Below are 114476 nucleotides of genomic sequence, written 5' to 3'. Positions count from 1 at the left end.
GACGGCGTCGAGCATGGCCGGGATCATGTTGCCCTCGCCCTCGGCGGCCCGGACCATCGCGGCCAGCGCGGCGTCGGCGGCGCCCTGGTCGCGGGCGGCGCGGCGGGCGGCCAGGACCCGGTTCTGCTCCCGCTCGACCTCGTGGCTGACCCGCAGGATCTCCAGGGGCTCCTCGGCGGAGGCGGTGTGGCAGTTCACCCCGACGATCCGCTTCTCGCCCTTCTCCAGCTTGCGCTGGTAGTCGAAGGCGGCCTCGGCGATCTCCGACATGAACCAGCCGTCCTCGATGCCGCGCAGGATGCCCGAGGTCATCGAGCCGTCGGAGCCCATGTCCCGGATCTTCGCGAAGATCGCCTCGGCCTCGGCCTCGATGCGGTCGGTGAGCGCCTCGACGTACCAGGACCCGCCGAGCGGGTCGGCGACGTTGACGACCTCGGTCTCCTCCATGATCACCTGCTGGGTGCGCAGCGCGATCTCGGCGGCCTTCTGCGTGGGCAGCGCCAGCACCTCGTCCAGCGCGTTGGTGTGCAGCGAGTTGGTGCCGCCGAGCACGGCCGCGAGCGCCTCGACCGCGGTGCGGACCACGTTGTTGTACGGCTGCTGCGCGGTCAGCGAGACCCCGGCCGTCTGGGTGTGGAAGCGCAGCCACTGGGCCTTGTCCGTCTTGGCCCCGTAGACGTCGCGCAGCCAGCGGGCCCAGATGCGGCGGGCGGCGCGGAACTTGGCGATCTCCTCGAAGAAGTCGATGTGCGCGTCGAAGAAGAACGACAGGCCGGGCGCGAAGACGTCGATGTCGAGGCCGCGGGACAGGCCGAGCTCCACGTAGCCGAAGCCGTCGGCCAGGGTGAACGCCAGCTCCTGCGCGGCCGTGGAGCCCGCCTCTCGGATGTGGTAGCCGGAGACGCTGAGCGGCTTGTAGGCCGGGATCTCCGCGGCGCAGAACTCCATCAGGTCGCCGATCAGCCGCAGGTGCGGCTCGGGGGCGAACAGCCACTCCTTCTGCGCGATGTACTCCTTGAAGATGTCGGTCTGCAGCGTGCCGTTGAGCCTGCCGACCGGCACCCCCTGCCGCTCGGCCGCGACGACGTACATGCAGAAGATCGGCACGGCGGGGCCGCTGATCGTCATGGAGGTCGTGATGTCGCCCAGCGGGATGCCGTCGAACAGCAGCTCCATGTCCTGGGCGGAGTCGATCGCCACGCCGCAGTGCCCGACCTCGCCGAGCGAGCGCGGGTCGTCGGAGTCGCGGCCCATGAGCGTCGGCATGTCGAAGGCCACGCTCAGCCCGCCGCCGCCGGCCCCCAGGATCATCTTGTAGCGCTCGTTGGTCTGCCTGGCGTTGCCGAACCCGGCGAACTGCCGGATGGTCCACGTCTTGCCGCGGTAGCCGGTGGCGTGCAGGCCCCGGGTGAAGGGGTATTCCCCGGGCCAGCCGATGCGCTCGAAGCGCGGGTCGTCCCCGGGCGGGCCGTAGACGGGCTCCACCTCCATGCCGGAGAGCGTCCGGAACTCCGACTCACGCTTGGCGGCCCGGTCGAACCGCGCCTGCCAGCGCGCCCTGCCCGCCTCGATCTCCTCGGCGTTCATGCCCCACCTCTTCCGTCCGGCTCGTGGCCCCGGCCCCTCCTCCCGCGGTCCGCGCCCGCCTGTGGGCGGCCGGCTCCCGGGAGGGGCCCTGCGGAAAATACTAGGACGTCCTAGTATTTGTTCGCCAGGCCGGGAGCGGCGCACCCGGTCCCGCGCCCGGCACGGTGGTCTGCACGGCGATCGGCCCCGTGGTCGGCACGGTGATCGGCCGCGAAGTCGCCGGCGGCCACCCTGAGGGTCCTGAGCAGGCCGAACATCTGCTCCAGCTCCGCCTCGCCGTACATCGGCATGGCGAAGTCGGCGCCCATCAGCGCCTCCGTGGCCCGGGCCACCACCTCCCGGCCGTGGTCGGTGATCTCCGCCAGCACCCCGCGGCCGTCCCTGGGGTTGCGCCTGCGCCGGACCAGCCCGGCCCGCTCCAGCCGGTCCACGGTGTTGGTGACGCTCGTCGGGTGCACCATCAGCCGCTCGCCGATCCGCGACAGCGGCAGCGCCCCGGCCCTGCTGAAGGTGAGCAAAACCAGTGCCTCGTACCGGGCAAAGGTCAAGTCATACGGCTTGAGCAGCGTGTCCAGTTGCGACAGCAGGATCTGGTGCGCTCTCATGATCGAGGTAACCGCGGCCATCGCCGACGACGGCCCGAAGCGGGTGCGCCACGTCTCCGCGGCACGCTCGATGGGGTCGAACGGCAGGTTCAGCTGGTCGGTAGCCACACAGGCTACGGTAGCGCGGCCTCGTCCCGGTTCGCCCATATACGTAGAGTGATCAGATCGGCGGCTTGGCCAAGAACCCGGACGTGAAACGTCACACTCAGTTATGGTTCCCACATCGAATGGTGAGGCCGCAGCCAAGTGGCGACGGGGACTCAAGTCCGGCCCGCGGGGGAAGCGGGCGGGACCGGACGCCGAGGGGACCGGCTCCGCACATTCACCGCACGGGGGGTGCTTGATGGACGACGATTCGAAGGCGTTCGCACGCCATGCCGGCTGCGGCCCGGACTCCGGTCCGGGCTCCGGCGCGGTGGACGCGGCGGTGGATGCGGCGTGGGCCCGGCCCGCGCCCTCCCGTGCGTGAGCACAGGGGCGTTTCACGCGAGGAACTCCAGCAGAGCGCGTTGGTGGCGGTCGCCGTCCTGCTCGTGCTCGGCGTGGTCGCGGCGTGGAGCGTCCTCATTCCCGGTGTCAGCGCCTGGGAGAACCTCATCGTCGCGCTCATCGGCTCCCTGCGGATCACCGGACCGGTCGCCGCCGCGTTCGCCGCCTGGGTGGCGGTGCGCAGGCGGCGCGCGGCCGGCGGCAGGGCCCTGACGACGTGGCAGGCGGTGCGCGCCCCGCTGGCGATCCTGGTGGTCGTCATGGGCTCCTACACCGCCACGGTGCTGGTCCTGGCGGTCAAGACCATGCTCAGCGAGCAGGCGGGGCGGCTGCTGCCCAGCGGCCTGATCATGGGCGTGTCCGGGCTCGCCCTGTACGTCACCATCGGCTGGGTGACCGGGTGGCTGCTGCCCTGGACGATCACCCCGGCGCTCGCCGGCCTCGGCTGCTACGCCCTGTTCAGCTGGCTGGCCGACGGCTCGACCTGGGCCGACCGGCTCGCCCCCGCCACGCGGGAGCCGTACGACCTCTTCCAGGGGCTGAGCGCGGCGGCCTTCACCGACCAGACGCTCTGGCTGCTGGGCGTCAGCGCCGCGCTCCTGCTGGGCTGGGCCGCCATCGTGACCCGCCAGGCGCTGGTGCTGGCCGCCGCGCTGCTCGCGGTGCTGGCCGCCGGCACCGGCGTCGCCCGCCTGCTCTCCGAACCGAAGCCGATCGCCATCCAGCGGGTGGTCTACAGCTGCCAGGAATGGCCGATCATGGTCTGCGTGCATCCGGGGATGCGCACCGGGCTGGACGAGCTGGGCTCGGCGTTCGTCAAGATCGCTTCCCGGCTGGCGGGGACCCCGGGCGAGTTCTCCCGGGTCGAGCAGCGCCCGCGGCGCGACGACGCCGTCCTCCCGCCGGGCGTGGTCCCCGTCCACGTCGACGACCTGTCGGCCGGGTTCGCCGACCGGGCGGCCGACGAGTTCGTGGAGGGCCTCGCCGAGGAGTGCGAGGGCACGGTGGCGGACGGATACCGCGACATCGTGACGGCCTGGCTGCGCGGTGAACCGCTGCCCGGCGGGCCGCTGCCCGAGCACCAGTACGCCGCCGCCTGGTTCTCCGGCCTGACCGAGGCCCAGCGGCGCGGCTGGCTGCGGCTCTACTACTCCGACTTCACCGGCTGCCGGCTGCAGAGCACCCACTTCGGCGCCCAGACGGCCCAGAGCGAGCAGACCCGCCGGTCGCAGCAGGAGACCCCGGAGCCCCGGGAGACCGGGAGCCGCCAGAGCCCCGGCACGCGCAGGACCGGTGAGCCGAAGGGCCGCGGCGGGTCCGCGCGGGAGCGGGCCGGGGACGGGACCTCCGGCCTCGGGCGGACGGGCCTCGCGGAGGGGGCGCCCCGCGCCGGCCAGCTCTACCAGGCGCCCGAGGACGTGCTGTTCGCCCGCCCGGCCGTCTCACCCGCCCCGGAGGCGCCCGCCCCGCCGCGCGGACGGCGCGGCCCCGCCCCGGAGGACGGCCCCTCCGGAGACCGCCCCCGCCACGAGGGCCCCGGGAACGGAGAGTCGCGCGGCCGCGGGGACGGCGGGCCCAGGGACCACCACGGCGGCAGGTCCCGTCAGCCGGCGGGCGGCGGGACCGGGGACCGCCGCGGCGGCGAGCCGCACCGGGCGGACGGCTCACCGCTCGGGAGCGTCCGCGACGCGCTCCGGTGGCGCCTGCGGGACGCGGCCTCCGGGCACCTGCCGCGGCGGTGACGGGATCCGCGTAGGGTCCAGGTGAGAAAGCGGCCCCCGAGGGAAGGACACGGGCTGTGAACGCTCCCCCGGAAGCACCCCCCGACGTCGCCCCCCCGGCGCCGCGCCGGCGCCGCTGGCGCTTCCTGGCCGGGTTCCTCGTCGCCGTGGTCCTCCTGGCCGTGGGGGCCAGGGTCGCCTGGTCGTGGCTGGACCCCTTCGGCGAGACCACGGTCGACCGCAGCCAGCCCGCCCTGCTGCAGTCCATCCACGATCTCAGCCGGTTCGAGGCGGCCACCGGCAACTTCCAGGTCATCGTGGACCTGGAGAAGGACGCCGACTTCCTGCCGGACGCCATCAAGGGCACCCGGACCCTCTTCGTCGGCGCGGGCGGCGTCGACGCCTACGTGGACTTCGGCGGCCTGGCCAAGGACGCGCTGACCGTCTCCCCCGACCGCACCGAGGTCACCGTACGGCTCCCGCGCGCCCGGCTGGAGAAGCCCAACCTCGACAACCGGCGCTCCTACGTCTACGACCAGCAGCGCGGCCTGTTCGACCGGGTCGGGGACTTCCTGTCCTCCTCCCCGGCCGACCAGCAGGAGCTCTACGTGCTGGCCGAGAAGAAGATCGCCGAGGCGGCCCTCGCCAGCGACCTGCGCAACCGCGCCGACCAGAACACCAAGGCGATGCTGCAGGGCATGCTGAACGGCCTCGGCTTCACGAAGGTCACGGTGAAGTTCTCCGACGAGCCCTGATCCACCGCGGCCTCCGGGGGCGGCCCCGATCCAGGGCCGCCCCCGGAGGGGCGCGGGGCCCCGCCGGCGGTCCGTCGGCGGGGTCCGCGTCAGCCGAGCGAGGCGAGCAGTTCGTCCGCCGCCGCGTAGGGGTCGAGTTCGGCGGCCAGGACGCGCGCGGCGAGCGCGTCCAGGCGCCGGTCCCCGTGCAGGTGGGCGAAGCGCGAGCGGAGCGCGGCCAGGGCGACCGCCTCGATCTCGTCCCGCGCCCTGGCCCGGCGGCGGCGCTCCAGCTCCCCCGACTCCTCCAGATGCGCCAGATGCGCGTCCAGCGCGTCGGCCACGTCCTCGCCGCCCTCGCCGCGGTAGGCCACCGTCGGCACGATCGGCGGCCGCCAGGCCCGCTCGACCAGGGCGAGCATGTTGCGCAGCTCGCGGATCGTCGCCTGGGTGCCGTCGCGGTCGGCCTTGTTGACCACGAACACGTCCGCGATCTCCAGGATGCCCGCCTTGGCGGCCTGGACGCCGTCACCCATGCCCGGGGCGAGCAGCACGATGGTGCTGTCGGCCAGGGAGGCGATGTCCACCTCGGCCTGGCCGACCCCGACCGTCTCGACGAGGATGACCTCGCACCCGGCGGCCTCCAGCACGCGCAGCGCCTGCGGCGCGGCCCAGGACAGGCCGCCCAGGTGGCCGCGGCTGGCCATGGAGCGGATGAACACGCCGGAGTCGGTGGCGTGGTCCTGCATCCGCACCCGGTCGCCCAGCAGCGCCCCGCCGGTGAACGGCGAGGACGGGTCGACCGCCAGCACGCCGACCTTCCGGCCGCGCTCGCGGAACGTCCGGACCAGCATCGCGGTGGAGGTGGACTTGCCCACGCCGGGCGAGCCCGTGAGCCCGATGATCCGGGCCCGCTCCGGCCGGGCGGCGCAGAGCCGCACGAGCTCGGCGGAGATCTCCCGCAGCACCGGCGAGCCGTTCTCCACCAGGGTGATCAGCCGGGCCACCGCCCGGGGCCGCCCCTGGCGGACGCCCTCGACCAGGACGTCCAGATCCATACAGCCTCCGTCCCGCCGGTCGTGGTGCCCCGGCGCCGCCGGAGCGGCCGCCCGGCCCTGCTGCCCTGACGCCGGCGCGGCCGGGGCGGCCGCCCGGTCTCCCATCCCGGCCCTCAGGCCGAGGGGACGCGGATGATCAGGGCGTCGCCCTGGCCGCCGCCGCCGCACAGGCCCGCCGCGCCGAGCCCGCCGCCCCTGCGCCGGAGCTCGTGGGCCAGGGCCAGGACGATGCGGGCGCCGGAGGCCCCGATCGGGTGGCCGAGGGCGATGCCGCCGCCGTTGACGTTGACCTTGTCGAGGGGGACGCCGAGCTCCTTGGCGGACTGCAGGACGACCTGGGCGAAAGCCTCGTTGATCTCCAGCAGGTCGAGGTCGTCCACCGAGAGCCCCTGCTTGCCGAGGGCGTGCTTGATCGCGTTGGCCGGCTGCGACTGCAGCGAGTTGTCCGGTCCGGCCACGTTGCCGTGGGCGCCGATCTCGGCCAGCCACTCGAGGCCCAGCTCCTCGGCTCTGGCCTTCGACATCACCACCACGGCGCAGGCGCCGTCGGAGATCTGCGAGGCGGAGCCCGCGGTGATCGTGCCGTCCTTGCTGAAGGCGGGGCGGAGCCGGCTCAGGGTCTCGGCGGTGGTGTCGCCGCGCACGCCCTCGTCGGCGGAGAAGACCACCGGGTCGCCCTTGCGCTGCGGGATCGCGACCGGGACGATCTCGTCGTCGAACACGCCGTTCTTGATCGCGGCGGCGGCGAGCTGGTGGGAGCGGGCGGAGAACGCGTCCTGCTCCTCGCGGGTCAGGCCCAGGCGGGCGTTGTGCCGCTCGGTGGACTCGCCCATGGACACCTGGTCGTAGGCGTCGGTCAGGCCGTCGTGCGCCATCGAGTCCACGATGCCGGCCTCGCCGTACTTCACCCCCCGGCGCAGGCCGGGCAGCAGGTGCGGGGCGTTCGACATGGACTCCATGCCGCCGGCGACCACGACGTCGAACTCGCCGGCCCGGATGAGCTGGTCGGCCAGGGCGATGGCGTCCATCCCGGACAGGCAGACCTTGTTGATCGTCAGTGACGGCACGGACATCGGGATCCCGGCCCGCACGGCCGCCTGCCGGGAGGGGATCTGCCCCGCCCCGGCCTGGAGCACCTGGCCCATGATCACGTACTGCACGGCCTCGGGGGCGACTCCGGAGCGCTCCAGCGCGGCCTTGATCGCGATGCCTCCGAGCTCCGCGGCCGACAGGCCTGACAGGGAGCCGAGAAGGCGGCCGATGGGGGTACGAGCTCCGGCGACGATGACGGAACCAGGCATGGGAGGGGCCTTCCTGTGTCGATGGCGGCACTGCGCGTCACGGCCCGGACGGAAAGCGGCCGGATCCCCGCCCTCGGCCCCTCGGAGATTCTCCACTCCTCGGTCCCGTTCACCGGCGCGCCCTCGCGGAGGACGTGACGCGTTTGCCACGATACCCATGAGTACCCGGACACCCGCCATGGAGGACGGTCCTATGTTCATGCGCATCGACCATGTGGGAATCGCCTGCCACGACCTGGAGGAGAAGATCGCTTTCTTCGAGCGGACCTTCGAGCTCACGGTGGTGGCCAGGGAGGTCAACGAGGAGCAGGGGGTCAAGGAGGCGATGCTGCACATCGCCGACGGCGAGGGCGGCGGCTCCTACATCCAGCTCCTCGAACCGCTCGGTCCCGACACCCCCGTGGGCAGGTTCCTGGCCAAGCGCGGGGAGGGGGTGCACCACGTCGCGTTCGGCGTGCCGGACGTCGAGGCGGCCCTGGGCGAGATCGGCGGCCGGGGGGTCCGGCTGCTGGACGAGAAGCCGCGCCACGGTTCCATGGGCTCCTCCATCGCCTTCCTCCATCCCAAGGACGTGGGCGGGATGCTCACCGAACTCGTCCAGGCCCCGCCGCGGCGGCTCTGACCGCGCCACGGCGGCTCCGGACACGGCGGCTCTGACCGCGCCACGGCGGCTCCGGACACGGCGGCTCTGACCGCGCCACGGCGGCTCCGGACGCGGCGGCGCCGGCCGCGCGGCGCGGTTTCCGTCGCGGCCGGCCTGCCGCGCCGCGGCGGCCCCGCCCGCGGCGACCTTGACCACGCGGAACACAAGAAAGGCTCATACGTAACAAGTCACGCAGATAGTCGGAGGAGGAGGCCAACGCGGCAGCGGCGGAGTACGCTGGCGTACCACCGGACGTGGATCCCGCCCCGGCTCCCGCCTCGGATGTCCGAAACCCCCCGTCCGGCCCGTGTAGCCGTCTCGACAACCCAGGATCGAGCCTCCATGCAGTCCGACATCGACGCCCAGCTCAACAACTTCTTTGAAGACGCCCCCGCTCGGGAATTCGACGTGGTGCTCCGGGGCTATGACCGGCACCAGGTCCACGACCACCTGAAGCAGCTCGACGGGGAGTTGCGCCAGGCCCGCGAACAGCTCCAGGGCCTGCAGCGGGATCTGGCCGACTCCCAGCGCCAGCTCCAGGAGCAGGAGCGCCCGACCTACTCCGGGCTCGGCGCCCGGATCGAGCAGCTGCTCCGCCTCGCCGAGGAGCAGGCCACGGAGCTCGTCCAGGCCGCCCGCGCCGAGGCCAACGAGATCAAGGCCGCGGCCAAGGTGGAGGCCGCCGACATGCGCGCCGCCGCCGAGAACGAGGCGGCCGAGAAGCGCGCCCTGGCCACCCGCGAGGCCGACGACATGCGCGGCACCGCGGAGCGCGAGGCCGAGGAGATCCGCTCGACCGCCCGCCGCGAGGCCGACGAGCTGACCTCCACCACCGAGCGCGAGGTCGCCAAGCTGCGCGCCACCGCCGACCACGAGGTCGCCGAGAAGCGCGCCGACGCCGAGCGCGAGATCGCCAAGCTGCGCACCACCACCGAGCGCGAGGTCGCCCAGCTGCGCGCCTCGACCAAGCGCGAGCGCGACGAGATCCTCACCACCGCCAAGCGCCAGGCCGACGAGATGCGGGCCCAGGCCCAGCGGGTCCTGGAGGAGTCCGAGGCCAAGCGGGCCCAGGACGAGGCCGAGTTCGAGATCCAGCTCGCCGCCCGCCGCGAGGAGGCCGAGCGCCAGGAGGCCGAGCGCCACGCCACCGCGCAGGCCGCCACCCAGAAGCTGGTCGCCGAGGCCGAGCAGCGGGCGGCCACCGCCGAGCAGCGCGCCACCAAGGCCACCCAGCAGGCCGAGCAGACCCGCCGCGAGGCCGACACGCACGCCAAGCAGCTGCTGGCCAACGCCCGCAAGAACGCCGACCAGGTCGTCTCCGAGGCCAAGGCCAGCGCCGAGTCGATCGTCTCCGAGGCCAAAGCCGAGGCGGAGCGGAGCCGCTCGGTCGCCCAGCGCCAGGTCGACGAGCTGACCCGTCAGCGCGACAGCATCACCAGCCACCTGGCGCAGCTCCGCCAGCTGCTCGGCGGCGCGCCGCTCCCGGCCGTGGAGCCGGAGCCCGCGGTCACCGCGGCCCCCGTCAAGCCGGCCATCGCCGCCCCGTCCAACGGCAGCGCCGACAAGCCGGTCCCCGCTCCCGCCAAGGCCGAGAAGGCCGAGGACGACGCGGAGTGGTGGCAGGAGTAGCACCGCCCCCGGCTCCGGGGCATCGACGACGGCTACGGGAGAGCCTGGCGACCTTCGCGGTCGCCGGGCTCTCCTGCTGTTCTCCCTGCCCTCCACCTCCCGTACGGCTCTCCCGGGACCGGGCCGCGCTCCACGCACCCGTTCCGCAGCGCGCGGCGTGCCGCCGCGTGAACGGCGCGGGAATCCCCGGCCCTTCAGGGCGGGGCGCAGGTCAGAGGATCCGGTCCCGCAGGAAGGCCGCGACCGCGCGGTTGAAGGCCTCGGGCTGCTCGACCGCGCTGAGGTGGCCGGCCTTCTCGATCACCGTCAGGCGGCCGTCCGGCACCGCCTCCGCCATCGCCTCGGCGTCGGAGGGCGGGGAGAGCCCGTCCTCCTCCCCCACGATCACCAGCGCCGGCACCTTGAGCCCGCGCAGGGTGCCGAAGGAGTCGGGGCGGGCGGCCATGGCCCGCTGGGCCCAGGCCACGGCGGCGGGCGGAGCCGACTGGACCAGGCCGCGGACCCGGCCGAAGACCATCGCCCGGCGCTGCCGGGTGGTCGATCCGACCAGTCCCGGGAGCACCTCGTCCACCAGGACCGAGGTGCCCCGCTCCAGGACCGCGGCGGCGATGCGCTCCCGGCCCGCCCTGGCCGCCTCGGAGTCGGCGGTCGCCTTGGTGTCGGCGAGGACCGCCCCCAGGAGCCGGTCCGGATGCCGTCGGCACAGGGCCATGGTGACGTAGCCGCCCATGGACTGGCCCCCGACGACGGCGCGGTCGATCCCCTCCTCGTCGAGGAGGCGCACGACGTCGTCGGCCATCACGTCGACCGAGGGCTCGTCGTCTCCGAGCGGCGAGCCGCCGAAGCCGCGCAGGTCCGGAGTGATCACCTTGCAGGTGGCGGCGAGGCCCTCGCGCTGGGCCAGCCACATCGTCGATGACATCGGGAACGCGTGGAGAAGGACGACCGGGAGTCCCTCGCCCGCCGACCGGGTGTACAGGCGCACGCCGTCCACCGTAATCCGGGACCGCCGCTCTGGCACCCCCTGACGCATGACAGGTCGCATACCCGGCCGCCGGCGGCCACCCGCCCGGGGCCGCCGCGGCACGCTTCCGGACGGACGGGCCCCGCGGCCCGCTCCCGGACGGGCGGACGGGCGCGCACCCCGGCGGCCCCGGCAGGCGGGGACCGGCGGGGGCCTACGCTCCGGCGACCTCGGTGGGCAGGGGGTGGGCGGCGGGGTTCACCCGGCGGACGATCTCGTCGAACACGATCCGCACGTACGGCTCGCCGACCCACAGGTGCTTGGCGCCGTCCACGCCGACGATCTCGGCCTGCGGGACCCGGGCGAAGCGCCGGCGCGCCTCCTCCGGCCGGAGGTAGTCGTCGAGCTCCGGGACCAGGGCGGTGAGCGGCCGGCCGAACGCCGCCCACGCGTCGAGGTCGGCGTCGGTGGCCCGGTGCAGCGGCGGTGAGAGCAGGATCGCCCCCTGCACCGCCGGGTCGTGTCCCCACTTGAGCGTCAGCTCGGTGCCGAAGGACCAGCCGACCAGCCACGGCCGGGGCAGGTCGTGGAACTCGGCGTACTCCAGCGCGGCCGCGACGTCGAACCGCTCGCCCTCCCCGTCGGCGAAGGCGCCCTCGGAGGTGCCCCGTTCGGAGGAGGTGCCGCGGGTGTTGAAGCGCAGCACCGCCAGGTCCGCCAGCGCGGGCAGCCGGTTGGCGGCCTTCTTGTAGAGGTGGCTGTCCATCATGCCGCCGTGCGTGGGCAGCGGGTGCAGGCAGACGAGCGTGGCCACCGGGGGGCGCTCCGGCGGGAGGGCCAGCTCGCCGACGAGGGTCAGCCCGTCACCGGTGTGCAGCTCGATCGGCTCGCGCCGCGCGGGCAGGACCGTAGAGGCCCGGATCTCCATCGTTCTCCTTCTTCGCGGCCGGTGGGCGCAGGACTCCGCGACCGGTGGACCCGGGACGCGTCCGGCGCCCGCCGGCCCTCAGTATCGGCTCCGGCCGGGGCCGCGCCTGGTCCGGTTGCGCCAGCAGGCGGTGTGCCAGTGCCTGCGCTCGTCCTCCCCGCCCGCCCAGGCGGGCCAGCTCACCAGGTGCGGAAGCCCCGCCCGGATCTCCTGGTCGCACCCGGGGCACCGGTAGACCTTGCCGGCCGCCGCGCCGGTGACCCGGCGCACGCGCCAGTCGCCGTCCGGCCACTCCTCCACCTGGTCGACTCCGGGCACGGACCCTCCGACGGGACGGGCTCCGCCGCGGTTCCCGCCGCGGTCGAAGGGGTTCATCCGCCGTGCCTTGCGCGGGCTCACGACGACAGGTCGCGGATGCTCCGCACACCGGCCGTGACGAGCTGGTCGAGGAGCGGCGCGGGGGCGAAGGAGGGGTCGCGGTACTCGGCGTAGAGGGCGCGCAGGCCGTCGCGGACGGTCTCCAGGCCCAGCCGGTCGAGCATCTCGAACGGCCCGGCCGGGTAACCGCAGCCCAGCCGCATCGCCGTGTCGATGTCCTCCATCGAGGCGTAGCCCGATTCGTACATCCGCACGGCGTCGTTCAGGTGGGGATGGAGCAGCGCCCCGACCACGAACCCGGCCCGGTCCCGGCAGGACACGGCCGTCCGGCCCAGGATGCGCAGCAGGCCCCGGGCCACCTGGGCGGCGCCGGGCGAGGTGAGCACGGTGGAGGCGACCTCCGCGACCTGGTCGCCGACCAGGTTGAGGCCGACCAGGCGGGCCGGGTGCGGGAGCCGTACGGCCTGCTCGATCACGGGGGTGCGGGAGACGGCGACGACCAGGTCGGCGTCCTCGACGGCGGTGGTCTTGAAGCCCGCCGCGGAGAGCCGCTCGGCGAACGCCTCCGCGGCTCCGTCCGCCGCGCCCGTCCCGTTCGCGGCCGTCCCGCCGACGACCGCGACGGTGCTCGCCGACGGCTTCTCCTCGGAGGAGGGGTTCGCGGGCGGTTCCTCACCGTGGAAGCCGCGCCCGGACTTGCGGCCGAGCAGCCCGGCGGTGACGAGCTCGCGCAGGACCGGGGCCGGGGCGTGGCGGCGCTCGCGGCTCTCCCGGAACAGCGCCTCGCAGATCTCGTACGAGGTGTCCAGCCCGATCAGGTCGAGCAGCGCGAAGGGGCCCATCGGGAAGCCCGCCCCGAGCCGCATCGCGGTGTCGATGTCGTCGCGGGTGGACAGGCCCTGCTCCAGCAGCGCGGCCGCGTGGTTGAGGTAGGGCAGCAGGAGCCGGTTCACCACGAATCCGGCGCGGTCCGCGACGGTCACCGGCGTCTTGCCCAGGCGGCGCGCGAGCCCGGCCACCTCCTCGGCCAGCCCGTCCTCGGTGCTCACGGTGCGGACCACCTCGACCAGCCGCATGACCGGCGCCGGGTTGAAGAAGTGCATGCCCACCACCCGGCCGGGCCGGGTGGTGGTGGCCGCGATCGCGGTGACGGAGAGCGAGGAGGTGTTGGTGGCGAGCACCGCGGAGGGCTTGCAGACCCGGTCGAGGTCGGTGAACAGGGCCCGCTTGAAGTCCATGACCTCGGGGATGGCCTCGATGACCAGGTCGCAGTCCGACAGGTCCTCCAGGGAGGTGGTGAAGGCCACCCGGCCGAGGATCTCCGTCCGCTCGGCCTCGGTCAGCCTGCCGCGCGACAACGCCCTGCCCGTGGAGCCCTCCAGGTGGCCCCGGCCGCGCTCCAGCGCCCCGGGGTCGGTCTCCACGCCGACGACCGCGATCCCGGCACGGGCGAACACCTCGGCGATCCCCGCCCCCATCGTGCCGAGGCCGACCACGCCGACCGTCTCAAAGGTGCTGGCCATCCCTCTCCCCATCACGCGCGCGGATCGATCACCGGCGGGGCTCGGCGGCCCCGTGCCCTCCAGTCTCCCAGAGAGGTGCGACCCGACCCAAAACCCGGGTACGGAAAATACTTGAACAGTAGTTGAGTACTAGCTACTGTTTGAGTACGTGAGCAGAGGAGGAGTGATGGAAGAGAAGTTCACCCCCGGAGACGCCCTGCGGCGGATCGAAGAGGCGGAGCGACGGGTGCGGCGGCCCGTGCGCACGGCCGGCTGGACCTTCGTGGCCACCGGATTCGGCACCATGCTCTACTGGCCCGCCATGTTCCTCGGCCCGACGTGGGCGCAGGCCGTCGCGGGCGTGGCCTGGGTCGCCCTCACCATCGCGAGCACCTTCTACCTCGGGAGCCTGCGGGTCCAGGACTCCGAGGTCGCCTGGGTCAACCGGCCGACCTCCCCGGTCTCGGTCGCCTACGTGGCCTCTGTGCTGGTCACGTTCCTCTTCGGGATGCTCTTCCGGCCGGAGGACCCCGGCGCCGGATGGGCCTCGGCGCTGATCGCGCTGGCGGTGCTCTCCGGTCTCCCCGCCCTCTACGGCGGCCGGCGGATCCTGCGGGCGGAGCGGTGAGCGACGGTTCGCATCCGCGCCACGGCCTGGACGACGTCATCCACGCCCCGGTCCGGCTGTCGATCATGGCCGCGCTGGCCGCCGCCGAGAAGGCGGAGTTCCGCCTCCTGCGCGACACGATCGAGGTGAGCGACTCCCTGCTCTCCAAGCACATCCTCACCCTGGAGGAGGCCGGCTACGTCGAGGTGGAGAAGGTCTTCGTGGGCAAGCGCCCGCGCACCTGGCTCTCCCTCACCGACGACGGGCGGCGCGCCTTCCGGGATTATGTCTCGGTGCTGAAACGACTGACGGAAGGGCTTTCCGAGTGATCGAGATCGACGACCTGCACAAACGCTACGGGGACAAGACGGCGCTGGCGGGCGTGTCCTTCTCCGTGAAACCGGGTGAGATGTTCGGCTTCGTGGGCGCCAACGGCGCGGGCAAGACCACCACGATGCGCATCCTCATGGGCGTGCTGACCGCCGACTCCGGCCAGGTGCGGTGGAACGGCGGGCCGCTGGCCTTCGCCGACCGGCGCAGGTTCGGCTACATGCCGGAGGAGCGCGGGCTGTACCAGAAGATGAAGGTCGCCGAGCAGGTCGAGTACTTCGGCCGCCTCAACGGCCTGGTCCCGGCCGCGGCCCGGAAGGCCACCTCGGACCTGCTCGAACGGCTCTCGCTCACCGAGCGGGCCGGTGACGAGGTGGGCGCGCTCTCCCTGGGCAACCAGCAGCGGGTCCAGCTCGCCGTCGCACTGGTGCACGAGCCCGAGGCGCTGGTCCTGGACGAGCCCTTCTCCGGTCTCGACCCCATCGCCGTCGACGCGCTCGCCGAGGTGCTCGTCGAGCGGCGCCGCGCCGGCGCGCCGGTGCTGTTCTCCAGCCACCAGCTGGACCTGGTCGAGCGGCTGTGCGACGCGGTCGGCATCATCTCGGCCGGGCGCATGGTCGCCAGCGGCACGGTCGGGGAGCTGCGGGCCGGGGAGGGGCGCGGCGTGCTGAGGGTGGTCGTCCGCGAGGCGGCCCCCGGCTGGACCGCGGGCCTGCCCGGCGACCTCGCCGCGGACGGCGACGAGGTGCTCTTCACCGGTGTGGACGGCGACGGCCAGGAGATCCTGCGGGCCGCCACGGCGGCGGGCAGGGTCGAGCACTTCGGCTGGGAGCGGCCCTCGCTCACCGAGATCTTCCGGGAGGCCGTCGCATGAGCCTCCCCCACGACGACTTGAGGACGGTGCGCCGGTGAACGGACTGTGGCTGGTCGCGCGGCGGGAGATCGTCACGCGCGGCCGTACGAAGGGGTTCATCGCCGGGCTGGTGGTGAGCGCGGTGCTAGTCGGCGCGTTCGCCTTCCTGCCCAAGGTCTTCGACGGACCCGACTCCTACACGGTGGGCGTCGTCGGCTCCTCCGCGCTGCAGCCCGCGCTCACCGCGACGGCGGGAGAGACGGAGGTCACCACCAGGCCGTTCGCCGACGAGGCGGCCGCGCGCCGGGCGGTCCTCGACGGCGACGTGGACGCGGCCGTGGTGGACGACCGCCGGGTGCTCGCCGACGGCGAGGTCGACCGGGAGCTCGGCGCGCTGCTGGAGAGCGCGCACCGGACCGCGCAGACGCAGAAGCAGCTCGCCGACGCGGGCCTCGACCCGGCCAAGGTCGGCCAGGCGATGCAGGTCGCCCCCCTGGAGCAGGTGTCCGTCGGCGCCGACACCCGCTACGCGGCCGCCCGCACCGGCATCGCGACCATCGTGGTCTTCGTGCTGTTCTTCCTGATCTTCCAGTCGGCCATGTTCGTCGCCATGGGCGTGGTCGAGGAGAAGGGCAGCCGCATCGTGGAGATCCTGCTGACCTCCATCCGCCCCTGGCAGCTGCTCGGCGGCAAGGTCCTCGGCCTCGGCGTCCTCGCGCTGGCCAACCTCGTCGTGATCATGGTGGTCGGCCTCGGCGCCGCCGCCGCGACCGGCTTCGCCGTCGACCTGCCGCCGGGGATGGCCGGCATCGTGCTGGGCACACTGTTCTGGTTCCTGCTCGGCTACGCCTTCTTCTCGGTGCTGGCGGCGGCGCTGAGCTCGCTGGTCTCCCGGCAGGAGGAGGTGAGCAGCGTCCTGACCCCGCTGCAGATGCTGGTCATGGTCTCCTACTTCGTGGCCTTCTTCGCCACCATGGAGCCCGGCACCACGCTGGCCCGGATCATGTCGCTCATCCCCCCGTTCTCCTCCATGGTCATGCCGGTCCGCATGGCGGGCGGCGAGGTGCCGCTCTGGGAGATCGGCCTGGCGGCGGCGCTGATGCTCGTCGCGACGGCGGGCATGCTCGCCGTCGGCGCCCGGATCTACGAGCGCGCGGTCCTGCGCACGGGCGCGCGGGTCAAGCTCGCGGAGGTGGTGCGCTGACCGGCGGCCGCCCGCTTCGCCGGGCGGCCGCCCCCGTCCGGCCGGTAGGGTTGGGGCCCATGCGGCTGGTCATCGCGCGTTGCAGCGTGGATTACGTAGGGAAGCTCACCGCCCATCTCCCGATGGCGCCCCGTCTGATCTTGATCAAGGCCGACAGCAGCGTGTCGATCCACGCCGACGACCGCGCCTTCAAGCCGCTCAACTGGATGAACCCGCCGTGCAGGCTCCGCGAGGAGGACGGCACCTGGACGGTCACCCACGGCAAGACCGGCGAGAAGCTCATCCTGACGATGGAGGAGATCCTCCACGATTCCAGCCACGAGCTGGGCGTCGACCCCGGCCTGATCAAGGACGGCGTCGAGGCGCACCTGCAGGAGCTGCTGGCCGAGCACATCACCACGCTGGGCGCGGGCTACACGCTGATCCGCCGGGAGTACATGACGGCGATCGGCCCGGTGGACATCCTCTGCCGTGACGCGAACGGCGCCACCGTCGCCGTGGAGATCAAGCGCCGGGGCGAGATCGACGGCGTGGAGCAGCTCACCAGATACCTGGAGCTGCTCAACCGCGACCCGCTGCTGGCGCCGGTGCGGGGGATCTTCGCCGCCCAGGAGATCAAACCGCAGGCCCGCGTGCTGGCCGCCGACCGCGGCATCGACTGCGTCACCCTCGACTACGCCGCGCTGCGCGGCATCGAGCCGGAGAACCCCACGCTGTTCTAGCCGGTACGGCCCGGCCCCCGGGTTCCTCCGTACGGCGTGCCCGGCGTCCACGGCCTGCCCGGCTCCGGGAACCGTACGGCGTGCTCCCCTTTCCGCCGCCTGCCCGGCTCCGGGAGCCGTACGGCGTTCCGGGCAGGCGGCCGTGTCCACCGAACGGAGGACACGGCGTTCCACCGGTCGTCGGTACCGCCGGACCCCTGCCCCGGCGAGGCTTGGGGCATGACGACGACAGCGGTGCGGGTGCGCGGCCTGGCCAAGCGGTACGGCGACGTGCAGGCGGTCGGGGGCATCGACCTCGACATCTCCCCGGGCGAGGTGTTCGCGATCCTCGGCCCCAACGGGGCCGGGAAGTCCACCACGGTGGAGATCCTGGAGGGCTACCGGCGGCGGGACGCCGGTGAGGTCAGCGTCCTGGGGGTGGATCCGGGCAGGCCCACCCGCGAGTGGCGCTCCCGGGTCGGGGTGGTGCTGCAGACCGCGAACGACATGACCGAGGCGACGGTGCGGGAGACCGTCCGGCACTTCGCCGGTTACTACCCGGACGCCGAGGACCCCGACGCGGTGATCGAGCAGGTCGGCCTGACGGAGAAGGCCGGCAAGCGGGTCCGGGAGCTCTCCGGCGGCCAGCGGCGCCGGGTGGACGTGGCGCTCGGCGTGATCGGCCGCCCCGAGCTGCTCTTCCTGGACGAGCCGACCACCGGGTTCGACCCCGAGGCGCGGCGGCGGTTCTGGGACCTGATCCAGGGTCTGGCCCACCGGGGCACCACGATCGTGCTCACCACCCACTACCTGGACGAGGCCGAGGCGCTCGCCGACCGGGTGGCGGTGATCGCCAAGGGCCGGATCGTGGCCGAGGGCGAGCCCGCGACCCTGGGCGGCCGGGCCACCGCCAAGGCCACGGTCCGCTGGGCGGGCGGGTCGCTGGAGACCGACGCCCCCACCCGGGCCGTACGGGAGCTGAGTGAGCGGTTCGACGGCGAGGTCCCGGAGCTGACCGTGACCCGGCCGTCCCTGGAGGACGTCTACCTCGGCCTCATCGGAGACTGACCTCCGGTCCCCTCCGGAGAGCGGCCCGCCGACTCCCCGCCGGACGAGTCCGGCGATCCCCCGTAGACAGACGATGGAGAACCGATCCCCATGAGCGAGACCGTCGCCCCCGCACCCGCACCCGCACCCGCATCCGCCGGGCCGCCCTCCGTGATCAGGGTGGGGCTGTCCCGGGCGGCCTTCGAGACCCGGATGTTCTTCCGGGAGAAGGATGCGGTGATCTTCACCTTCTCCTTCCCGATCGTCCTGCTGGTGATCTTCGGATCGATCTTCAAGGCCGAGCTGGAGGGCACCGGCCTGAACGTCTCCCAGCTGTACGTGGCCGGCCTGATCGGCTCGGCGGCCATGACCGGCTTCCAGAACCTCGGCATCGGCATCGCGGGGGACCGCGACGACGGCACGCTGAAGCGGCTGGCCGGGACGCCGATGCCGCCCGCCGCCTACTTCGTCGGCAAGGCGCTGAACACGCTGCTCGTCTCCGCCGTCCAGGTGGCGATCCTGCTGGCCATCGGGGTGGCGATGTTCGAGCTGGAGCTGCCCTCGGCGCTCTCCGACTGGCTGACCTTCACCTGGGTGTTCGTGCTCGGCGTGCTCGGGTCGTCCCTGCTCGGCATCGCGGTCAGCAGCCTGCCCCGGTCGGCCAAGAGCGCGAGCGCGGTGATCGCGATGCCGTTCGTGGTCCTGCAGTTCATCTCCGGGGTGTTCATCCCGATCAGCCAGCTCCCCGAGTGGGTGACCCGGGTCGCCTCGTTCTTCCCGCTCAAGTGGATGTGCCAGGGCTTCCGGTCGGTGTTCCTGGGCGACGGAGGTGCCACACTCGAACTGGCGAAATCATACGAACTCGACCGGGTCGCCCTGATTCTGGGCGCCTGGGTCGTCGGAGGGCTGGTGCTGTGCCTGACGACCTTCCGCTGGAAGGGCCGCCGCGACGGATGAACGACGGCCCGGACGGGGCGTCCGCCCGGCGCGGACCGGCCGCGCGCCCCGCGTTCCCACTGCTGCGCCGGGGCCGGCGGCCCGCCGGTCCCGCCGGGCCGAACGCCTGGGAGTCGCTGCGCGGCTGGGAGCTGCTGCTCGCCGCCACGACGCTCCTGCCGGCCTCGTTCATCGTGCTGGAGGGTCCCCGCACCCCGGAGCACCTGCTCGCCGCGGGCCTGCTGGCCGCGGTCCCGGTGGTCTACCTCCTGCTCGGCCGACCCGCGATCACGCGGGAGGACCGGCCGCGCGGGATCGTCTACATCGTCCTGCTCGCCGCGTTGTTCACGCCGGCCGTGCTCATCGCCCCCACGGCCACGTTCGCGCTCTTCGGCCTGTGCCCGCAGTGCTTCATGGTGCTGCGGGCCAGGCCCGCGGTGGCGGGGGTCGTCGTGTTCAACCTCGGGCCCGCGCTCCGTTTCACCCTGTCCGACGACGGCTGGGCCGGGACGTTCAACTTCCTGACCGTCACCACGATCGTGGTCTTCTTCTCCGCCGTCTTCGGGGTCTGGCTGGAGCGGATCATGGAGCAGAGCGAGGAGCGGGCCGCGCTCATCGCGGAGCTGGAGGCGCAGCGGGCCGAGGTGGCCCGGCTCTCGGCCGAGCGCGGCGCGCTGGCCGAGCGGGAGCGCCTGGCCGGGGAGATCCACGACACCCTGGCCCAGGGGTTCACCAGCATCATCATGCTGCTCCAGGCCGCCGAGGCGCAGCCGGACCCGGCCCGGCACCTGGCGCTGGCCGTACGGACCGCGCGGGAGAACCTGGCCGAGGCCCGCGGGCTGATCGCGGCCCTGTCCCCCGCCCCGCTGGACGGCTCGACGCTGGACGAGGCCCTGCGCAGGCTCGCCGCGCGGCTGGGCGAGGAGACGGGGATCGAGGCGGTCGCCGCCGTCGGCGGGCGGTCGCGCCCGCTGCCGCCGCCCGCCGAGGTGGTCCTGATCCGCGCGGCGCAGGAGGCCCTGGCGAACGTGCGCAAGCACGCGGGGGCGAGCAGGGTGGACGTCCGCGCCGTCTACGGGCCGGGGACCGTGACGCTGGAGGTCCGCGACGACGGGATCGGCCTCGATCCGGAGGCCGCCGGCGGGTACGGCCTGCGCGGGATGCGCGCCCGGGCGGAGCAGGTCGGCGGGACGCTCACCCTGACCAGTGCGCCCGGTGCGGGGACCGTGCTGGCCGTGACCGTTCCCACCGGCCCGGCGGCCTCCCCGGAGGAACCGGCCCGGGCGGCCGCCGGGACCGCGGACCCGGGCGCCGCCTCCCCGGGAGTCTCCGCTCCCGCAGAACAGGGAGTGTGACCGCATGCTGCGTCTGATGATCGTCGACGACCACCCGGTGGTCCGGGAGGGGCTGCGCGGGATGCTGGAGTCCGACCCGCGGGTCACCGTGGTCGGCGAGGCCGCGTCCGGGGACGAGGCCGTCGTGCGGGCGCGCGAGCTCGCGCCGGACGTGATCCTGATGGACCTGCGCATGCCCGGCGGCGACGGGGTGGCCGCGATCCCCCGCATCCTGGCGGACCGGCCGGAGAGCCGGGTGATCGTGCTGACCACCTACGAGACGGACCAGGACATCGTGCGCGCCGTCGAGGCGGGGGCCGCCGGATACCTGCTCAAGGACACCTCCCGGGCCGACCTGCTGGCCGCGGTCGTCTCGGCCTCCCGGGGGGAGACGGTGCTCTCGCCGTCGGTGGCGACCCGGCTGGTCTCGCGCATGCGGGCGCCCGCGGCCGAGTCGCTCTCCCCGCGCGAGACCGAGGTGCTCTCCCTGGTCGCGCGCGGGCTGACCAACGCCGAGATCGGCCGGGCCCTGTTCATCAGCGAGACCACCGTCAAAACGCACCTGCTGCGGGTCTTCGGCAAGCTCGGCGTCTCCGACCGCACCGCCGCCGTCACCACGGCCATCGACCTGGGACTCCTCATCCGGTAAGAGGGGTAAGTGATGGTTTACCCCGTGGGCGGACCCGGTCTATCGTGAGCCCACCGTGCCCGTTCGGCCGGCCACGTCCCTCGGGCGCGCGCCGCCGCCGGGTGATCCGCTCCGCACGCGAGGAGGCCCGTGATGTCCACGGCGACCGGACAGCGCACCTTCGACTCCCTCGACCCCGCCACCGGGACCGTCGTCGGGACCCATCCGATCCACGACGCCGCGGCCGTGCGCGCGACCGTGGCCGAGGCCGGGCGCGCCGCGCGGTGGTGGGGCGGACTGGGCTGGGCCGAGCGCAGGCGGCGGCTGCTCGACTACAAGGCGGTCGTCACCCGCGACCTCGCCCGGATCGCCGAGACGGTCCACCGCGAGACGGGCAAGCCGGAGGCCGACGCCGTGCTGGAGGTGATCCTGACCGTCGTCCACCTCGACTGGGCGGCCCGCAACGCGCGCCGGGTCCTCGGCCCGCGCCGCGTCTTCCCCGGCCTGGTCGGCGCCAACCTCGCGGCCACGCTGGAGTACCAGCCGCTGGGCGTCGTGGGGGTCATCGGGCCGTGGAACTACCCGGTGTTCACCCCGATGGGCTCGATCGCCTACGCGCTGGCCGCGGGGAACGCGGTGGTGTTCAAGCCGAGCGAGCTGACGCCGGGGACGGGGGCCCTGCTCGCCGAGCTGTTCGCCGAGTCCGTGCCCGAGCAGCCGGTGTTCCGCACGGTGACCGGCCTGGGCGAGACGGGCGCCGCCCTCGCGGGCGACCCGGGGGTGCAGAAGATCGCGTTCACCGGCTCCACCGCCACCGCCAAGCGGGTGATGACCGCGTGCGCGGCGAACCTGACGCCGCTGGTCGCCGAGTGCGGCGGCAAGGACGCGCTGATCGTGGACGCCGACGCGGACGTGCGGGCGGCGGCGGACGCGGCGCTGTGGGGCGCGATGTCCAACGCCGGGCAGACCTGCGCCGGGGTGGAGCGGGTCTACGTGGTGGACGCGGTCTACGACGCGTTCATGCGGGAGCTGACCGGGCGGGCCGCCGCGATCAGGGCGGGTGAGGACTACGGCCCGATCACCATGCCCGCACAGCTCGACGTCATCCGGCGGCACATCGACGACGCCGTCGCGCGCGGCCGCGCCGTGGTGGGCGGGCCGGAGTCGGTGCGCGCGCCGTACGTGGACCCGGTGATCGTGGAGGACGTGCCGGAGGACTCCCCGGCGGTCCGCGAGGAGACGTTCGGCCCGACGGTGACGGTCAAGCGCGTCGCCGACGCGGAGGAGGCGCTGGAGCGGGCCAACGCCACCGCGTACGGCCTGGCCGGGACGGTCTTCTCGGGCGACGCGCGGCGGGCGGTGGAGCTCGCGCGCCGGATGCGCAGCGGGATGACCGCGATCAACTCGGTCATCTCCTTCGCCTCGGTGCCCGCCCTGCCCTTCGGCGGTCTCGGCGACTCCGGCTTCGGCCGGATCCACGGCGCGGACGGCCTGCGCGAGTTCGCCCGGCCCAAGGCGATCGCCCGGCAGCGCTTCGCCCTGCCCGGGATGAACCTCACCTCGTTCGACCGCGGGCAGAAGGAACTTGACCAGCTGGTGAAAATTGTGACTTTCTTGCATGGTCGCCGGAAGAGATAGCGCATTCCCTCTTCCATGAAAAGGATCTTGCACCCATAATAGTTGGTTCGGGGAGCAAAGATCATGAGGTGGAAGCGAATATGCGTGGACTTGTCAAGCCCTCCCCCGCAGCGAGGGCTTGCATGAATGGCCGATCCTATAGGGGAATGTCAGCAGAGGAACGGTTGGCGGAACGCCGGGAGCGGCTGATCTCGGCGGCCTACGTCCTCTACTCCGAGCTGGGCTTCCCCGACACCACGATCGAGAAGCTCTGCACCGTCGCGCGCATCTCCAACCGCGCGTTCTACGAGTGCTTCGAGAGCCGCGACGAGCTGATGCTGGTGGTGTACGACCGATGCGTGCGGGAGACCCTGGAGACGGTGGCGAAGGCCGTCGAGCGGGCTCCCGACACGCTGCCCGACCGGATCGAGGCGGGCATCTCGGAGTACATCCGGTTCATCACCGGGGACAGGCGCCGCGCCCGGATCATGTACCTGGAGGTACGGCGGGCCGACGACGGCTTCACCGCGTCCCGGCAGCAGACGTCGGCGGCCTTCTGCCAGATCCTGGAGACCAGCCTCTTCGAACTGCCGGAGAAGGGCGGGGTGGAGCCGCGCCTGGTCGTGCTCGGCCTGCTCGGCGTGGTCCAGGAACTGCTCATCGAGTGGACGCTGGCCGCCGACCCGCCCCCGGTCGACCAGCTGGTCGGCACGGCCGTGCACATCTTCCGCCGGTCCCTGGTCGGCTGAGCCCGGGACCGCCGTGCACATCTTCCGCCGGTCCCCGGCCAGCTGACCGGCACGGCCGTGCACGTCTTCCGCCGGTCCCCGGCCGGCTGAGCCCGGGACCGCCGGTCAGAGCCAGCCCTTCTCCTGGGCGGCCCGGATGGCGGTGATCCGGTTGGCGGCGCCCAGCTTGGTGATCGCGCTGGACAGGTAGTTGCGGACGGTGCCCTCGGTGAGGTGGAGCGCGGCCGCGATCTCCCCGACCGAGGCGCCCCGCGCCGCCTGCGCCAGCGCGTCCCGCTCCCGGTCGGTGAGCGGGCTCTCCCCCGCCATCATCGCCGAGGCGGCCATCTCCGGGTCGAGGTAGCGCCCTCCCGCATGGACCTTGCGGATCGCCGCCGCCAGCTCGTCGGAGGAGGCGTCCTTGGGCACGAAGCCGCGCACCCCCGCCGCCAGCGCCCGCCGCAGGTAGCCGGGCCGCCCGAAGCTGGTCAGCATCAGCACGGCGTGCCCCGGCAGCGTCTCGGCCACGCTCAGCCCGTCCATGCCCGGCATCTCGATGTCCAGCACGATCACGTCGGGAGCGTGCTCCCGTACGGCCTGCGCCACGTGGTCGCCCCTGGACACCTGGGCCGCCACCTCGATGTCCGGCTCCAGCCCGAGCAGCGTGGCGATCGCCTCGCGGATCAGGTGCTCGTCGTCGGCCAGCAGGACCCGGATCATCGTGCTCCCTCCAGCGGGACCGTCGCCCGCAGCCTGAACTCCCCCGGTCTCCCGGGTCCGGCGGTGACCGTGCCGCCGGCGGGCGCCAGCCGCTCCGACAGACCGATCAGGCCCGTGCCGCCGCGGACGCCCGTCCCGGTCACGCCGTCGTTGACCATCTCCAGCACCGCCGTGCCGCCGTGCACCGTGACGGAGATCCGGCAGCGGGTCGCCGAGCTGTGCCGCAGCACGTTGGTGGTGCCCTCGCGGGCCACCCAGGCCAGCAGGGTGGCCTCCTCCTCCGGCACGCCGTCCGGCGGCGCCTCCAGGGCGCAGCGGATGCCGCCCGCCTCCAGCACCGCGGTCATGCTGTGCAGCTCGGCCTCCAGGTCGACCGTCCGGTAGCCGCGCACCGCCGTGCGGATCTCCTTCAGCGCCTCCCGGGCCAGCCCCCGCACCGCGTCCATCTCGGCCGCGGCGCGGCCGGTGTCGCTCTTCACCAGCTTGGCCGCCACCTCGCTCTTGAGCGCGATCGCGGAGAGGCTGTGCCCGACCAGGTCGTGCAGGTCGCGGGCGAAGCGGAGCCGCTCCTCGGTCACGGCCAGCTGCGCCTGGGCCGCCTTGCCGGCCTCCGCGGCCCGGACCACCTCCCAGAACCAGAGCTGGAACCGGTTCATCCACGGCACGGTCAGGGACGCCGCCACGTAGCCGCCGATCGCGCCGCCGAACGTCTCCTGGTCCGGGTAGAAGGCCGCCCAGGCGTCCGGCCACATGAGGTACAGCCCGGCCCCCGTCGCCACGACGGTGGCCGCGAGCGTGGCGGACCGGTTCAGCACCAGCGCCGCGCCCGACGCCCAGGCCGGGGCGATCAGCCCCCAGGCCAGCAGGTGCCCGTCCTGCACCAGCAGCACGGCCAGCGCCACCGCGCCCGAGGCGGCGACCTCCCGGTGGGCGGTGGTGCCCTCCAGTGCGGCCCTGATCACCCGGACCTGGAGCACGGTGAAGGCCGCCAGGCCCAGCAGTCCGAGGCTCCAGGAGAGAACCGGGACCGGCCGGGTGCTGTTGGCGAACCAGCCGAGCGGGCCGACCCAGGCCAGGAAGATCCCGATGCCGAGCATCCAGGCGGTCAGCCGGCGGAGCCGTTCGACCTGTGAGCGCGTGCGGCGCCGGGGCAGCGCCGCGGGGACGAGGCGCCTCAGGCGCCCCGTCCCCTGTTCTTCCGTCGTATTCGTCGTCATCCGGCGACCAACGTTAGCCGTGCCGGGGTTCCCACCGGAACAGCCACCTGGCCAGCAGCCCGGTCACCCCGATCCAGACGACCATGATCCCGATCGAGGGCAGCGCGGCCACCCACTGCCCGGCCGTGCTCAGCGCCTCGCCGCCGCTGGAGAAGTGGTCCGCGCCCAGGAAGCCGGTGCGCATCATCTCCACCACCGGGGTCACCGGGAGCAGGCCGGACACCGTGCCCAGCGGGCCGGGCAGCACGTCGAGGGGGAAGGCGATCGGCGCGCCGAGCAGCATGACCATCAGCACCGGCAGCACGGTGATCTGGGCCATCTCGGCGTTCGGCGTCAGGCCGGAGAAGGCCGCGGCCAGCAGGCCGAACACGATGACGCCCAGCACCGCGGCGAGCAGGATCAGCGGCACGTTGGCCGGGAGGACCCCCTCGGTCCGGTGCAGCCAGATCCCCAGCAGCACCATCTGGCCGAGGAGGAGCGCCAGCGCGCCGAGCCCGCTGCCGGCCATGACCGCCAGAGCGGACGGCTGGCCCCCGCGCAGCCGCTTGAGCACCAGCTCCTCCCGGCGGGCCGTGAAGGAGTTCACCAGGTTGATGAAGACCGCGAAGCCCAGCATCAGGCCGGGCACACCGGTCAGGACGAAGGCCCCGCCCGGCACCCCGGCGACCTCCGCGCCGCCCTGCGCCCCGGTGTACATCCAGGCCAGCAGGAGCGGGAGCAGCAGCACGTTGAACAGGACGGTGGTGTTCCTGGCCACCAGGGTCAGGTCGAGCCTCGCCAGCCGTACGGCGTGCAGAACGTCGGTCTTCATGGTCACTTCCCGCTTCCCGTCGATACGTGGACGACTCGTTCCCGGCATGCCGCCCTCACCGCTGCTCCCCGACCACCCGCATGAAGACGTCCTCCAGGGTCCCCCGGCGCACGGCCAGCCGCTCCAGGGCCGCGCCCCGGCCGTCCGCCCAGGCCATCAGCGGGCGGAGCGCGGCGTGCGCGCGGGTCTCGGTGTCGGCGCCGGTCAGGGTGTAGACGACCTCGGTGAAGGGCCCGGTGGAGGGCCCAGCGGAGGATGCGGTGGAGGATGCGGCGGCGGGCCGGGCGGCCGTTCCGTCGCCGCCGCCGGCGTAGGTGAGCACCGGCGTGACGCCGTCCAGCACCGGCAGGTCGCCGAAGGTCCAGGCGGTGCCGGGGAGCCGGAAGGCGATGCGGTCGCCGGAGGTGGCCACCACCTCCTCGACCGTGCCGTGGGTGTGGATCCGGCCCTCGTGCATGATCGCGAGCCGGGTGGCGAGGCGCTCGGCCTCCTCCAGGTAGTGCGTGGTCAGCAGCACGGAGGTGCCGGCGTCCCGCAGGTCCTCGATCACCTTCCACGTGGTCCGGCGCGCCTCGGGGTCCATTCCGGTGGTCGGCTCGTCCAGGAAGAGCACCTCGGGCGCCGAGAGCACCGCGAGCGCGAGGTCCAGCCGGCGCTTCTGCCCGCCGGAGAGCTGCTTGACCTTGACCCGCGCCTTGCTCTCCAGGCCCACCAGCTCCAGCGCGCCCATGGTCGCCCGGTCCACCCCGCGCACCCGGCCCATCAGGGTGAGGCGGCCGGGCAGCTCGGCGCCGCCGGACAGGGTGACCGGGCGGCCGGCGTCCTCGCTCAGGCCCTTCCACAGGTCCACCGTCTCGGCGACGGTGAGGTCGCCGAGGAACCCGCCCTCCTGCAGCATGATGCCCACCCGGGGCCGGAGCTCGCGCTGCTGCCGCACCGGGTCGAGGCCGAGGACCCGCACGGTGCCGTCGGTGGCGGGCGTGAAGCCCTCCAGGACCTCCATCGTGGTGGTCTTCCCGGCGCCGTTGGTGCCGAGCAGGGCGAAGACCTCCCCCCGGGGGACGGTGAAGGAGATCCCGCGCACGGCCTCGAAGTCGCCGTACTTCTGCCGCAGGCCGCCGACCTCGATCACGTCGTCGAGGCCGTGGGGGGCGGCGCCGGCCGTGTCCGCAAGCTGTGGTGTCCTCATGCGGAAAATCTTCTTCCACCGGCGGATTCCCGTGCAGTCGCCGATATCACCGGAGGAGTATGGATCTCACGGATGATCCGCATGACAGATGTCATGTCCGGCGGCGGGCGGCCGCCGGACCCCGGCCCCCACCCGGCCTGACGTCGCGGTCCCGCCTTCCTGCGGCCGCTTCGGGACTCCGCCGCCGGAGCGGCGGGGCGAAGCGGGCGGGTGGCGGCGGGAACCGCGACGCCGGGGACGGGACCCTACGGCCGGGGCGGCAGGACGGGACGGCGCCGCGAGGGACGGGCCGCGACGTCGGGCGGGGTCGCCGCAGGACGCTCGGCCAGGGCGGCCAGGGCCAGCCGTACGGCCTCCTCGATCTGCGGGTCCCGCCCGGCCGCCCAGTCGTCCGGGGTGATGTCCACCTCGACGTCCGGGTCCACGCCGTGGTTCTCCACGCCCCAGCCGAGCCCTTCGAACCAGAACGAGTACCGGGGCACGGTGACGGAGGTCCCGTCGACCAGGCGGTGGTCGTCCTCGATGCCGATGACGCCGCCCCAGGTCCGGGTGCCGACCACCGGGCCCAGTTCGTGGATCTTGAAGGCGGCGGTGACGATGTCGCCGTCGGACCCGGCGTTGTGGTCGGTGACCGCGACGAGCGGCCCGCGCGGGGCCTCCTCGGGATAGGTGATCGGCGCCAGGCCCCGGGGCATGTCCCAGCCGATCACCCGGCGCAGCAGCTTCTCGATGACCAGCTCGGAGGTGTGGCCGCCGCGGTTGCCCCGCACGTCCACCACGAGCCCCTCGAAGGCCATCTCCCGGCGCAGGTCGCGGTGGAACTGCGCCCAGCCCTCGGCGACCATGTCCGGGATGTGCAGGTAGCCCAGCCGTCCGCCGCCCAGCTCGCGCACGTGCGCCCGCCGGCCCGCCACCCAGTCCTGGTAGCGCAGCCGCCGGTCGTCGAGGAGCGGGGTGACCGCCACCCGCCGGCCGCCGCCCAGCGTCAGCTCGACCGGCTTGTCCGCGGCGCCCACCAGGAGCCGGTCCGGGCCCTCCGGCGGCACCGGGCGGCCGTCGACCGCCAGCAGCGTCTCCCCCGGCTGCACTCCCACGCCCGGCGCGGCCAGCGGGGAGCGGGCGTGCACGTCCGACGACTCGCCGGGCAGCACCCGGTCCACCTGCCAGCGGCCCTCGGCGTTCCTGGACAGGTCCGCGCCGAGCAGGCCGACCGGCCCCGCGGCCGGGGTCCCCCAGGGCGCGGGCATGACGTACGCGTGCGAGCTGCCGAGCTCCCCGACCACCTCCCAGAGCAGGTCGGCGAAGTCGTCGTCGGTGGAGACCCGGTCCACCAGCGGCCGGTACTCCTCCAGCACGCCCTCCCAGTCGACGTCCGCCATGTCCTCCACCCAGAAGTCCGCCCGCATCCGGCGGCCCAGCTGGGCGTAGGCGTGCCGGCGGTAGGCCACCGGGTCGACGGTGATCCGGATCCGCGACAGGTCCACGGTCGCCTCGTCGCCCTTGCCGTCGACGGGGCGGACCGTGAGCGTGCCCTTGTCGGAGACGACGAGGCGGGTGCCGTCGCCGCTCACCCGGTACCAGTCGAGCTTGTCGACGACCTCCTCGCACGTGCGCTTGGCCAGGTCGTAGCGGTCCAGCGCGGGCCTGGGGGACTCGCCGTCGAGGTCCCCCCGGTCCTCGCCGAGCTCCCCGGCCAGCGGCTCGCGCAGCCAGACGAACCCGCCCTTGACCGCGCGCAGCGCCGAGTAGCGCCCCTCGGGCACCGGCACCTGGACCACCCGGGCGGCGATCCCCTCCACGTCCACGGTGACGGCGGCGTCCTCCTTCTTGTCCTTCTTGTCGTCGTCCTCCGGCTCGCCCACCGGCCGCCCGTCCACGCTGGGCGCGAACGGCGACGGGGTGGAGGCCGCCAGCGGCACCAGGTAGGGGCGGTAGCCGTACGGGAAGGACATGTCGAAGGAGTGCGCGTCGTAGACCGGGTCGAAGCCGCGGCGCGACAGGAACGCCAGGTGGTCGCCGGTGAAGGCGGGCGAGACGTCCACGAAGCGGCCGTCGGTCACGTCGTGCACGGCCCGGTCCACCACCCGGGCCAGCCGGATCCGGCGCAGCGGCGTGGCCTCCGGGTGCGACCAGGCGAGCCAGGCCGAGTCCGGCGACCAGGCCATGCCGCCGATCTCCCCGTTGGCCCGGGCCAGCTCGACGACCTCTCCGGAGGCCACGTCGACCAGGAGCAGCCGGCCGTCCCTGGCCGCCGCCGCGATCGTGCGGCCGTCGGGCGCGACGGCCAGGTCGCCGACCTCGCCCAGCTTGCCGGCGGCGATCCTGCGGCTCTCCCCGCCTCCGGCCGGGCCGATCTCCAGGCCCTGCGTCCCGCCGTCGTCGAAGACCCACACCACCTGGCCGGTGCCCAGGATCCGGGGCCGGCCCGCCGCGAGCGAGGAGCTGAGCTGCCGGGCAGGGCCGTCCCGGTGGGTCAGCCAGTGCACCGTGCCCCGGATCTCCACCGCGCTGGCCCGCCCGGTCGCGTCCACGGCCAGGTCCTGCAGCCACCGGGCGTTCAGCGTCCGCGGCTGCCGCCCCCGGGCCGGGGAGGCGAGCCGGACGTCGAGCCTGCGGGTCTCGGCGTCCAGGCCGTCCAGGACGTAGAGGTCCCCGGCGTTCTGGTAGACGATCCGGGTCCCGTCGGTGGTGGCGTGCCGGGCGTAGAAGACGTCGTGGTCGGTGTGCCGGCGCAGGCCGGTGCCGTCCACCGCCACCGAGTAGAGGTTCCCGACGCCCTCGTGGTCGGAGAGGAAGACCAGGCGCCCGCCGACGAGCATCGGGTTCGCGAAGTGGCCGTCCACGTCGGCGAGCAGCCGGGCGAAGTCGCCGTCCCCGCGCCGGATCCACAGGCGGCCCGCCGTACCGCCGCGGTAGCGCTTCCAGGTCCCCGGGTCGCGGGCCAGCGCCGCGGTGAGCAGCGCCACCGTGCTCCCGGCGCTCCCGGCGCTCCCGGCGTCTCCGGCACTCCCGGCATCTGCGGAGCCGCCGGGGTCCCCGGCGACCGCCAGGTCGGTGACCGGGCCGTACGGCAGGCGCTCGGCCCGCCCGCCGTCCAGCGCGTAGGCCCAGGTCTGCGAGGCGAACGGCTGGCCGGTCGAGCTGATCGCCAGGACCCTGCCGTCCGGGGTCCAGCCGCGGGTGCGGGTCCGGACGTCGCCCCAGTAGGTCAGCCGCTCGGCGGAGCCGGTCTCCAGGTCGGCCAGGAACACCTCCGGATCCCCGTCGCGGACGCTCGTCCAGGCGACCTTCGTGGCGTCCGGCGAGAGGCGGGGATGTCCTGCCGGGGCCCGGTCGGAGGAGAGGCGCCACGCCCGGCCGCCGTCCGCGGGGGCCGCCCAGACGTCGTCGTCGGCGACGAACGTCAGCAGCTCGCCGGACAAATGGGGAAATCGCAGGTAAGAACCAGAAGACATCGCTAAATCATATTGTCCGCTATGCGATAGAACATGGGGTTTTTCTGCCCGATACGCTGGCGTTCATGACGCGAGCCGACAGAGACAACCCCGTGGTGCTGTCCAAGATCTACACCCGTACCGGAGACGACGGCACCACCGCGCTCGGCGACATGAGCCGCACCCGCAAGACCGATTCCCGCCTGGCCGCCTACGCGGACGTGGAGGAGGCCAACGCGGCGCTGGGCGTGGCCCTGTCGTACGGGGCGCTCGACGGCGACGTCGCCACGGTCCTCACCCGGATCCAGAACGAGCTGTTCGACGTCGGCGCCGACCTGTGCACCCCGGTCACGGAGAACCCCGAGTTCCCCCCGCTGCGCGTCGAGGCGTCCTACGTCGAGTGGCTGGAGGCCCGCTGCGACGAGTTCAACGAGCGCCTCAAGCCGCTGCGCAGCTTCATCCTCCCCGGCGGCGCCCCGGCCGTCGCCCAGCTGCACGTCGCCCGGACCGTCGTCCGGCGGGCCGAGCGCACCGTCTGGTCGGCCCTGGAGGCCCATGAGGACGTCAACCCGCTCACCGCGACGTACCTCAACCGGCTCAGCGACCTGATGTTCATCCTCTGCCGCATCGCGGCGGGCGGCGACGAGATCCTCTGGAAGCCCGGCGGCACCCGCTGACCTTCCGCTCCGGTGCGGGCCGGGCGGCGCCGAGTCGCCCCGGGCCGTACCGGCCCGGGGCAGGGCAGGGCAGGGCAGGGGCGGAGCCGGGGAAGCCGTCAGTGCGGGCGCCGGGCCGTACCGGGAAGGCGGGGCCGGGGAAGCCGTCGGGGCGGGCGCCGGGACCGGTCAGGCCGGCGTCAGGCGACGTCGAGGTGGGCGCCGGGCGGGGCGGACTCCAGCCAGGCGACGAACCCGGTCAGCGCCCGGTAGCCCATGGCCAGCTCGAAGCCGAACTCGCCGCTCCGGCACTCCAGGGCGGTCACACCCTCCAGGAACCCGAAGAACTCACCGGGGCCGACCTTCCGGCGCCCGGAAACCACGAGGCCGCGCCTCACGATCACGTGGCGCGGCCTCGGCAGCAGACCTATGAGCGGAATCCACTTGAGGCGGCCTTCCGCGTAGCGGGCGACTCCCACCCGCCAGCCCCGCTCTCCCGGCATCGGGCGCAGGCAGCACAGCACCGAGCCCCGGGAGCGGACCAGGACCAGGGCTCGGACGAGCAGGAGGGCGACGAGCAGCGCCGCCACGATGAGTACGTCACGCGCCATCATGTCCGCCGCCCCCAGAACCAGCACCGCTCAGAAGCAGAACTTATCCGACTTCCTCGCCTGCCGCGCGCAACCGGGCCCGGGCTCGCTTCAGCGCGGCGGCGTCCGACTCCGCCATCTCGGCCTCGACCGAGGCCTGGGCGCGGTCCAGGGCGTTCTTGGCCCTGGCGACGTCGACCTCGGAACCGAGCTCGGCCACCTCGGCCAGGATCGAGACCTCGTTGTCCGCCACCGAGAGGAACCCCCCGTGGACCGCGGCGACGAGGTCGGGTTCGCCACCGCCGCGCTTCACCGTCAGCACGCCGCCCTCGACGAGGACGCCGAGCACCGGCGTGTGCCTGGGCATGATGCCGATCTCGCCGTCGACGGTCTTGGCGATCACCATGTCGGCCTCGCCGGACCAGATCTCCCGCTCCGGTGAGACGACGCCTACTCGCAGCTTCGCCACTTTCTCCTCAGTTCCTTTCGAACCAGGCGCCGGTACGGCGCACGGCCGTACCGACGCCTAAGGCGACTAGCGGGCGAGTTCCTTGGCCTTGGCGATGGCCTGCTCGATGCCACCGACCATGAAGAACGCCTGCTCGGGCAGGTGGTCGTACTCGCCGGCGCACAGGCCCTTGAAGGACGCGATGGTCTCGTCCAGCGGCACGAACTCACCCGGCTGGCCGGTGAACGCCTCGGCGGCGTACATCGGGTGGGAGAGGAAGCGCTCGATGCGGCGGGCCCGGTTGACCGTGACCTTGTCCTCCTCGGAGAGCTCGTCGATGCCGAGGATCGCGATGATGTCCTGCAGTTCCTTGTACTTCTGCAGGATCCGCTTGGTCTCCTGGGCCACCCGGTAGTGCTCCTCGCCGATGATCTGCGGGTCGAGGATCCGGGAGCTGGAGTCGAGCGGGTCCACCGCGGGGTAGATGCCCTTCTCCGAGATCGGCCGCGAGAGCACGGTCTGCGCGTCGAGGTGCGCGAACGCGTTGTGCGGGGCCGGGTCGGTGATGTCGTCCGCGGGGACGTAGATCGCCTGCATGGAGGTGATCGAGTGACCGCGGGTCGAGGTGATGCGCTCCTGGAGCACGCCCATCTCGTCGGCCAGGGTCGGCTGGTAGCCCACCGCGGACGGCATGCGGCCGAGCAGGGTGGACACCTCGGAGCCGGCCTGGGTGAACCGGAAGATGTTGTCGATGAACAGGAGCACGTCCTGCTTCTGCACGTCCCGGAAGTACTCCGCCATGGTGAGGGCGGAGAGCGCGACGCGCAGACGCGTGCCCGGCGGCTCGTCCATCTGGCCGAAGACGAGGGCGGTGTCCTTGAGGACGCCCGCCTCCTCCATCTCCAGCCAGAGGTCGTTGCCCTCACGGGTGCGCTCGCCGACGCCCGCGAAGCACGAGGTTCCGGAGAACTTCAGCGCGACGCGGCGGATCATCTCCTGGATCAGAACGGTCTTGCCGACGCCCGCGCCGCCGAACAGACCGATCTTGCCGCCCTTGACGTACGGCGTGAGCAGGTCGATGACCTTGATGCCGGTGGGCAGCATCTCGGTGCGCGACTCGAGGGTGTCGAAGGCCGGAGAGGGGCGGTGGATGCCCCACTTCTCGGTGACCTTCAGGGAGGCGGTCGGCACGTCCAGGGACTCGCCGAGCGCGTTCCACACGTGGCCCTTGACGACGTCGCCGACCGGCACCGAGATCGGCGCGCCGGAGTCGGAGACCGCCGCACCGCGGACCAGGCCGTCGGTGGGCTGCATCGAGATGGCCCGGACCAGGTTGTCGCCCAGGTGCTGGGCGACCTCCATGGTCAGGATCTTGGTCTCGCCGCCGACGGTGACGTCGACGTTCAGGGCGTTGTAGATGTCGGGCATCGCCTCGACGGGGAACTCCACGTCGACGACGGGACCGGTGACTCGGGCGACGCGGCCCACACCGGTCGCGACGTTCTCCACAGTCTCTGCAGTCATTTCACTCTTTCCCCGCTGCGGCGTCAGCCAGCGCGTTGGCGCCACCGACGATCTCGCTGATTTCCTGGGTGATCTCGGCCTGGCGAGCCTGGTTCATCTGCATGGTGAACACGCGGATGAGCTCGTTGGCGTTGTCGGTCGCCGACTTCATGGCCCGGCGGCGCGCGGCGTGCTCCGAGGCCGCGGACTGGAGCAGCGTGGCGAAGATGCGCGACTCCACGTAGCGCGGGAGCAGCGAGTCGAGCACGTCGGCCGCGGTGGGCTCGAACTCGAAGTACGGCAGCGGCGTCTCCGGCTTCTCGGTGGTCTCCACGACCTCGAGCGGCAGGATCCGCTTGACCGCCACCTCCTGCGTCAGCATGGAGATGAACTCGGTCGAGACGACGTGGATCTCGTCGATCCCGTCCTCGTCCGAGAACGCCGCGATGAGCGCACCCGCGATCTCCTTGGCGTTGCCGTAGGAGGGGTTGTCGGAGAACCCGCCCCACTGGCCGCCCATCTCCCGGCCGCGGAAGCTGTGCCAGGCGATGCCCTTGCGCCCCACCACGTACGGCACGGGCTCGATGCCCTTGCCCCGCAGCAGGCCGCCGAGCGCCTCGGCCTCACGCAGGATGTTCGCGTTGAAGCCGCCGGCGAATCCGCGGTCGCTGGTCACGATGAGCACGGCCGCCCTGCGCGGCTGCTCCTTCGCCGTGGTCAGCGGGTGGTCGACGCTGGCGGTGTTGCTGACGACGCCCGAGACGGCGCGGGTGATCTCGCGCTCGTACGGCTCAGCCGCCTGCATCCGCTGCTGCGCCTTCACGATGCGCGACGAAGCGATGAGCTCCTGGGCACGCGTGATCTTGGCGGTGGACTTTACCGACTTGATCCGCCGCCGCAGCAGTCTTAGCTGGGCACCCATCGGCTACTTCTTCTCGTCCGCGCGGACGTGCTTGGTGATCTTCTCCTGGCCGACCTGGTCGGCGCCGAGCGCCGCGACCGGCTCGTCGTTGACCAGCAGCTCGCCCGAAGAGGTCTCGAAGCCCTTCTTGAACTGGGCGATCGCGTCCTTGAGGGTCGTGACCGTGTCGTCCGACAGGTCCTTGGTCTCGCGGATCGCGTCGAAGACGCCCTTGTGCTCACGGCCCAGGTAGTCGAGGAAGTCCGCCTCGAAGCGGCGGATGTCCTCGACCGGGACGTCGTCGAGCTCACCGGTGGTGCCGGCCCACACGGAGACGACCTGCTTCTCCACCGGGAACGGGCTGTACTGGGACTGCTTGAGCAGCTCGACCAGGCGCTGGCCGCGCTCCAGCTGGGCGCGGGAGGCCGCGTCCAGGTCGGAGGCGAAGGAGGCGAAGGCCTCCAGGTCGCGGTACTGCGACAGCGACAGGCGCAGCGTGCCGGCGACCTTCTTCATCGCCTTGATCTGGGCCGAACCGCCGACTCGGGAGACCGAGACACCGACGTTGATGGCCGGGCGCACACCCGAGTTGAACAGGTCGGTCTCGAGGAAGCACTGGCCGTCGGTGATGGAGATGACGTTGGTCGGGATGAACGCCGAGACGTCGTTGCCCTTGGTCTCGATGACCGGCAGACCGGTCATCGAGCCACCGCCCATGTCGGCGGAGAGCTTGGCGCAGCGCTCCAGCAGACGCGAGTGCAAGTAGAAGACGTCGCCGGGGAAGGCCTCGCGGCCCGGCGGACGGCGCAGCAGCAGCGAGACGGCGCGGTAGGCGTCGGCCTGCTTGGTCAGGTCGTCGAAGACGATGAGGACGTGCTTGCCCTGGTACATCCAGTGCTGGCCGATGGCCGAACCGGTGTAGGGCGCGAGGTACTTGAAACCGGCCGGGTCGGACGCCGGGGCGGCGACGATGGTGGTGTACTCCATCGCGCCCGCCTCCTCGAGGCGGCCCTTGACCTGGGCGATCGTCGAGCCCTTCTGGCCGACCGCGACGTAGACGCAGCGGACCTGCTTGTCCGGGTCGCCGGAGAGCCAGTTCTCCCGCTGGTTGAGGATGGTGTCCACGGCGATGGCGGTCTTGCCCGTGCCGCGGTCACCGATGATCAGCTGGCGCTGGCCGCGGCCGATCGGCGTCATGGCGTCGACCGCCTTGAGACCGGTCTGCAGCGGCTCCTTGACCGGCTGGCGCTGGACGACCGAGGGGGCCTGGAGCTCGAGGGCGCGCAGCGCCTCGGACTCGATGGCGCCCTTGCCGTCCATCGGGTTGCCCAGCGGGTCGACCACTCGGCCGAGGAAGGCGTCGCCGACCGGCACGGAGAGGACCTCGCCCGTCCGGCGGACCGACTGGCCCTCCTCGATGTTGCTGAAGTCGCCCAGGATAACGGCACCGATCTCCCGGACGTCCAGGTTCAGTGCCAGACCACGCGTGCCGTCCTCGAACTCGAGCAGCTCGTTCGCCATCGCCGAGGGAAGGCCGGAGACATGGGCGATGCCGTCGCCGCAGTCGACGACGGTCCCGATCTCCTCACGCGCGGCGCCTTCCGGCTCGTACGCCTGGACGAAGCGCTCAAGCGCGTCCCGGATCTCGTCCGGCCGGATCGTAAGCTCCGCCATCTCTCTTCAGTCTCCCTATTCGCCTAGCCGGCCAACCGGCGGCGGACTTCTTCGATTCGTCCCGCGATGGTGGTGTCGATGAGGTCGTCCCCGATGCGGACGGAGAACCCACCGAGCACTCGCGGATCCACCTCGACGTTCAGGTGAACGTCGTGGCCGTAGGAGGTGCGCAGCCACATGGCCAGCCGCTGCTTCTGCTCCTCGGAGAGCGCGACGGCGCTGCGCACCACCGCGACGAGACGCTGCCGCTGTGCGGAGACCAGGTGACCGAACTCCTCCAGCCCACCATCCAGGCTACGTCCTCGCGGATGCACCACGAGTTGGGTCACCAGGCGGATGGTGGTGGGGGTGGCCCTGCCGCCGAGGAGCGAGCCGAGCAGTTCGCGCTTGCCCTGCTCGGGCACGGCCGGGTCGGCCAGCGTCCGGTGCAGGTCGAGGTTCGAGGCGACGATGCGCCCGAACCGGAACAGCTCGTCCTCGACGTCGTCGAGCCTGCCCTGCGCCTCGGCCTCGGCCGAGGCGGCGATGACGCCGAGCCGCTCCACCGCGTCGGCCAGGTCGCCGGCGCGCGCCCACTTGGCGGAGACGGCCGCGACGGCCGTCTCCAGCGCGGCGGCGCCGACCTTGCCCTCCAGCAGGACCCGGAGGATCTGGGCCTTCTGCGCCGCCGGGCGGGCGACGTCGGACATGCTCCGGCGGAGCCCGTGCTCGCGGTCGAACAGGTCGGCGATCGCGAAGAGCTCATCGGCCAGCGTGCCGAGGTCCGCGCTTCCCGCCACGGCGTTGAAGCGCTCCTCGACCTCGGCCAGCGAGGCCCTGCTCAGCCCTCTCATCATCAGCGGACCGCCGCGTTGCTCGACTCGAGCTCCTCCAGGAACCGGTCGACGGTGCGGCGCTGGCGCGCCTCGTCCTCGAGGGACTCACCGACGATGCGGCCCGCGAGATCGATCGACAGGCGACCGAGCTCGGCGCGGAGCTGGGCGAACGCCTGCTGGCGGTCGGCCTCGATCTGGACGTGCGCGGCCTCGATGAGGCGGCGGGCCTCGGCCTGCGCTTCCTCGCGGAGCTCGGCCTTGATCTGCGCACCCTGCTCGCGAGCCTCCTCACGCAGGCGGGAAGCCTCGTGACGCGCCTCAGCGAGCTGTTCCTTGTACTGCGCGAGCAGCGCCTGGGCCTCGGCCTGGGCGTCCTGGGCCTTCTGGATCCCGCCCTCGATCGCCTCGGTCCGCTCGTTCAGCGTCTGCTGAATGCGCGGGGTGAGGATCTTACCGACGACGAGGACGACGAAGAGGAACGCGAAGCCGCCGACGACCAGCTCGTACATGTGCGGAAGGAGAGGGCTGGTCTCCTCCGCCGCCAGGAGATTAGCTGCGATTGTCATCGATGCAGCCTTCCGTCAGGGTGTGTCTGCGATCAGGAGGTCGGGTAGATGAACGGCGCGACCAGGCCGATCAGGGCGAGCGCCTCGACGAGAACGAAGCCGAGGAGCATGTTCTGGCGGATCAGGCCGTAGGCCTCGGGCTGGCGGGCGATGGCCTGCAGACCGTTGCCGAAGATGAGGCCGACGCCGATGCCGGGGCCGAGGGTGGCCAGGCCGTAGCCGATCGAGCCGATGTTGCCGGTGACCTCAGCGAGGAACTGGGCGCTCATGTCATTTCCTTTTCGGGACGGCCGGTGGACGGGATCTCACCGGTCTGGACTCAGGGGGGAAAGGTCTTTGTGCGTTTCTCAGTGCTCGGCGTGCAGGGAGCCGCCGATGTACATCGCCGCGAGCATCGCGAACAGGAAGGCCTGCAGGAACTGGATGAACAGCTCCAGCCCGGTCATCGCGATCGTCATGACGACGCTGACGACACCGACCGGCGCACCGAGCGGGCTGAGCTGCTCGAAGAGGAACCAGAAGCCGACCGCGCTGAAGAAGGCGAGGATGAGGTGGCCGGCGAACATGTTGGCGAACAGTCGCACCGCGTGCGTGAAGGGGGCCACGACCAGGTTGGAGAGCAGCTCCAGCGGCGCCATCAGGATGTAGACCGCCTTGGGCAGGCCCGGCGGGAACATCATGTTCTTGAAGTAGCCGATCGGCCCCTGGTGCTTCATGCCCAGATAGATCTTGAGCAGGTAGATCGTGCCCGCGAGCACGATCGGGAAGGCGATGTGCGAGGCCACCGGGAACTGCAGGAAGGGGACGACGCCCATCAGGTTCCAGACCCAGACCAGGAAGAAGATGCTGAGCAGCAGGCCCATCCAGCGGTCGGTGTCCTTGCCCAGGAAGGGGCGGGCGACCTGGTCGCGGACGAACATGTAGCCGTACTCGGCGACGTTCTGGATGCCCCGGGGCACCAGCTTCGGCTTGGAGAACGCCGACCAGCAGAAGACCACGACCACGAGCGAGCTCAGCAGCGCGAGCAGGACCGGCTTGGTGAGCCAGGTCACGCCGGAGATGATCGGCGGGATATTGAACAGCTCGGGGCCCGGAGCCTGGAACTCCTCGGGGGCGGCGAGGACCGTCAGCGCCTTCACGCGGCGTTCCCTTCAACGTGGTGATGGATCAAGACTGTTTCCTCCGCGAGGCGACCGCCGCGTGAGGTCAGCGACCGTACTTCCGGTAGACCAGGTAGATCGCGAGAACGACTCCGATGATCACTCCGATCGGAGTGAACACCGCCACGCCGGTCCAGCGGCTCAGCAACCAGCCGCCGCCGCCGTACAGGATGATCCCGGAAAGGATGTAGCTGGGGATTGACCAGGCGGCGTCGGCGAAGTCGCGGCCGTCGTCCTGCGGCCTGCGTTCTTGTTCGCTCATCGCGGGCATGACAATAGCAGTCGGGCTGTTGACTAGTCATATCGGACCCGGTCGTGGCCATAATACGCCTCATCGCGATCACCCCGCCCGCGGACCCGGCGAGCCGGGATCGACGTAGAGCATCTTCGTCTTCACGAAGCCTCGCATCTCGCCGGCGGTCCAGACGACGGTGCAGACGATCGCCGACCAGCCGAAGGCCACCGGCTCGAACGCCGTGGCGTCCTCGAACGCCCTCAGCAGCGCCATGATGACCAGGACCTTCACCGCGTAGGTGGTGACCGCGGCGACCATCATCACCGCCGGGGAGACCCGGCTCGCGTAGGAGACCGCGACCAGGCCGACCGTGAAGAAGACCGCGACGGTCGCGAGGCCGATCGCGGCGCCCAGGGCCCCGGCGCCGCCGGCGAGCAGGGCGGCGGCGCCGATGACCACCGCGCCCACGGCCGCGGTGGGTATCGCGGCCCCTTTCAGGACGCGCACGTCGTTGGCCTGCATCGGCACTCCAGGTGGCTGTTATCAAGCGAGCGATTGCTACCTAGCAGGCTCGGACTGCCGAACACCTGCTAGTGAAAGCTATCACAAGCTCTTGGAAGAGCGCCTTTACCTGCCGTTTCAAGTAAACGATCTAGAGGTTTCCAGCCGGTGCCGACCAGGTCGTCTCAGGGGTTGGGAAACCTCGCCGCCGGACCCCGGGTGGCGGACCGGGACGGCCCCGGAAGTTCGGGGACGATCGAGAGCACCGCCGTGTCGTCGCCCGGCTCGGCCGCCGGAGGGACCGCCGGGGCGGCCGGAGACCGCGGGGACCGCGGAGACCGAGGCGGCTGCGGGGAGGGCACCGGACCGGCCGCCGGAGCGGCCGGAGCCCGCGGGGATGCCTCGGGGGCGACCGGGGCGGCCAGCGGCTGCGGGAAGGCCACGGGCGCGGACGCGGAGGGCGTCCAGGTCTCCTGCGCGGCGGGCGGCGCAGGGACGGCCCTGGCGACCTGCTCCGCGGGCCCCTCGTCCGGACGGGCGCGGCGCCCGGCGGCGTGCGCCCCCCTGCCGCCCCCGTTCCGGCGCGAGCGCCAGCGCGGCAGCGCCACCAGCGCCAGTCCGCCGATGGCCAGCAGCACGGTGAGCAGGAACAGCAGCAGCGGGACGCCGACGACGGACATCGCCACGACGGCGAAGGCGAACAGGACCGTCCAGGCGTACATGATCAGGACGCTGCTGCGGTGCGAGTGGCCGATGTCCAGCAGCCGGTGGTGCAGGTGGCCCCGGTCGGGGGCGAACGGCGAGAGCCCGTTGGAGGTGCGCCGGATCACCGCCATGATCAGGTCGAGCAGCGGCAGCACCAGGATCGCAATCGGGATCAGCAGCGGCAGCACGACCGGGAAGTCGTTGATGGTGCTGGAGTCCAGCGGCGTGATCGTGATCATGGTGGAGGCGAGGACCAGGCCGATCAGCATGGCGCCGGTGTCGCCCATGAAGATCTTCGCGGGGTGGAAGTTGTGCGGCAGGAAGCCCAGGCACACCCCGATGAGCACCGAGGCGACCGCCGCGGTGACGTTGATGGTGGTGTCCCCGTTGTCGGTGGACAGGATGATGGAGTAGGTCCACGTCGCCATCGCGGCGATGCCGACGATCCCGGCCGCCAGCCCGTCCAGTCCGTCGACGAAGTTGACCGCGTTGATCATGACCACCACGATCATGATCGTGATCACCGGTCCCAGCGTCGAGCCGAGCACGTAGGCGCCGCCCATGTCGCTGGGGAGCGGCAGCCAGGGGAGGCTGACCCCGAAGGCGACCAGCACGCCGGCCGCCCCGATCTGCCCGGCCAGCTTGATGAAGGCGTCCATGCCCCACCAGTCGTCCAGGAAGCCCGTCAGCGTGATCAGGCCGCCCGCCAGGATCAGGGCCAGGACCACGTTCCCGTCGGCCACCTCCGCGTCCGCCAGCCGCCCTCCGGCGTACGGCAGGCTCCGGGCGACCAGCAGGCCCGCCACCAGCCCGCCGTACATGGCCAGGCCGCCGAGCCGCGGCGTCGGGGTGGTGTGCACGTCCCGGTCGCGGACCTCGGGCATCGCGCCGATGCGGATGGCGAAGACCCGGACCCCGGGGACCAGGAGGTAGGTCACCGCGGCCGCCACCAACGCCATCAACAGATATTCGCGCACGGACCTAGTTTCGCGGATAGTCCGGCCGCTTGTGACCGGAAAACGGCACAGAGCAACTCACAATTCGCTGGGATATGCCGGATATGCACTCGTCAGCTCACGGACGCGTGCCCTGACCTCCCCCGCGGAGTCGGGGCTGCGGACGGCCTCCGCCACCAGCGAGGCCACCTCCTTCATCTCCTCCGTCCCCATCCCCTGCGTGGTCGCGCAGGGGGTACCCAGCCTGATGCCGGACGTCACGGTGGGCGGCTCCGGGTCGTAGGGGATCGCGTTCCGGTTCAGCGTGATGCCGGCGTCGGCGCACCGCTGCTCGGCCACAGCCCCGGAGGCCGCGAACCCCCGCAGGTCGATCAGGGCCAGGTGGCTGTCCGTGCCTCCGGAGACCGGCCGCATGCCCTCCGCCGCCAGCCCCTCGGCCAGCACCTGCGCGTTCTCCACGACGCGCCGCGCGTAGTCGGCGAACTCCGGCCGGAGCGCCTCGCCGAAGGCCACCGCCTTGGCCGCCACCGCGTGCATGAGCGGACCGCCCTGGGTGAACGGGAACACCGCCCGGTCGATCCGCGCCGCCAGCTCGGCCGTGCACATGATCCCCCCGCCCCGCGGCCCGCGCAGCGCCTTGTGCGTGGTGAAGGTGACCACGTCGGCGTACGGCACCGCGGACGGCAGCGCCCCTCCCGCCATCAGCCCGACCGTGTGGGCCACGTCGGCGAGCAGCCACGCACCGGCCTCGTCGGCGATCCCCCGGAAGGCCGCGAAGTCGATCTTCCGGGGGTAGGCCGTGGCGCCGCAGATGATCACCTTCGGCCGGTGCCGCAGGGCCAGTTCCCTGACCTCGTCGTAGTCGATCAGCTCGGTGTCGCGCCGCACGCCGTACTCCGTGACGTCGAACCACCGCCCGGAGAAGTTGACCTTCGATCCGTGGGTGAGATGCCCCCCGTGCGGCAGCGCCATCGCCAGCACGCCGTCGCCCGGCTGGAGCAGCGCCGCGTACGCCGCGAGGTTGGCCGAGCTGCCCGAGTGCGGCTGCACGTTGACGTGGTCGGCCCCGAACAGCCGCCTGGCCCGGTCGATCGCGAGCTCCTCGGCCCGGTCGACGACCTCGCACCCCCCGTAGTAGCGCCGCCCGGGGTATCCCTCGGCGTACTTGTTGGTGAGGGTGGAGCCCAGCGCGGCCAGGACCGCGGGCGAGGCGAGGTTCTCGCTGGCGATCAGCTGGAGGCCGCCGCGCAGCCGCTCCAGCTCACCGAGGAGGACCTCCGCCATCTCGGGATCTCGGCGGAGCAGGAGACCGTAGTCGGGGCCGTAGTAGGGCACAGAGCTCATCGACTCACTCCGTTCAGCGGCTCGGGCGCCGGTGATCGGTGGCTTTCCCCATGCCGGCCGCGGCGTTGCGCGCCGCCGCCCGGTCACCGTGTCACCGTGCTTCCCCTTCCCGGAGAAGCCCGCCGTGAAGCGTCCTCCCCGGCCCCGACCTGCCCGGAGGCCGACGCCCCCTCCGGTTCCCGGCCCGGCCGCCCTGGGCGGGACGGCGGCTCGGCACGCCGCCGCAGGCTCGGGTCCGGCGGGACGCGCGGAGCCCGGCGCCGACCCGTCAGGAGAACGCGTGCGGCGCGCCGGCGTCGACCGGTATCCAGCGGGGCGTGTCGGCCGCCTGGTCGCTGATCGAGGTGAGGATCGCCTGGCGGTACTGGCCGAGGCGGGCCTTCCACTCCGTCAGGTCCTTCACGTAGCGCTCCCCGACGGGTGCGTCCCAGACGTCGCGGCTCCGGCCCATCCGGTACGCCTTGTCGAGTGAGGCGTCCAGCGTGTCCAGCAGGGGCACGACCTGCCCCCACAGCACGATCAGGCGCTGGTAGTCGGGGTTGAACTCCCAGGCCGCGGCGGCGCCCGGCGCCGGCACGCCCGAGGTCCCCCCCGACGGCGGGGTCTCCCCGGGCTGGAGCGGCTGCGGGGCGGGCGGGTCTGCGTACATTTCCAGGACTCCTTACACCGACTGTCCGCCTGACGAGCCGCCGCCCGGCGGCGGGACGGGCCTGCGCGGGTCCTGTGGACCCGCCTCGCCCGGGGAACCGTCCGGCCCGACCTCCATGGCCGCCCACGCCCCCTCACCCCACGTCTCGCCGTCGGGGACCTGCACTCCGGGCATCTCCAGCGGTTCGATCGCCCGCGCGTTGTCGGCGAGCGTCCTGATCGCCTCCAGATCGGGCAGGTCGACCCGGACGGAGACCACGTCGCCGGTCGTCGTCCACCGGGGCGCGCCGGAGCCGTCCGGCGCCTCCTTCGTGCCCGTCGGCCGGTCACCCGTCTCCCCGCCCGTACCCGGCGGCTGGACGGTCTGGTCCTCGGCGGGCCCGACGGTGTCCAGGAGGGGGACGTCGGGCTTCGCGGACGGGAGGGGCCCGTGCGGCTCGACCTGGCCGGGCCGCGTGTCGGCGTACTGCGAGACGCCCTCGACGGACGGCATGTCCATGGGCGCGACGTCCTCGATCTTCTCCAGCAGCGCCTCCACCTGCTCGGCGGAGGGCGGGTCGAGCGGGATCTGCAGCACCTTCACCCCGTCCACCTCGACTACCTGCGGTTTGAGCGCGCCGCCCTGGTCGATGTCGTCGGAGTGGTCCTTCTGCCTCGTGTCCGGCACGTCGCCCGCGCCGGATCCCGTGCCGGACTGCGTGCCCGGGTCCGTTCCCGTGCCCGGGTCCGTTCCCGTGCCCGTGCCGGGGTCCGTGCCGCCGTCCGGAACGCGGATCTCGGGCCCGCCGCCGTCGCCCCGGGGCGACCGCTCGTCCCCCTTCGAACCGGTGTCCGGCTTCGCGTCCCGGACGTCGTCCGCGCCCGGCGCGCCGGGCGCGGAGTCCCCGCCCCGCGGCGACCTGTCGTCGCCCTTGGAGTCGGCCTCGGGCTTGAGGTCGGGTGTGGAGTCGGGCTGCGTCCGGGGCGCGTCGCGGGGCGGATCCTCGATCCGGATCGACCTGTCGTCGTCCCTGGAGCCGCTCTCCCCCTTGGAGTCGCCTTCGCCCCTGGAATCGGTGCCGGGCCCGGTGCCGGCCTCCGGGGCCTCCGTCCGCGGGGCCTCCTCCCTCGGCTGGTCACCCGTCTGCGAGCCGTCCCAGCGGGGGTTCCCCCCGCTCTCCGGCACGGCGGGCTTCAGGTCCTCGGTCCTGGGCGTCTCGGTCCTGGGCGTCTCGGCCTTCGGCGGATCCTGCTTCGACGCCTCCGGAGCCGGTGTCCCCGCCTTCGGCTCCTCCGGCTTCGATCCCGGTGCCTCCGGAGCGGGCGTGCCGCCCGTCTTCGGCTCCCCCGTCTTCGGTTCCTCCGACCCCGGCGTCCCCGCCCTGGGCTCGTCCTGCTCCGGCCGCTGCGGAGCCGGGGTCCGCGCCTCGGGCGTCCCGGACTCCGGGCCGGCGGCCTTCGGACCGGGCGTGGGGTCCGCGTCCTGCCCGACCTTCTTCTCCAGCAGCGCGACGCGGGCCGAGACGTCCCGGACCATCGTGTCGCACTCGTCGGCGACCTGGACCGGGCGGTGGGCGGACTGCGAGGACAGCCCGGCCCCGCTCATCAGGCGGGTCACCCGGCTCTCGACCGTCCGCATCTGCTCGGCGGCCCGCTTCACCTCGGCGAGCAGGTCACGGACCAGCGCGGGGTCCATTCCGTCGAACTTGCCCATGGGCGTCTCCCGGGGAGTTGGCGGCCGAATTCACGGTACCGGGAGGACGCTCCCGCGTCACGGTGATAATCAGCCGGTATCAATCATGGACGCGGGCCGCGGTCCTGGCGGATCCGCCCGCCGGTGGTGCCCTGCGGCGCCTCCTGGCCGTAGGGTGTCGGCAGGTCGCACGGCGATATGCGTGCATACCGGGATGTACCGGATTCGATAGGGGTCAGCTCGATGCGTCGCGTCCGCCGGCTGCTACTGATCATCGGCGCCGCCGTGGTCCTGATGGGCGTCTGCGGCGCCGGTGCGCTCTACGCGTTCCAGGTGAGCCTCGACGGCGACATCACCCGCCTGCCCGGCGCGCTGCCCACCGACGAGGCCGAACGGCCCCCGCCCGAGCCCGGCGTCGGGGAGAACTGGCTGCTGGTCGGGACCGACACCCGCTCCGAGGAGACGACGACCGGCGAGGACGCGCGCGGGGAGCTCTGGCGGCCGGGGCAGCAGCGCACCGACACGATCATGCTGATCCACCTCTCCGAGGGGCGCAACCTCGTCTCCGTGGTCTCCATCCCCCGGGACTCGTGGGTCACCGTCCCGGGGAAGGGCAAGGCGAAGATCAACGCCGCCTTCTCCTGGGGCGGGCCCGCCCTGCTGATCAGGACCGTCGAGAAACTCACCGGCGTCCGGATCGACCACTACGCCGCGATCGACTTCCGGGGGTTCGCCGCGGCCGTCGACGCGATCGGCGGGGTCGACGTCGACATCGCCGAGACGGTCTACGACCCCTACCGCAAGGTCACCTGGAAGGCCGGCGTCCAGCACCTCGGCGGGGAGGAGGCCCTGCTCTTCGTCCGTCAGCGCGCCAACCTCCCGGGAGGCGACCTCGACCGGATCAAACGCCAGCAGGCGCTGCTGAGCTCCATCGCCGACAAGGTGCTCAGCGCCGAGACGCTCACCAACCCCGTCAAGGTCAACGACCTGCTGCGCGCCCTGACCAAGGCCTTCAGCGTCGACGCGGGGGTCACCACGGGCATGCTCAGGTCCCGGATGCTCGACCTGGCCGGTCTCGACTCCCTCGACTACGTCACGATGCCGGTGGAGGGCACCGGCACGAGGAGCCGCCAGAGCGTCGTCCTGCTGGACATGCCCGAGGTCCGCGCGCTCAGCGCGGCGATCCAGGACGACCGCATCGACGACTACGTCCGGGAGCACGACAGCGGCAACGCGGTGGACACGGTGCGCTGACCGCCCCCGCCCCGGGCGGCCTCCCGGCCGGAACGCGGGCCGGGGGCGGATGCGGCTCCCCTCAGGACGTGGACCGGGTCAGGCCCCGGGCCGACCGGGCCGCGGACCGGCCGGACCCCGGTCAGGCTTCGGACTCCGGGCCCGCGTCGGTCGCCACGTAGCCGATCACCTCGCGCAGCTTCTCCACCGGTACGGCCCCGCGGCGCAGCAGCCGGGGCACGGCCGTGGTCAGGTCGAGGATCGTGGACGGGACCGAGTCCGCGCAGGGCCCCCCGTCGAGATAGACCGAGACCGCGTCGCCGAGCTGCTTCTCGGCCTCCTCCGCCGTGGTCGCGGCGGGGGCGCCGGAGCGGTTGGCACTGGAGACGGCCATCGGGCCGGTGTCCTTGAGCAGGTCCAGGGCGACCGCGTGCAGCGGCATCCGGAGCGCGACGGTGCCCTTGGTCTCGCCCAGGTCCCACGAGAGCGACCGGTTGACCCGGCAGATGAGCGTGAGCGGGCCGGGCCAGAAGGAGTCGACGAGGTCCTGGCCGTACGGCCCCAGGTTCTCCACCAGCGCGTTCGCCGCGCGCACGGTGCCGACGAGGACGGGCACCGGCATGTCCCTGCCGCGTCCCTTGGCCTCCAGCAGGAGGTTCACCGCGGACGGGGTGAAGGCATCGGCGCCGATGCCGTAGACGGTGTCCGTCGGGAGCACCACCAGCTCGCCGCGCCGTACGGCCGATGCCGCGTCGGTCAGGCCCGCCGCCCTCTGCTCGGCGTCGGCGCAGTCATAGCGTCTGCTCACGGCGTTCCTTCCTGTTCCCGGCCGGGATCCTACTCCTGGCCGAAACGAGCGGTGACGAAGCGGTCCCTGCGGGCGAGGTCCTGCCGGCTGCGCACGTCGCGCCAGCCGTTCTCCTCGGAGAAGATCAGATAGACCGGGGTGCCCTGCTCGTCGGCGTGCTCCACGGCGACGAACCCGCCCGGCCGGAGCAGCCTGCGCGCGGTCCGCTCCACCGCCCTGACCTCGTCGAGGCCGTCGCGCCCTGAGCCGAACAGGGCGCGGTGCGGGTCGTAGTCGCGCACCTCGGGGTCGCGCGGGATCGCACCCGGCGGGATGTAGGGCGGGTTGGACACCACCAGGTCCACCTGGCCGTTCAGCTCGGGCAGCGCGTCGGCGAGGTCCTCGGGGTGCAGGTGCACCCGGCCCTGGCCCTGCTCCAGGATGTTGCGCTTGGCCCACCGGTAGGCGTCCGGGTCGACCTCGACCGCGTGCACGGTGGCCAGGGCGACCTCCTGGGCGATGGACAGCGCGATCGCGCCGGAGCCGGTGCCGAGGTCCACCACGACCGGGGAGGCGACGTCCATCTCCTGCAGCCGCTCGATGGCCCAGCCCGTCATCACCTCGGTCTCCGGGCGCGGCACGAAGACGCCGGGCCCGACCTCCAGGGACAGGTAGCGGAAGTACGCCCGCCCGGTGATGTGCTGGAGAGGTTCGCGGGCCTCGCGCCGGGCGACGCCCTCCCAGAACAGCGCGTCGAAGTCCGCGTCGGCCACGGTGTGCAGCTCGCTGCGCCGTACGCCGTGGACGTAGGCGGCGATCTCCTCGGCGTCGGTGCGCGGCGACGGCACACCTGCCTCGGCGAGCCGGGCGGTGGCGAGGGCGATCTCGTCCAGCAGAAAGGTCATGGCGGGGGTTCTAGGCGTGGGCGGCGAGCTTCTCCGCCATCTCGGCGTCGAGCAGGGACTGGATGACGGCCGACAGGTCCCCGTCCAGCACCTGGTCGAGGTTGTAGGCCTTGAAGCCGGTGCGGTGGTCGGAGATGCGGTTCTCGGGGAAGTTGTAGGTGCGGATGCGCTCGGAGCGGTCGACCGTGCGGATCTGCGACTTGCGCTCGGCCATCGCGGCGGCGTTGGCCTCCTCTTCGGCGATGGCCTGCAGGCGGGCCCGGAGGATGCGCATGGCCGACTCCTTGTTCTGGAGCTGGCTCTTCTCGTTCTGGCAGGAGGCGACCACCCCGGTCGGGATGTGCGTGATGCGCACCGCCGAGTCGGTGGTGTTGACGCTCTGGCCGCCGGGGCCGCTGGAGCGGTAGACGTCGATGCGCAGGTCGTTCGGGTCGATCTGGACGTCGACCTCCTCGGCCTCCGGGTAGACCAGGACGCCCGCCGCGCTGGTGTGGATGCGGCCCTGCGACTCGGTGACCGGCACGCGCTGCACGCGGTGCACGCCGCCCTCGAACTTCAGCCTGGACCAGACGCCCTCGTCGCCCCTGGCCTTCACCGCGACCGTGACGTCCTTGTAACCGCCCAGGTCGGAGTGGGTCATGTCGATGATCTCGGTCTTCCAGCCGACCCGCTCGGCGTAGCGGAGGTACATCCGCAGGAGGTCGCCGGCGAACAGCGCCGACTCCTCGCCGCCCTCACCCGCCTTGATCTCCATGATGATGTCCTTGTCATCGTTGGGATCGCGCGGGACGAGCAGGTGGCGGAGCCTCTCCTCCAGCTCGGGGATCCTCGCCTCGAGCTCCTTGGCCTCCTCGGCGAAGGCCTCGTCCTCGGACGCCAGCTCCCTGGCCGTGGCCAGGTCGCTCCGGACGCCCTCGAGCTCGCGGTGGGTGTTGATGATCGGGGTCAGTTCGGCGTAGCGCCTGCCGAACGTGCGCGCCTGCGTCGGGTGCGCGTGCACGGTGGGGTCGCCGAGCTTGAGTTCCAGCTCCGCGTACTCACTGAGCAGCTCGTCGAGGTTCACCGCACGTCCTTCTTCCTTTGGAAAGCCCTCGGCCGTGGAAGGCCGCCGGGAAAGCCCGCCGCTTCACCACGAACGCCGACCCGGGCGCACCCTCCGCGAGCGGTGAGTGGTTCCGAGCCGGCGTCGGGAGCTGGGCTACTTGCCCGTGGCCTTCTTGCCGAAGCGCTTCTCGAAGCGGGCGACCCGGCCGCCGGTGTCCAGGATCTTCTGCTTGCCCGTGTAGAACGGGTGGCAGGCCGAGCACACGTCGGCGTGGATCGCGCCGTTCTTGGCGGTGCTGCGGGTGGTGAAGGTGTTGCCGCAGGTGCAGGTCACCTGGGTGGTGACGTACTCCGGGTGAATGTCGGGCTTCATGACTGTCGTCCTCTCCAAGGCGCGGTCGCCGGGTCGCCAGGGTCCACCCCCGCGGAGGCGGGGAGAACACACTGAGGTGCGAGTGGGCGGGAACCGGAACCGCTGCGGTTCGGCTACCAGTGTGCCAGATCCTTCAACCATCCCAGGCCACCGGACATTCCCCCGCCCTCCCCGCGCCCGCCCCTCCCGGAAGGAGGAGCCGCGGAAGGGCCGGAGAAGGGCTCCGGACGCCGGACGCCCCGGCCCCCCTCTCGGGGTCCGGGGCGCCGGCCGTACGGCGTCAGTCGCGGTCGGAACTGACCGTCGTCTTCTGCACCTGGAGCAGGAACTCCGCGTTGGACTTGGTCTCCTTCATCTTCTCCAGGAGGAGCTCCAGAGCCTGCTGCATGTCCAGCGCGTGCAGCACCCGCCGCAGCTTCCAGACGATCTGCAGCTCGTCCTTGCCCATCAGGATCTCCTCCTTGCGGGTGCCGGACGCGTCGACGTCCACCGCGGGGAAGATCCGCTTGTCCGCGAGGGCCCGGTTGAGCTTGAGCTCGGCGTTGCCGGTGCCCTTGAACTCCTCGAAGATGACCTCGTCCATCTTGGAGCCGGTCTCGACCAGCGCGGTGGCCAGGATCGTCAGCGAGCCGCCGTTCTCGATGTTGCGGGCGGCGCCGAAGAAGCGCTTCGGCGGGTAGAGCGCCGTGGAGTCGACACCACCGGACAGGATCCGGCCCGAGGCCGGGGCCGCGAGGTTGTAGGCCCGGCCCAGGCGGGTGATCGAGTCGAGCAGCACGACGACGTCGTGGCCCAGCTCCACCAGCCGCTTGGCGCGCTCGATGGCGAGCTCGGCGACCGTGGTGTGGTCCTCGGCGGGACGGTCGAAGGTCGAGTGGATGACCTCGCCCTTCACCGACCGCTGCATGTCGGTGACCTCTTCCGGACGCTCGTCGACGAGGACGACCATCAGGTGGCACTCGGGGTTGTTCCGGGTGATCGCGTTGGCGATCGCCTGGAGCACCATCGTCTTGCCCGCCTTGGGCGGGGAGACGATGAGACCGCGCTGGCCCTTGCCGATCGGGGCCACCATGTCGATGATCCGGGTCGTCAGGATGTTCGGCTCGGTCTCCAGGCGCAGGCGCTCCTGCGGGTAGAGCGGCGTGAGCTTGTTGAAGTCGGGCCGCTGGCGGGCCTGCTCCGGGTCCATGCCGTTGACCGTGTCGAGGCGGACGAGCGCGTTGAACTTCTCCCGGCGCTCGCCGTCGCGCGGCTGGCGGACGGCGCCGGTGACGACGTCGCCCTTGCGCAGGCCGTTGCGGCGGATCTGGGCCAGCGACACGTAGACGTCGTTGGAACCGGGCAGGTAGCCGCTGGTCCGGACGAACGCGTAGTTGTCGAGGATGTCCAGGATGCCGGCGATCGGGATGAGGACGTCGTCCTCGCCGACCACGGGCTCGCCGCCGCCCTCGAAGCGGTCGCGACCGCGGCGGTTGCGCTCCCGGAACCGGCCGCGGCGCCCGCGGCGGTCGTCGTCCTCGCCGATGCCGTGCTGGTCGGTGCGGCCCTGCGGGCCGCGGTTCTGGTCACCGCCGCGCTCGCCGCGCTGCTCGCGCTCGACGCGGTCCCCACGCTCGACGCGCTCACCGCGCTCGCCGCGCTCTCCACGGCCCTGCCCCGCGTCGGCGGCGCGCTGGTCACCGCGGCCTTCACCGCGGCCCTCGCCGCGCTCACGGCGGCCCTCGCCACGCTCGCCGCGCTCACGGCCGCGGCGCTCGCCGCGCTCACGGCGGCTCTCGCCGCGCTCGGCGCGGCCCTCGGTCTGACCGGTCTCGGCCGGCGCCTCCACCGCGGGAGCGGCGGCGGCCACCGGCTCGGGCGCGGTGACGGGCTGCTCGGCCACGGGCTCGGCCGGGGCGGCGGAGGCGCGGGAACGTTCCCTGCGGCTGCGCGCGGGGCGCTCGGCGGCCGGTTCCGCGGCGGCGGGAGCCTGAGTCGCGGGGGCGGCGGGCGCGGCGGCGCTCTCCGCCGTCACGCCCTGCTTCTCCTGAATGGCCGCGATCAGCTGGCTCTTGCGCATCCGCCCGGTCCCGCTGATGCCGAGGCCGGAGGCCATGGCCTGAAGCTCGGGCAGCACCATGGCGGACAGGCCGGTGCCGGAGCGACGACGCGGCGACTTCGCCGCGGCGCGGGTGGGGGTGTCGCCGGCCGCGGGCTGTGCGCCGTTCGCGTCGGAGAGGAGTTCGGTGGTGTCGCTCACTAATGGGTCCTTCCCAGGGGTCGGGCGTGGCCATGATCAGCCAATCGTCCCGGTGGTGCGATCGATCCGGTGGGACAGACCGGGTCAGGTTGCACGTTGTGGTCCTGTCGCGATCCTGTTGCGATCCTGTTGCGATCCTCGACGGCCCGGGAGGGCCGTCGCCACTGTCGGAGAAGGGCACATCCGCACCCTCGCCATCGAGACCCGCCGACGGTGAGGCGCGGAGGACACCCCCCGGATTGCTACCGGCAACCAGATGTCGAGGTGTTTCGAACGCGCATGTCCCCTAAAACGCCGCCTCTCCTTGCCCCGCTCGAATGTGGACCATTCGGAGGCGGCGGATTCGGGGAAGCCACTGCGGCGTTCACGCCTCGTGGAACGGGACGTGAGGCAACGATGTGTGGCTGACAAGCACGCACCCAGCACGGGGGCATCTGGTGCGGCTATCAGCCTAACATCACCAGCGCACACAGCTATTCCCTGAAGGCCGAAGAGGCATCAACGTGTCTCGGGAGAAACAACGCACGCACCGCGGGTTTCGACATCCAGTGGCCGGATGTGCCAGTCATTACCCACTTCTGGTGCGATCAAATCCTGCTTATCCCCCGTGGAAAACGCAAGGACCGTGGGACCCGCGCCCGAGACGACCGCGGGGATCCCGAGCGCGCGCAGCCGCGCCACCAGATCCGCCGTCCGCGGCATCACGGGGGCCCGGTAGCCCTGGTGCAGCCGGTCCTCCGTCCCGGCCAGCAGCAGTTCGCGCTCCGGCCGCCCGGTCAGCGCCGCGACCAGCAGCGCGGCCCGCCCGGCGTTCGCCGACGCGTCGGCGTGCGGCACGCTCGCGGGCAGCAGCCCCCGGGCCGTCTCCGTGGCCAGGCGGTGCTCCGGGACGAGGACCACGGGCCGCACGTCGGCGTGCGGGAGCAGTTTCGCCATACGCGGAACACCCGACGGTTCCGTCCACGCGACCGTGAGCCCGCCGGCCAGGCAGGGCCCCACGTTGTCGGGGTGCCCCTCGATCTCGGTGGCGAGGGCGAACACGTCGTCGTCGGTGAACTCCGGAGGGCTCCCCGGCGGGACCGGCGCCGTCCCGTCCGGACCCGGAGCGGCGGCGTACGGCGCGGCGGCCAGGGCCCGGGCCGCGAGGATCCCGGCGCAGATCGCCGCGGAGGACGAGCCCAGGCCGCGCGCGTGCGGGATCCGGTTGACGCAGCGCAGCCGGATGCCGGCGGGGCGGGGCAGGCCCATCCTGTCGAAGGTCCTCCTCATCGTCGCGACGATGAGGTGGCGGCCGTCGAGGGGGACCTCGCCCGCGCCCTCACCCTCGACGGAGACCTCGGCGGTCTCGGCCGCGCCGCCTGAGGAGGGTTCGTAGAGGGTGGCCTCCACCTCGTCGTGGAGGGCCAGGGCCAACCCCAGCGTGTCGAATCCGGGGCCGAGGTTGGCCGAGGTCGCCGGAACCCGGACGACCACCGTGCTGTCGGTCATGCGTTCCCTTGTCGAGGAGCCGGTGGGGATCAGGCGAGTTCGAGGGCGCTCGCGGCGGCGTGGGCGTCGATCGGGATCGTGATCGGGGTGGGCGCGCCGGAGATGGCCCAGTCGGGGTCCTTGAGCCCGTTGCCCGTCACCGTGCAGACGATGCGCAGGCCGGGCTCGACCAGCCCCTGCTGGCAGGCCTGGAGCAGACCGGCCACGCTGGCCGCGGAAGCGAGCTCGACGAACACGCCCTCCTCCTGCGCCAGGAGCTTGTAGGCGGCCGCGATCTGGCGGTCCGTGACGGCCTGGATGACGCCGCCGGACTCGTCCCGCGCGGCCTCGGCGAGCTTCCAGGAGGCGGGGTTGCCGATGCGGATCGCGGTGGCGATCGTGTGCGGGTGGGTCACCGGGGCGCCGTTGACGATCGGCGCCGAGCCGCTGGCCTGGAAGCCGAACATCCGGGGCGTCCTGGTGGCGACGCCGTCGGCGGCGTACTCGGTGTAGCCCATCCAGTAGGCGGAGATGTTGCCGGCGTTGCCGACCGGGATGCAGTGGACGTCGGGCGCGTCGCCGAGGGCGTCCACGATCTCGAAGGCCGCGGTCTTCTGCCCCTGCAGCCGGAACGGGTTCACCGAGTTGACCAGCGCGATCGGGTAGTTCTCCGAGAGCTTCCTGGTCATCTCCAGGCAGTCGTCGAAGGAGCCCTCGACCTGCAGCAGCCGCGCCCCGTGGACCAGCGCCTGCGCCAGCTTGCCCATGGCGATCTTGCCTCGGGGCACGAGCACCGCGCAGGTCAGGCCCGCGCGGACGGCGTAGGCCGCGGCGGAGGCGCTGGTGTTGCCGGTGGAGGCGCAGATCACGGCCTTCGCGCCGTCCTCGACGGCCTTGCTGATGGCCATGGTCATGCCGCGGTCCTTGAAGCTGCCCGTCGGGTTCAGCCCCTCGACCTTCAGGTAGACCTCGCAGCCGGTCAGCGCCGAGACCCGGTGCGCCGGGACGAGCGGCGTGCCGCCCTCCAGGAGCGTCACGACGGGCGTCTCCCCGGTGACCGGAAGACGGTCACGGTATTCCTCGATGAGGCCACGCCATGCCCTGGTCATGATTGCTCCTCCCGCGCGCGGTTCCGCCGCGCGCGCCCTACCTGCGGTGTTGGGCAACGAGTCTACGGGCAAGCGCCGGACCCCCGGGATTCCGCGTCCACCAAGTGGACAACCGCCCTCTCGAAGCGGCCTCTCCCAGGGCGGCACCGGGGAGCGGCGGGTAGTGTCGACAGGGTTTGGCAGGCGGAACCCCGGACGATCCGACAAGGAGTGCAGCTGTCATGACGGGCGGAGCGGCGGCCGGCCCGCCCCTGATCCGGCACAACGACTATTCGCCTCTGGACCTCCCCGGGCTCGGCGGCTGGGAGCCGTCCCTCCCGGTGAGCGTGGTCATCCCCGCGCGCGGCGGGCAGCACCGGCTCGACCTGGTCCTCGCGGCCCTGGCGGCGCAGAGCTACCCGGACCACCTCATGGAGGTGATCGTCGTCGACGACGGCAGCGAGCCGCCGCTGCGGCTGCCGGAGATCGCCCCGGCGGACACCCGGATCATCGCGGCGGATCCCGGGAGGTGGGGCATCGCGCACGCGGTCAACTCCGGGGCGGCCCGGGCGGACGGCCTCGTGCTGCAGCGGCTGGACTCCGACATGGTCGTCTGCCGCGAGCACATCGAGGCGCTGGCCCGCTGGCACCACCTGAGCGACCACGTAGTCGCCATCGGCGCGAAGAAGTTCATCGAGGAGCCGCCGGTGACGCCCGCGCGGGTCCACGAGGCGGTGCGCGGCGGTTCCCTGGGGGACGTCTTCGACCTGGCCGCGGCGGTGCCCAGCTCCACCGAGGAGACCATCGCCCGGCTCGACGGCCTGCGGACCAGCCGCAACCCGTACCACGTGTGCACCGGTCCGACGGTGTCGATGCGGCGGGAGGTCTTCCACGCCGTGGGCGGGCTCGACCCCGCCGTGCCGAGGGGGGAGGACACCGAGTTCGCCTACCGGCTGGCCCAGCACGGCGTGGTGTTCGTCCCCGACATGGCCGCCCAGGCGGTGCACCTCGGGCTGCCCGCGCAGCGCCTCGACCGGGACCGGGCCGTGCGTCTGGTCTCCCCCTACCTCGCCCACCGGATCCCGCTCCGCCGGGACCTGCGCAAGGACCGGGAGAGGCGCTGGCTGGTGCCGTACGTCGAGGTGGTGCTGCACGTGGACGGCGTGGCCGAGGAGCGGGTGCGCCGGGCGGTGGGCGCGGTGCTGTCCGGGTCGGTCGGCGACGTGGCGGTCGCGCTGGTCGCGCCGTGGCCGGAGCCGGACGGGGAGCGCCGTCCGGTGCCCGACGGCCCGGACTTCGAACTGCTGCTGATGCGCGAGCACTTCGCCCACGACGATCGGGTCCGGACGGTCACCGGGGTCTCCGCCACTCCGGCGCCGGTCCCGTTCCGCTACACCGGTCCGGTCGCGGTCCCGCCGGCCCCCCGGACCCTGGAGAAGATGATCGCCGCACTCCAGCGGGACCGGCTGGGGATGCTCACCGTCGACCTGGGCGCCGACGGCACGGCGGTCCTGGAGCGGACCGAGGCGCTGGGCCGGGCCCTGCTGCTCGGGGCCGCCGACCCGGACGCCGTGGCCGCCTCGGTCCGGGCGACCCACGGCGCGGGGCGGGGCGAGCGCGCCGAGTTCTGGCCGCCCGCGCAGGCGGATCCGGACGGGACCGGAGCCCCGGTGAAGGACCCGGCCCGGCCCCCGGTGACGGCCCGGGAGAGGCCGCTCCAGGGCCGGGACGGGGCGCGGAGGCCGGAGGCGGACGGCCGGAGGCCCGAGCCGGGCGGACGCGACCCTGAGCCGGGCGGACGGAGGCCTGAGCCGGGCGGACGGAGGCCTGAGCCGGGCGGGCGCGGCCCCGCGGATCCGTCCCTCCGGAAGGCGCGCGCGCTGCTCTCCCGCCTGCGTACGGTGATCGGCCAGGATTAGCGGTCGCGGGAACGCCCGGCCGGAGGCGGGGCGCGAGGACCCCGCACCGAGCGGACCGGCGACCGGGACGGGGTTCGCGGACCCCGCGCCGAGCGGGCCCGGACCGGGGGCGGGGGCCTGACGGCCGCCCGGGCGGTGACGGCGCCCCGGCGGCCCCGTCACCGGCGGCGGATCGCCCGCTTCACCGACGTCAGCAGGCTGTACTGGACGACCTTCCGGGAGGCCGCCAGTTCCTTGCGGAGCGATCCGACCTCGCGTCTCAGCTCCACCGCGCTCTTCCGCCAGCGGCCGGCCTCCTCCCGCCACTCGGCCACCTTGGCGCGGAGGCGTTCGGCCTGCCGGGCCTGTTTCTCCGTCTCGGCCCTGGCCCGGTAGGCGCTCCTGCGGCCCGTCGGCGGCCGCGCCTCGGAGGTGAATCCGCGGGTCTCGCCGTCCGTCCAGAGCGTGCCGAAGACGTCCTCGACCGCGTCGTCGAGGTCCTCCCCCTCCGCGCGGACGATCTCCGCCCGGGCGAACGCCGCGGTCCGCTCCAGCCGGGCCGCGACGATCCCACCGCCGGCTGCCTGCGGGGTCCCCCCGTCCTCCGCCAGGAGCACCGCGACCAGGCCGTACTCCCCCTCCTCGGCCAGGTCGATCAGGCCGGCCAGGGCGTCCTCCTCCGGCACCCAGCCCGCGGGCAGCCGGAGCCGGTACGGCACCGCGCCCCACGATGCGGGCGCCGTCCGTACCCGGGGCTCGTGGGCGTAGTGACCGCGGATCAGGACCAGGTCGAGGTCGGGATTGGTGAGCGGGGCCCGCCCCTCGTCCCGGACGCGGTCCCAGGGGCCCTCTATCGTCACCGCGACGTCGGGGACGGTGCCCGCGAGCACGGCGTCCACCGTGGCGCGGACGTCGTCGTAGGAGAGGCCCGCCTCCCCCGTTCCCGGGGGCTCGACGACCACCTCGACGTAGGGGACCTTCCACTGGCGGGCCGGGTGGGAGCGGAGCCAGCGGTAGGTGGGGATGCGGTCGGCGACGAACGCGTGGCTGACCCGGTCGATCGGGGCCTTGTCCCGCATCCGCATGGTCGGGCCCAGGTGGAAGGCACGGGCCCGGGGCTCGGGGACGAAGACCGCGCCCGCCTGCGCCAGCCGGTAGCCCATCTCGGTGTCCTGGCCGAGGATGAGGTCGGTGTCCATCGGCCCGGCGCGGTCCAGCAGCGCGGCGGCGACCGAGGTGGCGCCGCCCACGTGCAGGCTGAACGCGCGGCCCGGCCGGTCGGTGAGTCCGCCGGTGGACTCGACGAGGTCCACCAGCCAGGCGTGCGGCTCGGCGGGCTCGAAGAGCGCGGCCAGGTCCGCGGCCTCGGCGACCTCCTCGGGGGTGGGCCGCGGGGCCGGGCTGAAGCGGATGTAACCGGTCACCGAGAGGTACGGCGCGGCGTGGTGCCAGCGCATGTGCGCCTCGACGGAGTGCCGGTCCAGGACCACGTCGGAGTCCAGCCAGTGGATCACGTCTCCGCCCGCCTCGCGGAGCCCGGCGTTGCGCGCGTGGGCCCGGCCCGGGGTGGGGCAGACCACCAGCCGGGTGTTCTCCGGCCGGAGTGCGGGCAGGCGCAGGGGCGGCTCGCTGCCGTTGTCCACCACGACGACCTCGGTGAGCGCGGCGGGGTAGGTCTGTCCGGCCAGCCCGGCGAGCGCCAGGTCGAGCTTGTCCTGGCTCCCGTAGGCGGGGACGACGACGCTGACCCGCAGCGACGGCGTCCAGGCTCCGAACTCGGGCAGGACGAGACCGCGGTAGTCGTTCCCCCTGATCCGGGGGGCCTTCCCGGGGGTCACGGCGCCAGGATCCGGCTCGGCCGGAAGCCGCGCCACTGGTTCGACGCGACCCGCAGGAAGTGGGCGAGGGGCAGCTGCCAGGTGTGCTGGGCGCTCGTCCCGCGACGCAGCATGTAGCCCAGGCCGTGGGTCCGGTAGATGCGCGCCCCGGCGGCGTGCGCGGCCTTCAGGAAGGCCGCGTCCACCCCCCGGGGCAGGCCGGGGAACCCGCCGGTCTCGCGGAAGCGGTCGCGCCGCAGCAGGATCGTGCCTCCGGCCACGTGGTCGGACCAGACCTCGCTGGTGTAGTCGGTGCGCCGGATCGTCACGTTCAGAGGCTCCAGGTAGAAGAACTCGGCCGCCGTCCCCACGATCTCCGCCCCGGAGTAGGAGAGGGCCAGGAGGAGGTCCGACAGGTGGTCGGGACCGTACCAGTCATCGTCGTCCCACTTGGCGACGTAGTCGCCGCCCGCCGCCGACGCCGCCAGGTTGAGCACGTCCCCGAACGGCGTGGCCGCGTCGGCCTCGACCACCGTGACGGGCAGCGGGCAGGCCTCGACCGCCCGCCGTACCGCCTCGTGGCCCGCGGGGAAGCCGTGCAGGCCCAGCAGGACCTCTGCCTGCACCCCGCGCTGCCGGGCGAGCTGGCCGAGCGCGGACTCCAGCAGACCGGGACGCATGCTGGCCATCACGACGCTGACCGTCGGCGTCCCGGACGGGCTCCCTCCCCCCCGGCGGGCCAGGCCGTGGCGGCGCAACCGCACGCTGTGCTCCTCGCGGCGCAGGGCCGCCGTACAGTGCGGCGTGTCCCGCGGGGTCGCGGCCAGCCAGTCGCCGTGGGCGAGGAGCTCCGCGAACACCGGGTCGGCCCGGACCGCCCAGGCGGGGACCTCCGCGGCGTGCAGCGGGACGCCCGCGGTCGCGAGGGCCAGCAGCGGAGCGAGGAGCGCCGCCCTCTCCGCAGCCCTCTCCATTCCCCTCTCCGCGGCGCCGTCCGGCCAGTGCACGCGCAGGCCGCGCAGGGAGTGCGGGTCCTCCGCGGGGACCGTCCACCGGCCGTGCTCCCAGTGCAGGTCCACGACCCCGCCCGGCGGGTTCCGCAGGAAGCCCGCCGGGGTCGGGCCGGCCTCGCACGAGCCGAGGCCGATGACAGCTGTCATGGGAATCGTTCCTGACCTAACTCGGGCGTTCGATGACCCACCACCATACGAACCCCAATAGTAGTCAAGACCTCCCGTAGTCTCCGGACGGCGGAGAAATCCCCGACCGGGCACGCGACGGCACGGCGCCGGCCGGTCACAGCCGGTCCGCCGCGGGCCCACGCGGGTCCCATCGGTCAGGAACAGGCATATAGGTTGTCAACTTCCCTTAAAATCACCCTAACCCCGCATTCAACAGCCACCTCGGGCGATTCGGTACGTCGCCGCCACCAGTCGTGAAAGGCCTGTTCATGCGTTCTATGACGCCGCGTCGTCTGGCCGTCATGGCCGCTGCCGCGGGGGCCGCAGGAGTCCTGGTGCTGCTCGTGCTGGTCCGCCTCGGCGCCGTGGACGCCGTGTCCGCCCTCCAGATCGCCCTCTCCCTGGCCACGCTCGCCGCGCTCGTCCTGACCCTGCTCTCCGTACGGCGCGCCGACGGCAAGGTCCTGCGGCTGGACCGCAAGGTCGCGGTCCTGCGGGAGCGGCTGGAGCCGGTGCCCGCCCGGCTCGACGAGTTCAAGAGGATCCGGGCCGACCTGACCCGGCTCACCGCGGCGATCGACCGCCTGGAGAAGTCGGTGCGCGGAATGGAGGACCGCAGCGCCGCCGGGACCGCCGACGTGCTGACCTCGCTCGGTGAGGACAGGATCGAGGCGATGACCCGCAACTCGGCCCACACCGGCCTGCTCCTGGAGATCGGTTCCGAGCTCCGCGAGCGGGTCCTCCCGGAGCTCCGCCGTCTCTCCGACGGCCTGCCCCCGGCCATCGACCCGGCCCTCGGCCCGGCCCTCGATCCGGCCCTCGACCCGGACCGCGGGCGCCGCCTGGAGCCCGGCACCGCCGACCGCGCCGCCGAGCACGGGGCCCACCGTGGATGACACCGCGGTGGACGGCACCACGGCGGAGCGGCTCCCGCCCGGGACGGAGCCGCTGCTGCGCGGGCTCCTCACCGGATCCGGGGAACTGCTCCTGTGCTCGACCGGATTCGACCGGGACCTCGGCGAACTGGTCGCGCAGCGCCCGCACACCACGGTGGCCGACCTCGACGCCGTCCCGACCGGCGCGGTCCTGAGCGAGGGCCCGGTCGCCCGGGTGGTCGTGCTCGCCCGCACGGTGACCGACCTGCGCCGGGCCGTGACCCTGAACACCCTGCTGCCGAAGGCCGCACGGGTCGCCGTCGCGGTGGCCGACACGCCGCCGCTGCGGCACGCCCCGCTCGCCGCCACCTCGCCGCACGCCAACTGGCGCACGCTCCAGGACTGGCGGATCAGCCGGACCGGCGACCGCTCCTGGACGGTGGAGGCCCGGTTCACCGCCCCCATGCAGGCCGGTCAGGTCCTGATCGCCGCGGCCCGCGCCTTCACGCCCGGGCGGCCCGACACGATGCCCCAGCCGGTCGCCGCCCTCGCGGGAGCGGGGGCGGCGCACTGGCGCCCGGCCGACCCCAACGCCACGCTGGCCGACGTCGACGGGCCGGTGCCCGCCAGGCACGCCGCCCCCGGCTGCGATCTCGCGCTGCGGACCGTGGGCCCCGGATCGGGGAAATGGTCCGACCCCGAGGTCCCGGCCATCGAACGCCCCGGACCCGCGGTGACCGACTGGGTCCGCCTCGGCCGGCCGGGCGGCCACGGCGTGGGCTCGGATCTCGACCTGTCCGGTCCCTCGGCGGTCCCCCCGGTGGACGAGCGCTCGGTGAACCCCGCGGGCTTCGCCGCCACGCCGGAGCTGGGCTTCGCCCGCCTCACCCAGCGGGAGGGCCGCTGGCAGGTCGTGCTCGACGGCGTCCGCATGGCGGCCTTCGCCTCCTCAGGCTGCGTCACCGACGCCGTCGTCGCCCGGCTGCGGCCGCTGCGCGGGATCACCGTGGAGTGGCGGCCGGCCCACACCGGCCCGGTCGCCGCCGCCCGTGTCGTCGCCGGCCTGGCCGCCGCCGGCGTCCCGCTGTCCGGACCGGCCGTTCCCGCCTGGGCGGCCTCGCTGCTCGGCGAGCGCCTCACCGAACTGGTCCGGGACGTCCGGCCCGAGGACCTGGCCGACGACTTCCGGCGGCAGGAGCACAGCATCGCGCTGCGCCGCTGCGCGCTGCGCGTCCACGGCAGCCGCGCCCGCTGGGCGGAGTTCGCCGTCCGGGCCGGGCTCCCCGCCGCCGCACCGCCCCGGGTGTCGGTGCTGCTGGCGACCCGCAGGCCGCACATGGTGGACTTCGCCCTCTCGCAGGTCGCCCGTCAGCGCGGCGTCGACCTCGAACTCGTCCTGGCCCTGCACGGCGTCCCCGCGGACCTCCCCGAGGTCGCCAGGGCGGTCGCCGGCTTCCCGCACCCCGTGACCGTGTACGAGGCCGACCCGGGCCTGCCGTTCGGCGCGGTGCTCAACGAGGCCGCCGCGCGGGCCTCCGGGGTGTTCCTCAGCAAGATGGACGACGACGACTGGTACGGCCCCGACCACCTGGCCGACCTGCACCTCGCCCACCTCTACACCGGTGCCGACCTGACCGGCGCCCCCGCCGAGATCGTCTACCTGGAGCAGATCGACGCGACGGTGCAGCGCCGGTGGAACACCGAGACCTGGCAGGACTTCGTGGCGGGCGGCACCCTCTTCCTGCCCAGGAACGTCTTCGAGGGCGTGGGCGGTTTCCGGCCCGTCGGGCTCACCGAGGACGGCCAGCTGCTGGAGGCCGTCCGGCAGGCGGGCGGCAGGATCTACCAGGCCCACGGGCTCGGCTACGTCCTGCGCCGGCAGGCCTCCTCCGGGCACACCTGGAAGGCGCCGGTCAACACCTTCCTCGACCACCGGACGGTACGGCAGTGGCGGGGCTTCCACGCCGGCCGGCTCATGGAACTGGACGGTCCCCGATGACCGCGGGAACGACCGGCGGGCAGCCGCGCATCCGGCTCAACGACCACGGTCCGCTCACCCCCGCCGGGCTCGGCGCCTGGACGCCGACCAGGACGGTCAGCGTGGTCGTCCCCGCCTACCGGTGCCAGGAGACGCTCGACCTGACCCTCGCGGCCCTCGCCGGGCAGAGCTACCCCGCGCACCTGACCGAGGTGATCGTGGTGGACGACGGCGGCGGGCCCGCCCTGCGGATCGGTGAGATCGCCCCCGAGCGCACCCGGATCGTCCCCAGCCGCCCCGGGGGCTGGGGCCGCGCCTGGGCCTGCCAGACCGGGGCCGACGCGGCCGAGGGCGAGGTGGTCCACTGGCTCGACGCCGACATGGTCCCCTTCCGCGAGCACGTGGAGGCCCAGCTCCGCTGGCACCACCTCGCCGACTACCTGGTGGTGCTCGGCTCCCTGCGGTTCACCGACGTGTCCGCGGGCCTGCCCTCGGCGGCCGAGGTCCACGCGGCGGTCGCGGGCGGCCGGGTGGAGGAGCTCTTCCCCCCGGAGACCACCGAGCCGCACGACTGGGTGGAGGAGTTCCTGGCCCGCACGGACGACCTGCGGGACTGCCCGATCGACGCCTACAACGTGCACTGCGGGGCCACCGCCTCGGTCTCCGCCCGGCTGCTGCGGGCGGCCGGGGGCATGGACACCTCCCTGGTGCTCGGCGAGGACACCGAGCTCGGCTACCGGCTCGCCCAGCAGGGGGCCGTGTTCGTCCCGGAGCGCGAGGCCCGGAGCCGGCACCTCGGGCTGCACACCGTCGGCACGCGCGAGGCGGAGGTCAAGCGGCACAACTGGCCTCTGCTCGCCGAGCGGGTGCCCGAGCTGCGCTGGCTGCGCACCCACCCCACCCGCCGCAGGCTGGTGCCGTACGTGGACGTGGTGGTGGACGTCGCCGGCGCGCGCTACGAGGACGTGCGCGCGACGGTCGACGGCGTGCTGGCCTCCACGCTGCCGGACCTCGCCGTGACGCTCGTCGGCCCGTGGAGCGCCCTGACCGCCGAGCGCCGTTCCCCGCTCGACGACCCGCTGCTGGACCTGCGGCTGGCCCGCGGCACCTACGAGCACGACGGCCGGGTCGCCTTCACGGAGGACCCGGGCGGGGACTCCGCCCCCGCGATGTTCCGCCTCCGCCTGCCCGCGGGCTGGGTGCCCGGCCCGGACACCCTGCGGAACCTGACGGCCGACGCGGACACCGACTGCGCCGGCGTGGTCGACGTCGTCCTGGACGGGCACGGTGACCTCGTGACGGCCCGGCTGGAGCGGACCGCCGCGGTGACGCGCGCGCGGTTCCTCGCCGCGGCGGACGAGGACCTCGACGACGTGGTCCACCAGACCTTCGGCACCCGGTGGACCAGCGGCGAGACGTGGGGGTTCCTCCCCGCCTCCGCGGCCGGCGCGCCGAGCACCTCCCGCTCGAACGCCGAGCTCACCCGGTTGCGCAACGAGGCCGAGAAGTGGAAAGCCCAGGCCGCCCGGTGGAAGGGCGAGGCGACCCGGTGGAAGGCCGAGGCCGCCGGGCGCAAGAAGGACGCCGCGGAGTGGAAGGCCGAGGCGACCCGGTGGCGCCGGTCGGCCGTGCAGTGGCGGCGGGAGCTCTCCCAGCTGCGCAGGGCCCGGTACCGCTGGCGGCGACGGCTCGCCGAGCACGCCCCGTTCCTCCGCACGGTCAGGAAGACCCTGAGCCGGCCCCAGGACTCCGATGATCGCTGAGATCCGCGCCACGATCGACGAGGTGCTCACCCCCGGCCGCCTGTCGAGCGCGGTCGTGGCCTGCGCGGGCTTCCCCCGGCCCGCCGAGGCCGTCGGCCCGCAGCCCGCAGCCCGCGTGGTGGACCTCGACCGCCCGGTGGACCACGGCCCGGTGGACCTCGACGGCCCGGTGGACCCTGGAGCGCCGACGGCTTCCCCCGGCGTGGTGGAGGGGATCGCGCTGATCCTCAGGACGCCCGCGGACCTGCGCCGGATCGCGGAGCCGGCGTCCCGGCTGCCCTCGGCCCGGCGGCTGGTGGTGCACGTCGTGGAGGCTCCGGAGTGGTGGCACCTGCGGACCCCGGGCGAGGGCGGCTTCGCCGTGCGCGCGCTGGACTCCCTCAGGCTCGCCAGGCACGGCGAGACCGGCTGGATCGCCGAGATGCACTTCCACGCGGCGGTCCCGCCCGCAGGCGTGCTCGCGTCGATGGCGGGGCCTCTCCGGCCCGGCTCCGCCGGAGCACCCGGGACGGCGGAGCCGGGCGATCGGCCCGGAACACCGGCCGCACGGACGGGCGGGCCGGCCGCACGGCCCGCGCGGGTGCGCGAGCGGCCGGTCCGGCCGGTCCGCCCCGTGGACGAGCTGTCGGTCAACCCCGTCGGCTTCCTGGGCGCGCCGGAACTGGGCACCGCGGATCTCCTGCGGCGCGGCGACCGCTGGGAGGCCGTGCTCGACGACGCCCCGGTGGTCGTGTTCCCGGAGCCCTCGGGGCGGGTCACCGACGTGGAGGTGGCCCGGTTGCGCCCGCTGCGCGCGATCCGCGTCGACTGGGCCGCGCAGGGCGGCCTGGCGGACCTCGTCGTGGCCCTGGCCGCCGCCGGGGTGCCGCTGCTCGTCTCCCGGATCCCCGCCGAGGTCCGTCCCGTGCTGGGGGAGGAACTCGCCCGCCTGCTGGAGAGCGCCACCCCGGAGCTGCTCGCCGACGACCTGCGGCGCGAGGAGCACAGTGTCGGGTTGCGCCGCCGGGCGCTGCTGGCCCACGGCCGCCGCGCCCGGGCGGCCCGGCCGAGGATCTCGGTGCTGCTGGCGACCCGGCGACCGGAGATGGTGGGCTTCGCGCTCTCCCAGATCGCCCGCCAGCGCCTGGTCGACGCCGAGGTCGTCCTCGCCGCCCACGGTTTCTCCGCCGCCGACGCGCTCCGCGGCGTGCCCGGGGCCGGGCCGTACCCGGTGACCGCCGTCGAGGCGGACGCGGCGACGCCCTTCGGCGAGGTGCTCAACCGGGCGGTGTCCCGGGCGGGCGGCGACTACCTGGCCAAGTGGGACGACGACGACTGGTACGGCCCGCACCACCTGGCCGACATGCACCTGGCCCGCGTCTACAGCGGCGCGGAGGTCACCGGCACGTCCGCCGAGCTGTTCTATCTGGAGGAGCTCGACACGACCGTCCGGCACCGCTGGGCCTGTGAGACCTGGCAGGACTTCGTCTCCGGCGGCACGATCTTCATGCCCCGGGACACGTTCGAGGCGGTGGGGGGGTTCCGGCCCGTCGCGCGGACGGTCGACGGGCAGTTCCTCGAGGCGGTGCTGCGGGCCGGCGGGCGGATCTACCAGACCCACGGCCTCGGCTTCCTGATCCGGAGGGGCCGGCCCGACCGGCACACCTGGCAGGAGGGTGCGGACTGGTTCCTGGAGCAGGCGGTCGAGCGGTGGGAGGGATTCCGCCCTCCCGCCACCGTCACCGGCTGACGGGCTCGGCGACCGGGCTCCGCGACGTCACCCCGCGGTCATCGGTCCGGGACCGGCTGACGGGCGCCGGGCTCCGCGACGTCACCCGCGGGCGGCGGCCCGGGACCGGCTGACGGGTGCCGGACCGGGCCCCGCACGTCACTCCGCGGGCAGCGGTCGGGACTTGCCGCCGATCGCCTGGTCCATGGTCCTGACCACGGTGCCGCGGCTCCTGCGCTTCTCCAGCCAGCCGAGGAACTCCTCCAGCCGCTCCGGGCTGGTCGAGTACGTGCCGCAGTCGTCGCAGACCATGTGGAAGATGAGGGGGACCAGGCCGCCGCCGGCCTTCTCCGCGTTGACGACCTGCTGCTGCATGTGCCGTACCAGCGTGTCGTCGCGGACCGAGCTCGGCGCGCGGACCGCCCAGCGGTCCGCCGGGGGCAGGCTCTCCGCACCGGGGCAGGCGGAGCAGTTCCAGCGCTTGAGGCCGGTGACCCCCCGGGCCGCGTTGTAGCCGCAGAACTCGGCCGTCTTCTTGGCGTCGGCGTTCAGCGCGCCGAAGGGGTAGGCGAGGGTGGTGACCCGGTGGCCCATCTCCATCAGGGCGCGGCGGTCGTCGCAGATCTGCGCGCGCTGCTCTGCGGGCAGGAGCTCGTTGAGCCGGACGTGGGTCAGCGTGTGACCGCCGATCTCGTGGCCCGCCCGGGCGAGGGCGGTCAGCTGGCGCTCGGTCAGCTTGCCGTCGAAGCCGACGGTCCCGCTGTTGACGTAGAACGTCCCGCGCATGCCGTGCTTCTCGAGCATGCGGGCGGCCGCCGCGTGGGTCGCGTCTCCGTCGTCGAAGGTGAGGGCGACGATCGTCTTCGGCTTCCCGGGTTTCTTCGGGGCGGCGGCCGCCTGGGCCGGGATGCCGGGAGAGACGAGCAGGACCAGCGCGGTCAGGGCCCCTGCGAGGCGGCCGGGGGTCTTCACGATGCGACGTTCCTTCGGGGAGGCTCGCGCAGGCGGCCGGCCCCGAGGGGGCCGGACCGTCCTGGCGGGAAACGGACCGGAGATACAGAAAAGCACCTTACCGACACATGGTGTCCACTTGGCCGTTTCCATACGCAACACGCATACGACGCCCGGATGACCGCCTGTCCGCGGAGACCCTCCGACGGGCGCGCGGCCCAGGCGCGGACCCGCCGGGGGTTCCGATGGGCGCCGGAGGGGTTCCGGTGGGCTGCTAGGAGGCGTCCTCGCCCTCGACCCGCATGACGCTCACCACGTCGCGGACGATGTCGAGCTCCCGCAGGCCCTCGATCGTCGCCGACAGGGCGGCGTCGCTGGCCCGGTGCGTGACCAGGACGAGCTGGGCGTCGGCGCCGAGCCCCTCCTGCCGGACGGTCTGGATGGAGACGTCCTGTTTGGCGAACATGTCGGCGACCCGGGCGAGCACACCCGGCTTGTCGGCGACGTCCAGGGAGACGTGGTAGCGCGTGACGGTCTCGCCCATCGGGTGGACCGTCAGGTCGGCGTAGGTCGACTCCTCCGGGCCGCGCGTGCCTGCCAGCAGGTTGCGGCCCACCGCCACGATGTCGCCGAGCACCGCGCTGGCCGTCGGCGCGCCGCCGGCGCCCGCGCCGTAGAACATCAGCTGCCCGGCGGACTCCGCCTCGACGAAGACCGCGTTGTAGGCCTCTCGGACCCCGGCCAGCGGGTGGGTCCGGGGGATCATCGCCGGGTGCACCCGGACGCCGAAGGAACGGCCGTCCTCCGAGCGGGCGCAGATCGCCAGCAGTTTGATGACGTAGCCCATCTCCCTGGCGCTGGCCACGTCCGCCGCACTGATCTCGGTGATGCCCTCGCGGTGCACGTCCGCGGCGGTGACCCGGCTGTGGAACGCGATCCCGGCCAGGATCGCGGCCTTGGCCGCGGCGTCGAAGCCCTCGACGTCGGCGGTGGGGTCGGCCTCGGCGTATCCCAGGGCCTGGGCCTCCTCCAGCGCGTCGGAGAACGAGGCGCCCGAGGAGTCCATCTTGTCGAGGATGTAGTTCGTGGTGCCGTTGACGATGCCGAGCACCCGGTGCACGTGGTCCCCGGCCAGGGACTCGCGCAGCGGCCGGATCAGCGGGATCGCGCCCGCGACGGCCGCCTCGAAGTACAGGTCGGCGCCACCGGCCCGGGCCGCGGCGTGGACCGTCGCGCCGTCCTCGGCGAGCAGCGCCTTGTTCGCGGTGACGACCGACTTGCCGGCCCCCATCGCGGCGAGGATGAGCGAGCGCGCCGGCTCGATGCCGCCGATCACCTCGACCACGATGTCCACGTCGTCGCGCGTCACCAGGGCCTCGGCGTCGGTGGTGATCAGCGCGGGGTCCACGTCGACGTCCCGCGCCCGGCCCGGCCGGCGTACGGCCACGCCCGCCAGCTCCAGCGGCGCGCCGATCCGGGCGGCGAGGTCGCCGGCCTGCTCCCGCATCAGCCGGATCACCTGGGAGCCGACCACGCCGCAACCGAGCAGCGCGACCTTCAGTTTCTTCCCGGGAACCTGGTTCACAGCTGTCCTCTCAGCAAGTCGTCCTCGGTCTCCCGCTGGACGATCACACGGGACGCCCCGCCCGCGACCGCGACCACGGCCGGCTTGGGGAGGTAGTTGTAGTTGCTGGCCAGCGAGCGGCAGTAGGCGCCGGTCCCGGCCACGGCGACCAGGTCGCCGGGGGCGAGGTCCTGCGGCAGCCACAGGTCGCGGACCACCATGTCGCCGCTCTCGCAGTGCTTGCCGACCAGGCGCGAGAGCATCGGCGCCGCGTCGCTCGCCCGGGAGGCCAGGCGGGCGGTGTAGTCGGCGCCGTAGAGGGCGGTGCGCACGTTGTCGCTCATGCCGCCGTCGACGCTGACGTAGGTGCGCAGGCCCTCGACGTCCTTGATCGTGCCGACCTCGTAGAGGGTCACCCCCGCGATCGCCGCGATGGACCGGCCCGGCTCGACCGTGAGCCGGGGGACCGGCAGGTGCGCGGCCTGCGCCACCCTGGCGACGATCTCGCGCAGGCTGTCGGCGATCTCCTTGACGTCGAGCGTCTCGTCGCCCTCGACGTAGGCGACGCCGTACCCGCCGCCGAGGTCGAGCTCGGGCAGGACGACGCCGTGCTCCTGCTGGATCTGCACCATGAGCTTGGCCAGGCGGGTCGCGGCCACCTCGAACCCGGCGGTGTCGGTGATCTGCGACCCGATGTGGGAGTGCAGGCCCACCAGCTCCAGCTGGGGCAGGGCGAGGATCCTGCGGGCGGCCTCGGCGGCCGCGCCGCTGCTCAGCGAGAGGCCGAACTTCTGGTCGTCGTGGGCGGTGGCGATGAACTCGTGGGTGTGCGCCTCCACGCCCACGGTGACCCGGATCAGGACCTTGGGCCGCACGCCGTGCCGCTCGGCGAGGAAGCCCAGCCGGGCGATCTCCTCGTAGGAGTCGACCACGATGTGCCCGACGCCGGCCTGGACGGCCCGCTCCAGCTCGGCGGGCGACTTGTTGTTGCCGTGCATCGTGATCCGCTCGGGCGGGAAGCCGACGCTCAGCGCGACGGCGAGCTCGCCCGCGCTGCACACGTCGAGGCCCAGGCCCTCCTGCATGACCCAGCGGGCGGCCTCGCGGCACAGGAACGCCTTGCCCGCGTAGTGGACCTCACCGCCCTCGAACGCGGACCGGTATTCGCGGCAGCGGGAGCGGAAGTCCTCCTCGTCCACCACGTAGAGCGGCGTGCCGTACTGCTCGGCCAGGTCCCTGACGTCCACGCCGCCGATCGTGATCGAGCCGTCGGCGCGGCTGGACGTTCGCGGCCAGATCGTCGGGTCGAGCGTGTTGAGGTCGGCGGGCGCCTGCGGCGGGCGGTCCTCGGGAAGGATCTCGGCGTGCCGGTCACCGGCGGGGTGGACGAATCGACTCACCCAAAAGAGGCTATCGGACCCGCTGATCCGGATGAGACGCCTGCTCACCTGTCGAGACGGAATCGTCCGCGGATACGCGAACTTTTCAGGTGTTCATCCGTTCTCGCCGCAGATTTTGGCGTCCCGGGCGGATCCGGGGGCTTCAGGAGACCTCTTCGGCCGGGGCCTTCCAGGTGTTGCACCCGGCGAGCGTGCCCTTCTGCTGCCCGCGGAGCATCCAGCGGGCGCCGCTGGCGCCGGAGCCGTGCGACTGGCGGGCCGCGTCCGCGCCGGCGTCCGCCTCGTCCGGCTCCACGGCCGCGCCGCGGCGCAGGTCGTTCAGCAGGTACGGGTGCACGTTGCGCAGCGCCGCCGCGGCCAGGCAGTCGGCCTGCAGCTCCAGCCGCCGGGACCACGCCTCGTCGAAGACCTCCGAGCCGTTCTGGTCGGCGATCCCGGTGATCTGCTGGACGTGGTGGGCGTACTCGTGGGCGAGGGTGAACATCATCGGGAAGGTGTCGCGCTCCTCGCCGTCGTCCTCCACCAGGACGTTGACGATGCGCTCCCCCGAGCAGTAGATGCCGGCCCAGTCGAAGTCGTCGATCCCGCAGGCCGCCTCCTCCGGGGTGGCGACCAGCCGCATCTCCGCGGGCGGCTCGTAGTCGAAGCCGGCCGGTTCCAGGGTCGCGCTCCACATGCGGTCCAGGCAACGCGCCAGGACGTTCAGGGTCGTGTCCGGGTCGGCGTCGAGGTCCTTCGGCAGGCCGGGGCAGCGGCCGCCGACCGGGCCGGTCTTCTCGTAGAGCAGGTGCGTGGCCACGGCCGAGCGGGCCGATCCGGGCGCGGTCCCGATCAGCTCCCGCAGGTCGTCGCGCAGGTAGAACAGCGCGCCGAGCAGGAGGGCGAAGACGAGGAGGACGGGCAGCGTCCGCCGGACCACGCCGGGCCGCGACGCGCCGTGAGGGGACCAGTCGCGCGGACCGCTCACCAGTTCTCCTCAATACGTTTTCGGATGATTAATCACAATCTATCTGGTGGAATCACTCCGACCTCCGCCATCGCCTCCGCCAGCACCTCCCGCACGGCCCCCGCCAGCCGCACCCGCGCCACGTGCAGCGCCGACACCGCCTCGTCCCCCCGCGGCAGCGCCGGAGCCCGCTCGAACGCGTCGTGGTAGGCCATGGCCAGCCGCTCGGCGTAGGCCGCCCACCCGGGATCCCGGCTCACCCGCCTGCCCGGCGCCTCGGCCAGCGCCCTGAGCACCGCCCGGTCCCACCGGTCCGCCAGGAGCTCCGGCCGGAACGCCCCCGCCACGCCCAGCTCCGCCGCCCAGCGCCGTACGGCGACCGCCCGCGCGTGCGCGTAGCCGACGACGAACCCGGGGTTGTCCCAGGTGCCCGGCGACCACGGCGTCCCCTGGGGCCACGGCGACGGCCCCCGGGGTTCCGGGGGCCCCGGGGCGCCCCGGCCCTCCGCCGCGTCCCCGGACCGCCCCGCACCGGCCTCCCCGACCAGCTCGCCGGGGACGGCCACCACGATCTCCAGGAACCCGCCGGGCCGTACCCGGACCTCCTCGATCCCCGGCAGCGCGCGCAGCCGCAGGGCCAGCTCCGCCGCCCGCTCACCGGCCCGCTCCCCGTGGCGCAGCGCGGCCGTCGAGACGTACAGCGCCTCCCGCTCCCACGTCCCCCGCGGGACCGGCGGCGCCCCGAGCACCTCGGCGAGCCGGCCGGGCGTCACCGTCAGACCAGCGCGTGCGGCTCGGCGGGGCCGTACTCGACCAGCCGGGCCGAGCCGAGCAGGTCGGCGTCGTGGTCGCGGAGGCAGACGTACCCGTAGCGGTCGGCGGAGAAGACCTTGACCCCGTCGGTGCGGCACTGCCGCATCAGGACCTCGTCCCAGCCCTCGGACAGGTCGGCGAAGCCCAGGGAGCGCAGCACGTTCCTGCGGCCCAGCAGGGTGGCCCCGGTCACCTCGGGCAGGTAGGAGTACTCGGCGTCGGGACGGCGCAGCACGGTCGCGCCGACGTCGCGCAGGTGGGCGTGGTAAGCGGCCTTCCCGGCGATGTCGGCGGTGGTGAACGTGAAGACCCGGGCGAGGTCGGCCAGGTAGTGCTCGCCGTAGGAGTCCCGGGCGTCCATGACGGCCACCAGGTCGCCCTCGCACAGGTCCAGGGCCCGGTCGAGCAGGGCGCCGGTGGTGAGCCCCGGGTCGGCGCGGCGGACCACCACGCCCACGTGCCCGTCCAGCACGGCGCGGGCGCGCCGCTCCGCCTCCTCGGCCGCCCCCTCGTCCCCGGACTGCGAGAGCAGCACCAGCTGGACGACGCCCTGCTGCGGCGCGAGGAGGGCCAGCGCGCGCTCGGGGTCGCCCCGGTCGAGCATGATCACCGAGATGCCCAGGGTCGGCCGGGCGCTCGGCAGGCCGACCGCGTCGAGCAGGTCGTCCACCTTGTCGGTCATCGTGCCGGAGGCGTAGGCCTGCCGGAGCGCGGCGTGCGCCCTGCGCCCGTCGGGCTCACCGCCCTCGGGCGCGCCGATCGGCGTGCCGCAGGCGGCCAGCTCGGCCAGCCGCCACGTCTCGGTGCCGGGCGGGCAGTCCACGGCCTTCGGCCAGCGGTAGGAGGTGAGCACGTCCGGGTAGGACAGGTGGCCGGGGAGCAGCTCCTCCAGGGAGAGCACCCGGTCGAACCGGCCGGAGGCCAGCGGCAGGGGGTTGTGCACCCGCGGCTGGACCGCGAACGGCAGCAGGCCCAGGGAGGGCGCCCGGCGGCCGGGCTCCGGCTCCGCCGTGGCCAGCACGGCGCCCCACTCCTGGACCGACGCCGTCCGCGCGGTGACGATGTGCTCGAACAGCCCGGCCGCGGCGGCCAGGTCGGCGACCTCTCCCCCGGTGTGCCAGAAGACCGTGCGGATGCCCCGCTCGGCGCACCAGGCCAGCAGCGCGCGCAGTCCCTCACCGGGCTCGCGCAGCTCCTCGGCCCAGGGCCCCTGCGTGACCGACTCCACCAGCAGCAGGTGCGGCACCTCGGCGGCCAGCACGCGGGCGAAGTCCCGGGGGGTGAACCCGGTGGTCTGCCGCCACTCGTAGCGCAGCAGCGCCTCGGCGTGCGGGTCGGCGACGACGGCGGCGGTCAGGTGCGGGCGGGTGTTCGGGCCGGTGGGGACGCGGAAGGGCTTGAGCCGGAACGACGCGCCGTCCAGCGTCCTGGTGGACGTGGTGGCCTGGAAGGCCGCGCCGGGGGGCGCCGGCCTGGCCTGGTCGCGGGGCTCGGGGACCGGCTGCCGCTTGGGCGCGGCCGGGCGCTGGGCGGGCCTGGCGGCGCCGCGCAGGCCGCGGGCCAGCCGCACCGGGTTGCTCTTGCCGGTCTTGATCGCGTCACCGATCCGGGACCAGCGCGCCACCTGCACCGACGAGAGCTTCCACCGGGCCACCTCGGTCTGGTAGCGCTGCTCGGCCAGTTCCCTGCGCAGCGCCGCCTCCGCGGTCCTGGCCTCGGCCAGCCGTTCCTCCGCCTCGGCCAGCCGCTCCCGGACGTCGCGCAGCTCCCCGACCGCGCGCTCGGCGTCGGCGATCCTCGCCTGGGCCGCGTCGAGCAGGCGGGCCAGCTCCGCGGCCCGCTCCGCCTGGGCCATGGCCTCCCGCAACGCCTGCCGCGTGCTCTCGAGTCGCTCGCTCGCCACGTCGTCCTCCGATTCCTGAGCCGGGCGAAAGGATACCCTTTGGTCAATCCCGACACAGAGGAGTCAGCACGGTGCAGTGGCCGACGTTCAATGTGAGGCCGTACGTCTGCGGCGGCGTCGGCCGGCTCGACGAGGCCGTCCTGGCCGCCCTGCGCGAGGCCGGGCCGCGGGTGCGGCCGGCGCTGCGGACCGCCGAGGCGGCGCTGTTCAGCTCCTCGCCGCTGCCGCCCTACCACCGGGGTCCCGAGCCCGGGCGCGGGAGCACCGGACCGCAGGACGCCGGGCAGGGGGCCGCCGAAGGCGGGGACCCGGCGCGCCCGGACGCCGCACGCGAGGACTCGGCGCGGGCGGACTCGGGCACCTGGGCGTTCGCCTGGGGGGAGCGCCGGCCGTCCGGGCCCGCGCCGTGGATCACCGTGGCCGAGACCTACGAGACGCCCGGCCTGATCGACGACGGCGACCGGGTCACGCTGCACGCCGGCGGCCTGGGACTGGTGGACGTCTACTACGTCTCCGTCGGCGGGGCCGTCTACTTCTCCTCGCTGCTGGAGCCGCTGCTGGCGCTGGCGCGCACGCCGTACGAGGTCGACTGGGACGCCTGGGCGGCGATCGTCCAGCTCACCTTCCCGCTCCGCGACGACACCCCGTACGCGCAGGTCAAGCGGCTGGCCGGGAGCAGCGCGCTGGTCCTCGCCAAGCGGTCGGGGCGGATCGCGGTCGAGCGGCGGCTGCCCCGCTGGCTGCGCGAGGAGCCGTTCGAGGCGGGCCGCAGCGCCGGGGAGATCCTGGAGATCCTGCACGAGGTCTACAAGGAGTTCGACTCCCGGCCGCTGCTGGTGCCGGTCAGCGGCGGCTACGACTCGCGGCTGCTCTGCTCGGTGGCGGTGGCCCGGGGCGCGGACGTGGAGTCGTGGACGACCAGCCCGGACGACGGCACCGACACCGACATCGCGTTCGCCCGCGCGATCACCCGCGAGCTCGGCGTGCGGCACCGGGTGATCCCCCAGGACCCCGCCGCCTATCCCGCCGACGCGCTGGCCGTCGCCCGCAGGCTGGAGTTCCTCACCCCGCACCACGCCTGGTACGCCCCGTTCGCCCGCGAGGTGCACCGCGCCGGGCGGACCCTGGTGGACGGCCTGGCCGGCGGGCCGCTGCTGAAGAACTTCATGGTCAGCGGGGCCGCGCTGGAGGCCTCCACGGAGGCCGAGCGCAAGGCCGCGCTGCTCGGCTCGCTCGCGCTGGGCGCGCCCTCGGCGCCGTTCCTGTCGGAGCGGGCGGCGGAGTGGATCTCCGGCTCGGTCCGCACCGCGTTCGCCCAGTCGACCTCCATGCTCAACGGCCACCGGGCCGAGCTGCCGCTGTCGGTGCTGCACACCCGCACCGCCCGGGGCATCGCCCGCTCCCCCGTCAACCTGGTCGGCCCCGAGGTCTCGTTCGCGGCGCCGTTCACGCACCCGGACTTCTTCGACGCCGCGCTCTCGGTGGGCGTCGCCCGCAAGGACAAGGGCCGGTTCTACCGGGAGGTCCTGTACGCCGCCAACCCCCGCGTGGCCGCGCTGCCCTCGACCAACGTGGTCAAGCAGCCTCTCCAGCGGGTCCCGCTCCGCTCGGCCGCCGCGCCGGCCCGCGCCTACGGCCACGCCATGCTGACCCGGGTCGCACGGGCGGTGCCGTCGCTGCTCTCCGAGCACCTGCACGCCGTGGTCGCCGAGGGCCCGGACGCGCTGGCCCGCTTCAACGGCTGGAACGACCGGTTCTGGGTGCGGAGCCTGGTCCTGTTCGGCGCCTGGCTCGACGAGCGCGCCGACCGGGTCGGCGACCTCACCCCGCCCTGGGCCTGACCATCCGCGGAAGGCGGGGTCCGGGCCGGGTTCAGTCCCGGAGCGGGTTGCGGACGGTCAGCTCCGGAAAGCGACTGAAGTCCCGGTCCATGCTCCACAGCTCACGGACCCCGTGCGCACTGCAGAGGGCGGCGATCCGCGCGTCATGGACCAGCGGGCCGGTCACCTTTCCCGCATCGAGCGACTTCCGAAGCACCTGCCAGTGGTTCTCCGCCTCGCCGAGGAGCACGAGGGACGGTGATCCCAGCCAGGCGTCGATCTGACCGATCGCGTCCGCCGTGCTGCTGGGCGGGGCGTACACCCGCGGATGGGTCACGATCGAGAAGAACTCGTGGACGCACGGCCAGGGAATCGCCCATGCCGCCCGGCCCTCGGCCAGCGCCTTCACCTTGGGAGCGGCGCGCCCGTGGAACTCGCTGTCCCTGCGGTGGGCGTAGACCAGGATGTTCGTGTCGACCGCTATCACAGACGGTCACCGTAGGCGAGTGCTCGCAGGTCCTCCCAGGAGGCGTCACGCATCCGCGGCTGCAGGCCCTGGCCGCCGACGGAGGCGTCGGGCAGCGCGTAGCCCTCCGTCCTCGCCCGGCGGGCGAGGACGGAGCGCAGCCCCTCCTCCACCAGGGCGCGCAACGTGGTCCCCTCGCTCCGGGCGAGTTGCCGGGCCTCCCGCAGCAGGCCGTCGGAGATGTCTACAGTCGTCTTCATATGGCTTGCCATACCCATGGAGCAACACTCCCATACTCATTCACTCTCCGGATCCGTTCCGATACAAAAAGTCTTACGGCTTCACACACCGCAGACGTCCCGCCGGGCAGGACCACCTCGCCATACGGCGGAGCGGGAATGAATGCTCTGGAATCGGTCCGACTCACCGACCTCACCCCGCCCTGAGCCTGGCCGTCCGCGGAGGCGGTGAGCCCGCCGCCGCCGACGGGTGCCACTACCGGTGTCCGAGCCGTGAGCGGTAGACCTCCCCGGCCCGGCGGTACAGGTCGAGGTGGGCCCGGTACTGCTCGTCGGAGGCGAACCGGCCGTCCTCCCGGAGCAGGGTCCCGAGCCGGTCCAGCCAGCCCAGGCACCATTCCAGGTCGGCCCGCCTGGCCACGTGCGCGCCCGCCACGTCGAGGTAGACGGGGCTGGTGTGGGCGTAGGCGCCGGACGGATGGCACGACCGCGGATGCGGTCCCCCGGTGGCGACCGCGACCACGTACGTCGGCTCGCGTACCACCAGCTCGGCGGTCAGCCCGTCCGGCGGACCGCACGCGAGGACGCCGTCGCCGGTGCGGATCTCCAGCCGCTCCGCCTCGGGCCCGATCGCCCCGGCCCGGATCCGGACCCGGTCGCCCATGGTGAGCTCCAGCGTGTCGCCCGGCCCGTGCCCGTCGACCGAGAGCCACAGCCAGGGGCCGGTGGTGGCGAAGGTCCGTCCCCGGCGGATCGCCTCGGCGAAGGACTCCGCGGTGAGCGGGCCCTCGACGCGGGCGTACACCCGCTGCCAGCCCGGCGGGCTGGAGGCGGTGCCGCGACGCGAGATGGACAGCACCGAGTCGCTGCCGGCCGTGACGGCCAGGCGGCAGCCGGCCCCGACCAGGTGTCGGTAGACCACCGCTGTGGCCTGGATGGACGAGTGGTTGAGCACGTCGAGCGCGTCCACCAGCCCGAGCGCGGCGTCGGCGACGACCTCGCGCGCCGAGCAGTTCCGCCCGGCCGCCACGCCCCGCTCCGGCGGGTCGTCCTCCGCCAGGTCGGTGTGGAAGGGGTGCCCGTAGCCGGTGACGGCGCCCAGCCTCCGCAGTTCCTCCAGCGCCGCGCTGTTGGGTTCGGCGTCGGGCCCGCCGGCGAACCCGGAGTGGAAACGCCCGGGCGGAGCGGACAGCCCGAACGCCGTGACGTGCCCGAGCAGGTCGTTGCGGTACTCCACGCCGAACCTGGCCAGGTGCCGCTCGTCCGACCAGGGCAGGTCCTCGCCCGCCCAGTGCGCCAGCGCCTCCCGGTCGTAGACGCGCTCCCCCGCGACGTTGCCCGCCACCAGGTTCAGCACGTGCAGGTCCTCGCCGTGCTGGACGGCCGCGGCCCGGGCGGGCGCCGCGGGCTCGTCGCCCATCCAGTTGAGGTGCACGTGCAGGTCTCCGCCGTACCAGCCGCGGGCCGCGGCGTCGTAGAGCCGCTCGGGACGCAGCTCCACCAGCCGCTCCTCTCCGGGCGCGGGCCGGAGCGCGAGCTCGGCGGTGGTGTACTCCATGCCCCGCGTCACCGCCACGGTGATCTGCTCGGCGGGCACGTCGAGCAGCAGGTCGTCGCCGTGGAAGTACGGCCTGCGGTGGTGGTCGAGCGCGCGCGGCGCCCCGGGCGGGTACCAGCCCTGCCCGTTCGCCCCGGTCACGCTCCACCGGCACGGGAAGCCCGCGCGCAACCTGATCCTCGCCCGGTCCGCGCGCCGGCTGAGCACGCCCAGGTCCACCCGCTCCCCCTCGACGACCACCCGGGCGGCGGCGTCGATCCCGACCAGCCGCGCCCCGTACGGCGCCACCTCGTACGGCGTGCCGTCGACGAGGACCGTGACCGGCTCGTCCCTGCCGGAGTCCAGCAGCAGCGTCGTCTCCAGCGGGGCGTCGTCGAGCACGACCGCGGTCACGGCCCGGAGCACGGCGCCGTCCGGGGTGAGGCGCAGGACCGCCAGGTTGTCCGGCACGTCGCCGGCCAGCGCGTCACGCACCACCCGGTCCAGGTCCAGCTCGTCCATGCGCGCGTCCAGGTCGCGGCGTGCGGCACCGCCCAGCTGGGCGAAACAGGCGCTCCAGTAGTCGTGACCTCCCATCAGGTACTCGCTGGTGCGCACCTCCCCGACGTACGGGATGAGATCCTCTCCCCAGCACACCCCGTGCCGGTCGCGCAGCGCCCGGTAGTGCCCCAGCGCGCGGGCGACGGCCTCGGGCAGCAGCGGATCACCGAGCACGGCGGTCCTCCCTCCATGGTGTCCCGTGTCCGCCCGGCTCCCGTCGCGTGTCCCCGCCGTCTCTCGGGGGAGACCGGAGCGGCCGCCCGGGAACCGGAACGGGCACTCGACTCCTATCCCATCCCCGGCGTCCCGGAAAGGACTCGGGCAGCCGACCCGCCTTCCGCTCCCACCCCGCGCCACGACTCCCGGGAACCGGGAGCGGACCCGCCGGCAGCGATCCGACCTGCCGTGTTCCCGCGGCGAGAACACCAGGTGACAGGGCGATTACGTGGCTTCGGCACGGGTTCCGGACCGGCGGTCCGGACGGAGATTCCGATCAGGCTTCCCACGATCCACTCGGCTGGTAGTGTTCGCCGCAGAAAGCGCTACAACGGCCGGCACCGAACCACGAATTCGGTCCGGCCGGGGGCATGGAGCTCGTGGGGATGACGGCTCCCGCCGGCGCGGTCACCAAACATCATTCAGCCGGGGCACCCGGTGACTTCGTCCTGCCCTTCCTCATTGTGAGCGAGTACATGATGAACGCATCCCCCTGCCCGGATTCGGTCTCCGAGGACTTCGTGTCCGCCGATCCGCAGTGGTACAAGCGAGCCGTCTTCTACGAGGTGCTGGTCCGGGGGTTCAAGGACTCCAACGGAGACGGCACCGGAGACATCCGCGGCCTGATCGAGAAGCTGGACTACCTCCAGTGGCTCGGCGTGGACTGCCTGTGGCTGCTCCCGCTGTACGAGTCGCCGCTCCGCGACGGCGGCTACGACATCTCCGACTACATGAAGATCCTCCCCGACTTCGGCGACCTGGCCGACTTCGTGGAGCTGGTGGAGGAGGCCCACAAGCGGGGCCTGCGGGTCATCACCGACCTGGTGATGAACCACACCAGCGACCGGCACCCGTGGTTCCAGGCCTCCCGGCACGATCCCGAGGGCCCCTACGGGGACTTCTACGTCTGGGCCGACGACCCGACCGGCTACCCCGACGCGCCGATCATCTTCGTCGGCGCCGAGGAGTCCAACTGGACCTACGACCCGGTCCGCAGGCAGTACTACTGGCACCGCTTCTTCCACCACCAGCCGGACCTCAACTATGAGAACCCGGCGGTCCAGGAGGCCATGCTGGAGGTGCTGCGGTTCTGGCTGGACCTGGGCATCGACGGCTTCCGGCTGGACGCGGTGCCGTACCTGTTCGAGCGCGAGGGCACCACCTGCTCCGGCCTGCCGGAGACCCACGCCTACCTGAAGAAGGTCCGCGCCGAGGTGGACCGCCTCTACCCGGACCGGGTGCTGCTGGCCGAGGCCAACGGCTGGCCCGAGGACGTGGTCGAGTACTTCGGCGACCCGGCCGTCGGCGGCGACGAGTGCCACATGGCGTTCCACTTCCCGCTGATGCCGCGCATCTTCATGGCGGTGCGGCGGGGCAGCCGCGAGCCGATCTCCGAGATCATGTCGCGGACGCCGAAGCTCCCGGACAGCGCCCAGTGGGGCATCTTCCTGCGCAACCACGACGAGCTGACCCTGGAGACGGTCACCGAGGAAGAGCGCGACTACATGCACGCCGAGTACGCCAAGGACCCGCGCATGCGGGCCTACCTCGGCATCCGGCGCCGCCTGGCCCCGCTGCTGGAGAACGAGCGCGACCAGATCGAGCTGTTCACCGCGCTGCTGCTCTCCCTGCCGGGCTCGCCGGTCATGTACTACGGCGACGAGATCGGCATGGGCGACAACATCTGGCTGGAGGACCGCGACGCGGTCCGCACCCCGATGCAGTGGAGCCCGGACCGCAACGCGGGCTTCTCCACCGCCGACCCGGGCCGGCTCTACCTCCCCGCCGTCATGGACCCGATCTACGGCTACCAGGCGGTCAACGTGGAGGCGCAGCAGAAGAGCGGCTCGTCGCTGCTGCACTTCACCCGGAACATGCTGCGGATCCGCAAGCACCATCCGGTCTTCGGCACCGGCGAGTACATCGAGCTGTGGTCGGACAACCCCGCGGTGCTGACCTTCCTGCGCGAGGACGCCGACGACGTGATGCTCTGCGTCAACAACCTGTCGAAGTACCCGCAGCCGGTCCAGCTGGACCTGCGGCGCTTCGAGGGCATGACCCCGGTCGAGGCCCGCGGCGGGGTGCCCTTCCCCGTCATCGGTGAACTGCCGTACCTGCTCACCCTGCCGGGTCACGGCTTCTACTGGTTCTCCATCGGCCGGCGCTGAACCGGCACTCCACCAGAACTCGACCGGAACTCGGCCGGCGCTGAACCGGCGCGGTCCCGGGCGGCTCCCACCAGGCGCCGCCCGGTCCCGTTTTCGCACCGGCCCCGTCCCCGCGCCGGATCCGCGATCCGCCGGGACACGGGGCCGGGGGACGCGGCCGGAAGGCCCCGGACAGGCCGGTGTCCCCGTCAGCGCACCTCCCCGCGGATCACCCGCACCGCACCGGCCGCCATCGGGACGGCGATCCAGACGAGCGCCGACACGGCCAGCCGGGCGGCTCCGCCTCCGGACAGGTCGCCGGACATCAGGGGCCCGGTGGTGGTGTTCAGGTCGAACCACTCCGCCAGGGTCGCACCGGCGGTGCCGAGCCTGCCGACCACGGCCCACACCATCGGTGAGGCCAGGCAGATCACGATCGCGGCCGGCGCGTTCAGCAGCAGCACGCCCATGCCCAGTCCCTCCGCGACCATGAGGACCTGCACCCCGGCCCAGCCCAGCAGGGCGGCGGGATCGACCTCCCAGACGGCCGGAACGCCCTGGACCGCGGCGGTGACGGCGGTCGCCGGCACCGCGGCCAGTACGGCGAGCACGCAGGCCGCCACGGCCGCGGCCAGTGCGGGCAGGAACTTGGCCGCCAGCACGCGCCCGCGCCGGGGTTCGAGCGTGAAGGTGGTCAGGGCGGTCCGGTGGCTCCACTCGCCGGTCACCGTGAGGATGCCGAGCACGGGCAGCAGGGTTCCGGGCCCGATTCCGGCGGCGTTGACCAGGGCCTGCAGTTCCGGGCCGGAGACGGCGCCGCGCGCGGTCACGGCCGCCAGGACCAGCCCGACCAGGACCAGGACCAGGGCCTTGCCGCTGCGGGTGTCGACGAGTTTGCGGGCCTCGACCGCCAGCAGCCGGTGGAACGGGGTCGGGGCGGTGGTCATGCCGGGCGTCGCGGTGGCGGTCATGCCGGGCTCCGATCGGTGGTCGCGGTCAGGTCGAGGAAGAGCTGTTCGAGGCTGCGGCCCCGGCCGAGCTCGGCGAGGGTGCCCTGGGCGAGGACGCGGCCGCGGCCGATCATCACGATGCGGTCGGCGACCTGCTCGACCTCGTGCAGCAGGTGCGAGCTGAGCAGGATCGCGCAGCCCGCCTCGGCGAGGCCGCGGAGCAGCCCGCGCATCCACCGGATGCCCTGCGGGTCGAGACCGTTGGCGGGCTCGTCCAGGACGAGCACCCGGGGACGGCCGAGGAGGGCGTGCCCGACGCCGAGCCGCTGCCTCATCCCCAGCGAGTAGCCGCCTACCCTGTGCCGGGCCTCCTGCCCGGTCAGCCCGACCAGGTCGAGGACCTCGTCGACCCGTGACGACGGCAGGCCGAGCATCATCGCGCCCAGGGTCAGGACCTCCCGCCCGGTGCGGCCGGGATGCTGGGCACCGGCGTCGAGCAGCACGCCGACCTGGGAGCCCGGCCGGTCCAGCTCGGCGTACGGCCGGCCCAGCACGGTGGCCGCGCCCGAGGACGGCCGGGAGAGCCCGGCCAGGATGCGCATGGCCGTGGACTTGCCCGCGCCGTTGGGCCCGAGGAAACCGGTGATGCTCCCCGCCCCGACGGTGAAGGACACGTCGTCGAGTGCCCGCACGCCTCCGTAGGACTTGCCGACCCGGTTGAATTCGATCATGCGTCCAGTCCACCGGATGCGGCGCCGCCGGTCATCGGACCGGGGTCGAGGACCACCGGCCGCGGGGCGCGGTCCGGCGCCCCGGCCGTCGACCTGCGGCCACCCGGAGGTCGACCCTGGTCGCTCCGGAGGTCGACCCTGGTCGCTACGGGACCCGTCCGGCCGCTCCTAGGCTGTGGGACGTGCACGACCGTACGGAGAACCAGCCGCCCCCGGACCGGTTCGGCCTCGCGCTGCCGTACCTGTGCGCCGCGCCGCCGATGCTGTTCCACGGCCTCATCCGGGTCGTGCTCGCCCACCAGGACCCCGGTCGGCTGGCGGCGGCGCTGGCCGACGTGGGGCTCGGCCTGGCCGGACTGGTCCTGGTGGGGTGGCACCGCCGCCACCCGTGGCCGGTCGCCCTGGCCACCGCCCTGCTCACCGCCTTCTCCGCCACGGCGGTCGGCCCCGCCTACGTCGCGTACGTGTCCCTGTGCACGCACCGCCGGTGGCGCCGGATCGCCGTGGTCGCGGCCGTGTCCTGGGCGTGCCTGGTCGTGTACGCCACCACCTGGGGCGGCGTGCGCGACCAGGCGACCGTCGTCTCCGTGACGACCGGAACCGTCATCCTCGGCGCGCTGACCGTCCTCGGCCTGTACCTGCGCGGCCGCCGCGACCTGGCCGCCTCCCGGCGGGAGACGGCGCTGGCCGCGCGGCGCGAGCAGGCGCAGCGGATCGAGCAGGCCAGGCTGGCGGAGCGGGTGAAGATCGCTCAGGAGATGCACGACGTCCTGGCCCACCGGATCTCCCTGCTGTCGATGCTGGCCGGCGGCCTGGCGTACCGGAGGGATCTCACCGACGAGGAGACCCGGGAGGTCGCCCTGGCGATCCAGCAGAACGCGCACCAGTCGCTGAACGAGCTGCGCACCGTGCTGGGCGCGCTCCGCCGCGACGGCTCCCCGGAGCCTCCGCAGCCCGGCCTGGACGACCTGGAGACCCTGTTCGGCGAGGTGCGCGCGGCCGGTCAGCGGGTCGAGGTGGCCGACACCGTGGACGGCCGGGAGCTGCTCCCGGCGCAGACCGGCCGCCACGCGTACCGGATCGTGCAGGAGGCCCTGACCAACGCGCGCAAGCACGCCCCGGGCAGCCGGGTGACGGCCGAGCTCGGCGGGCGGCCGGGGCACGGCCTGCGCATCCGGGTGAGCAATCCGGTGCCGTCCGGCGCGCCCGCGGGCCCCGGCGGGAGGCTCGGCCTGGTGGGCCTGGCCGAGCGGACCCGGATGGCCGGCGGCACTCTCCGGCACTCCATCCACAACGGGTCGTTCGTCCTCGATGTCCGGTTGCCGTGGCAGGCTTGACGTCATGATCCGACTGGTGCTCGTGGACGACGACCCGATGGTCCGGACCGGGCTGCGCCTCATCCTCGGCGGCGAGCCCGACCTGGAGATCGCCGGCGAGGCCCGGGACGGCCTGCACGCCATGGAGGTGATCCGCGATCTCACCCCCGACGTCGTGCTGATGGACATCCGGATGCCCGGGCAGGACGGACTGACCACCACCGGGCTGCTGCTGGCCCGGCCGGACCCGCCGCGGATCCTGGTGCTCACCACCTTCGACGCCGACGACATGGTGCTGTCGGCGCTGCGGCTCGGCGCCGACGGCTTCCTGCTGAAGGACACGCCTCCACCGAAGATGATCGAGGCGGTCCGCGCCGTGGCGCGGGGCGAGCCGGTGCTCTCGCCGAGCGTCGCACGGCAGGTGATCGCCGCGGCCGCGGGCGGACAGGGGTCACCGAGTCCGGAGGCGCGGCGGGAGATCGACCGGCTCACCGAGCGCGAGCGCGAGGTCGCGACCGAGCTCGCCCGCGGCAGCTCGAACGCCGAGATCGCCGAACGCCTGCACATGAGCGTCGCGACCGTGAAGGCGAACGTCACCCGGATCTTCGCCAAACTGGGGACCGACAACCGCGTGCAGGTCGCCATGAAGGTGCGCGACGCCGGCCTCCTCTGAGGGCGCCCGCGGACCGGCCCCGCACCGGCGGCGACGGGGGTCTACACGCGGAACCGGCCCCGCACCGGGCGGCGACGGGGGTCTGGCCCCCGCACCGGGCGGTGATGAAGGTCTGCGCGCGGACCGCCCTTCCCGGCGCGGCCCGGGCCGGCGGCTCCTACCCGGCCGTCACCGGGCCGTCACCGTGCCGTCACCGGGACCTGCGCGCGGGCCGCCCGGCGGGCCGGGATCAGGGTCACCAGCAGGCCCGCGCCGATCGCCGCCAGCGCCGCGACCGCGAGGACCGAGGCGGACGGGGTACGGCCGATGCCCGCGCCGACGCCGCTGGTGTGCCCCTGCAGGTCGATCAGGCCGCCGACCACCGAGGCCCCGGCCGCCGTGCCCGCCGCCACGCCCAGCACGACCAGCAGCCCGGTCCCGGTGACCAGCGTCGCGGCCACCTGCCGGGGGGTCAGGCCCATGGCCTTGAGCACCGCCAGGTCGGAGGCGTGGTCGCGCAGGCCCAGGGCGCCGGCGGTGAGCAGGTTGGCCAGGCCCAGCAGCGCGAGCACCGCGGTCAGCGCCACGATCACCACCCGGATGACCGCGAGCCGCTCAGCCGGGTTGACCGTCCGCCGCACCTCCAGGGCCTCGCCGGAGGCGGCCAGCAGCCGGGCCCGGACCGCCTCGGCGTCGGCCCCGTCGGCCAGCACCAGCCGGTGGAACTGGGGCGGCAGGGCGTCCTTGGCGGCCAGGGTGTCCAGCCCGGTGGAGAGCACCTCGCCGTCCTGGTCGGGCTCCACCACCCGCCCGACGATGCGCACGATCAGCGGCGTGCCGCCGACGGTCATCCGGACCCGGTCGCCGATCCGCACGCCCAGCAGGTCGAGCAGGCCCTGCCCGGCGACGGCCTCGCCCCGCGCGGCGAACATCCGCCCCTCGGCGACCACCAGGGGGTACGGCGCCGTGGACGTGCCGAGCGCGCGGACCAGCACACTCCTGGTCTGCCTGGGCTCCAGCGCCGAGACCTCGCTGCCCGGGTGGACGGAGCGCACCTCCGGGTCGGCCCGCGCGATGCGGGCGGCCTCGGTGGCCGTGAGCCGGCCCGGGTGGACGGTGAGGGCGGCGGCCTGGCCGACCCGCTCGGGGCGGCGCAGGAAGTCGTCGAGGGTGGCCCAGCAGCCGAGGCCGATGGTGATCATCATCATCGGCACGGCCAGGCCGACGATGCTCAGGAAGGCGGGGGTGCGGCGGGTGAAGGCGTCGCGGGTGCCCAGCACGAGCGCGGGCGGGAGCCGTACCAGCAGGGCGAGCTTGGCCAGCCGCGACAGGCGGCCCCGGGGCGGGGCGGCCGGGGCGGCGGGGATCGGCGGAGTGCGGCCGCCGCGCCAGGCGGGCAGCGCCGCCGCCACCAGGACCACCGCGGCGGTCCCGGCCGCGATGGCGAGCAGCGGCAGCGGCGAGAGCGGCGGGAACGGCAGGCCGTCCAGGGTGAGCGCCGCGGCGAGCTGCCCGCCCGCCACGCCGAGGGCGATGCCGGCCAGCCCGAGCGCCCCGTGCTCGGTCACCAGCAGGGCGACGACCTGGCCCCGGGTGTAGCCGAGGGACTTGAGCGTGGCGATGTCGCGCGTCTGGGCGAGCACCCGGCCGCCCGTCACGTTGGCGACGGCCAGCGCGGCGGCGACCAACCCGGCCACGCCGAAGAGCCCCAGCAGCAGGCCGAGCAGCCGGTTGTCCAGCTCCATGGAGGCGCGGACCTCGCGCCAGGTGGACATGCGGCGGATCTGCTCGTCGAGCAGCGTGACGGCGCCGTGCACGGCCGGCAGCGTGTCCTCGCCGTCGGCGAGCCGCAGCCCGGTGACCGACTCCCGGCGACCGGGGGCGGGCTCGATCCGGGTGAGGGTCTCCGGCAGGGTCCAGGCCAGGCCGGGCGTCCACTCGGGGTAGAAGCCCTGGTCGGCGGTCTCGGCGAGCCCCACCACGACCAGGGGGTGGGAGGAGCCGCTGAGCGCGGTGACCGGGAAGGGGTCGCCGACCCGCAGGTCCAGCGCCTCGGCGAAGGAGCGCTCGACGACCGCCCCGCCGGCGTCGCCCGCGCGCAGCCACCGCCCCTCGCGGACGAGCGGCGCGGCCGTCTCCGGCGGCACGGTGGTCGCCTCGCGCAGCGCGACCGGCGACTTGCGGCCGCTCAGGGTGAGCGTCACCGGCGCCGTCCGGTACGGCCCGGCCACCCGCACCACGCCGGGCAGGCCCCGCAGGGCCGCCAGGTCCGGGGCCTCGCCGGTGTGGATCCACACGTGCGCGCCGCGCGTCCGCTCGAACAGCCCGCGCCAGGGGTTGGTGCCGTCCTCCAGCAGGGTCGCCGCGGCGACCAGCGCGGCGACGATCCCGGCCACCGACAGGACGGTGAGCAGCGCCTGCCCGCGCCGCGCCCGCAGGTCGGCGCGGATCCAGCGGGCCGACGCCCGCACGGTGTCCACGGCGGCTAACCCCGCAGCTCCACCACGTCGCCGACGCCGCCCCGGGGGCGGCGCCGGGACACCGGGAGGGCGCCGTCGTCGACGATCTGGCCGTCGAGGAGGGAGACCACCCGGTCGGCGAGGCCCGCCACCCGGGCGTCGTGGGTGACCAGGACGATCGTCTGGCCGTCGCGGTGCACCTGGCCGAGCAGCTTCAGCACGTCGCGGGTGTTGCGGCTGTCCAGGTTGCCGGTGGGCTCGTCGGCCAGCAGCAGCCGGGGGCGGTTGGCCAGCGCGCGGGCCAGCGCCACGCGCTGCTGCTCGCCGCCCGCGAGCTGGGCGGGGGCCGCGCCGGCCCGGTCGGCGAGGCCGAGCACGCCGAGGAGCTGCTCGCGGCGCTCGCGCGCCTCGCGGGGGGACGCCCCGGCGAGCAGCGCGGGCAGCTCGACGTTGTCGGCCACGGTCATGTTGGCCACCAGGTTGAAGAACTGGAAGACGAAGCCGATCTTCCTGCGGCGGAGCAGCGCCCAGGCGCTCTCGCCCAGCGTGTCGGCCCGGTCGCCGTCCAGCCAGATCTCGCCGCTGGTCCGGACGTCCAGGCCGCCGAGCATGTGCACCAGCGTGGACTTGCCGGAGCCCGAGGGGCCCATGATCGCGACGAACTCTCCCGGCTCCACCCGCAGGTCCACGCCCCGCACGGCGGGGACCGGCACGCCTCCGTCCTGGTAGATCTTGACGAGGTTGACGGTGCTGATCACAGGGGGGGTGTCCATCAGCCTCTCCGGTTCAACTGAGGTCCTCCTGGCAGCGTTCGAGCCAGTCGAGGTCGGCCTGCAGGTGCAGCATGGCTCCCTCGATCAGCAGGAGCGCCACCTGGTTGTCCGGATCGGTCCGCTCGGCGAGCTCGTTCAGGTCGCGCATGAGCGCAAGGTAGTGGCGGCGCTGCCGGTTGATCAATGCCATCCGGTCGGCGATGCCGGTCATCGGGGCCAGGACGAGCTTCATGAAGAACTCGTCGCGGACCCGCGGCCCCTCGGTGGGCTCGTCCACCCAGTCGTCCAGGGCCTCCCGGCCGGCGGCCGTCAGGTAGTAGACCTTCTTGTTCGGCCGGTTGGACTGCTCGACGTCCACCGCTCTGACCAGCCCGTCCTTCTCCAGACGGCCGAGCGTGACGTAGATCTGGCCGATGTTCGGCGAAGGATAGGCGCTGCCGAAGGTCTGCTCCAGCGCCTGTTTGAGTTCGTAGCCGTGGGCAGGTTCCTTCGCGAGGAGCGCCAGCAGGAACGGCCGCACGCCCACCTCCTCGTCGTGCCCGCGTTATGCGAGCGTTACGGACTCATCCGTTGACGTTCACATTAGCGCTGTGCATAACATGAATGCATCTACCTAACACGTATGTAACCCCACCGAAACCCGGAGGTCACAGGTGAACCGCCTGGTCCCGCTCGCCCTCGCCGCAGCGCTGCTGGCGGGGTGCACCGCGGGGGCGGGCGGGCAGGAGCCTCCCCGGCGGGAGGGCGGGACGGGCCCCTTCACCCTGGTGACGGGGCGCGACACCACCGGTTACCTGCGTCCCCTGCTGGACCGGTGGAACCGTTCCCGTCCCGCCGAGCGGGTCACCCTGCTGGAGCTCCCCGAGGCGGCCGACGAGCAGCGCGCCCAGATGGTCGCCAACCTCCAGGCCAGGAGCGACCGCTACGACGTGCTCGGTCTCGACGTGGTCTGGACGGCGGAGTTCGCCGACGCCGGCTGGATCGTGCCGCTGGAGCGGAGCATGTTCCCGCTCGACCGGTTCCTCCCGCCGGTCGTGGACACCGCCGTCTACCGCGGCAAGCTCTGGGCGGTGCCGTACACCAGCAACGCCGGCCTGCTCTACTACCGCAAGGACCTCCTCGCGAAGGAGGGCCTCGCCCCGCCCAGGACCTGGGCGGAGCTGCGCGAGCAGGCGCGGGCGCTGCACGAGGAGTACGGCGTCGGCGGCTACGCCGGGCAGTTCCTCGCCTACGAGGGGCTGACCGTCAACTTCGCCGAGGCCGTGCAGTCGGCGGGCGGCGGGCCGATCCTCAGCCCGGACGGCACGCGGGTCACCATGGACGCCGCCGGGGCGAAGGCCGGGCTCGACTTCCTGGTCGGCGGGCTCCGGGAGGGGTGGATCCCGAAGGAGTCCCTCTCCTACAAGGAGGAGGAGTCGCGGCTGGCCTTCCAGGAGGGCCGGCTCGCCTTCGCCCGCAACTGGCCGCCCGCCTACGGCCCGGCCACCCAGTCGGAGATCGCGGGCAGGTTCGCGGTCACCCGGCTGCCGGGCCTGGACGGGCCGGGCTCCAGCACGCTGGGCGGGACCAACCTCGCGCTCAGCGCGTTCTCCAAGCGGCAGAAGTCGGCGGTGGAGTTCATCCGCTACTTCACCGGGCTGGAGAACCAGCGGCGGGTGCTCACCGACGGCTCGTTCCCGCCCGTGTGGACCGAGCTGTACGACGACCCCGCCCTCATCAGGCGCTTCCCCTACCTGCCGGTCCTGAAGGAGAGCATCCTCTCCGCCAGGCCCCGGCCGGTGAGCGCCAACTACGACCAGGTGAGCCTGGCGATCGCCGGTGCGGTCTCAGGCGCGCTCACCCCGCCCTTCGAGGAGTCGAGCGACGACGTCGTCGCCTCCCTGAAGGGCCAGCTGAACGAGATCATCAGGGCTCCCTGAAACCGGGGGCGATCCTCCCGGCGAGCCGTCATCCCCATCTCGTCGTCATCCGAAGTCGTGCAAACCTCGGGGGTTTGAAAAACAACAGGAGGTCTTTCCGTTATGCGCAGAACCATCATCACCGCGACGACCGCGGGGCTCGCCCTCGCGCTCGCCGCGTGCGGCGGCGGATCCACCGGCACCACCGGGACCGCCACCGCTCCCGCCGCGAGCGGCGGGGCCTCCTCCGCCCCCGCGGCGGCCAAGACCCTGGAGGGGGTGACCATCGAGGTCGCCGCCAAGTGGACCGGCCCGGAGCAGGCCAACTTCCAGAAGGTGCTGGACGCCTTCCAGGCCAAGACCGGCGCCAAGGTCACCTACTCCTCCACCGGCGAGGACACCGGCGCCTACCTCGGCCCGCGGATCCAGGGCGGCAGCCCGCCGGACGTCGCGATCCTGCCCCAGCCCGGCCTGGTCCAGCAGTACGCCGACGCCAAGTCGCTCAAGCCGCTCACCCCTGAGGTGATCAAGCAGATCGACGAGAACTACACCCCGTACTGGAAGGAGCTCGGCTCGGCCGACGGCCAGGTGTACGGCGTGCTGGTCAAGGCCGCGCACAAGTCGCTGGTCTGGTACCGCGACCAGGCCTTCGCCGACGCCGGGGTGCAGCCCCCGGCCACCTGGGACGAGCTGGTGAAGGCCGCCCAGACGGTCGCCGACTCCGGCACCCCGCCGCTCTCGCTGTGCGGGGCGTCCGGCTGGACCCTCACCGACCTGTTCGAGAACGTCTACCTGTCGACCGCGGGCCCGGAGAACTACACCAAGCTCTCCAAGCACGAGATCCCGTGGACCGACCCGAGCGTGACCACCGCGCTGGAGAAGATCGCCCAGCTCACCGGGAAGAAGGAGTTCCTGCTCGGCGGCACCTCCGGTGCGCTGCAGACCGACTTCCCGACCTGCGTGACCCAGGTCTACGGCCAGGACAAGGCGGCGATGGTCATCGAGGCCGACTTCGTCGGCACCACGGCCGAGGAGTCGGGCGCCAAGCTCGGCGAGGAGGCCAAGTACTTCCCGTTCCCGAAGGCCGGTGAGACCGCGCCGGTCGTGCTGGGCGGCGACATCGCGGTGGCGCTGAAGGACTCCAAGGGCGCCATGGCGCTGCTGGAGTACCTCGCCTCCACCGAGGGCGGTGAGGTCTGGGCCAAGCTCCCCGGCTACCTGTCCCCCAACCGCAACGTCTCCCCCGACAACTACCCCAGCGAGCTGACCAAGCAGCTCGCGCAGACGATCATCTCCGCGGGCGAGTCGGTCCGCTACGACATGTCCGACCTGGCGCCCAGCGCCTTCGGCGGCACCGACGGCAAGGGCGAGTGGAAGCTCCTGCAGGACTTCGTGCGCGACCCGTCGAAGATCAAGGAGATCCAGAAGAGCCTCGAGGCCGAGGCCGCCAAGGCCTGGAAGTAGAGGGGGCAGGCCGTGACCGAACGGTTGGACGGCCCGCCGGACCCCCGCGGCGACGACGGCGACGCCGTCGCCGCGGGGTCCTCCCCCGGCCCCCGCACCCCCTCCGCGGAATCCGCCTCGGATCCCGCCACCGGAACCACCCCGGACGCCACCGGGAACGCCTCGGACGCCTCCGCGGGATCCGGCACCGGGGCCGCCGCCCCGCCCGCGGTCCCGTCCGTCGCCACCGCGGGACCAGCCGCACCGGCCGCGGCGGGCACCCCGAAGGCCCCCCGGCTGGGGCCCTCGCCCGTCATGGCGGTCCTGTTCCTGCTGCCGGGCGTGGTGCTGCTCGGCGCGATGGTGATCTACCCGATCGTCTACTCCGTCTTCCGGAGCCTCTACGACGCCGGCGGCGAGAACTTCGTCGGCGCCGAGAACTACGCGACGATCTTCCAGGACGCCTCGACCCTGACCACCATCAGGAACAACCTGATCTGGGTGGTGGTCGCCCCGCTCCTGGTCACCACCCTGGGGCTGATCTTCGCGGTGCTGACCGAGCGGATCCGCTGGGCGACCGCGTTCAAGCTGATCGTGTTCATGCCGATGGCCGTCTCCCTGATGGCCTCCGGCGTCATCTTCCGCCTGGTCTACGAGCAGGACCCGGACCGCGGCGTGGCCAACGCCGTCCTCAGCTCGGTCCGCGGCGTCTTCGGCTCAGGCGAGAGCTATCCCGACGCCCGGCCGAGGGAGAACGACCAGTCCCCGGTCACCGCCGCCCAGGGCGCCGTGGTGACCAAGGGGTCCGCGAAACCCGGCCAGGCCGTACTGCTGCCCCTGGTCGGCGTGAAACCCGCCGACCTCGCCTCGGCCGCGACCGCCCGCCCGGCCTCGCCGGGCCCCGGCGAGCTGGCCGGGACCGTGTGGTTCGACTTCACCCAGGGCGGCGGCGGGCAGGCCAACCAGGTGGACGGCACCGAGAAGGGCCTGGCGGGCATGACCGTCGAGGCGGTCCGGGGCGGCCCCGGCGGCGAGGTCGCGGCCACGGCCGTCACCGAGGCCGACGGGACCTTCCGCCTCACCGGGCTCTCCGCCGGCGACTACACCCTGCGGCTCCCCCGGTCGAACTTCGAGGCCTCCTTCAACGGCCTGTCCTGGCTCGGCCCGGCGCTGATCACCCCGGCGATCATCGGCGCGTTCGTCTGGGTCTGGGCCGGGTTCGCCATGGTGCTGATCGCGGCGGGCCTGTCCGCCATCCCGCGGGACGCGCTGGAGGCCGCCCGCATCGACGGGGCGACCGAGTGGCAGGTGTTCCGCAGGATCACCGTCCCGCTGCTCTCCCCGGTGCTGCTCGTCGTGTTCGTCACGATGATCATCAACACGCTGAAGGTCTTCGACCTGGTCTTCGTCATCGCACCCGGATCGGTGCAGCCGCAGGCCAACGTGATCGCGCTGGAGATGTGGCGGGTCTCGTTCGGCGGCGGCGGGAACCAGGGGCTGGGCAGTGCGCTGGCCATCTTCCTGCTGGTCCTCGTCCTGCCCTTCATGATCCTCAACATCCGGCGGTTCAGGAGGGACAACCAGTGACGACGACCTCCGCTCTCGGCGCGCCGCCCCGCGGCGTCCTGGGCCGGATCGCCGACCGGGTCGGCGGCGGCCTGGTCCAGGCGGCGCTGGTGGTGATCGGCGTGTTCTGGCTGGTCCCCACCCTGGGCCTGTTCGTGGTCTCGATCCGGCAGGAGACCGCCAACAACTCCAGCGGCTGGTGGACCGCGTTCACCAAGCCGGCCGAGTTCACCCTGCGCAACTACGCCGACCTGCTGGCCACCGGCTTCACCTCGTCGTTCTGGAACACCGTGGCCATCACGGTGCCCACCACGGTCCTGGTGATCGGCATCGCGGCCATGGCGGCCTACGCGTTCGCCTGGATGCAGTTCCCCGGCCGGGACGCGCTCTTCCTGGTGGTGGTCGGCCTGCTGGTCGTGCCGATCCAGATCGCGCTCATCCCGATCGCGAAGCTGTACGGTGGGCTCGGCATCTTCGGCTCCATCCCCGGTGTGGTGCTCTTCCACGTCGCCTTCGGGCTCCCCTTCGCCATCTTCCTGCTCCGCAACTTCTTCGCGGGCATCCCCGGCTCGCTGCTGGAGGCGGCGCGGATGGACGGCGCGGGCGAGTGGAAGATCTTCTCGACCGTGGTGTTCCCGCTGGCCAAGCCGGCGGTCGCCTCGCTCGGCATCTTCCAGTTCCTCTGGGTCTGGAACGACCTGCTCGTCGCGCTGGTCTTCGCCAACACCGAGAACCAGCCGATGACCAAGGCCCTCCAGTCCCAGATGCGACAGTTCGGGACCAACGTCGACATCCTGGCCCCGGGCGCCTTCCTCTCGTTGATCATCCCGTTGATCCTGTTCTTCGCCTTCCAGCGGTACTTCGTCCAGGGAATGATGGCGGGTTCCGTGAAGTAGGGGAGGCGATCCGAGGGGGGCAGGCCCGGTGCGGTCCGCGGCAGGGTGCGCGGACCGCACCGGGCCTCATCACCGGGGCGATGATGGGCACCGCCGATACGCACCGGGCCTCATCACCGCACCGGAGAGCACCCCGGTGCGCACCGGGCCCCAGGCCCCGCACCGGAGAGCACTCCGGACGGGGGCCTCCGGTGCGGATCGGGTCCCGCGGTCCGCACCGGAGGAGCCGCACGCCTCCGGCCCGGGTTCCGTGATCCGCGCCGGGGGCGTGCGGCTCCTCCGGCGCGATGTCGCCCGGATTGTCGGCGGATCCGGATAGGGTGCCGCCCATGGCCGCACGTCCTTTGAACGAACTCGTGGAAGCCGGGTGGGCCCAGGCCCTCGAACCCGTCGCAGGCAAGATCGCCGAAATGGGCGACTTCCTCCGGAAGGAGGTCGCCGAGGGCAGGCAGTACCTCCCGTCGGGGGACAACGTCCTGCGTGCCTTCAAACAGCCCTTCGACCAGGTCAAGGTGCTGATCGTCGGCCAGGACCCCTATCCGACACCGGGCCACCCGATCGGCCTGAGCTTCTCGGTCGCGGCCGACGTGCGGCCCATCCCGGGCAGCCTGCGCAACATCTACAAGGAGCTCACCGAGGACCTCGGCCTCCCGATGCCGAGCAACGGCGACCTGACCCCGTGGGCCGAGCACGGCGTGCTCCTGCTCAACAGGGTGCTCACCGTCATGCCCGGCAAGCCCGCCTCGCACCGCGGCAAGGGCTGGGAGGAGGTCACCGAGCAGGCCATCAAGGCGCTGGTCGCTCGCGACCGGCCGATGGTGGCGATCCTGTGGGGCCGTGACGCCCGCTCGCTCGCGCCGATGCTCGGCGACGTGCCGCGCATCGAGTCGGCCCACCCGAGCCCGCTCTCGGCGCGCAGCGGCTTCTTCGGCTCCCGGCCGTTCAGCCGCGCCAACCAGTTGCTGGAGCAGCAGGGCACGAGCCCGGTGGACTGGAAGCTCCCTTGACCTCCCCCGGGCCGATGGGGCCTCGGCGGGGCACTAGGATTCCTCATCATGAGTGATGAATCTGGCACCGAGCGCTACCTGCGTCTGACGGTCGAGCTGACGGTGGAGGTGCTCGACATCGAAGCCCTCCAGGCCACCGCGCTGAAGGAGATCAACGACCCCGAGACCGACCTCGACGACGACGAGCGCAAGGAGCAGGCGGAGATGGTCTCCGCCGACGACAGCGGTGCCACGGCGCTGCAGTGGCTGATCGAGCCGGACCACGTCCTCGGGCTGATCGAGCACGTCGAGCAGATCGAGCCCCGCGAGGCCGTGCTGAGCGTCGAGCCCTCCGACGGCCCGTCCGACGAGGAAGACGACGACCACGACCACGACGGCCACGGCCACGGCCACGGCCACTGAGGTCTGACGCAGGGAACAGATGAGAGGGGGCCGCACCCGTCCGGGTGCGGCCCCCTTCCGTACGCCGCGGAGCGCCGGTCGGCCCACCGCTTCCCGCGCGGCGCTCCGGGTTCCGTGCGCCGCGCTCCGGGTTCCTGCGCTCCGGGTTCCTGCGCTCCGGGTTCCTGCGCTCCGGGTTCCTGCGCTCCGGGTTCCGCACGCCGCGCCGTACCCCGGGCCCGGCGCCTGCCCTCCCGCCGGCTCCGGTGTCCCGTCAGCCCGTCAGCACGTCCTCGCGGCGGGCCTCCAGGGAGTCGCGCCGCCGGACCAGCTCGCCGCAGCGGGCGGCCAGGCCGTCCACCGTGCCGCTCACCCACCGGGCCGTCTCGGCGACGGCCTCGCCGGTGCGGGCGATCCGCTGGTGCTTGAACGCGTCGGTGACGATGTTGTCGAAGAACATGTCGGCGAACCAGCGGGTGTCCACCTCGGGCATCACCGGGGCGACGTGCACCCCGACGTCGGCGAGCTCGCGGGCGAAGGCGTCCAGCGCACGCTGGGCGTGCCAGGCGGCCTCGTCGGCGTTGCGCAGGTGGCCGTGCTCCACCATGTCCGCGAAGGTGCCGCCACCCAGCATGTCCCAGACGGAGGCGCCGCGCGCGCCGCCGAGGCAGCGCAGGACCTGCCCGACCGCCTCCGCCGCGGCGATCCCTGCCCGGTGGGCCTCCTCGTGCTCCCGCAGGTCGGCGGCGGTCTCGGCGAGCTCCCGGGCGATCCGGGAGAGCTCGCCTCCGCGCGGATCGCCCGACGCCATCAGCAGGCGCTCCTTGCGCTCCAGCAGCGCGCCGTACTCCTGCGGGGCCGACCCGACCTCGGCCAGGCCGCTCTCCACCGCCGCCCGGTCGGTCTGCAGCCAGCCGAGCCGGACCCGCTGCCCCTCGATGCGCTGCCGTACGGCCTGCGCCTCGGCCCGCTCCCTGGCGAGCCTCTCCTCCCGGAAGCCGGTGAGCCCGGACAGGAACGCGGTGAAGCCGCCCTCCAGCCGGGAGACGTCGTCCTCCTCCTCGGCGAGCCGGATCTCCAGGTCGCCTAGAAGCGCCTCGACCTCCTGGATCTGCGCGGCCACGGCCCGGCGCTGCCCGGTCAGTCGTTCCAGCCGCCGCACCCGCTCGCGGGCGGTGCGCAGGTCATCGTCGAGGGTGTCGAAGGAGGTCACACCTGTAGCGACGTCCGGAAAGGGGAAATCGTTCCGTCCGCACGGCACGGAATCGGCCGCGGGAGCCGATCGCCTCCCGCGCTCAGCGCTTGCGGCCGACCCCGCCCCAGCCGAGGATCGCCATGCGCTCCAGCACGTTGGGCGCGATGAAGGCGTCGTTGTCCAGGAGCTCGAAGTCACCGAAGAAGCGCTTGATCTCCTCGACGGTCCGCGGGGCCACGCCCGAGTTGGCCCGGGAGTAGACGTCCTTCATCCTGTCGGTGTCCTCGGCCCGGCGCTCGGTCATCGACAGGTGGGTGATCACCAGGAAGCTGCCGGGCGCCATCATCTCCCGCAGCTTGGCGACCTCGGCGTAGGGGTCGTCGAGGAAGTGCAGGATCGCCACCAGCAGCACGGCCACCGGCTCGTCGGGTTTGATCAGGCCCGTCCCGGCCGCCCGCTCCCAGATCTCCTCGGGGGCGCGCAGGTCGCCCTCGACCATGGCGACCGTGGGGGTGTTGGCGAGCAGCGCCCTGCCGTGCACGCAGACGACGGGGTCGTTGTCGACGTAGACGGTGCGCGCCTCGGGGGTGGCCGCGTGCGCCACCTCGTGCACGTTCTTCCGGGTGGGCAGGCCCGCGCCGATGTCGACGAACTGGCGGACGCCCTGCTCCGCCGCGAGGTGGCGGACCACGTTGCCGAGGAACTCGCGGTTCATCCGGACGCCGTCGCGCGACTCGGGGAAGGCCTTGAGGATCTGCTCGGCCGCCGCGCGGTCGACGGCGAAGTTGTCCTTGCCGCCGAGCATGAAGTCGTAGATGCGGGCGACGTTGGCCGTGCTCACGTCGATCCCGTAGGGGTTCCGATCGCTCATCGCAGCCGCCTCACCCTGCTGTCCCACTCGCCGCGGACCGGCATTTCCGTAGATCGTAGCCGAGACTCCGCCGGCACGGAGGCCACTACGGACATTGCTCTCTTTCCTGTCTTAGTGCACAAAAGCCTCAGTCATTCCTGTTCGCTCATCCAGCGTGGGCATCCCCCCGGCGACCGCGCTCCGAAGACACCTGTGAGGAACAGGCCCGGCCCCCCACCTGGCAAGCTGGGCCGGAGAAGTCGTGAGGGGATGAGGGCAGATGACCGCCGAGGACGGGCCGGACTACGGCATCGGAGCCGTCGCGCGCCGGCTCGGCGTGCCCGCTCCCACGCTGCGCACCTGGAACCTGCGGTACGGCGTCGGCCCCAGCCGCCGGAGTCCCGGCGGCCATCGGCGCTACGACACGGCGGACCTGCGGCGCCTGGAGGAGATGAACCGGCTGATCCGGTCAGGGGTCCCGGCCGCCGACGCCGCCAGGCACGTCCTGGAGGACCGGTCCGGCCCCGCGGCCGCCCGGCCCGCGACCGGTCGCGAGGAGATCCCGGCGAAGGACGCCGGGACCGCCGCGTCCGCCGTCGGATCCGTCCCGGAGAGCACCGCCGGGACCGTCGCCGGTCCCGCCCCGGAGACCGCCGCCGGAACCCCGTCCCCGGCGACCGGGCCGGAAGGCGGCCCGCAGGTCCCGACTCCGGCGATGCTGGCCCGGGCCGCCGTCGCGCTGGACGGTGAGGCCGTGTCCGACTGGATCGGCGCGGCCCTGGCCCGGCACGGCGTCCTGTGGACCTGGGAGCGGCTGGTGCTGCCGGTGTTCGCGGCGGTCTCCAGACGCCAGCTGGAGACCGGGGCGGCCGTCGAGGTCGAGCACCTGTTCTCCGACCGGCTGGCCGCCGCGCTGGCCCCGCTGACCAGGCGGCCCCGGACGCCGGTCAACGAGCGGCCGGTGCTGCTCGCCTGCGCCGAGGAGGAGCAGCACAGCCTGCCGCTGCACGCCCTGGCCGCCGTGCTGTCCCTGGACCACGGGGTCGAGACGCGCGTGCTGGGCGCGCGCACGCCGTACTCCGCGCTGGCGGACGCGATGCGCCGCCTGGGCCCGGCGGTGGTGTTCGTCTGGTCCCACCAGGCCTCGACCGGCGACCCCTCGCCGCTCGCCGCGCTCCCCTCGCTCCGCCCTCCGGCCCGCGTCCTGGCGGGCGGCCCGGGGTGGCGCGACGGGCTGCCGCCGTCCGTCCCGCACGTCACGTCCTTCCGCGACGCCCTCACCCGGATCTCCGCCGCCCTGCACCCGTCCCCCGGCCCCCACTGAATCCGGCCCTCGCAGGCCTCGCCGGCCGTCGGCCCCGACCCTCACCGGCCCCGACCCTCACCGGCCCCGCCCTTCCCGATCGCAGCGGTCGCGGATCCCGGCCCTCATTTGCGATCACCGCACCCGGAGGCGTATGAATAAGTTTTGAATAGGTTATCTCGGAAAGAAGGCCGCCATGACGGCAGAGACCATCGACAGGACCTCGGACACGGGCACGGATGCGGGGACGGGAACGGGTGCGAGCCTCAACGCCCGCCTCTCCGCCGGCGACGAGGCGGCGCTGGAGGAGTGCCTGCGGGCGCACACCGCCCTCATCCGCTCCTACCTGCGCAAGTACGTGCCGCCGCAGGAGGTGGAGGACGTACAGCAGGTGGTCTTCGCGGAGGTGTGGCGCTCCCGGCACCGCTTCGACCCGCTCCGGAGCCTGCCCGCCTGGTTGCTCGGCATCGCGCACAAGCGGGCGGTGGACCACCTGCGGGTGCGCAGGCTGCACACCGTCCCGCTGGAGAGCACGGCCGAGCCGGCCGGTCCCGCCGAGGCGGCCGACGGCGACGGTCTGGCCGACCGGGACGAGATGCGCCGCGCCCTGGCCGAGCTGCCCGCGCCCCAGCGCGAGGCGATCGAGCTGGCCTACTACGGCGAGCTGACCCAGCGCGAGATCTCCGAGCGGCTGGGCGTCCCGCTGGGCACCGTCAAGGCCCGCACCGCCCGGGGCCTGCGCAGGCTCTCGGACATCCTTACCCCGGCCGCGGCATGAACCCCGGCCTCAGCGGCAGGAACCAGATATGGACATAAACCCCGTAACCACCATGAACCACCACCAGGAGGACGAGGTCCGGCCGCGTGTCGCGGTCTCCAGTTGCCTGATCGGCGAGATGGTGCGCTTCAACGGCGGCCACAGCCGCGACAGGTTCCTCAGCGGGGAGCTGGACCCCTACGTCGACTGGGTGCCGATCTGCCCGGAGATCGCGATCGGCCTGGGAGCCCCGCGTGAGACCCTCCGCCTGGAGCGCTCCCCCGAAGGACCCCACCTGGTGACCAGGAAGACCGGGCGCGACCTCACCGAGAAGATGACGGACCTGGCCGCCGAGCGGGCGCGCACCCTCGACGTGGACGGCTACGTCTTCAAGTCGAAGAGTCCCAGCTGCGGGATCCACGGCATCCCGGTCTACGCGGGTACCGCCGCCGTGGACCGCCGGAGCCGCGGCGTGTTCGCCGGCCGCATCCTCGACGCCCACCCGCTGCTGCCGGTGGAGGACGAGGGACGGCTGCACGACCCGCTGATCCGGGAGACCTTCGTCGAGCGGATCTTCGCGAACGCCCGGCTCCGGGCCCTGCTGGAGAGCGATTGGCGCCCGCGCGACCTGGTCGCCTTCCACGCCCGCCACAAGATGCAGATCCTCTCCCACGACCCGGACGTCTACCGCGAGACCGGCCGGATCGTGGCCCGCGCGGGCGCGCTCGGCCGCGCCGAACTGGCCGCGCGGTACGCCGAGGCCTTCCGCACCGCCTTCGTCAGGAAGACCAGCGTCGGCCGCCACGTCAACGTGCTCCAGCACTGCGCCGGCATGATCGGCGACCTGCTGGACCCGGTCCGGCGGACCGACCTGGCCGAGGTCATCGCCTCCTACCAGGCCGGCCTGGTGGCGCTCAGCGTGCCGCTGGCCCTGATCCGGCACAACGCGCGCGGCGCGGCCGCCTCCTACGTCAGGGACCAGACGTACTTCGCACCGTTCCCCGAACGGCTCCGCCTGCGGAACCACGTTCCCGCGTGAGCCCGCGGTCCGGCCACCACATCCACCGGCCGACGTCCAGGGTCAGCGCGGTGAGCAGGACCGAGCGGACCACGAAGGTGTCGAGCAGCACGCCGAACGCGACGACGAAGCCCAGCTCCGCCAGAACGACCAGCGGCAGCACGCCCAGCACGGCGAAGGTGGCCGCGAGCACCACGCCCGCCGAGGTGATCACCCCTCCGGTGGCGGACAGGCCGACGAGAGCGGCCTCCCGGGTGCCGCGCCCCGCCGCCTCCTCCCGGATCCGGGTGATCAGGAAGATGTTGTAGTCGACGCCGACCGCGACCAGGAAGACGAAGGCCAGCAGCGGCACCCCGGTGTCCACGGCGGCGAAGCCGAACAGCTCCGTGAAGACCAGGCCGCTCACCCCGAGCGCCGCCGCGAAGGACAGCACCACGGTGGCCATCAGCAGCAGCGGCGCGACCAGCGCGCGCAGCAGGATCACCAGGATCACCAGGACGACCCCCAGGATCAGCGGGACGATCACCCGCAGGTCCCGCTCGGAGGAGAGCTTCCCGTCCAGGTTGACCGCCGCCGTGCCGCCGATCAGCGCGCCGGGGATCTCCCGGAGCCGCTCGACCGTCTCGTAGGCGGCGGGGCTGTCCGGCGCGTCCTTCAGCGTGCCGCGCAGCAGGACCTGCCCGTCCGCCGTCTCGGGTCCGGCCCCCGGCCGCTCTCCGCCGGTCTCTCCCCCGGCGTCCCCCTCGCCCGGCCGCCCTTCACCGGAGGTCTCCTCGCCCGGCCGCCCCTCACCGGCGTCCTCCTCACCCGTCTCTCCTTCGCCCGGCCGCCCGCCGGGCTCCCCCGCCTCCGGCCGTCCGCCTCCCGTGCCCCGGTCGCCGATCCGCTCCACGCCCGGGTCCGCGGCCACCGCCGACGCGATCCGCCCGGCCTCGCCGGAGGGGGCGAGCACCAGCAGCGACCCCTCCTGGCCGGTGCCGAAGCTCCGGTCCAGGACCTCCGCGCCGCGCACCGACTCGGGCGCCGTACGGTAGGCGTCGGCCTCGGCCAGCGGGCCGACCGTCGTGAGCGGCAGCGTCAGCGCCATCGCGCCCAGGACCGCGGCGGTGCCGATCCAGACGACGCGGGGGCGGCGGGCGATCACCCGGCCGACCCGGTCCCAGAGGCCGGACCCGCCCTCGGCCGCACCGCCGTACTCGGGGACCTTCGGCCAGAACACGCCGCGGGGGAAGACCACGAGCAGCGCGGGCAGCAGGGTGAGCATGGCGGCGAGCGCGCAGACCACGCCGACCGCGCAGACCGGGCCGAGCCCGCGGGTGGCGTTCTGGTCGGCCACCAGCAGGCAGCAGAGCCCGGCCACCACGGTCGCGGCGCTGGCCGCGATGGCCGGGGCGGCCCGCCGCAGCGCGAGGTCCATCGCCTCGTGGCGGTCCTCGTGTACGGCGAGCTCCTCGCGGTAGCGGGCGACCAGCAGCAGCGCGTAGTCGGTGGCGATGCCGAACACCAGCACCAGCAGGATGCCGCCGCTCTGCCCGCTCACGGTCAGGTCGGCGTACTCGGCCAGCAGGTAGTTGCCCGCGCGGGAGCAGGCGAGCGCCACGCCCGCCGAGAAGAACGGGATCATCCAGAGCAGCGGGCTGCGGTAGGTGACGAGCAGCACCAGGACGACCACGGCCGAGGTCGCCGCCAGCAGCGTCGCGTCGATCGACCCGAAGACCTCGATCGCGTCGGCGCTCTGCCCGGCCGGCCCGGTGACGTACGCCCGGTCGCCGGTGATCTCGCGGATCCGGTCGACCGCCGCGGTGAGCACGTCGTAGTCGCTCCCGTCGAGCGGCACCACCACCTGCACGGCTCCACCGCCGAGGGCCGGGACCGGCGGCGACACCTGCCCGGCGACCCCCTCCAGCCCGGCGAACCGCTCCGCGTCGGCGGCGGCCTCCGCCACCGGCCGCCCCTCGTAGACCACGATCGCCGGGACGCGGTCACCGGCCGCGGAGGCGCGCTGCGCGTTCTGCACCACGGTGGACTCGGCCTCTGCGGGCAGGAACGACGCCGGGTCGTTGCGCTGCACCTCCTCCAACCGGCCGCCGAGCACGCCCGCCCCGGCCGCGACGAGCAGCCAGATCACCAGGACCACCCATTTGCCTCTGCGCCCGCACACCGCCGCGCTCAAGCCCCGCACCGCGCCCGCCCCTCGCAGGAATCGCCACAGTCGTGGGAATCACCACCGTTCACACGGGCTTCTTCGCCGCCGCGGCCGTCCGCGGTTGCAGCCCCGGAAACGGACCGTCTCGGACGGCCCTCCCCTGAGAGGGATCGGTTACACCACCGGCACCGCCGGACGCCGGAGCAGGGGCAGGGGCAGGGGCAGGGAGCATCGTGTATGCGATACCTGCATGACACTGTGCAGGTTCGGCAGACGCTCCGGGTTCATGTAGTAGGTATAAGACGCGCGAGGAAGTCGCGGGTGGCCTGGTCTCTCGCGTAGATCACCGTGCCGCGCATTCCGCGGGTGAGCAGCACTTTGTAGACGTTGCGGACGAGCTTGTCGAAATCGGCGTCCGATACCGCTTTTCTGCTTCTGAAGGCGGGATCTCTGTTCTCGGAGCGGACCGTGATGAGGGACCCGTCTCGAGCCACCAGGTCGGGTCCGATGATGACGCCGGACCAGTCGTACTCGAAGCCTTGGGCGGTGTAGACGCATCCGACCTGACCGAAGCCGCTCGGTTCGGTCGCCCACAGCATGCTGGGCGGTGCATCGCCCACGGCCCGGTCCTTCTTGACGTTCCACGGCCGTGCCCAGTCCTCGATGACGACGTCGTCCACGAGGGAGTCGTCGGGTCGCGGGTCGCTCCACGGCCAGCAGAAGCCGGCGGTCATCCGCGCGGTGCCCGGCCTGGCACGCAAAGCCGCCTCGAGTTCCTCGGGGGAATGCGCAAGCCGTACCTCGAAGTCATCGTCTCCGTCCCAGGGCACCGGGCCTCCTTCCTCAAGGCCGAGCAGGCGCAGGACCCACTGCTCGTACTTGCGGCTGCCGCCGCAGCGGAACTGCTCATCCAGGGAGATGCGGTTGACCCGGTAACCGCGTGACCGCGCGTACTGCTCGATGGCGTGCACGGTGCCGAGCTCTCCGGGCCGTACGACCTGGTGCTCGTCAAGGAGGAAGACCGGCACGCGGGCCGCGGCCATCAACTCGTCCAACTGGGTTCGGCCGGTGCGCTTCGCCGCCGGGGTGAAGCGGTTGGTGGAGGTCTCGCGGATGCGGTGCGCTTCATCGCAGATCAGGACGTCGAGGCTGTTCTGCTCGGCGTCGATGAAGCTGTTGAAGTACATGAAGAGGTTCTTGATCCGCGTGCTGCCCCTGCCCGGGTAGCGGCGCATGGTCTGCGTGAACGACTGGGACCCCGTCGCGTGGAGCGCGGTCCTGCCCCGCCGGTAGAGCTCACCCAGCAGAGAGAGGGCGATCACGCTCTTGCCGCTGCCGGGACCGCCGGTGACGATGACGACCTGTTTGAAATCGGCCCGGCGTGCCTTGTCGACGGCACGCATGACGAGCTCATAGGCGATCTGCTGCTCGTCGAGGAGGGTGAACTGCTCCCTTTCACGAATCTCGTCGGCGGCGTAGGCCATGAGCTGCTTGCTCGGCGCGACCGGGCTGCCCAGGAGCCGGTCGGCGGCCTCGGCGCCGGGCTTGTCGGCCAGACGTTCGCGCAGGTAGTCATGGAAGTCGCCGCGCCGCTGCTTGGTGAAGAGTCTGCTGTGCGCGTCCCGCACCTGGTCGTGAAGACCGTCTACGTCGAGGTCCATGGCATTGTGCAGGTACGCCACACCGTGGATGGATTGCGGCCGGTCCTTGAGCACGCTCAAGAAGTCGGACATGTATTCGCAGTAGCGCCGGACCTGCTCGGCGGGGTTGAGCAGATCCCTGCCCGGCATGCCGTCCACGAGGACCAGATGCTCGCCCTGGTCGGACGGCTCGGCACGGCTCCACTGCTTGAGCTCCACGACGACGTAGGAGTCCTCGCCAGTCCGCGGGTGCACGCCCGCCAGCACCACGTCGGCGCGTTTGCTGGTCAACGGGAGCTTGTACTCGATCAGCATCTCGACTTTGCCGAGCCCCGCGTCGGCCAGATCCCGGGCGAGCGCGGGAAGACTCCGTTCCCACGACCTGGCCTCGGAGGGAGAGGGGCCCCGGCCTGTCGTCACGCGCAGGTGCTCGCTGATCTGCTCGGCGAGCGCCGCTTCGTTGGGTGAGGCGATCAGGCGCTCCACGGACAGACGCAAAGCCGTCACGGGCTTCCCCCAGGCAGCACGAAAGAATTCGTGCGGGTGGGGGCGTATCCGCTCCGGCGGTCAGCCGTGCAAGCGCGGAAGCCCGTCGGGCCGCATCACATGGTCATCACGAGGGTAGTGGAGGCGCTTTTCTCGCGGAACCGCGATAGAGATCGGGATCGTAACGGCGCTCGTTCTCGTCCAGCTTGGAGTTGGCGGCCTCGACCAGGTCGATGTCGAGCAGATCGGCGAGGCGGACGAGATACGCGGTCACGTCGGCAAGCTCGGACCGCACCCGGCCGAGGGTCTCCGCATCCGGACTCTGCGACTCCTCCGGAGTCAGCCACTGGAACTCCGCCACCAGTTCGCCGACTTCACCCGCAAGGGCCATCGCCAGATTCTTCGGTGTATGGAACTGCTCCCAGTCCCGGACACGGGCGAAGTCTTGAAGCCGTGCAGCAAGTCGTTCCAGCTCGGTGCTCACACTTCGTGACACTACTGCCGTGGGCGACGGCGCTGCCTCGATGCGGCGGGTCCAGGCAGGGTGGATCATCGGCCCTGGTGGGAGGCGAGGTGTGGATATCTCACCGGAGAGCCTGACGGCCGGGTCCACCGGCAGCCGGTCACGGTCTGAACCGGTCACCGCCTCCAGCCTGCCGTGCCAGCGGGAGCCTCCGCCCCCGACAGGACTCGCTCAGGCGGCGATCACGACGATCCTTACAATGCCGCGGCCGTTTCCCCGGCGGCAGGGCCGTACGTGCACTCGTGCCCATCTCGGACAGCGAAAGTTCTTCGCCGGTGAATGAATGAAACGTAGGCTGGCATTTCCCGCCTGCGTTCTCACCGACCACGCTGGAGTCCGCCGCCTCATGGCCCACCCCTATCCGTCACCGTCGCCGGCCCCCTCCGGCACCGGTCCGACCGGCGGCCCCCAGCCGCCGCCCACTGACTCCGCGCCCACGTCCCGGTCGCCCGGTCCCGTGACCGACGGCGGTATGCCCAGCCCTTCTTCCTCCTCCGCGGCCGGCGGCCGTACGCCGAGCCCCTCCCCCGCGCCCGATTCCCGGTCGTCCGCACCCCCGTCCGGTACCGCGTCGCCTCCACCGTCCGCCAAGCCCGCCTCCGGCCCGCAGGCCCGCCCGCACCCGCCCGCACCCACGGCATCGGCCGGACCGCAGGGGGTGGGCGGCGGCTTCTCCGGCATCGACCCAGCCGCGATGGACGACTTCGAGCGCGGGCTCGGCCGGGCGGAGGACGCCATCGGCCGCGGCGAACCCCGCGTCCGCGCGGCCCTGGAGAAGCTCGACCTGGACACCTCGGCACTGGGCGCGCTGCGCGAGGCGCGGAGCTGGATCGGATCCAGCCGCCCCGACCTGCGGCGGCGCAGCGAGGCGATCCGCTCGGAGCGCACCGAGTGGGGCTCCTCCGGCCTGCCCGGCGGCCTGGCCGCCTTCGACGAATCCCGGTACGGCAAGGCCTCCCGCGATCCCGACGTCTACGCCGCCACGGTCAAGCTGGCCGAGGCCGCCGAGAAGGGCGAGATCGACGCCAGGACGGTGGCGGAGCTGGAGAAGCGCACCGGGGACGCGACCTTCACCACCGCGCTGCTGACCACGCTGGGCGCGACGACGTTCCGCAGCCTGCTGATGGGAACCGCCATGGGGAGCGAGAAACAGGCCAAGCGACTGGAGACCGCCCTCGGCAAGGCGATGGGCACGGCGAGTCCGCGCCTGGGCAAGTCCTGGATCGACGAGCTGACCGCTCCCCTGTCCTCCTCTCCGGCGGGACAGCAGGGGCAGCACTGGAAGTACGAGGCGATCACCCGAGCGCTCAAGCACGGCACCTTCAGCACCGCCTTCCTGGTGACCCTCGCCAGGAAGATCGACGCCTGGGACCGCACCTCGGACAGCATGGGCACCTACTCGAAGGTCATGGTGCCCCTCATGGAGACCCTCTCCCGCCACCCCGAGGCGGCCCAGGACTTCTTCGCGGGCGACCCCACCGCGATGAAGCACTACCTCACCAACCCGTCGAAGATGAGCGACGACGGCGTGGCCCTCGGCAAGGCCCTGGAAGCCGCCATGCTCCACTTCCGCGACCACTCCGGCACCCCGGACAAGCCCTCACGCGGCTACTGGTCGGCCATGCTGGCCTCACAGTTCATCCACATCGAAGCCGAACGCATCAAAAACGGCCACCCTCCGGATTCGGCCGTGAAACCCACTTTCACGGGTCTCGTGCTGTCGGAGTACATCCGGGACATCAACCACGTTGCCGAGGGTGGCCGAGACAGGGTTGTGCCCGGCGTTCGAAGTGCGGATAACGCCAACCTTCCCGGACAAGATCCGTGGGGAGCACAGTTCAATCTCGAAGAACTGCGTGGGGTGATGAAGGAGACGTTCAGGGACTCCAAGGCGTTCAGCCTCGTCGCAGCCGCTCAGACGGCATTCACCGGGCGACTCCTCGACTACGGCGCGGCAGAGATGGCTGCCGGGCGAGGTGATGACACGCTGAAAGCCAACGCAACAAGGATCGGTGCAGGCTTCGGCCTGATCATCGACACATCCGGTCTGTCCAAGATCGAAGAGGGCAAGAAGCTGGACGAGGCCCAGCAGCAGAACATGAAGGTTTTCTTAGCCATGGTCAACACCGGTCTCGCCATCCCGCAGGCGGGAGCCTGGCCGATCGCGTCTGGAGTCGTAGGGGCGTGGACAGGCCTGGCCGAGAACCTCGGGAAAGGGGATGCCGAGGGCACCGCCCGTGAGACCGCCAACGCCGCCGTCGATGAGACCCGGCGCCTCGTGCACGATCTCACCGCACAGGCCATGCTCAGGCATGGCCTCTTCGGCTCCGCCGAACCCGCGGCCACGACCCACCCCTGGGCCTCGTTGGAAGACCTGAAGCCGGGAGACGACCCCCGCGACAACCCCAACAACTTCCTCAAGGACGGTCGGACACTCATGACCAGGGACGAGATGATCGACGAGAAGGCGTCCAACGAGATTGACAAGGACCGTAAGTTCGAGGCCTACCAGCGGTGGTTGAGCGGACCGGCAGGACAACGCTGGCGGGATGTTCAGGAAACGCTGGATCAGTCCTTCTCCGCCGGCTTCTCTCAGTACTGATCATGACGAGACGACTATCAACTCCGTTCATGGCGCTGGCGTGCGTCCTGGTCTTCACGGCCGCTTGTCAGAGCACCACGGATATGCCGGTCGATCGCAGTCCGCTCCCCGCCGTGGCCGCCCCGCCGTACATCTGCGACCACATCCCGCTGAAGGCAGTAGAACTGATGACCGGGGTGCGCAACCCGCTGATTCGCGGTTACTTCGATCTCACCACCGCCAGCGGCCTCGGCACCGGAAGCTGCGCGGTATACCGGCGAGATGGCGAGCAGTTGAAGGTGCTCCTGATCAGGCTCACGCCTGGGGGTTACCCAGGGATAGTCGAGGAACATCTCGAGGACGGTGCTTCCCGGCTGCCGGAGATCTTCCCTGGATCCATCGGCGCCTACTTCAAGCCCGAGGACGACGAGAACAACGCCGCGTACGCCCACCTCGTCCAAGGCAAGGCGTGGCTCTCCGTCCAGTTGGAGATCGGCGTCGAAGGGCGGGACAACGCCGCCGATGTGGCGGCGATGATGAAGCTGATCGCGCCGAGGCTGATCACCGATGCCGGCGCCCCGGCCGCGAGCCCGTCGGTGGAGGCCGCCTCCCCCTCATCCACGAAGGACTGACCCGACCATGGCCGAGATGGTGCCCAATCCGCTCCACGAGGCGCTGGGAGAGGCGCTCCGGATGGTCGAGCCGCTGCTGGAGGAGGTCGAGGAGGCCGTTGAGACGCCGTTCCAGGCGTTCCACTCCGGCAAGGTCTGGACCGGCCCGGCGGCCAGGCGCTTCGATGAGCGGCTCGCCCACCACCGCACCCGCGTCCGCGCCTCGGGTGAGAAGGTCGTCTCCGACCTGCGCCAGGCCCTCGCCCGGACCCCGAGCCAGGTGACCGAGGAGGAGGCCAGAGCCATCGGCGCCCGCTACGGTCTGCTCTGAGATCCGGCCCGTCCCGCGATCCGGCGGAAGGTCCGGTGCAGTGCCCCGTCCCCGGTTCCACGGATCGCACCGCCCCGCGTCCCGCCAGGGAAGCGGCACCACCCGGAAAACGGCACCGCATCCCCAGAAGATCTGCACAAAGATCAAAAAATCCTCGTACGTCATCTAGCATCACCAGCAGAGTGATCAATCGGGGTCCGAGGAGAGCGTCATGGAAGACGAGCAGGCACCGGCCGGGATCGATCCGTCGATCCCCAGCGTGGCCCGGATGTACGACTACTACCTGGGCGGCAAGGACAACTTCGCCTCCGACCGCGAGGCCGCAGAGAAGATCATCCAGCTGATCCCGGAGTCACGGGCCAACGCCCGGGCCAACCGCGCCTTCCTCTCCCGCGCCGTGACCGAGATCGCCGGGCGGGGTGTGCGCCAGTTCCTGGACATCGGCTCCGGCCTGCCCACCCAGGAGAACGTCCACCAGGTCGCCCACCGCGTCATCCCCGACGCGAAGGTCGTCTACGTCGACAACGACCCCATCGTCCTGGCGCACGGCCGGGCCCTGCTGGAGGACAACCCCCACACCGTCGTCGTCCAGGCCGACATGCGCGAGCCCAAGGCCCTGCTCGACCACCCCGAGATCCGGTCGAGGATCGACTTCGACCAGCCGGTGGCCGTGATCCTGCTGTCCATGCTCCACTTCATCCCCGACGACGCCGACGCCGACGCCATCGTCACGGCGGTCCGCGAGGTCATGGTCCCCGGCAGTCATCTGGTGATCTCCCACGTCCACGCCGGAGACCGTCCGGTGGCGGCCCACGACGAGGCGAAGGCGGTCTACCGCGCCACCACCGCCGGATCGGTCACCACGCGGACCCCGGCCCACCTCGCCGCCTACACGGAGGGCCTGGAGGTGCTCGACCCCGGAATCGTCCCGGTCCAGGCATGGCGTCCGGAGTTCGAGGAGGACACCGCGTACGACCTCGGCAAGCCCGGCATCCTCGGCGTGGTCGCCAAGGTGCCGTGAGCGGGGATGCCCGTGTTTCTCATGTGCTCCCCCGACTCGTCAGCCGCCGTCGCCGGCTCCCCCGCTTGAGGCAGGAGGCCCGCCGGGAGGATCGAGGTCAGAGGTCGAACTCGCCGGCCTTGACGCCGCCGACGAAGGCCTTCCACTCGGCGGGGGTGAAGAGCAGCTTGGGGCCGTCGGGGTCCTTGCTGTCGCGGACGGCGACCACACCGGGCAGGTTGTCGGCGACCTCGACGCACTGGCCGCCGTTCCCTGAGGATCGGGACGACTTCCGCCATACAGCGGCACTCAGGTCCATTCCCGCTTCACATCCTCGATCATTTTGAGGGATATGCGCTCAGGATAGGCCCACAGCCGTACGGCCTCATATCGGTTTTGGATAGCGGTCACGATGTCGGGATCGGTCGAGACCTGTCCTTGGGCCGGTGAGTCCGCATGGACGGTGACCGGATGACCGTTCGGCAACTCGGCGATCATGAAAGCTCCAGCCAATCCCGGTAGGCACTCCGGGTCGACCACCTGGATCGAGACGGCGGGCCGCTGCGCGACCTCCAACAGGTGCCCGAGTTGCTCCCGCATGACCTCCTGATCACCGACCCGACGACGCAGCACACCTGCATCCATGAGAACGAGGATCAGCGGAGGGGCGTCCCGGTCGAGAATCTGCTGCCGTCCCATACGCGCCGCGACGCGCTCGTCCGCCTCCTCCGGGGTGATTCTGGGCTCTCGGCTGAAGAGACACCGTGCGTAGGCCTCCGTCTGCAGCAGGCCCGGGACCAGCAGCGGGTCCCAGGAGCGGAGGACGAGGGCGGTGTGCTCGATCTCCTCGGCCCAACTGCGGAACCAGACCGGGCCACCGGGACGGGAGACGATGCGCTGGTAGAGCCCGGTGAAGGAGACGCCGTCGGCCTCACCGAAGAGCCGGTCCAGCTTCTCCGCGTCCGACCGCGACGGGGTCCGGGTCGCCATCTCCAGGCGGCTCACCTGCGTCTGCGTGCAGCCGAGGCGGGCGGCCACGGCGGCCTGCGAGAGCTGCGCGGTCTCGCGCAGGCGGCGCAGCTCCGCACCGAAGCGCACGCGTGGCGAGCCCGGGTCCAGAGACGGCGCGACACTCATCGCATTCCTCCTCAAATAGAGAAAAACGGTCTTTTCGATTAATCGGCCACACCGGCTCCACACCTCGCCACACCGATGGCCGTCATTATCGGGCGTCGCATGGATTGCCGACCCCATTACCGATCAATCGACGGAAAGGCAGTCTAGGCGGAGGACTTCTCCGCCGGACAGCGCGGAAAAGAAAGCAGTCCATCACCTCCGGCCGGATCGCGGAGGGCGGGATTCAGGGCGTGGGGGCGGAGTGCGGATCAGGTCGCGCGCCCGCCCGGCGGACCCCTCCTCTCCGCCGGAGCGCCGGACGGGCACGGAAGGGCGGAGCCATGACAGCGGGTGAGCGGTACGAGAGGTTCACAGATCTGGTGCGGCTGGGCTGGGGCCTGCACGGTCTCGGCGCGTGCGCCTCACTGGTCCTCCCGGCCGGCGGGGAACCGGTCCTGGAGGTCCGTACGGCGGGCGGCGGCCCGGTCCGCATCACCGCCATCCGGCGCTACCGCGGCCGGGTGTTCACCTGGCGGCCGTGGTGGGCGCGGCTGTGGCGCCGGGGCAAATGGGTGGTGGCCGATGCCGACAACGCCGCCGACATCATCATGGCCGAGGTGAACGCATGAGAATGCGCGACCCGGTCCACCGCTGCGACCCCGGAAAGGAATTCCCGGACACCCTCCGGAACACTCCGCATCGGGAATTCCCGGGAAACGCGGCGTCCGTCTTCCGGGCCCGCGAATGGGCTCGATGCCGCCTGTCCGGGCAGTTGCCCGCCCCGGTCCTCGACGACCTCCTGCTCCTGCTGAGCGAACTGGTCACCAACGCGGTCGTGCACTCCGACTCCGGCCGTACGGCGGGCGGCCGGGTGACCGTCCGCCTGACCCTGTCCCCCGTCTCGTCCCCCGGAGCCGTCCACGTCGAGGTGACCGACGACGGCTCGGCCGCGGGTGCGCCCGCCGTACGGGTCCCGGAGCCCGGCGACGACGGCGGCCGGGGCCTGTGGCTGGTGGACCTGCTCGCGACGGAGTGGGGTTGCCATCGCGACGAGGCGGGCGGGTCGGTCTGGTTCCGTCTGGCCGATCACTGACCCGCCCCGCCCTGAGGCGTCACCGTTCACCCGAACCGGTCGGCCACCGACGAAGACGGGTGCGGGCGACGGTCGTAGACCGTCCCGCCAGGGAGGCCTCGCACCGCGGATAGGCTCGATCCGAATTTTAACCTTGACTTAATTAAGCAGAGGCTGAAACAGTATGGGGGTGCACGCCTTCGACGTCCTCGGCGATCCGGTCCGGCGCCGGATCCTGGAACTGCTCGCCGGTGGAGAGCAGGCCGCCGGGGTGATCAGCGAGGTCATCCGGGCGGAGTTCGGCATCTCACCACCCGCGGTCTCCCAGCATCTCCGCGTCCTGCGGGAGTCGGGGTTCGCCTCCTGCCGGGCGGAGGGCACCCGTCGCATCTACGCCGTGGAGCCCGATCCCCTGCAGGAGGCAGACCTGTGGCTGGAGCGTTTCCGCCCGTTCTGGAACCAGCGGCTCGACGCACTGGCCACCGAACTGGCGCGGAGCAGACGCGAACGACGTCCGACCTCCAATGACCGCGGAAACCCCACCGCGACCTCCGCGCCCAAGCCCGGCACCGACACCGGGCCCGGCACCGACACCGACACCGACACCGACACCGAGGAGAACACATGATCGACATCGTCGACCAGATCAACGCCACGCACCGTGAGATCGGAAACCTGCCGGTCGCCGGTGGCGCGGGCCGGTCGCTGCTGCTGCGCCGGGTCTACGACGCCCCGATCGAGGACGTCTGGGACGCCTGCACCGACCCGGTACGGCTCAGCCGCTGGCTGGGCCCCATCGAGGGTGACTTCCGGATCGGGGGCGCGTTCCAGCTCAAGGACAACGCCGGCGGCGAGATCCTGCGGTGCGAGCAGCCGAGTCTGCTCAAGGTGACATGGGTGCTGGGCGAGGGCATGGCGACCGAGGTCGAGGTCCGGTTGACGGCCGCCGGCGACGGGCGCACCGCCTTCGAACTGGAGCACTCCTCGCCCGCTGAGATCGTCGACGAGCTCGTCAGGACCTACGGGCCGGGCGGCACGATCGGCATCGGCGGCGGCTGGGACCTCACCGTGCTCGGCCTGGACCTCCACCTGCGCGGCGTGGACGTCGACCCGGCCACCTGGGAGGACACCGCGGAGGCGAAGGAGTTCGCAACGCGCAGCTGCCGCGCCTGGGGCGCGGTCGTCCAGGAGGCGTGGGGCATCGGCGACGAGGACATCGCCGCAGCCGTCGCGTTCGGCGTTCAGCAGTTCGCTCCGGAAGCCGGCGAGTCGTGACCGGGCCCCTCACCGCTCGGCGGCGGGCGGCGCCCCCGCCCGCCCGCGGCACGGCGGCCGGACCCCCGCGCAGGAGGCACAGGTGACAGAGGCGATGGCGACCGAGACGACGGTGACCGAGGTGATGGCCGAGCTGGCCGAGCTGGAGGACCCGAAGGCGCGCGAGGTGAACGAGAGGCACGGCGACGACCACGGGGTGAACCTCGGCAGGCTGCGCGCGCTCGCCAAACGGCTGAAGACGCAGCAGGACCTCGCGCGCCGGCTCTGGGAGACGGATGACAGCGCGGCGCGGCTGCTGGCGATCCTGGTCTGCCGCCCGAAGGCGTTCACCCGCGACGAGCTGGACGCCATGGTGCGTCAGTCGCGCACTTCCAAGGTGCACGACTGGCTCGTGAACTACGTGGTGAAGAAGAGCCCGCACGCCGAAGAGCTACGCCTGGCCTGGTCCGCCGATCCGGACCCGGTGGTCGCGAGCGCCGGCTGGGCGCTGACCACCGAACGCGTGGCCAAGCAGCCCGGGGGACTCGACCTTCCGGGACTGCTCGACGTCATCGAGGCGGAGATGAAGGACGCCCCGGATCGCCTGCAGTGGGCGATGAACCACTGCCTGGCGCAGATCGGCATCGAGCACGCCGGGCACCGCGCCCGCGCCGTCGCCATCGGCGAACGCCTGGAGGTGCTCAAGGACTACCCGACCCCGCCGAACTGCACGTCCCCGTTCGCGCCCGTCTGGATCGTGGAGATGGTGCGCCGGCGACACGACGACTAGAGGGTCCCCGCCCGTTCGGCCGTCCCGCGCGAACGGCCGGCTCGGCAGGCGTCGGGTCGGCGCGGATCGGGGTCCGCGGCCCCGCCGTACCGCGTCCACCGCGCCGGCGCGGAAGCCCGGCGGGCCGGGACGCCCGGGGCCGGTCAGCGCTCGGCGGGACGGGCGTACCTCGTGATCCAGAGTCCGGGGATCACCTCGGCGTCCTCGGCTCCGCCGAACCCGAGCCGCTCGTAGAGCGTGCGGGCGGGCGTGTTCGCCCTGCCGGTGGACACCGTGATCCGGCGCCCGCCCGCCCGGGACGTCAGCTCCTCCACCAGCGCCCTCCCGATGCCGCGCCGGTGTGCTCCCGGGTCCACGACGAGCCGGTCGATGTCCACCTCGTCCTCCGTCTCCGACCACGCCACGGCCCCGACCAGCCGGTCGCCGTCGAAGGCGCCCAGCCAGGTCAGCGGCTCGGCGCACATCTCGTCCAGGGTCTCGTGGAGCGCGGGGATGCGGTCATCCCCGATGATCTCCGCCTCGACGGCGTAGGCCGCGTGCTGTACGGCCAGCAGTTCCCGTCCCAGGGCTCCCCGGTCCGGGGTCATGTCCGCGATGCGCATCCCGCGAGTATCCCAGCCGGGGCCGCGCGGCCGTTCCCGTCCTCCAGGCGGGCCGGGCCGTTCCCGTGACCCGGGGACGGGGACGGGGCCGAGCGGCGGGCGGCGGGCGGCGGGCGGCTACGAGGTCAGACCCGGAGGATCGCCAGGGAGCGGGCGGGCAGGGTCAGGTCGTCGCCGTCGAGGTGGGTGCCGGGGTCGGAGGCCAGGACGATCTCGGCGGGCTGGACCCGGAGCGCGACCGGGGACCGGCCGAGGTTGGCGGCCACCCGGAACGCGCCCCGGTGCACCACCAGCCAGGAGCCCTCGTGCTCCACCCGGACCCGGTCCAGGCGCGGGTCGGACAGGTCGGGGTGGGCCCGGCGGAGCGCGATGAGCGCCCGGTACCAGTCGAGGTGGGCGCGGTGCGCGTCCTGCTCCAGCTCGCTCCAGTCGAGCTTGGAGCGCAGGAACGTCAGCTCCTCCCCGGGGTCGGGTGCCTTGTCCGCCCAGTCGTCGTAGCCGAAGCCGACGAACTCCCGCCGCCGCCGGTCGGCCTCGCCCTCGCGCAGCTGCGGCTCGACGTGGTCGGTGAAGAACAGGAACGGCGTGCGCGTCCCCCACTCCTCACCCATGAACAGCATCGGGGTGAAGGGCGAGGTCAGCAGGAGCCCGGCGGCCAGCCGGAGCGCCTCGGGGTCGACCCGGTCGCCCTCGGCCCGGTTGCCGATCTGGTCGTGGTTCTGCGCGCAGACGACGAACCGGTGGCCGGGCACGTGCCCGGCCGGGCGGCCGTGGGAGCGGCGCCGGAACGACGAGTAGGTCCCGTCGTGGTAGTAGGCCGAGGTCAGCACCTTGGCCAGGGCGGCGGCCGGGGAGCCGGACGGCCCTCCGGCGAAGTCGTCGTAGTAGCCGTGCCGCTCTCCGGTGACCGCCGTGTGCAGGGCGTGGTGCACGTCGTCGTT

104 protein-coding genes (2 of these 104 cut by a window edge) are annotated in these 114476 nt (G+C 72.9%); 44 read left to right on the top strand and 60 right to left on the bottom strand.

The features are described from left to right. Positions 1-1587: the 5' portion of a methylmalonyl-CoA mutase gene (locus HS048_RS10895; protein WP_068894890.1), read on the bottom strand. Its footprint begins 81 nt before the window's first position; the window shows 1587 of its 1668 coding nt (coding positions 1-1587); it begins with the start codon at positions 1585-1587; its stop codon lies off the left edge, out of view. A gap of 110 nt (positions 1588-1697) precedes the next feature. After that, positions 1698-2300, bottom strand: coding sequence for a MarR family winged helix-turn-helix transcriptional regulator (locus HS048_RS10890; protein WP_374058758.1), 603 nt, complete (start codon positions 2298-2300; stop codon positions 1698-1700). A gap of 353 nt (positions 2301-2653) precedes the next feature. Between HS048_RS10890 and HS048_RS10885 the strand changes: the two genes are divergently transcribed. Both HS048_RS10885 and HS048_RS10880 read left to right on the top strand, forming a co-directional pair. Continuing rightward, on the top strand, positions 2654-4423 hold the full coding sequence (locus HS048_RS10885) for a hypothetical protein (protein WP_196466884.1): 1770 nt from the start codon (positions 2654-2656) through the stop codon (positions 4421-4423). 56 nt (positions 4424-4479) lie between these two features. After that, on the top strand, positions 4480-5157 hold the full coding sequence (locus HS048_RS10880) for a DUF4230 domain-containing protein (protein ID WP_068894889.1): 678 nt from the start codon (positions 4480-4482) through the stop codon (positions 5155-5157). An 89-nt stretch (positions 5158-5246) separates the two neighbouring features. On the opposite strand, the gene meaB is transcribed toward HS048_RS10880, so the two are convergent. Both meaB and HS048_RS10870 read right to left on the bottom strand, forming a co-directional pair. Beyond that, positions 5247-6194: a methylmalonyl Co-A mutase-associated GTPase MeaB gene (meaB, locus tag HS048_RS10875; RefSeq protein ID WP_068894886.1), complete on the bottom strand. Its 948-nt coding sequence runs from the start codon at positions 6192-6194 to the stop codon at positions 5247-5249. A gap of 113 nt (positions 6195-6307) precedes the next feature. Beyond that, positions 6308-7495: an acetyl-CoA C-acetyltransferase gene (locus tag HS048_RS10870; RefSeq protein WP_196466883.1), complete on the bottom strand. Its 1188-nt coding sequence runs from the start codon at positions 7493-7495 to the stop codon at positions 6308-6310. A 193-nt stretch (positions 7496-7688) separates the two neighbouring features. Here HS048_RS10870 and mce point away from each other — a divergent pair, with 193 nt between their 5' ends. Both mce and HS048_RS10860 read left to right on the top strand, forming a co-directional pair. Further along, complete coding sequence (gene mce / locus HS048_RS10865; RefSeq protein WP_196466882.1) at positions 7689-8117, top strand: methylmalonyl-CoA epimerase; 429 nt, start codon at positions 7689-7691, stop codon at positions 8115-8117. A 363-nt stretch (positions 8118-8480) separates the two neighbouring features. Beyond that, positions 8481-9767 carry a DivIVA domain-containing protein gene (locus HS048_RS10860; protein ID WP_068894881.1) on the top strand — a complete coding sequence of 429 codons (1287 nt, stop codon included), beginning with the start codon at positions 8481-8483 and terminating at the stop codon, positions 9765-9767. Between the two features lie 211 nt (positions 9768-9978). Here HS048_RS10860 and HS048_RS10855 read toward each other — a convergent pair whose 3' ends face one another. The 4 genes from HS048_RS10855 to HS048_RS10840 form a co-directional block, all read right to left on the bottom strand. Beyond that, positions 9979-10752 (bottom strand): alpha/beta fold hydrolase, encoded by a 774-nt coding sequence (locus HS048_RS10855; RefSeq protein WP_307832422.1) that lies wholly within the window; start codon positions 10750-10752, stop codon positions 9979-9981. A gap of 193 nt (positions 10753-10945) precedes the next feature. Beyond that, on the bottom strand, positions 10946-11659 hold the full coding sequence (locus tag HS048_RS10850; RefSeq protein WP_196466880.1) for an alpha/beta hydrolase: 714 nt from the start codon (positions 11657-11659) through the stop codon (positions 10946-10948). Between the two features lie 78 nt (positions 11660-11737). Next, entirely contained in the window at positions 11738-11977 is a 240-nt protein-coding gene (locus HS048_RS10845; RefSeq protein WP_153054093.1) for an ATP/GTP-binding protein, read from the bottom strand. A 77-nt stretch (positions 11978-12054) separates the two neighbouring features. Next, positions 12055-13560 carry a 3-hydroxyacyl-CoA dehydrogenase gene (locus HS048_RS10840; protein WP_196466878.1) on the bottom strand — a complete coding sequence of 502 codons (1506 nt, stop codon included), beginning with the start codon at positions 13558-13560 and terminating at the stop codon, positions 12055-12057. A 166-nt stretch (positions 13561-13726) separates the two neighbouring features. Here HS048_RS10840 and HS048_RS10835 point away from each other — a divergent pair, with 166 nt between their 5' ends. The 11 genes from HS048_RS10835 to HS048_RS10785 all read left to right on the top strand — a co-directional run bounded on the left by HS048_RS10835 (position 13727) and on the right by HS048_RS10785 (position 23545). After that, complete coding sequence (locus HS048_RS10835; protein ID WP_196466877.1) at positions 13727-14167, top strand: hypothetical protein; 441 nt, start codon at positions 13727-13729, stop codon at positions 14165-14167. Further along, on the top strand, positions 14164-14475 hold the full coding sequence (locus HS048_RS37070) for a transcriptional regulator (RefSeq protein ID WP_307832421.1): 312 nt from the start codon (positions 14164-14166) through the stop codon (positions 14473-14475). The genes HS048_RS10835 and HS048_RS37070 overlap by 4 nt, the downstream gene beginning before the upstream one ends. Then, on the top strand, positions 14472-15350 hold the full coding sequence (locus tag HS048_RS10825; protein ID WP_196466875.1) for an ABC transporter ATP-binding protein: 879 nt from the start codon (positions 14472-14474) through the stop codon (positions 15348-15350). The genes HS048_RS37070 and HS048_RS10825 overlap by 4 nt, the downstream gene beginning before the upstream one ends. A 34-nt stretch (positions 15351-15384) precedes the next feature. Beyond that, on the top strand, positions 15385-16533 hold the full coding sequence (locus tag HS048_RS10820) for an ABC transporter permease (protein ID WP_196466874.1): 1149 nt from the start codon (positions 15385-15387) through the stop codon (positions 16531-16533). Between the two features lie 59 nt (positions 16534-16592). Next, positions 16593-17255, top strand: a complete 663-nt coding sequence (gene nucS / locus HS048_RS10815; protein WP_068894868.1) for an endonuclease NucS — start codon at positions 16593-16595, stop codon at positions 17253-17255. A 219-nt stretch (positions 17256-17474) separates the two neighbouring features. Further along, positions 17475-18302 (top strand): ABC transporter ATP-binding protein, encoded by an 828-nt coding sequence (locus HS048_RS10810; RefSeq protein ID WP_196466873.1) that lies wholly within the window; start codon positions 17475-17477, stop codon positions 18300-18302. Positions 18303-18392: 90 nt separating this feature from the next. Beyond that, positions 18393-19238, top strand: a complete 846-nt coding sequence (locus HS048_RS10805; protein ID WP_196466872.1) for an ABC transporter permease — start codon at positions 18393-18395, stop codon at positions 19236-19238. Continuing rightward, positions 19235-20572, top strand: coding sequence for a sensor histidine kinase (locus HS048_RS10800; protein ID WP_196466871.1), 1338 nt, complete (start codon positions 19235-19237; stop codon positions 20570-20572). Before HS048_RS10805 ends, HS048_RS10800 begins: the two co-directional genes overlap by 4 nt. A gap of 4 nt (positions 20573-20576) precedes the next feature. Continuing rightward, positions 20577-21200 carry a response regulator transcription factor gene (locus HS048_RS10795; RefSeq protein WP_068894862.1) on the top strand — a complete coding sequence of 208 codons (624 nt, stop codon included), beginning with the start codon at positions 20577-20579 and terminating at the stop codon, positions 21198-21200. A gap of 132 nt (positions 21201-21332) precedes the next feature. After that, a complete protein-coding gene (locus tag HS048_RS10790; RefSeq protein WP_068894860.1) occupies positions 21333-22817 on the top strand; it encodes an aldehyde dehydrogenase family protein in 1485 nt (494 codons plus the stop codon). A gap of 146 nt (positions 22818-22963) precedes the next feature. After that, entirely contained in the window at positions 22964-23545 is a 582-nt protein-coding gene (locus HS048_RS10785) for a TetR/AcrR family transcriptional regulator (protein WP_230880802.1), read from the top strand. Between the two features lie 105 nt (positions 23546-23650). On the opposite strand, the gene HS048_RS10780 is transcribed toward HS048_RS10785, so the two are convergent. The 5 genes from HS048_RS10780 to HS048_RS10760 form a co-directional block, all read right to left on the bottom strand. Then, positions 23651-24244: a response regulator transcription factor gene (locus tag HS048_RS10780; RefSeq protein ID WP_068894856.1), complete on the bottom strand. Its 594-nt coding sequence runs from the start codon at positions 24242-24244 to the stop codon at positions 23651-23653. After that, positions 24241-25461 carry a sensor histidine kinase gene (locus tag HS048_RS10775; RefSeq protein ID WP_068894854.1) on the bottom strand — a complete coding sequence of 407 codons (1221 nt, stop codon included), beginning with the start codon at positions 25459-25461 and terminating at the stop codon, positions 24241-24243. The genes HS048_RS10780 and HS048_RS10775 overlap by 4 nt, the downstream gene beginning before the upstream one ends. 13 nt (positions 25462-25474) lie before the next feature. Further along, positions 25475-26272, bottom strand: a complete 798-nt coding sequence (locus HS048_RS10770; RefSeq protein WP_196466870.1) for an ABC transporter permease — start codon at positions 26270-26272, stop codon at positions 25475-25477. Between the two features lie 55 nt (positions 26273-26327). Then, positions 26328-27461 (bottom strand): ABC transporter ATP-binding protein, encoded by a 1134-nt coding sequence (locus tag HS048_RS10765; RefSeq protein ID WP_196466869.1) that lies wholly within the window; start codon positions 27459-27461, stop codon positions 26328-26330. Positions 27462-27706: 245 nt separating this feature from the next. Beyond that, positions 27707-30916, bottom strand: a complete 3210-nt coding sequence (locus HS048_RS10760; RefSeq protein WP_196466868.1) for a S41 family peptidase — start codon at positions 30914-30916, stop codon at positions 27707-27709. 65 nt (positions 30917-30981) lie between these two features. On the opposite strand from HS048_RS10760, the gene HS048_RS10755 reads away from it, so the two are divergent. Continuing rightward, the gene (locus HS048_RS10755) at positions 30982-31572 is read left to right on the top strand and encodes a cob(I)yrinic acid a,c-diamide adenosyltransferase (protein WP_196466867.1); all 591 of its coding nucleotides are present in this window, start codon (positions 30982-30984) and stop codon (positions 31570-31572) included. Between the two features lie 179 nt (positions 31573-31751). On the opposite strand, the gene HS048_RS10750 is transcribed toward HS048_RS10755, so the two are convergent. From HS048_RS10750 to HS048_RS10680, 15 genes are all read right to left on the bottom strand, one after another. After that, positions 31752-32189: a DUF2550 domain-containing protein gene (locus HS048_RS10750; protein ID WP_231647188.1), complete on the bottom strand. Its 438-nt coding sequence runs from the start codon at positions 32187-32189 to the stop codon at positions 31752-31754. A gap of 16 nt (positions 32190-32205) precedes the next feature. After that, the gene (locus tag HS048_RS10745; RefSeq protein ID WP_068894846.1) at positions 32206-32610 is read right to left on the bottom strand and encodes a F0F1 ATP synthase subunit epsilon; all 405 of its coding nucleotides are present in this window, start codon (positions 32608-32610) and stop codon (positions 32206-32208) included. Between the two features lie 66 nt (positions 32611-32676). Then, on the bottom strand, positions 32677-34113 hold the full coding sequence (atpD, locus tag HS048_RS10740; protein ID WP_196466866.1) for a F0F1 ATP synthase subunit beta: 1437 nt from the start codon (positions 34111-34113) through the stop codon (positions 32677-32679). Between the two features lies 1 nt (position 34114). Continuing rightward, on the bottom strand, positions 34115-35014 hold the full coding sequence (locus tag HS048_RS10735) for a F0F1 ATP synthase subunit gamma (protein ID WP_068894843.1): 900 nt from the start codon (positions 35012-35014) through the stop codon (positions 34115-34117). Between the two features lie 3 nt (positions 35015-35017). Further along, positions 35018-36667 (bottom strand): F0F1 ATP synthase subunit alpha, encoded by a 1650-nt coding sequence (gene atpA / locus HS048_RS10730; RefSeq protein ID WP_068894841.1) that lies wholly within the window; start codon positions 36665-36667, stop codon positions 35018-35020. A 23-nt stretch (positions 36668-36690) separates the two neighbouring features. Then, complete coding sequence (locus HS048_RS10725) at positions 36691-37503, bottom strand: F0F1 ATP synthase subunit delta (RefSeq protein ID WP_196466865.1); 813 nt, start codon at positions 37501-37503, stop codon at positions 36691-36693. After that, the gene (locus tag HS048_RS10720) at positions 37503-38048 is read right to left on the bottom strand and encodes a F0F1 ATP synthase subunit B (RefSeq protein ID WP_068894837.1); all 546 of its coding nucleotides are present in this window, start codon (positions 38046-38048) and stop codon (positions 37503-37505) included. Before HS048_RS10720 ends, HS048_RS10725 begins: the two co-directional genes overlap by 1 nt. A gap of 32 nt (positions 38049-38080) precedes the next feature. Next, the gene (gene atpE, locus HS048_RS10715; protein ID WP_068894835.1) at positions 38081-38317 is read right to left on the bottom strand and encodes an ATP synthase F0 subunit C; all 237 of its coding nucleotides are present in this window, start codon (positions 38315-38317) and stop codon (positions 38081-38083) included. A 78-nt stretch (positions 38318-38395) separates the two neighbouring features. Next, positions 38396-39187, bottom strand: a complete 792-nt coding sequence (atpB, locus tag HS048_RS10710; protein ID WP_068894833.1) for a F0F1 ATP synthase subunit A — start codon at positions 39185-39187, stop codon at positions 38396-38398. A 67-nt stretch (positions 39188-39254) separates the two neighbouring features. After that, positions 39255-39470, bottom strand: a complete 216-nt coding sequence (locus tag HS048_RS10705) for an AtpZ/AtpI family protein (RefSeq protein WP_230880801.1) — start codon at positions 39468-39470, stop codon at positions 39255-39257. A gap of 78 nt (positions 39471-39548) precedes the next feature. Beyond that, positions 39549-39965, bottom strand: a complete 417-nt coding sequence (locus tag HS048_RS10700; RefSeq protein WP_068894831.1) for a hypothetical protein — start codon at positions 39963-39965, stop codon at positions 39549-39551. Between the two features lie 164 nt (positions 39966-40129). After that, entirely contained in the window at positions 40130-41626 is a 1497-nt protein-coding gene (locus HS048_RS10695; RefSeq protein WP_307832420.1) for an MraY family glycosyltransferase, read from the bottom strand. Between the two features lie 57 nt (positions 41627-41683). Next, entirely contained in the window at positions 41684-42949 is a 1266-nt protein-coding gene (gene glyA / locus HS048_RS10690; protein ID WP_068894830.1) for a serine hydroxymethyltransferase, read from the bottom strand. A 268-nt stretch (positions 42950-43217) separates the two neighbouring features. Continuing rightward, positions 43218-43598, bottom strand: coding sequence for a hypothetical protein (locus tag HS048_RS10685; protein WP_068894828.1), 381 nt, complete (start codon positions 43596-43598; stop codon positions 43218-43220). Positions 43599-43610: 12 nt separating this feature from the next. After that, the gene (locus tag HS048_RS10680; protein WP_196466863.1) at positions 43611-45290 is read right to left on the bottom strand and encodes a hypothetical protein; all 1680 of its coding nucleotides are present in this window, start codon (positions 45288-45290) and stop codon (positions 43611-43613) included. A gap of 222 nt (positions 45291-45512) precedes the next feature. On the opposite strand from HS048_RS10680, the gene HS048_RS10675 reads away from it, so the two are divergent. Continuing rightward, positions 45513-46523, top strand: a complete 1011-nt coding sequence (locus HS048_RS10675) for an LCP family protein (RefSeq protein ID WP_196466862.1) — start codon at positions 45513-45515, stop codon at positions 46521-46523. Positions 46524-46644: 121 nt separating this feature from the next. Here HS048_RS10675 and HS048_RS10670 read toward each other — a convergent pair whose 3' ends face one another. From HS048_RS10670 to thrC, 7 genes are all read right to left on the bottom strand, one after another. Then, the gene (locus HS048_RS10670) at positions 46645-47310 is read right to left on the bottom strand and encodes an L-threonylcarbamoyladenylate synthase (protein WP_068894825.1); all 666 of its coding nucleotides are present in this window, start codon (positions 47308-47310) and stop codon (positions 46645-46647) included. Between the two features lie 29 nt (positions 47311-47339). Then, positions 47340-48194 carry a peptide chain release factor N(5)-glutamine methyltransferase gene (gene prmC / locus HS048_RS10665; protein ID WP_068894823.1) on the bottom strand — a complete coding sequence of 285 codons (855 nt, stop codon included), beginning with the start codon at positions 48192-48194 and terminating at the stop codon, positions 47340-47342. Between the two features lie 10 nt (positions 48195-48204). After that, complete coding sequence (gene prfA / locus HS048_RS10660; RefSeq protein ID WP_068894821.1) at positions 48205-49257, bottom strand: peptide chain release factor 1; 1053 nt, start codon at positions 49255-49257, stop codon at positions 48205-48207. Between the two features lie 135 nt (positions 49258-49392). Further along, positions 49393-49611, bottom strand: coding sequence for a 50S ribosomal protein L31 (rpmE, locus tag HS048_RS10655; protein ID WP_068894819.1), 219 nt, complete (start codon positions 49609-49611; stop codon positions 49393-49395). A gap of 280 nt (positions 49612-49891) precedes the next feature. Beyond that, positions 49892-51850, bottom strand: coding sequence for a transcription termination factor Rho (rho, locus tag HS048_RS10650; RefSeq protein ID WP_196466861.1), 1959 nt, complete (start codon positions 51848-51850; stop codon positions 49892-49894). Positions 51851-52348: 498 nt separating this feature from the next. Beyond that, positions 52349-53338 (bottom strand): homoserine kinase, encoded by a 990-nt coding sequence (locus tag HS048_RS10645; RefSeq protein ID WP_196466860.1) that lies wholly within the window; start codon positions 53336-53338, stop codon positions 52349-52351. Positions 53339-53367: 29 nt separating this feature from the next. Next, positions 53368-54426 carry a threonine synthase gene (thrC, locus tag HS048_RS10640; RefSeq protein ID WP_068894815.1) on the bottom strand — a complete coding sequence of 353 codons (1059 nt, stop codon included), beginning with the start codon at positions 54424-54426 and terminating at the stop codon, positions 53368-53370. A 221-nt stretch (positions 54427-54647) separates the two neighbouring features. Here thrC and HS048_RS10635 point away from each other — a divergent pair, with 221 nt between their 5' ends. Further along, a complete protein-coding gene (locus HS048_RS10635) occupies positions 54648-56324 on the top strand; it encodes a glycosyltransferase (RefSeq protein WP_196466859.1) in 1677 nt (558 codons plus the stop codon). A gap of 158 nt (positions 56325-56482) precedes the next feature. Here the strand turns inward: HS048_RS10635 and HS048_RS10630 are convergent, their stop codons facing one another. Both HS048_RS10630 and HS048_RS10625 read right to left on the bottom strand, forming a co-directional pair. Next, positions 56483-58141: a glycosyltransferase gene (locus tag HS048_RS10630; protein WP_307832419.1), complete on the bottom strand. Its 1659-nt coding sequence runs from the start codon at positions 58139-58141 to the stop codon at positions 56483-56485. Next, positions 58138-59280, bottom strand: a complete 1143-nt coding sequence (locus HS048_RS10625; protein WP_196466858.1) for a glycosyltransferase — start codon at positions 59278-59280, stop codon at positions 58138-58140. Before HS048_RS10625 ends, HS048_RS10630 begins: the two co-directional genes overlap by 4 nt. 299 nt (positions 59281-59579) lie before the next feature. Here HS048_RS10625 and HS048_RS10620 point away from each other — a divergent pair, with 299 nt between their 5' ends. Genes HS048_RS10620 through HS048_RS10605 form a run of 4 tightly spaced genes read left to right on the top strand, consistent with a single transcriptional unit; the run spans position 59580 to position 65646 of the window. After that, positions 59580-60197 carry a hypothetical protein gene (locus HS048_RS10620; protein WP_196466857.1) on the top strand — a complete coding sequence of 206 codons (618 nt, stop codon included), beginning with the start codon at positions 59580-59582 and terminating at the stop codon, positions 60195-60197. Continuing rightward, complete coding sequence (locus HS048_RS10615; protein WP_196466856.1) at positions 60190-62175, top strand: glycosyltransferase family 2 protein; 1986 nt, start codon at positions 60190-60192, stop codon at positions 62173-62175. Before HS048_RS10620 ends, HS048_RS10615 begins: the two co-directional genes overlap by 8 nt. Then, positions 62172-63917: a glycosyltransferase family 2 protein gene (locus HS048_RS10610; protein WP_196466855.1), complete on the top strand. Its 1746-nt coding sequence runs from the start codon at positions 62172-62174 to the stop codon at positions 63915-63917. The genes HS048_RS10615 and HS048_RS10610 overlap by 4 nt, the downstream gene beginning before the upstream one ends. Beyond that, complete coding sequence (locus tag HS048_RS10605; RefSeq protein ID WP_196466854.1) at positions 63907-65646, top strand: glycosyltransferase family 2 protein; 1740 nt, start codon at positions 63907-63909, stop codon at positions 65644-65646. The genes HS048_RS10610 and HS048_RS10605 overlap by 11 nt, the downstream gene beginning before the upstream one ends. A 138-nt stretch (positions 65647-65784) precedes the next feature. Here HS048_RS10605 and HS048_RS10600 read toward each other — a convergent pair whose 3' ends face one another. The 6 genes from HS048_RS10600 to HS048_RS10575 all read right to left on the bottom strand — a co-directional run bounded on the left by HS048_RS10600 (position 65785) and on the right by HS048_RS10575 (position 73202). Next, positions 65785-66597: a polysaccharide deacetylase family protein gene (locus tag HS048_RS10600; RefSeq protein WP_196466853.1), complete on the bottom strand. Its 813-nt coding sequence runs from the start codon at positions 66595-66597 to the stop codon at positions 65785-65787. A gap of 253 nt (positions 66598-66850) precedes the next feature. Further along, entirely contained in the window at positions 66851-68161 is a 1311-nt protein-coding gene (locus HS048_RS10595) for a homoserine dehydrogenase (protein ID WP_068894804.1), read from the bottom strand. Next, positions 68158-69540 carry a diaminopimelate decarboxylase gene (gene lysA, locus HS048_RS10590; protein ID WP_068894802.1) on the bottom strand — a complete coding sequence of 461 codons (1383 nt, stop codon included), beginning with the start codon at positions 69538-69540 and terminating at the stop codon, positions 68158-68160. Before lysA ends, HS048_RS10595 begins: the two co-directional genes overlap by 4 nt. Positions 69541-69682: 142 nt before the next feature. Continuing rightward, entirely contained in the window at positions 69683-70507 is an 825-nt protein-coding gene (locus HS048_RS10585; protein ID WP_068894800.1) for a neutral zinc metallopeptidase, read from the bottom strand. Between the two features lie 32 nt (positions 70508-70539). After that, complete coding sequence (locus HS048_RS10580) at positions 70540-71259, bottom strand: DALR anticodon-binding domain-containing protein (protein ID WP_196466852.1); 720 nt, start codon at positions 71257-71259, stop codon at positions 70540-70542. Between the two features lie 2 nt (positions 71260-71261). Beyond that, positions 71262-73202 (bottom strand): hypothetical protein, encoded by a 1941-nt coding sequence (locus tag HS048_RS10575; RefSeq protein ID WP_307832418.1) that lies wholly within the window; start codon positions 73200-73202, stop codon positions 71262-71264. A 71-nt stretch (positions 73203-73273) separates the two neighbouring features. On the opposite strand from HS048_RS10575, the gene HS048_RS10570 reads away from it, so the two are divergent. Further along, positions 73274-75043, top strand: a complete 1770-nt coding sequence (locus HS048_RS10570; RefSeq protein ID WP_230880799.1) for an asparagine synthetase B family protein — start codon at positions 73274-73276, stop codon at positions 75041-75043. Positions 75044-75074: 31 nt separating this feature from the next. Here the strand turns inward: HS048_RS10570 and HS048_RS10565 are convergent, their stop codons facing one another. The 3 genes from HS048_RS10565 to HS048_RS10555 form a co-directional block, all read right to left on the bottom strand. After that, a complete protein-coding gene (locus tag HS048_RS10565) occupies positions 75075-75509 on the bottom strand; it encodes a TA system VapC family ribonuclease toxin (protein ID WP_196466851.1) in 435 nt (144 codons plus the stop codon). Beyond that, positions 75506-75748: a type II toxin-antitoxin system VapB family antitoxin gene (locus tag HS048_RS10560; protein WP_196466850.1), complete on the bottom strand. Its 243-nt coding sequence runs from the start codon at positions 75746-75748 to the stop codon at positions 75506-75508. The genes HS048_RS10565 and HS048_RS10560 overlap by 4 nt, the downstream gene beginning before the upstream one ends. 235 nt (positions 75749-75983) lie before the next feature. After that, the gene (locus HS048_RS10555; RefSeq protein WP_307832417.1) at positions 75984-77999 is read right to left on the bottom strand and encodes a CehA/McbA family metallohydrolase; all 2016 of its coding nucleotides are present in this window, start codon (positions 77997-77999) and stop codon (positions 75984-75986) included. 521 nt (positions 78000-78520) lie between these two features. On the opposite strand from HS048_RS10555, the gene treS reads away from it, so the two are divergent. After that, positions 78521-80209, top strand: a complete 1689-nt coding sequence (treS, locus tag HS048_RS10550) for a maltose alpha-D-glucosyltransferase (protein WP_068895272.1) — start codon at positions 78521-78523, stop codon at positions 80207-80209. A 188-nt stretch (positions 80210-80397) separates the two neighbouring features. Here the strand turns inward: treS and HS048_RS10545 are convergent, their stop codons facing one another. Both HS048_RS10545 and HS048_RS10540 read right to left on the bottom strand, forming a co-directional pair. Next, positions 80398-81159 carry an ABC transporter permease gene (locus HS048_RS10545; RefSeq protein WP_196466849.1) on the bottom strand — a complete coding sequence of 254 codons (762 nt, stop codon included), beginning with the start codon at positions 81157-81159 and terminating at the stop codon, positions 80398-80400. Beyond that, the gene (locus HS048_RS10540; protein ID WP_196466848.1) at positions 81156-81869 is read right to left on the bottom strand and encodes an ABC transporter ATP-binding protein; all 714 of its coding nucleotides are present in this window, start codon (positions 81867-81869) and stop codon (positions 81156-81158) included. Before HS048_RS10540 ends, HS048_RS10545 begins: the two co-directional genes overlap by 4 nt. Before the next feature lie 182 nt (positions 81870-82051). On the opposite strand from HS048_RS10540, the gene HS048_RS38070 reads away from it, so the two are divergent. Then, positions 82052-83206: a sensor histidine kinase gene (locus tag HS048_RS38070; RefSeq protein WP_196466847.1), complete on the top strand. Its 1155-nt coding sequence runs from the start codon at positions 82052-82054 to the stop codon at positions 83204-83206. Positions 83207-83210: 4 nt separating this feature from the next. Then, complete coding sequence (locus tag HS048_RS10530; RefSeq protein ID WP_196466846.1) at positions 83211-83858, top strand: response regulator transcription factor; 648 nt, start codon at positions 83211-83213, stop codon at positions 83856-83858. A gap of 179 nt (positions 83859-84037) precedes the next feature. Here the strand turns inward: HS048_RS10530 and HS048_RS10525 are convergent, their stop codons facing one another. The 3 genes from HS048_RS10525 to HS048_RS10515 are packed head-to-tail and all read right to left on the bottom strand — an operon-like array spanning position 84038 to position 87589. Then, a complete protein-coding gene (locus tag HS048_RS10525; RefSeq protein WP_196466845.1) occupies positions 84038-86317 on the bottom strand; it encodes an FtsX-like permease family protein in 2280 nt (759 codons plus the stop codon). 5 nt (positions 86318-86322) lie between these two features. Next, complete coding sequence (locus HS048_RS10520; RefSeq protein WP_196466844.1) at positions 86323-87069, bottom strand: ABC transporter ATP-binding protein; 747 nt, start codon at positions 87067-87069, stop codon at positions 86323-86325. Between the two features lie 13 nt (positions 87070-87082). Next, on the bottom strand, positions 87083-87589 hold the full coding sequence (locus tag HS048_RS10515) for a PadR family transcriptional regulator (RefSeq protein WP_068894782.1): 507 nt from the start codon (positions 87587-87589) through the stop codon (positions 87083-87085). A gap of 133 nt (positions 87590-87722) precedes the next feature. On the opposite strand from HS048_RS10515, the gene HS048_RS10510 reads away from it, so the two are divergent. The 6 genes from HS048_RS10510 (at position 87723) to HS048_RS10485 (ending at position 94281) form a co-directional block, all read left to right on the top strand. Beyond that, positions 87723-88988, top strand: a complete 1266-nt coding sequence (locus HS048_RS10510) for an ABC transporter substrate-binding protein (protein WP_068894780.1) — start codon at positions 87723-87725, stop codon at positions 88986-88988. Between the two features lie 102 nt (positions 88989-89090). Next, positions 89091-90431 carry an ABC transporter substrate-binding protein gene (locus HS048_RS10505; RefSeq protein WP_068894778.1) on the top strand — a complete coding sequence of 447 codons (1341 nt, stop codon included), beginning with the start codon at positions 89091-89093 and terminating at the stop codon, positions 90429-90431. Positions 90432-90443: 12 nt separating this feature from the next. After that, complete coding sequence (locus tag HS048_RS10500) at positions 90444-91997, top strand: ABC transporter permease subunit (RefSeq protein WP_307832416.1); 1554 nt, start codon at positions 90444-90446, stop codon at positions 91995-91997. Then, positions 91994-92872, top strand: coding sequence for a carbohydrate ABC transporter permease (locus HS048_RS10495; RefSeq protein WP_196466843.1), 879 nt, complete (start codon positions 91994-91996; stop codon positions 92870-92872). The genes HS048_RS10500 and HS048_RS10495 overlap by 4 nt, the downstream gene beginning before the upstream one ends. Before the next feature lie 329 nt (positions 92873-93201). Then, the gene (locus HS048_RS10490; protein WP_068894775.1) at positions 93202-93879 is read left to right on the top strand and encodes a uracil-DNA glycosylase; all 678 of its coding nucleotides are present in this window, start codon (positions 93202-93204) and stop codon (positions 93877-93879) included. A gap of 48 nt (positions 93880-93927) precedes the next feature. Further along, on the top strand, positions 93928-94281 hold the full coding sequence (locus tag HS048_RS10485) for a hypothetical protein (RefSeq protein ID WP_196466842.1): 354 nt from the start codon (positions 93928-93930) through the stop codon (positions 94279-94281). A 253-nt stretch (positions 94282-94534) separates the two neighbouring features. Here HS048_RS10485 and HS048_RS10480 read toward each other — a convergent pair whose 3' ends face one another. Both HS048_RS10480 and HS048_RS10475 read right to left on the bottom strand, forming a co-directional pair. Then, positions 94535-95473, bottom strand: a complete 939-nt coding sequence (locus HS048_RS10480; protein WP_196466841.1) for a hypothetical protein — start codon at positions 95471-95473, stop codon at positions 94535-94537. An 82-nt stretch (positions 95474-95555) separates the two neighbouring features. Next, the gene (locus tag HS048_RS10475; RefSeq protein ID WP_196466840.1) at positions 95556-96326 is read right to left on the bottom strand and encodes an SAM-dependent methyltransferase; all 771 of its coding nucleotides are present in this window, start codon (positions 96324-96326) and stop codon (positions 95556-95558) included. A 259-nt stretch (positions 96327-96585) separates the two neighbouring features. Here HS048_RS10475 and HS048_RS38065 point away from each other — a divergent pair, with 259 nt between their 5' ends. The 3 genes from HS048_RS38065 (at position 96586) to HS048_RS10460 (ending at position 99404) form a co-directional block, all read left to right on the top strand. Next, entirely contained in the window at positions 96586-97629 is a 1044-nt protein-coding gene (locus tag HS048_RS38065; protein WP_255529573.1) for a MerR family transcriptional regulator, read from the top strand. A gap of 175 nt (positions 97630-97804) precedes the next feature. Next, positions 97805-98386 (top strand): RNA polymerase sigma factor, encoded by a 582-nt coding sequence (locus HS048_RS10465; protein ID WP_196466839.1) that lies wholly within the window; start codon positions 97805-97807, stop codon positions 98384-98386. A 28-nt stretch (positions 98387-98414) separates the two neighbouring features. Further along, entirely contained in the window at positions 98415-99404 is a 990-nt protein-coding gene (locus HS048_RS10460; RefSeq protein WP_230880798.1) for a DUF523 and DUF1722 domain-containing protein, read from the top strand. On the opposite strand, the gene HS048_RS10455 is transcribed toward HS048_RS10460, so the two are convergent. The 3 genes from HS048_RS10455 to HS048_RS10445 all read right to left on the bottom strand — a co-directional run bounded on the left by HS048_RS10455 (position 99337) and on the right by HS048_RS10445 (position 104139). Then, positions 99337-101556: an MMPL family transporter gene (locus HS048_RS10455; protein ID WP_196466838.1), complete on the bottom strand. Its 2220-nt coding sequence runs from the start codon at positions 101554-101556 to the stop codon at positions 99337-99339. The two genes, HS048_RS10460 and HS048_RS10455, sit on opposite strands and share 68 nt — an antisense overlap. A gap of 257 nt (positions 101557-101813) precedes the next feature. Next, complete coding sequence (locus HS048_RS10450) at positions 101814-103676, bottom strand: DUF2075 domain-containing protein (RefSeq protein WP_196466837.1); 1863 nt, start codon at positions 103674-103676, stop codon at positions 101814-101816. A 106-nt stretch (positions 103677-103782) separates the two neighbouring features. Next, a complete protein-coding gene (locus tag HS048_RS10445) occupies positions 103783-104139 on the bottom strand; it encodes a nucleotide pyrophosphohydrolase (RefSeq protein WP_307832415.1) in 357 nt (118 codons plus the stop codon). Between the two features lie 733 nt (positions 104140-104872). On the opposite strand from HS048_RS10445, the gene HS048_RS10440 reads away from it, so the two are divergent. From HS048_RS10440 to HS048_RS10425, 4 genes are all read left to right on the top strand, one after another. Continuing rightward, a complete protein-coding gene (locus tag HS048_RS10440) occupies positions 104873-106780 on the top strand; it encodes a hypothetical protein (RefSeq protein ID WP_196466836.1) in 1908 nt (635 codons plus the stop codon). Positions 106781-106809: 29 nt separating this feature from the next. Next, entirely contained in the window at positions 106810-107391 is a 582-nt protein-coding gene (locus tag HS048_RS10435; protein ID WP_196466835.1) for a hypothetical protein, read from the top strand. Positions 107392-107398: 7 nt separating this feature from the next. Further along, on the top strand, positions 107399-107701 hold the full coding sequence (locus HS048_RS10430; protein ID WP_196466834.1) for a hypothetical protein: 303 nt from the start codon (positions 107399-107401) through the stop codon (positions 107699-107701). A 211-nt stretch (positions 107702-107912) separates the two neighbouring features. Continuing rightward, positions 107913-108722, top strand: a complete 810-nt coding sequence (locus tag HS048_RS10425) for an SAM-dependent methyltransferase (protein ID WP_196466833.1) — start codon at positions 107913-107915, stop codon at positions 108720-108722. Between the two features lie 97 nt (positions 108723-108819). On the opposite strand, the gene HS048_RS10420 is transcribed toward HS048_RS10425, so the two are convergent. Both HS048_RS10420 and HS048_RS10415 read right to left on the bottom strand, forming a co-directional pair. Then, the gene (locus HS048_RS10420; protein ID WP_196466832.1) at positions 108820-109020 is read right to left on the bottom strand and encodes a DUF397 domain-containing protein; all 201 of its coding nucleotides are present in this window, start codon (positions 109018-109020) and stop codon (positions 108820-108822) included. Then, complete coding sequence (locus tag HS048_RS10415) at positions 109011-109838, bottom strand: helix-turn-helix transcriptional regulator (RefSeq protein WP_196466831.1); 828 nt, start codon at positions 109836-109838, stop codon at positions 109011-109013. Before HS048_RS10415 ends, HS048_RS10420 begins: the two co-directional genes overlap by 10 nt. 320 nt (positions 109839-110158) lie before the next feature. Here HS048_RS10415 and HS048_RS10410 point away from each other — a divergent pair, with 320 nt between their 5' ends. The 5 genes from HS048_RS10410 to HS048_RS10390 all read left to right on the top strand — a co-directional run bounded on the left by HS048_RS10410 (position 110159) and on the right by HS048_RS10390 (position 112933). Then, positions 110159-110446: a hypothetical protein gene (locus HS048_RS10410; protein ID WP_196466830.1), complete on the top strand. Its 288-nt coding sequence runs from the start codon at positions 110159-110161 to the stop codon at positions 110444-110446. Then, a complete protein-coding gene (locus HS048_RS10405; RefSeq protein ID WP_307832414.1) occupies positions 110386-110910 on the top strand; it encodes an ATP-binding protein in 525 nt (174 codons plus the stop codon). Before HS048_RS10410 ends, HS048_RS10405 begins: the two co-directional genes overlap by 61 nt. 163 nt (positions 110911-111073) lie before the next feature. Continuing rightward, positions 111074-111517, top strand: a complete 444-nt coding sequence (locus HS048_RS10400) for a metalloregulator ArsR/SmtB family transcription factor (RefSeq protein ID WP_304609655.1) — start codon at positions 111074-111076, stop codon at positions 111515-111517. Next, complete coding sequence (locus HS048_RS10395) at positions 111514-112164, top strand: SRPBCC domain-containing protein (protein ID WP_196466828.1); 651 nt, start codon at positions 111514-111516, stop codon at positions 112162-112164. Before HS048_RS10400 ends, HS048_RS10395 begins: the two co-directional genes overlap by 4 nt. Positions 112165-112288: 124 nt before the next feature. Next, a complete protein-coding gene (locus HS048_RS10390) occupies positions 112289-112933 on the top strand; it encodes a DNA alkylation repair protein (protein WP_196467849.1) in 645 nt (214 codons plus the stop codon). Between the two features lie 143 nt (positions 112934-113076). Here the strand turns inward: HS048_RS10390 and HS048_RS10385 are convergent, their stop codons facing one another. After that, complete coding sequence (locus tag HS048_RS10385) at positions 113077-113535, bottom strand: GNAT family N-acetyltransferase (protein ID WP_196466827.1); 459 nt, start codon at positions 113533-113535, stop codon at positions 113077-113079. Between the two features lie 125 nt (positions 113536-113660). Continuing rightward, positions 113661-114476 carry the 3' end of a malto-oligosyltrehalose trehalohydrolase gene (gene treZ, locus HS048_RS10380; protein ID WP_068894740.1) on the bottom strand. It continues 909 nt past the right edge of the window, so only the last 816 of its 1725 coding nucleotides appear in the window; its start codon lies beyond the right edge, outside the window; the stop codon is at positions 113661-113663.

Source organism: Planomonospora sp. ID91781 (assembly GCF_015711595.1).
In the GTDB taxonomy this organism is placed as follows: Bacteria; Actinomycetota; Actinomycetes; order Streptosporangiales; family Streptosporangiaceae; genus Planomonospora; species Planomonospora parontospora.
This window is presented reverse-complemented; position numbering and strand designations above follow the sequence as displayed.

Bases quoted from the DNA above. Each gene is read 5' to 3' on its own strand.
- meaB (WP_068894886.1), bottom strand. From the start codon at position 6,194: ATGGATCTGGACGTCCTGGTCGAGGGCGTCCGCCAGGGGCGGCCCCGG.
- HS048_RS10870 (WP_196466883.1), bottom strand. From the start codon at position 7,495: ATGCCTGGTTCCGTCATCGTCGCCGGAGCTCGTACCCCCATCGGCCGC.
- mce (WP_196466882.1), top strand. From the start codon at position 7,689: ATGTTCATGCGCATCGACCATGTGGGAATCGCCTGCCACGACCTGGAG.
- HS048_RS10860 (WP_068894881.1), top strand. From the start codon at position 8,481: ATGCAGTCCGACATCGACGCCCAGCTCAACAACTTCTTTGAAGACGCC.
- HS048_RS10850 (WP_196466880.1), bottom strand. From the start codon at position 11,659: ATGGAGATCCGGGCCTCTACGGTCCTGCCCGCGCGGCGCGAGCCGATC.
- HS048_RS10840 (WP_196466878.1), bottom strand. From the start codon at position 13,560: ATGGCCAGCACCTTTGAGACGGTCGGCGTGGTCGGCCTCGGCACGATG.
- HS048_RS10835 (WP_196466877.1), top strand. From the start codon at position 13,727: ATGGAAGAGAAGTTCACCCCCGGAGACGCCCTGCGGCGGATCGAAGAG.
- nucS (WP_068894868.1), top strand. From the start codon at position 16,593: ATGCGGCTGGTCATCGCGCGTTGCAGCGTGGATTACGTAGGGAAGCTC.
- HS048_RS10810 (WP_196466873.1), top strand. From the start codon at position 17,475: ATGACGACGACAGCGGTGCGGGTGCGCGGCCTGGCCAAGCGGTACGGC.
- HS048_RS10805 (WP_196466872.1), top strand. From the start codon at position 18,393: ATGAGCGAGACCGTCGCCCCCGCACCCGCACCCGCACCCGCATCCGCC.
- HS048_RS10800 (WP_196466871.1), top strand. From the start codon at position 19,235: ATGAACGACGGCCCGGACGGGGCGTCCGCCCGGCGCGGACCGGCCGCG.
- HS048_RS10795 (WP_068894862.1), top strand. From the start codon at position 20,577: ATGCTGCGTCTGATGATCGTCGACGACCACCCGGTGGTCCGGGAGGGG.
- HS048_RS10790 (WP_068894860.1), top strand. From the start codon at position 21,333: ATGTCCACGGCGACCGGACAGCGCACCTTCGACTCCCTCGACCCCGCC.
- HS048_RS10785 (WP_230880802.1), top strand. From the start codon at position 22,964: ATGTCAGCAGAGGAACGGTTGGCGGAACGCCGGGAGCGGCTGATCTCG.
- HS048_RS10780 (WP_068894856.1), bottom strand. From the start codon at position 24,244: ATGATCCGGGTCCTGCTGGCCGACGACGAGCACCTGATCCGCGAGGCG.
- HS048_RS10775 (WP_068894854.1), bottom strand. From the start codon at position 25,461: ATGACGACGAATACGACGGAAGAACAGGGGACGGGGCGCCTGAGGCGC.
- HS048_RS10770 (WP_196466870.1), bottom strand. From the start codon at position 26,272: ATGAAGACCGACGTTCTGCACGCCGTACGGCTGGCGAGGCTCGACCTG.
- HS048_RS10765 (WP_196466869.1), bottom strand. From the start codon at position 27,461: ATGAGGACACCACAGCTTGCGGACACGGCCGGCGCCGCCCCCCACGGC.
- HS048_RS10760 (WP_196466868.1), bottom strand. From the start codon at position 30,916: ATGTCTTCTGGTTCTTACCTGCGATTTCCCCATTTGTCCGGCGAGCTG.
- HS048_RS10755 (WP_196466867.1), top strand. From the start codon at position 30,982: ATGACGCGAGCCGACAGAGACAACCCCGTGGTGCTGTCCAAGATCTAC.
- atpD (WP_196466866.1), bottom strand. From the start codon at position 34,113: ATGACTGCAGAGACTGTGGAGAACGTCGCGACCGGTGTGGGCCGCGTC.
- HS048_RS10735 (WP_068894843.1), bottom strand. From the start codon at position 35,014: ATGGGTGCCCAGCTAAGACTGCTGCGGCGGCGGATCAAGTCGGTAAAG.
- atpA (WP_068894841.1), bottom strand. From the start codon at position 36,667: ATGGCGGAGCTTACGATCCGGCCGGACGAGATCCGGGACGCGCTTGAG.
- HS048_RS10725 (WP_196466865.1), bottom strand. From the start codon at position 37,503: ATGATGAGAGGGCTGAGCAGGGCCTCGCTGGCCGAGGTCGAGGAGCGC.
- HS048_RS10720 (WP_068894837.1), bottom strand. From the start codon at position 38,048: ATGACAATCGCAGCTAATCTCCTGGCGGCGGAGGAGACCAGCCCTCTC.
- atpE (WP_068894835.1), bottom strand. From the start codon at position 38,317: ATGAGCGCCCAGTTCCTCGCTGAGGTCACCGGCAACATCGGCTCGATC.
- HS048_RS10705 (WP_230880801.1), bottom strand. From the start codon at position 39,470: ATGAGCGAACAAGAACGCAGGCCGCAGGACGACGGCCGCGACTTCGCC.
- HS048_RS10700 (WP_068894831.1), bottom strand. From the start codon at position 39,965: ATGCAGGCCAACGACGTGCGCGTCCTGAAAGGGGCCGCGATACCCACC.
- glyA (WP_068894830.1), bottom strand. From the start codon at position 42,949: ATGAGCTCTGTGCCCTACTACGGCCCCGACTACGGTCTCCTGCTCCGC.
- HS048_RS10685 (WP_068894828.1), bottom strand. From the start codon at position 43,598: ATGTACGCAGACCCGCCCGCCCCGCAGCCGCTCCAGCCCGGGGAGACC.
- HS048_RS10680 (WP_196466863.1), bottom strand. From the start codon at position 45,290: ATGGGCAAGTTCGACGGAATGGACCCCGCGCTGGTCCGTGACCTGCTC.
- HS048_RS10675 (WP_196466862.1), top strand. From the start codon at position 45,513: ATGCGTCGCGTCCGCCGGCTGCTACTGATCATCGGCGCCGCCGTGGTC.
- prmC (WP_068894823.1), bottom strand. From the start codon at position 48,194: ATGACCTTTCTGCTGGACGAGATCGCCCTCGCCACCGCCCGGCTCGCC.
- rpmE (WP_068894819.1), bottom strand. From the start codon at position 49,611: ATGAAGCCCGACATTCACCCGGAGTACGTCACCACCCAGGTGACCTGC.
- HS048_RS10645 (WP_196466860.1), bottom strand. From the start codon at position 53,338: ATGACCGACAGCACGGTGGTCGTCCGGGTTCCGGCGACCTCGGCCAAC.
- thrC (WP_068894815.1), bottom strand. From the start codon at position 54,426: ATGACCAGGGCATGGCGTGGCCTCATCGAGGAATACCGTGACCGTCTT.
- HS048_RS10635 (WP_196466859.1), top strand. From the start codon at position 54,648: ATGACGGGCGGAGCGGCGGCCGGCCCGCCCCTGATCCGGCACAACGAC.
- HS048_RS10625 (WP_196466858.1), bottom strand. From the start codon at position 59,280: ATGACAGCTGTCATCGGCCTCGGCTCGTGCGAGGCCGGCCCGACCCCG.
- HS048_RS10620 (WP_196466857.1), top strand. From the start codon at position 59,580: ATGACGCCGCGTCGTCTGGCCGTCATGGCCGCTGCCGCGGGGGCCGCA.
- HS048_RS10610 (WP_196466855.1), top strand. From the start codon at position 62,172: ATGACCGCGGGAACGACCGGCGGGCAGCCGCGCATCCGGCTCAACGAC.
- HS048_RS10605 (WP_196466854.1), top strand. From the start codon at position 63,907: ATGATCGCTGAGATCCGCGCCACGATCGACGAGGTGCTCACCCCCGGC.
- HS048_RS10560 (WP_196466850.1), bottom strand. From the start codon at position 75,748: ATGAAGACGACTGTAGACATCTCCGACGGCCTGCTGCGGGAGGCCCGG.
- treS (WP_068895272.1), top strand. From the start codon at position 78,521: ATGAACGCATCCCCCTGCCCGGATTCGGTCTCCGAGGACTTCGTGTCC.
- HS048_RS10545 (WP_196466849.1), bottom strand. From the start codon at position 81,159: ATGACCGCCACCGCGACGCCCGGCATGACCACCGCCCCGACCCCGTTC.
- HS048_RS10540 (WP_196466848.1), bottom strand. From the start codon at position 81,869: ATGATCGAATTCAACCGGGTCGGCAAGTCCTACGGAGGCGTGCGGGCA.
- HS048_RS10530 (WP_196466846.1), top strand. From the start codon at position 83,211: ATGATCCGACTGGTGCTCGTGGACGACGACCCGATGGTCCGGACCGGG.
- HS048_RS10520 (WP_196466844.1), bottom strand. From the start codon at position 87,069: ATGGACACCCCCCCTGTGATCAGCACCGTCAACCTCGTCAAGATCTAC.
- HS048_RS10505 (WP_068894778.1), top strand. From the start codon at position 89,091: ATGCGCAGAACCATCATCACCGCGACGACCGCGGGGCTCGCCCTCGCG.
- HS048_RS10490 (WP_068894775.1), top strand. From the start codon at position 93,202: ATGGCCGCACGTCCTTTGAACGAACTCGTGGAAGCCGGGTGGGCCCAG.
- HS048_RS10485 (WP_196466842.1), top strand. From the start codon at position 93,928: ATGAGTGATGAATCTGGCACCGAGCGCTACCTGCGTCTGACGGTCGAG.
- HS048_RS10475 (WP_196466840.1), bottom strand. From the start codon at position 96,326: ATGAGCGATCGGAACCCCTACGGGATCGACGTGAGCACGGCCAACGTC.
- HS048_RS38065 (WP_255529573.1), top strand. From the start codon at position 96,586: ATGACCGCCGAGGACGGGCCGGACTACGGCATCGGAGCCGTCGCGCGC.
- HS048_RS10465 (WP_196466839.1), top strand. From the start codon at position 97,805: ATGACGGCAGAGACCATCGACAGGACCTCGGACACGGGCACGGATGCG.
- HS048_RS10460 (WP_230880798.1), top strand. From the start codon at position 98,415: ATGGACATAAACCCCGTAACCACCATGAACCACCACCAGGAGGACGAG.
- HS048_RS10440 (WP_196466836.1), top strand. From the start codon at position 104,873: ATGGACGACTTCGAGCGCGGGCTCGGCCGGGCGGAGGACGCCATCGGC.
- HS048_RS10435 (WP_196466835.1), top strand. From the start codon at position 106,810: ATGGCGCTGGCGTGCGTCCTGGTCTTCACGGCCGCTTGTCAGAGCACC.
- HS048_RS10430 (WP_196466834.1), top strand. From the start codon at position 107,399: ATGGCCGAGATGGTGCCCAATCCGCTCCACGAGGCGCTGGGAGAGGCG.
- HS048_RS10425 (WP_196466833.1), top strand. From the start codon at position 107,913: ATGGAAGACGAGCAGGCACCGGCCGGGATCGATCCGTCGATCCCCAGC.
- HS048_RS10420 (WP_196466832.1), bottom strand. From the start codon at position 109,020: ATGGACCTGAGTGCCGCTGTATGGCGGAAGTCGTCCCGATCCTCAGGG.
- HS048_RS10415 (WP_196466831.1), bottom strand. From the start codon at position 109,838: ATGAGTGTCGCGCCGTCTCTGGACCCGGGCTCGCCACGCGTGCGCTTC.
- HS048_RS10410 (WP_196466830.1), top strand. From the start codon at position 110,159: ATGACAGCGGGTGAGCGGTACGAGAGGTTCACAGATCTGGTGCGGCTG.
- HS048_RS10405 (WP_307832414.1), top strand. From the start codon at position 110,386: ATGGGTGGTGGCCGATGCCGACAACGCCGCCGACATCATCATGGCCGA.
- HS048_RS10400 (WP_304609655.1), top strand. From the start codon at position 111,074: ATGGGGGTGCACGCCTTCGACGTCCTCGGCGATCCGGTCCGGCGCCGG.
- HS048_RS10395 (WP_196466828.1), top strand. From the start codon at position 111,514: ATGATCGACATCGTCGACCAGATCAACGCCACGCACCGTGAGATCGGA.
- HS048_RS10390 (WP_196467849.1), top strand. From the start codon at position 112,289: ATGGCCGAGCTGGCCGAGCTGGAGGACCCGAAGGCGCGCGAGGTGAAC.
- HS048_RS10385 (WP_196466827.1), bottom strand. From the start codon at position 113,535: ATGCGCATCGCGGACATGACCCCGGACCGGGGAGCCCTGGGACGGGAA.